Source organism: Dyadobacter sp. HNCC25DJ183, from assembly GCF_056895175.1.
In genome coordinates this window covers 576,714-692,056 of the sequence record NZ_JBXHAP010000002.1, presented here as the reverse complement: position 1 = coordinate 692,056, position 115,343 = coordinate 576,714, and the positions used below count along the sequence as shown (strand labels likewise).

Below are 115,343 nucleotides of genomic sequence, written 5' to 3'. Positions count from 1 at the left end.
TGTGTTTGCTTCGTAGAGCATGTAACGCAAAATTTCAGCCAGTCCCATTACCACCGCCGGGGATTGCGGCGACTGGGTCAATGTCAGTGCGTAAAGGTTGTTGAGGGTATTAAACAGAAAATGAGGGTGTAACTGCCCTTTCAAAAAGTTAAGCTCTGCCTCAATGGCCGCTTGCCTTCTTTCAAACCACATTTTGAAAAATTTAATGGACAAGGCTATCCAGACGAAAATATTCGTTTGCTCAAATGCATTGATCAGGTATACCGGCCGCGAAAGCTGCTCGCGGAAACTGCCCTGCAATTTCACCCAGACAAATGTCGGGTCCGTCTTTCGCACCGCCGCGTAAACGATCGGATCGGCAACCAGTATTTCGAGAAACCTGAATACAAGCGTGGAAAGAATAATGCATAAAATCAGATAGATCACAAACTCCACATATCGCTTTCTATTGAAAAACCTCGGGATCAAAAAGTAGGCAATGCAATAGAAATAGAGCATGTGGATTGGCATAAACATAGCCACCACGCCCAGAGCAAGCCCGTAGCCGGGCATACCCGCGCCATAGATAACCGTTAATATGATCAGGATGGTTATCCAGAATAATACATGAAGCAGGGTTCTTCTTCTGGCCGGATCGGAAAGTATCGGGACATTTGCACGCATGGACAAATATAGCTATTTCAAAAGCCAAAGATTTGTGCAGCAAAGCTGGTAGACAGATGTACGGAATTTGTCGACGAACAGCATTATCGAACTATTCCATGTCTACGGTTATGATCATTGTCTTCAAATTCAAATAAGTATGGATTACTTCTCGAATACCTCAGATAGATTGTATCGCCGCTGCTTAGCTCGTGATTGAAGTTGATCCTTCCCACGAAAGACTTCCCATTGGCTACAGTAGGTAAAATTTCGAGAATAATGCCAATTCCCTCTGTAGTATCTGCTAGAAATTCCAGTAGCTATTCCATACGTTCTAACACTTCCTTGTTGTATAACCCCTGATTTAAGAAAGTTAAATATCAGATAGTTGGCATATATCACAACTCCTACAAATAAGAGCCTTCCAACAAAAAATCCTATTATACCAATTGCCATTTGAGATACTAGCCGATCAAAGCTCTGATACAAAACCAGGCTAGTGATCACTATCATCAAGAATGAAAAAAACGTTAGAGAACTATTTTCTCCTAAACTTCCGTAAACGGCAAAAAACGAAAATACAATAACAATGCCCCCTAGAATAGCTCTGTAGATAACCATTTCTTCAATAATTGAGCTTTTAACATACAAAGGAGGTGCTCAATTACTTAGAATTTTCTATCAATGGTTATACAGTCGGAGTAAAGATCTTAATCCTATTTAAAAGTCACGCCCTCTTGTTCTGTGTTTTCTTATTGAACATAAAAATGGGTTATAAAAATACAAGGAGCCACTTATCAGGAGGAACGACAGCTTAACTCAGATACAGGCTAACAAGACAACTTTTTTGAGTTCAAGACAAAATATCTGCCATTCACAGAGATACAGGGCCGTGTGAGTGCCAAAGTGCGCCTAAGTAGCGACTGAAAAGATAAAATATCTGATTTACGATCACAAATCACAATTTGTATCTACATTTCTTCCCCTCCGTGGTTTTTCTACTTAGTTTTGTATTATAATCAAGATATAACTAAACTGTAAAATAATGGCAACGTCAACCGACACGTACATTCCTTACAAGGTAAAAGACATTTCCCTGGCTGAGTGGGGACGCAAAGAAATTACATTGGCAGAAGCTGAAATGCCAGGTTTGATGGCGATCCGCGCAGAATACGGTCCGTCACAACCATTGGCAGGTGCCCGCGTGGCAGGCTGTCTGCACATGACGATTCAGACTGCGGTTTTGATCGAAACACTTACAGCTTTGGGTGCAGAAGTTACCTGGTCTTCATGTAACATCTTCTCTACGCAGGATCACGCAGCAGCAGCAATCGCAGCAGCAGGTATCCCGGTTTACGCGTGGAAAGGAATGAACGAAGAAGAATTCAACTGGTGCATCGAGCAAACGTTGTTCTTCGGCGAAGATCGCAAGCCTTTGAATATGATCCTGGATGACGGCGGTGACCTTACCAATATGGTTTTCGACGAATATCCTGAGCTGATCGCTGGTATCAAAGGACTTTCAGAAGAAACTACAACTGGTGTACTTCGTTTGTACGACCGCCTGAAAAACGGAACGCTTCATTTGCCTGCAATCAATGTAAATGACTCAGTTACGAAATCTAAATTCGATAACAAATACGGTTGCCGCGAATCATTGGTGGATTCAATCCGTCGTGCAACTGACTTAATGCTTGCTGGTAAAGTAGCTGTTGTAGCTGGTTACGGTGATGTAGGTAAAGGTTCTGCTGAGTCACTTCGTGGCGCAGGCTGCCGTGTATTGGTTACTGAAATCGACCCGATTTGTGCGCTTCAAGCTGCAATGGACGGTTTTGAAGTAGTAACAATGGACGAAGCTGCAACGCGTGCGAACATTTTCGTTACTGCAACCGGAAACTACAAGATCATCACAGATCGTCACTTCCTTGCAATGCGTGACAAAGCCGTAGTTTGTAACATCGGTCACTTCGACAATGAAATCGATATGGCTTGGTTGAACAGCTCTTACGGTAATACAAAATCTCAGATCAAACCACAGGTTGATATCTATTCTGTTGAAGGAAGAGACATTATCATCCTTGCGGAAGGTCGTTTGGTTAACCTGGGCTGCGCAATGGGACACCCTTCATTTGTAATGTCCTGCTCATTCTCTAACCAGACTTTGGCTCAGATCGAACTTTGGACCAACACAGCTGCTTACGAGAAGAAAGTATACGTACTTCCAAAAGCACTGGACGAAAAAGTGGCTGCACTTCACCTGAAACACGTTGGAGCTAATTTGGATATCCTTACTGAGGAACAAGCTGCATACATCGGCGTTTCAACAGAAGGTCCATTCAAGGCGGAGACTTACAGATATTAATATTAGTTAAGGTTCATATTATGAAACGCCCTCGCTGCATTGTAGCGGGGGCGTTTTTGTGTTTGGTGGAGTAATTATATCTCCCCGTCTTTGAAATTACAATCGGCAACGTATCCCTCTTAACAGGTCCAGGAAAATCTCTCCCCTATCCAGCACATCCCGCGTCACTCTCGGGCCCGGGTTCCAATCTTTTGTCGGGTAAATGTAGCGCAGCATCATATCTGTAAAGAGATGCTCCATCTCAGCCAGATCGTATTCGGCGGCGATAAAATTTTCAATGAGTTCTTCGGAGGTAAAGCGGGGTTTGATGGTTTTTTCGATGTCTGACATGGTGTATGTATACCGGTTTGCATGGAGCGGGCCAGTTAACGGTGCCGCGCTTTCCGTTGCTCAACCCGGTCTAAGGGCAATGGTGCTATATGTCCATTACGGTAGCCACGACACCGTTAATAGGTATACGTAGTTCCATATAGCAACTTCTAGCCTTCGAAGTGAAGGCAGATGCAGCTTAGACCGAGAAATTGAGCGAGGCAAACGTAAGATGATTGTTTGAGGAAATCAAAAGGAATTTTCGAATGGTAAAGGAAAAAGTGGGTAGAGGTAGGGCTGCGATAGGCCTAAGCTCGATAGCAAGTAGAATCGCAAATAAATATAAGTCGTTAAATTCCTGAAAGTTGATGTAACGTCTTAACAAAGTTACGTCCGCAGAATTGTATCGAGCAGAAAGGCTACTATCAAAAACTTAACCCTACCCAAGTATTTTATGTTCAACAACCTAAATTGCCCAACAATGTCCAAACAGCAATACAAATTCTGCATTACAAGTAAATACACCGTAATTATCGCATGGTCTTTACCTGGCGGTACAATTTGATCAAATGCTGAACAGACATGTCAATAAGTGGTTCAAACATAAATGCATTAATATGAATATTTTCCGGAGTCATCAAATTCACCTTGTCTAATATTGCCAAGTTAACACAACCAGGAAAGCGATTGTGGTACTCCTGACAAAGAACATGGGTCTGATTCTTTTTGATGAGCAACAAATCGAACCCAGGTAATTTGTCAATCAAAAACTTCTCAGTTTGTAGACGTATAGCTATTGCTAATGTAATTTTATTTTCCAGTGCTATTTCATCGACGATAGGTTCAATACAAATTGAATCCGCAGTATTAAAAATTAGCTGTATAAACCCATCTGTACCAAATGAGATTGTTTTACCTCGAAGTTTTGGAAGTCTTTGCTTATATATCTCAAATATTTCACTTGCCTTCAAGTCTTCGCTACCATCTTGTATGTGAAGACATTTTGTTAGAGTTATATAATCATCACAATCCTTCGTATCGCTATATTCAATTAGATTTCGGACGAATGCTACAAGACTTATAAACATCTTTACTCTTGCATAACTTTTTATTAGATGCATGAACAAATCATTTATATACTGCCCACTATGTAATGTAACTTCTTTCGAATCTGATTTCGACGCCATAAATACAGCTTCTCTTACAAGACATAGCCTTGACGCAATAGTTCGATAAAAATCGAAATTGTGGCTTAGAACAATCATTCTAAACTTATTTGATTTTTGAAGATCTCTAATGTACTCAATTATTGCGAACTTGTTTTTGTAATCGAATGAATCAGCTACATCGTCGAATATAAGTAGGCTCTTGCCTAAATTACTTTTGCGTGCTTCAATCTCAAACAAGAATTGTAAAATAAAATACGCACGCTGTTCGCCTTTACTAAGAATCGTAAGTAAGGTTTCTCGTTTGTGTTTTACTGGGTCATTGCCTAGCTCGGAATATTCAAATTCTAATATTGCTGTTTCTTTTTTCAGAATTATATCGTTCTGATTTGCCAGTATAATCTTAAATGGAACATGGAACCTATCATTGAACCTATTAACTATATTTAACCAAAGATCGATATCTTTCTTTGACTCATCGATTATCTTTGCTAGAACGCCTTTTTGGCTCTTGTAATAATCTACCAAGAGTAAAACGTCATGATTAATTCTAGATAGATAATTTAGCCACACTTCTTTCTTAAATTCCTCATAATTATTCAGTTTAAGCAATAGCAGGTTGTCCGATTCAACCACCTTTTGGAATGCTCTAAGCTCTGAATTGGCACCAATTGCTTTGTCAACCTGGTCGAATGCCTTCCTTAAACTTTCGTCATTTAAGATATTTTCTATCTCATTTTGCACAAGCTTCTTTAATTGATCTGAGTCATTAATCCTTGTTCCGTCTTCTAAAACGAAAACGTGGCCTGCATTAAAATAGGAATTATCTTCAATAGACTTTATTATTTCATTAGCTTGATAAGTACCAAACGTATTATTAACAGACTCGCGAAAGAACTTTGACTTCGAAACAATATCCTTGTAACTATTGATATAGCGACTAAGAACTTTATCATTCTTTTTTAAAAATTTCTCTACATTTCCTTTTTTATCAAACACGTCATTGTATCGAAACTGAAAATTGTTATCTGACTGACTAAGTTTATCCAAAACACTAAGTAATATCTCAAAAATCGAAGAATTGTTTAGATTGGAAAATGTACTTAGTAGCTCCGCCTCACAATCACTACTTTGCGAAACCGCTTTTAACTTCCGCATTAGATCAGATTTCCTGTCATTTAATTCCACATAAATGCTATCATACTGATCTTTCAGTTCTTTGACAGCAATGAAGTTGCTTATCTTACTAGATGCATCGAAACTATTATCTTCGGCATTAACAACTAAAATATCTTCTGGCTTTATTATGTCGTTGTCAATCGACGCTTCAAACTTGGAAACCCTTGAAGTATATATCCTATCACAAGGTAGATTTTTGGTATCTCCTTTTGCAAGTAACTCAAATGTTCTGGCAAAGGAAGTTTTCATTGTTCCATTTGGTGCATACACTAGAAAAGTGTCACTTTTCGTGAAGTCAAACGTTTGATTCAATTTCCCTATACCAAAACAATTTTCGAAATTGACATTTAAAGTATTCATACGTGATCTATAAGTCAGGAAGGTTAACTTTTATATATACTTCAATGAGATCGAAACACTGACTCACTCAACCCCATTTACAATCTCATCAATCAACATCTTCTCGAAGTTACCAGTAGATTGTCCCTTAACCGGCAGCACCGCTTTCTCAATTCTGATTGAATGAAGATTGACGCTCACGATTGTAGTATTGTCGCCAACTGCCTTCACTCGCATGTTCCAGATAGCGGATGCTTGGTGCCGAGCAATGGAGCTTGGAAATTCAGTGCTCATTCGTTCAACGGCAATGTAGGCAGCTGGGTTGGTGAGGTTACCTTTCGTGTCTTCATAGGACAATAAACCGGAGAAGGATGCGACATCCGCAATAACCAGTCCGCTGCTGCGGTCGATCATTTTTACGGCGACACCTGTTTCTGCAATCATATCAATGACGCTTTCCCAAACCTGCTCGAAAGGCTTTTCAATTCTGGATTTGACGGATCCTTGCTGGTACTTTCCACGCAGCGAAACAACACTCGGCGCGCAACTTTGAAGAACAAGAAGAATAGAAAGAGAGAGTAAGTACTTATGCATGATAGAGGTTGTAGTAATTAAGTAATACTACAACTTCCAATGCCCGTTGGCAAAATGAACTTATTAAACGGTGTTACCCGGAATTCGACACCTGTGAACCCTGCCCCTCCCCGCCCCTCACAACCGGCACTGGCGTCGGGAACCCAATCCCATTCTCATCAAAAACCCTTTTAACTGCCTTCATTGCAACACTCTTCGCCGGGCCGGGACCTATTTTACTCTGGTCAATCCAGAAGAGGATCTCGAAGTCAATGCTCTTTTCCGTGAACTTCGTGAAGTTGAGCTCGACGGGTTTTAGCTTGTTCAGGAATGGAAGCTGGTTGATTACTGAGAGTGCGAGGTTTTCAACAATCCCCAAGTCATCTTTATAGCCGATGCTGCATTCAACCTGCACTCTCCTTTCGCCTGAAAACGTGAAGTTGACTATCGGTTTTTGAAAAATATCCTTGCTGGGTAGCTCTACGTGCTGGCCGGCGAAGTTGTCGAGCTTCACAGAGCGCAGGCCGATCGACAACACTTTCCCGGTAAATCCATTGGTTTCAATCACATCTCCTACCTTAATCGGGCGCTGGATGGCGATGAATGCGCCGGAGATGAAATTCGTTGTCAGATCCTGGAATGCAAAACCCAGCGCGAGTGCGAGTACACCGGCACCAGCCAGCAGCGAGGTAACCGTTTTATCCAAACCCAAAACGCCCAGTGCGAAGAAGAGCCCGGCCATGACAATCGCAATGCGCGTGATCGCAGACATCAGACTGACCAATGCAATATTTTGCGAAGCCCGGCCCAACACATTTTCCATAAACCTGCTGCCGTACCTCGCCAGGAACCGGAAAACGACCAGGATCAATATCGCCATGATCAGGTTGGGGACAAAACGAATTCCCTCTACAAACCACCTGTCGAGCTTTACAGCAATGGGATCTACAAACTTTGAGATTTGTGCAAAAATCATCCGAGCGTCAAATGCATTAAAAAACAACATCAAAAGTGCTGATTTTTCCAAAATAAAAAAGGCAGCGACTCCGGAAAATTCCAGGTCGCTGCCTTCCATTTATAAAGAACAGGATTTACAACCGCGCGAGCAGCTCCTGCTTCTTCGATTTAAATTCCTCCTCGGTAATCTGCCCTTTTTCAAAAAGCATATTCACCTTTTCTATCGTCGCAATGATGATTTCCTGCGAAGCAGATGTACTTTGCCCCGTTCTCAGGTCGGCTGTGCTCGTTACATCGTACGCGATGCCGGGAGTTGGCTGCTGCTGTCCTGCCGGCTCAGAAATGACGGATAAACTATTCAGGTCAACTGGTCCGTCCTGACTTGAAAACCGGTAAGAACGCTCAGTACCCTGCTGCTGCGACACGCCGGTAATATGATGGTGCTTGGTATCGTAAATCGTACGTTTTCCATTCTCCTCGATCACAAGCCGGCGCACTGGCGCGAAATAAGCATACCGAAAGCCATTTTGGGCACCGCTGGACGTGGGCGTTCCGAATACTGCCGGCCAGGAACTCGTACCTGTTCCCTGGAATATGCTATTGGAATCATTTTGCGTGTTCTCAGACGGATCCGAGGCTCCTTCGTAAAGTACCCTCGTACTTACAAGATCAGACAGTTCATTGCAGACCTTATCCACAGTACCCCGGAGTGAATTATTGAACATATCCCCTACCATCGTCATTCCGCCACGCATCCACTGACCTTGTCCGCCCAGCTCCTGAATGTTGAACTGCGCCATGTTACCGCTACCATCGATCACTGCTTTCAAAAGAGCCTCGACTGACTCTTTCTTCAGGTTATATTTTGCGGCAATTTCTGCTACATATTGCTCGCCTTCTTTTGTTAACGCTTTCATAATTAATTGGTTCTTTTCAAAAGAAGTCACAAAAACAGTGCCATTACTGACGCGGGGCACTCGCCTGGCGAAGTTCAAGCCAGCGTTTTTGCAGTTCAGACTGGTCCCGAAAGGAGGTTTGCTCGCGTGCCAGCTCGCTTGCATATTGCATGCGATCGGCGGTGAGCGGGTGTGTACTCAGCAATTCAATGGAGGTGGAACCTTCGGCGCCGGTATCAAGGATTTTGAACAAATCCACAAACCCTTTCAAACTGATCCCCTGCGCCTGGAACACACCCATGGCTTTTCGATCGGCATCCATTTCCAGCTCTCTTGAATAAGTCAGATTGACGAGCATATTGGAATTTTCGGCCAGTACCGCGATGATCCCATTGATATCGTTCAGTATAACCGAAACGAACAGATATCCTGACAAACTCCGCAAAACACTTCTCAGGGAATGCTGGTAATGCACGTGCGAAACTTCGTGCGCCAGCAGAGCGGCAAGTTCCTCCTTGGTTTTCATTTTATTCAAAATACCGTCAAAGACTACGATATGTCCGCCAGGCAGCGCAAATGCATTGACCTCCTTTTCTTTTACTACCGTAATCCGGACGGGGTAATTTGTTTTGAAATCGATGGCTTTGGCAAAATGATTGACTTTCGCTGAAAGACTACTATCGACTTTATAGCCCGCAATCAGGTTGCCGTACATCGCGTCTCCGAGCCTGACTTCAATGTCCTGAGGAATTTGGCGCGCTACTTTTTCGGCTGCGAAAGGCAGAACAAACAGGTAAGTAGCAACCAGCAAACCGAGTAAAAGAACGATAAACCCAACCAGCGCCAACGGACTTTTGAAGACATTGTCCGATATCCTTTTTCTGAAAAATACCCTGTCAGGATACTTTTGTTTTAAAATTGCGGGCAACGCATCATCCCTGCATTCAATGGTTTGCTGCGGATATTCGCCGTACCTGAATATAGAGAGATTGGTAAAGCCCTGCTCGGTTATAATACCCGGCAAATCCCAGCGGACCGTTTGAAAATCTGCATTCCCTGCAACAGGATGGATGAGCCAGTAGCCCGGCATGAGTTCAAGAACCGCATCGTGAGCGGCAGAGGTTCTCCCATCGTGGTACCTGACATTAATTAGCTGCATTTCATTCACAATTTGACCTTACACCAGGCCAATATCTATCATATCTGCCAGATCTTCGCCGGTTGCATCGGTATAATTTTCTTCGGTTTGCTGAATCGCATCCACGTCCAGCGGACCTTCGATGACAATGTTGGAGAATACGAAATTGAGTGCGCGCACGATCGCCCAGGGTGTTCCGAGCCCGAGTGTGAGCACGATAATCAGCAAGTTACCTGCGATCAGGATAAAGTAGCCGCCGGCAGTTGCAGTGGACCGAAACACCAGTCGGTTCTCACCCTGGTACATGCGGATATTGTTGATATAATAGTTGAAAAGGTTTTTGACATACCAGAAAGAATAGATACCGAGCGTAAACAACGACAGCAGGTAACCTTTCACATTCAGCCACGCAAACGTGTCGCCTTTCCCCATGTATGCGAAGGTCAGATTACCAAACCGGAGGTGTTTGAAAATGTATTTACGGATATCAATGATAAACCAGAAAGAGTAAATCCCGAAGGTACAAAGGGTGAGAATGCTGCCGATCACGAACATTTGCACAAACTCTTTCAACTCGCCGCGGTAGCCAAAATGAATGCCCCGCCAGGAAGAGCGCGACATCCGGTACCGCATTGAACCATGAATTGCAACCGGAATGAGCAGGAGAAACCCGCCTTAGAAGAAGATCAAAGCAATCACCAGTAAAGTGGTGTCTTTGTACCACGCGGCGGTGAGCAGCACACCGTAAAGCACAATGAAAATCCCGATCGCTTTGATGAATCCAAGGAACATTTCACGCCCGGTGCCGTGGAAAGTGAAGCGGCTTTGTTCAAATTCCGTCTCCGCATACAGGTATTTAAGAATGGCGGCTTTGGCCCAGGGATAGTAGAGTCCCAGTGTGACGATTGTGAGCAGGATGTTGATGATGTAAATTCCAAACAAGCCAGCGCCTTTTCCGTGAAAAGTTACCTGTCTTTGCTGATCGTAATGCTGTTCCATAATTTGACGAAGTTGAAATGGGGAGTTTACATCAAATATAAAGTTTCTTTGAAAAAATTTAAACTTTGTAACCGGCTATAAACAGATATACCGCAGGATAATTATCCCGCGGTATACCAAACAACCTTAATCCCAGTAAGATATTAGAAATTACCCACCTAATCGCCTGTAATCCTGTCCAGCTCGATCTTGGCCGACAGATAATCGAAAACAGATTCGAGGTAATTGGCTTTTGCAGTCGTCAATGCAAATTCAGAATCCATTAATTCCAGCCTCGTCGCTACACCTTTTTCGTAGCGGTACTTGGTAATGGAATAGCTTAATTCTGCTGTTTGTGACACATTCTGTTGTGTTTTGATCCGCTCTGAGGTTTCAAACAAACTCGCCAGAACCTGCTTGATCTGCGTTTTCAGCTGTTCCTGCGCATTGGTATATACGATATCAGCCTGCTGTCTTTCGATCTTCCCCAATGCAACCCGGTTTACATTTTGGTTTCCATTGAAAATCGGTATCGCAAATTGTATCCCTGCAAAGAAAACCGGCGGGTAACCCGCATTGCCGAAGCGGAACTGGTTTGTCTGCGTTTGTAACTGGTACTGACTGATAAAACTCACCACCGGCAACCGCGCCGATTTAGACAACATAATCTCTTTATCAGCAATCTCCTTATTGAGGTTGAGCAGTTGCAAATCGGGGCGCTGCTCTACGGAAAGTCGGTATGCACCGGTTTCAGAAGGAATAGAATCTGCGGGACTGAGCCGCAGTGAATCGGAAAGCACGTACTCGGTTTGCTGCGTATCTCCGAGCAGGTAGCGGAGTTCCTGCTGGCTTACCTGCAATGCGTAAGTAAGTCTCAGCACGTCCGGTTCGAGGTTTTTCACCAAAGTATACGCCCGCAAAGTATCCACCCGCAGCGCTTTTCCCTGCGCCAGCAGATACCGGGAGTCGGCAAGTGCTTTTTTGTTCCGGAGAATGCTTTCCTGCTGCAATTTAAGGCGCTCGTTCAAAACCAGCTGCCGGACGTAGCTCTGCTTTACGCTTGCAATCACATTCACTTCTCTGTCCCGGTAGCTGAGCTGGCTTTGTTTTTCAAAAAGCTTGCGCCGCGCGATCTCGTGCCGCGTTCCCGAATTATAGATCGGCTGCACCAGCGAAACCTGCGCGCCAGCTACATCTTCTCCTCCGAAACGGGCATAGTCAATGCGCTCCGAAGAAGCAGAATTTCCATTCAGACCAAAAAATACAGGCCGCTGAAAGTAATGCTGGTACTGACCGCTCAGACTGATGTTCGGTAACAATAACCCTCTCGTGATCGCAGTCTGCTGTCTCGATCTATTAATGCCCAGCGAGTCAACCCGCAGTTCGCGGTTGTGCGCTTTGGCTTGCTCAATGGCTTCTTGCAGCGATATCGTCTGCTTTTGAGCGGCCAGGAAGAGCGGCACACCGGCTAATGCGAAGGTCAGCAGTGCGCCTTTCCATTGATTTAAAAATTTACTTTTCATGATGTTGTTGGGGTATGCTGTTGGGATCAATGCGGTTGTAAAGCTGATTCTCTCGCCAGCGTTTGCTGTCCTTCTTCGTGGCGCTTTTTATGCGGCCGGGACAGGTATGAATAAATGGAAGGAATAACGTACAATGTGAGCACACCGGCGAAGATCAAACCACCGACTACCACAATTCCAAGCGACTGCCGGCTTCCCGAAGCTGTACCCAGCGAAAGCGCGATCGGCAGCGTACCGAAAATCATTGCCAGTGTGGTCATCAGGATCGGACGGAAACGGGATACGGCGGCTATCTTGGCAGCTTCGAATGTTGAAACACCCTCTTCCTTGCTCTGATTGGCGAATTCCACGATCAGGATACCGTTTTTGGTGATCAAACCAATGAGCATAATAATCCCGATCTGACTGAAAATATTGACAGTTTGTGCAGTGAACCAGAGGCTCAGCAATGCGCCTGTCAGCGCCATTGGTACTGTCAGCAAAATGATGAATGGATCAACCAGACTCTCAAATTGCGCCGCGAGCACGAGGTAAATGAGGATAATGGCGAAGATAAATGCGAAAATCAGACTTGAACTACTTTCAGAATAGTCGCGGCTTTGTCCGGCCAATGCAGTTGTGAAACCTTTCGGTAATTCTTTCGCAGAGATTTTATCAAGCTCCTTGATCGCTTCTCCCAAACTTACCCCATTCGCAGGCGTAGCCGAGATCGTGGCGCTGTAAGATTGGTTATATCTGTAAATCGCCGGTGGACTGATCCCTTCGTTTTGTCTCGTCAAATTATCGAGCGATACCATTTCGCCACTGCCGGATTTGAGGTATAGCGATTTCAGATCGTAAGGCGCAGAGCGATCTTCGCGGTCTAACTGGCCGATTACTTCGTACTGACGGTCATTGTAAATGAAATAACCATATCTCCTGCTGCTCAATGCGAGTTGTAAAGTTTGTCCGATATCCTGCGTCGAAATTCCGAGCTGGGCCGCGCGCTGGCGGTCGATACTGATACTGATCTCCGGACGATTGATCTTGAAATCGGCATCGGCGAAAGTCAGTTTTTTGTTGCTGCCTACTTCGGTCATCAACTTTGGCATTACATCGATCAATGCTTTCAGGCTCGGAGCTTGTACCACATACTGCACCGGCTGCGTATTTCCGTACCCGCCGATAGTGGGCGTTTGCACGGGTATAATCAATACATTCCTGAACTGCTGCGAAGCGACAACCAGTTTCTGGAAGATCTGGCCTTGTGTCAATCCACTTTTCCGGTCTTTGGGTTCATTGAGGAAAATCCATTGAAAACCGCCATTCACGGGCTGGGCCAAAGTACCTCCCGCCGCAGCCACGGCTGTGTAAGTGCGTTGTGCATTCAAATCGGGAATGGAGTCACTGATGTAATTCCCGATCGCCTTCATGCTTTGCTCCATACTTTCGTATGAAGTTCCTTCCGGTGCAATCACAGCGAGTCCGATCATCGATCTGTCTTCCAGTGGTGCCAGTTCAGAAGGCAACTTCGGCGCGAGCCAAAATGCAATTCCAAATGAAACCAGCAGGAGCGCAATCCCCAGCCAGCGCACTTTCATGAATGCGGACAGGGATCTTCCGTAAGCATTGTTCAGCGCCACAAACCAGCGTTCTGTTTTGCGGTAAAACCAACTTTGACCCGAATTGGATTTAAGTAAATACGCGCTCATCATCGGGGTTAAAGTCAATGCGACGAATGCCGAGATGGTAACGGAGCCTGCCACTACGATCGCAAATTCTTTGAAGAGCCGGCCGGTCAATCCGCCCAAAAAGAGGATCGGAAGAAATACGGAGACCAGGGTAATGGTAGTAGAGATTACTGCAAAATAGATTTCATTAGATCCAAGACGAGCGGCTTCAATGGGCGAAATGCCTTTTTCAACCTTACTATAAATGTTTTCCAAAACAATAATCGCATCATCCACCACGAGCCCGATCGCGAGTACCAGCCCGAGCAGTGTCAATACATTGATCGAAAACCCGGCTACGTACATAATGAAGAAGGCCGAAATAATCGAAACGGGAATAGCCAGCAGCGGAATAATCGTACTGCGCCAGTCGCGGAGGAAGATGAAAATGATCAGCGAAACCAATGCGAATGCGAGCAGCAAAGTCTCCTCCACTTCGGAAAGTGAATTCCTTACAGGCACCGTAAAGTCTTTACCCAATGCGATCTCATACTCTTTCGGCGCTGTCTTTTTGATTTCCTCAAACCGTTTTTTAAACTCATCCACAATTGCGAGTGAGTTGGCGCCGCGTTGCGGACTTACGCCCGTACCTACTCCGTAATCGGCCGTTTTTCCATTATAAATTATCATCGCGGTACGCTCGTTCTGCGACGACATCACAGCCTGACCCACGTCTTTGAACCGAACGATCGCACCGTCGCTTTCGCGAATAATCATATTGTTAAAATCATCCTCGGTCACAAGCCGCCCCTGCGTTTTGAGGGTTACCTCTGTGTTCTGGCCTTCGATGCGACCACTTGGCAAGTCCACATTCTCACGCTGCAATGCATTTTGAATGTCCACAGGAGTCAATCCGTATGCAGCCAGTTTTACAGGATCCATTCGCAAACGCATTGCGCGTTTGCGGCCCGCATAAGAATCAACCAGCCTTACGCCGGGAATGGATTGGAGCCTTTCCTTGATGTTAATGTTAACAAAATCGGTAACATCTTCCAGTGTCTTAGTCTTGCTCTGCACTGTCAGGAAAACCAGGAAATCGGCCGGACCGGCTTTTTCAACAATCGTCGGTTCAATGTCGGTAGGCAGCTGCTGGCGTGACTTGGAAACTTTGTCCCGCACGTCATTTGCGGCTGCTTCAAGATCTGCATTGAGCTCAAACTCGACGGTTATAATGCTCACTTGTTCGCGGGACGTGGACGAAACCGACCTGATCCCATTTGCTTCCGCAATTGCTTCTTCCAGTGGTTTGGTAACCTGAGAGGCAATAATATCTGCACTCGCACCCGGATACACCGTAGTGACCATCACGATCGGAGAATCGGTAACGGGATATTCCCGGGTTCCGAGGAAGGTATACCCTACAATCCCGAAAAGTATAAGCAGTACGGACATTACCCCGGCCAGAACCGGCCGGGAAATACTTACTTGAGAAATCGCACTCATTTTTGAATAATTTATTAGTGAACTGAAACCAGCTGTACCTCAGCACCTGGCATTAATCGAAGCATATTGCTGGTAATCACCGTGTCGCCGGGAGCTAGTCCCTTGGTCACGTGTACGGAATACGCATTGCGTTGGCCGACTTCGATTGGTTTGAAGGTTGCTTTATTTTGATTGACCACATACACACTGTATCCTTTTGAAGAAGGGATAAGAGCCTGGTTTGGTACCATCAATGCATTACCGGTGTTGTTTAAACGTAAGGTAAGTCTGGCACTTTGGCCCGGCAGTAAGTCGCGGCTGCTATTGTTGGTGACGGCGCGCATCAGCAGAGTACGGGTTTTCTGGTCGAGGCCAGCTTCGTGGGCGATAATGTGCGCTTTGAAAGTACGATCGTCAGATTCTACGTGGTACTGCACTTCGTCGCCGGTTTTCAGCGTATTCGCGTGCTTTTCAGGAATGGCAAAATCGATTTTGAGCTTGCTATTATCTGTAAGCAGCGCGAGCGGATTACCCGGAGTTACATAAGCGCCGGTATGTACATTCACGATCCCCAGGTTACCGCTGAATGGCGCGCGAATGCTCGTTTTCGCGATCATTACTTTCAACTGCTCGATTTTGGATTGCAATACTTTCAGATTTGTAAATGCTTCGTCATAATCCTGTTGCTTGGCGGCTTCGTTGTCAATCAGGTCTTTAAGTCTTCTTTCATTGAGTAACACAAGTTTTTCCTGTTGTTTCAACTGCTCCATTTCAGCAAGCAGGTCAGCATCGTCGAGCTTAAAAAGCAATGTACCTGCATTCACGTATTTACCTTCTTTTGCGTGCACTGCAACCACTTTGCGGTTGAGCTCGCTGGTAATATTCACTTCCTGGTAGGCGAGCAGCGTACCTGAAACCGTCATTTCATCATTCAGTGATTCTGAATGGAGTACCTGGCCGTCAACCGGCACACCTGAACCTGCGCTAGCGGCAGGCTTTTCAGTAGTAGTTGCTGCTTTCCTGGGAACCCCGTCTTCGGAAGTATACCCTTTAAGAAACACCGAGAGCAAGATCACACCGGTGATGATCAGACCGGAGACGATTTTGGCAGAGAGAATTGTCTTTTCCATGTATTGATTGATTTATATATTTGAATATTTCGATGAATGAAAAACGAGTAACGGGCAATTTGGGAGAGTAATCATGTAACCGGCATTGGGGATTAAGTTAACACCGGTTACTTATTGATATATTGAAATGTTTCGATGTATTTGAACAAAAAATTTTAAACTTTCAGCGTATTCAGGAAATCTACATACTCATTCAGTATGGCTTGATTGAGTTTGTATTTCACGTTCCTTCCTTCTTTTTCTACTACGATCAGATCGGCATCTGCGAGCTGTTTGACGTGGTGAGAAATGGAAGGCTGGGCCAGGTCTATAAAATCAGCTATTTCATGACAGTACAAACAATCTTCTTTTTGACGCAACTGCTTTAATATGAGAATGCGGCTTGGGTCACTCAACGCTTTCGATATCCGCTCTACTTTTCGAACCTCCATGCCTAGATATATTGATAGATTTGAATATATTGATTTACTGTACAGTGGCTACATTACAACCGTGCTCAAAAAATAATTCCTGACGCAACGATTTTTTTCAAGGCGAGAGAATTTTTAGGCCTTTCTAACTATGATAGGCATTATATGCAAGACAGTATCTTCATATTGTTCAGCAAGCATTGATAGTTGTTGAAGTTCAGCTAATTCATCCTCATTGAACATCTGAAAGCCGCCTTCCGAAGTTGCTAATTGAAGGTAGTCTTCAATCCTTTCCATAATAAGTTTGAATTGCTTCTGATTCTGTATTGAATTACTCATGGTGTATATAGTTATGCAGCTCTTCAAAGTTTCATATAAGTTTTTTGCAAAGCAATAGGCGAGCGGAGCATAATGTCAGGCACAGTTATTGTAATTACCTGATCGTCACTTTACAGCTTCAACAACAACTAAGACATGGACATTTATCTTGCAAATACTTACTGGGAGCCGACCGCTGATGGCGGTGGCGACCCTACCGGGCCAAGCGAAACACCTCCATTTGATCCAAGACCCGAGGTACCTTCGCCCGATATTCCGGAAGAAACGCCGCCTTACGAGAAAGAACCCGAGACGCCGCCCATTAACCCTGAACCTGGGATTCCACCCGTAGAACCTGTGGTCCCCGAAGTGGAACCGATCCGGGAGCCCGGCGGAGAACCAGGAATTCCAGCATTCAACTAACCTTCGTTCCAAGGTTAGTTTTTTTTGTCTGAATCAAACGGCAGCTACATACCCTCTTCTCATATCGTGTAGTATAACTTCCATTCGCATTACAAACCAAACTACCGGCCGTTCAGGCACATTTACAACTGCATTGAACAATATGTAGATTTTGTAGCTACTTTGCTACAAAAAATTTAATGAATAAATTTGATCCTTAAATAAAATAATACGAACAAATACTATCTTGGATCGAATTTAAACCTCTCCTCTATGAAAAGTCTTTTACTCTCCTTCTTATTGATAGTTGGCTTTAATGCATTTTCGCAAACGTTTCGTCCACTTACGGGCAAAATAGAAGCCGAAAGCTACGATGCGATTTCCGGGGTAGGAACAGAGCCCACAGAAGATGCCGGCGGCGGCATGGATGTAGGTTGGATGAACGACAACAACTGGGTTGAATACAATGTCAATGCAGCTACTGCGGGGTTCTTCACTTTTAAAGTCCGCATTGCCAACGGTTTCAGTGACAATGCTTCGCTGCAGATCAAATCAGCAGACGGAACCGTACTCTCACAAAAAACACTTCCAAGAACCGGCGGAATGCAGGGTTGGGCAACAGTGACCATGTTTGCTTCCCTGCCAGCAGGTAACCAGACAATCCGCTTGTTTGCCGAACATGGCGTGTTTGCTATCAACTGGTTTGAAGCAGCCGCAGGCACAATCAATATTCCCGGCAAAGTAGAAGCCGAGCAATTTGACGCAGCCGCTAATGTGACCACAGAAAATACACCGGACACCGGCAGCGGCCTGAATGTTGCCAATATTGATGATAACGATTGGATGGATTATAATGTAAATGTGGCAAGCAGCGGCACTTACACGTTTTTCTTCCGGGTATCCAATGCGTGGGGAGACGGGTTGATCGATATCAGGAATGGAAATGGTCCTTCACTTGGCCAGGTGAGCATTCCTCGCACAGGCGGGTGGCAGAACTATGTTACCGTGAGCACGACTGCTACATTGTCGGCAGGCAGTCACCTGCTGCGCATTCAGGCGACGAGAGGCGCATTCAATTTTAACTGGTTTGAAGTTGCAGGTACCACCCCGCTTTTGACCAAAAACATTCCCGGAAAAATAGAGGCAGAGGATTTTGACGGGGTTAATGGCTTGCAAACCGAGAATACAGGCGACGCAAACGGAGGTGGGCTGAATGTAAGCGGAACAGACAATGGTGACTGGATGGATTACCACGTGAATGTCCAGCATGCCGGTCCGCACGCATTTCGCTTCCGGGTAGCAGGAGCGACCGGTAACAGCCAGCTTGAAATCAAAAATGCCGCTGGTAATACCCTCGGCAGCGTGGATATACCCTGGACAGGCGGCTGGCAAACTTATGCCGTTTTCGCGGACACGGTAACGTTACCAGCAGGACAGCAGGTTTTGCGCCTTCAGGTGAACCGGGGCGGCTTTAATTTCAACTGGTTTGAAGTAGAAGAGGCTACAATTCCACAGCCAAAGGGCATTATTACCTTCGCTGCGCTTCCTGCCAAAACAGTTGCAAATGCGCCTTTTACACTGAATGCAACCAGTACCAACAACGAAGCACCTGTTACATTTACCTCTTCAAACACGGCGGTAATTACCGTATCCAACACTGGCTCTGCCTGGCAGGCAATTATTCAGGGAGAGGGCAGCGCTGTAATTACAGCTTCTCAGGCGGCGAGTACTTCTTTTGCTGCGGCAGATCAGGTTTCCCAAACACAGGTAATTTATCCCGTACAACCTTCGGCACCGACGAATAAGGTTACCATAGACGGAAAGCGCTGGTACCAGCTTACCAACGCAACCAGCTCACTCGAACCACTTTTTGATGGTAACACACAAGCATCGGTGAACACCGGCTGGGGCAAGGTAATCAACGAATACGAGGCATATTACCCGCTGCTCGAAGGCGAGCAAATGACTTTGGAAAGCATCAAGTTCTTCGACCTCGAAGGCAGTGCGGCTAACAACCCAATGACGCTTTCAATCATTAATAACAACTGGGAGCGCATTGAGATCGCTTCTTTCAAAGGCTACGAATATAACAGCTGGGTAGGTCCCTACCCCGACGCACAGGTTTCGGAAGAGAACAGGTTCAAGCTGAATGCGACTGTGGGAAACATCAGGTACCTGGTTTTGAAAATACAGGGTGTACTGCCTACCGAAATAGAATTTTACGGCACTTATACAGCACCGTCACAAGGCCCTACTCCCGTTCCGCACAAATCGGTGCGGCTGGGGGATACCTTTGGCGTAAACGGATACGAATGGAATTTTGAAGTGGGTAATAACCCGCAGGTGATCAATGAGCCGCTGATGAACCTGGCAAAAGGTTTCCCCGGCTTCCGTCACTATATCGACTGGGAAAAGCTGGAACCGCAGGAAGGGGTTTTTACTTACAACCCTACCCTCTCGGGTGGCTGGAATTATGATGCGATTTATGAGCGTTGCAAAGCTGAAAACATGGAAGTACTGGCTTGCCTGAAAACACTTCCGGGCTGGATGCTGGACACTTATCCTGCCGGTGAGCGCGATAATGAGAATACGCCGGTACGTTATGGAAAAGATTTCGCAGATCCGCTTTCATACATTGAGCAGGCGAAAGTTGGTTTTCAGTATGCAGCCAGATACGGAAGCAACACCAACGTTGATCCCAACCTTTTAAGCACACATAACACACCAAGATGGAACGGAGATGTTCCTAATTCAGTGAAGATCGGACTGAACCTGGTGAAGTATATTGAATGCGATAACGAGCGCGATAAATGGTGGAAAGGCCGCAAAGCTTATCAGACCGCGCGGGAATATGCAGCTAACTTGTCTGCTTTCTACGACGGACACAAAAACACAATGGGCGCAGGTGTAGGTATCAAAAATGCCGACCCGAATATGAAAGTAGTGATCGCCGGACTAGTAACCGGTCCGGATTACATCAAAGGAATGGTAGACTGGTGCCGCGAATTCCGCGGTTACCGCGCAGACGGTTCTGTGAATCTTTGCTGGGATATCGTCAACTTCCACTTGTACATTGACAATGCGACATTAAACCAAAGCGGAACATCTACCCGCGGTACTGCCCCTGAAAACCCAAATGCGAAGCAAATCATTGACGATTATGTTAAAACTACGCACGAAGTTTCGCAGGATATGCCGGTTTGGATTACTGAAACGGGATATGATGTGAACCAGGGAAGTCCGTTGAAAGCAATTCCTGTTGGCAGCAAATCGGAGCTGGTAACTCAGGCTGACTGGATTTTGAGAACTTCACTGGTTGCAGCACGTTCGGGTATTGAGAAAATATTCTTTTATCAGATGTATGATGATAACAACGGTTCCGGGATGTTTGGAACATCGGGCCTGCTGAACTGGGACCAGACGCGCCGGCCAGCCGCAGATTACATTTACCAGGTTAACCAGCGTTTTGGCAACTACCGGTACAAGGAAACGTTGAACTCCGATCCGATTGTCGACCGCTATGAACTCGATGGAAAATCACTTTTCATCCTGACCGTACCAGACGAGATTGGCCGCACAGAGCAGTACACCGTAAACCTGAACGAAGCAGGTATCGCAAGAATTTACACGCCGCAAGCGGGAAGCAACAGCATGAGCGTGCAGGAACTTCCCATTGTGGATGGAAAAGTGACGGTTACCGCAGGTGAAACGCCCATTTTTGTTATCGCAGAGCAATCCAGTGCAAGAAAGGCAATGGTAGAAGCGCCCGCGCCTCCCGTTGAAGAACAGCTTTTGCACACCGATGTAAGCATTTACCCCAACCCGTCTTCCGACTTTGTGAGCATTGATCTGGCGAATGAAAGAAATACGGAGGTTGAAATCAAGATATTTGAAGCGGGCACGGGCCGTTTACACCACAAAGCCAAAGTGCAGAAAACGGGTAACAAATTCACCCATAAAATCAACATTACCAATTTGCCGGCAAGTATGTATGTAGTCGAGATCAGTCAGGATCAGGACCGGGCATTCAGGAAGCTGGCCAAGTTAAACTAAAAAGAAGCGGAGCATTAAACAGGCTCCGCTTCTTTTTTAAGCCACGCCGCTCATCCTGCGGTCGAGCCGGGCCCCGCTTTCCAGTCGGGCAATGTTAAATTTATCCCTGTACTCTTTGGGGGTAACCCCGGTACTTTTCTTAAAGAGCTGACGAAACGATTTGAGATCGTTGTAACCTGAATTGAGCATTACTTCCAGTACGCTCTGGTCGGTTTGCGCGAGTAATTTCTTGGCAGCTTCTATCCTGGTGCGCTGCAGATATTCAATGGGCGTTACACCAATTGCCTGCTTGAACCTGCGTACTACATTGCGGCGGCTCGCAGGAATATCCTGGATCAGGGTTTCTATCGTACTTCCTTCCTGGTACTCTTTCTCTATTTTCTGCTGCGCCATGTTTACGAGCCCGTCGCCGTGGTTTTGGGGCGGGGTAAATGTGCCGAAGTAGGTTTGCTGTTCCCGGTCCATATCAATCGCAAACATTTTGGCTGTGCGCAATGTGATTTCCTTGCCACAGAAACGCTGGATCAGGTATAGCATCAAATGGAAGCTGCTCGTTGCGCCGCCGCTGGTATAGATCCCTTTATCTTCCGTGACTACTGCGTCACTTTTCAAAATCACATCCGGGAAATTGGATGCGAGTGCCTGCGCTGAATCAATGTGGGTAGTTGCCTGCCGCCCGTTCAGCAAACCCGCCGCTGCAAGCAGAAATGCGCCTGTACAGAAACTGGCCAGCTCAGTACCCTGCTTATACTGCTCGTGGAGCCAGGGAATGCACATTTGGTTAATCGCAAGAGACGATTTCAGATCGCCAGCACCAAATGCAGGCACCAGGATCAGGTCCTGTTTGGGCGCACCTGCGATCGGTTCCATGTTGTAGGCTCCGTAGAATTGCCCGGATTGATTTTCGGGTGAAAAGAGCGTGATGTTGAAAAACGGAGGCACTCCTTCGCTTTCGCAAAAGTTGTTAACTGATTCAAAAACATCCAGGATAGCAGCAACACTCAATAAACGATGTTTGTGTGTAATCAAGAGGCCTAACTGTATCATGTTTTTAGCGGCTAATAGGTTGAAAGTTGCACGTAATATAGAATTTTTTGTCCTAAATACCCCTCTTACACAAAATATCAGAGGTAACAGGCATGGATTTGTTAGTAGCCGGTTAAAACGAAGTCCTCAGTTATGAAACATTTGCAACAACTGTCACTGATCGCATTGCTTTTAGCGCTGCTCGCTTCCTGCAAGCCTGTGCCCGTTTCGCATTGGTTTCCGGTGACACCCAAAGAGTTTTACGAACGGGATCTGCTGAAAGCAAAGCTGGAAAAAACACCGGCTGGACAAACCTGGTTTCGTGTCGGAGAGGCGGTTTTGAAAGATTCCGTATTCTCCACTGCTCCCTATCAGGAACGTTTTTTCCTAGGCGACTCTGTGCCCGCCCAGGCAATCAGACTAAAAATACCGGAAGGCAGGAGATTGGTAATCACCCCGATCCGCGAGAATGCAGACACTGTTGCGCACCTGTTTCTGGAATTATATAAAATCAAAGGAAACGGAAAAACGCAACGGCTTGACTACCTGAACAAAGACGGACAATCACTCACCTATACCAACTACGAGCAGGATACCCTTCTGCTTCGCCTGCAAACCGGCCTCAATGAAAAGCTGGCGGTTACACTCTCACTTACTACACTGCCGTCGCTGAGCTTTCCGGTTGCGGGCCATAATATGTCCGATCTGATCAGTTTCTGGGGCGCCGACCGCGATGGTGGCATCAGGTCGCACGAGGGCATAGATATCCGGGCAAGACGCGGTACACCCGTGGTGGCAGCGCAGGATGGTTTTGTGACGCAAACAGGAACCAATAACCTCGGCGGCAAAGTAGTATTTCTTTCATCTTTGTCAAGTCCCTATTCACTTTATTACGCGCATTTGGATAGTCAGCTGGTATCCAGCGGGCAGCGTGTTACTCTGGGCGATACACTCGGGCTGGTAGGCAACACAGGCAATGCGATCACGACTGCGCCGCATCTGCATTTTGGGATTTACATGCGCGGACAAGGCGCTGTGAACCCGCTTCCATTTATTAATGACCGCAAAGAAAAGCTGCCGGGACTGCCCGAAACGTCGAAATGGTTTGGAGACACTGTTACATTGAAAAAGAAAGCGACCCTCTTTTTTTCTCCCCAATTTGAAAAATCAACCCAAATTACTGCGCTACCTGCCAGCACTGTCGTGCAGATTATCGGGGAAATGTCGAAAGGTTACCGGGTAGTTTTGGAAGATGGTACCAAAGGCTACATTCCCACGGTTCCGTTCCAGAAGTACAAGCCGGTGGAACTGACCGAAAAGAGCCCGGCCCAGTCCAGTGCAGGTTTATAAAGCTGCAAAGCGGACTGAGCCGGGCGGTTCATTTTGTCTTTGTACCGGAAGATTGCTCCTTCGCACAAAGATCTTTTCATGGCTAATGCGACGGCGCGCTGAATGCGTTTGTTCCGTCGTTTGGTAATACAAAGATACCCCCTTCAATTCCCCCGGATCAATCCTTTAAAAACACGATTTTTGAAAAATCATGCTTTTAGAGGATATTTCTAAATCGTTTTATTTCAGAATTTTGCTCCCTGTAAAATCCTGTCGATCCATCCTCCGGCAATATGAAGTTTTTTGTTCAGGCGCTGTTGTTATTGCTGATATGCTTCCGTGTTTTTGCGCAGGATCCGGATGTTCAATCCATCCGGCGACGCTTGCAGGCTGGCAAGCAGGATACCAGCATGGTGCTCGCCTACATTGATTACGGTCAATACCTCGAAAACCATAATCTGGATAGTGCCGCGAAGTACTATTTAAAAGCCGGGACATTGAGTGACAAGCTGGGTTATCCCGCCGGCAAGTTCAAGTTCAGGACTTATTATACCTACATTCTAAACCTGCAGGGGAAGTTTGACCAGGCATTGAAGCTGAATAAAGAGAGCCTGACCATTGCGAGGGAAATGAAAAGCCCGCTGAATGTGGGAAAAGCGCTGGCCAATGTAGCAGCTAGCCACACCTACATGGGGAATTTTACAGAAGCGATCAAATATTACCAGCAGTCGGCAGACCAGTTTGACAAGCTGGGCCGGAAAGACTATCTGCCGAGACTTTACGTCAACATCGGGGCTGCATTTGAACATGCCAACCTTTTTGAAAAATCACTGGGCTACAAAAAGAAGGCACTGGAACTCGCCAGGCCGATGAAGGACAGCCTGCAACTGGCAGATATACTGACCACGCTGGGCACATGCTATCTCAACCTAAAAAAATTCAAAGAGGCCACGATCCATTTCAATGAGGGACTGGTTATTGCGCAGAAGAAAGGCTCTGATATTTTTGTGATACAGGCTTATGCAGGTTTGTGCCGGGCTAACAGAGGTTTTAAAAATCTTAAAAAAGCGCGGGAATATGGTGAAAAAGGACTGACACTGGCAAGGGAAACGGGCAATGTATTCCTTGAAATGGAATGCCTGCGCGCGCTGATGTTTGTGGCGGAAGATTATGAGGATACCGCATTATCAGCCAGGTACACCGAAGAAGCATTGAAAATTGCCGAAGCAAATGAAATGACCGACCACCTGATCGAGCTTTATGAAGATTATGCGACAGACCTGAGCCGGCAGAACAAACACAAAGCCGCTTACGATTACCTGATGAAATACGTGGTCCTCAACGATTCCATTCAGGGAACAGACATTCAGAAGCAATTGCAGGAACTTGACGCGAAGTACCTCACAGCACAAAAGGAAAAGCAGATACTTACATTGGAAAAAGAAAAACAGACGCGCAACACGCTGATTTACGGACTGGCGGCGGGGCTCGTTGTGCTGGTGAGCATTTCAGTATTGGTGTACCGTAACATTACAATTAGAAAACGCATTGCCGAGCAGGAGGTGCTGCAGTTACAACAGGAAAAGCAGCTGGTAGCCACCAATTCTATCCTGAAAGGCCAGGAGGAAGAACGCACACGCGTGGCGCGGGATTTACACGACGGGCTCGGCGGCCTATTATCAGGTATTAAATTAACACTCAACTCCGTGAAAGGAAATGTAATCCTGCCCGAAGAGAGCGCTCTGACGTTCACCCGGGCTCTGAACCAACTGGACGGGGCGATCAGCGAAATGCGCCGCGTTGCCCATAGTATGATGCCCGAAACACTGGTGCATTTCGGGCTTATTGATGCATTGAGCGACTTTTGCGACGGGATCAGCGCGTCGGGCCAGCTGCTGGTGAGCATGCAGCATTTTGGTTTTGACAAACGGCTCGACTCTTCTGTCGAAATCGTTTTGTACAGGATCGTGCAGGAGCTCCTCAACAATGTGCTTAAATATGCAGAAGCAACCGAAGTTCAGGTACAGCTCACCAAGGTTGATAACCGGGTTAGTCTGACGGTAGAAGACAATGGAAAAGGGTTTGATATCAGCAAGCTCGACCAGAATAAGGGTGCCGGAATGCGGAATGTACAAGCGCGGGTGGATTATCTGAATGGAAAACTGGACATCCAGTCTGCGCCTGACGAGGGTACTTCTATTTTGGTTGAAATTGAGGTCTGAAAGGTTACTAAACAGCTATTTATGAGTGTTAAGATACTGATCGTCGACGACCACCCGCTGGTACTGGAAGGTTTGAAATCGCTGTTGGCGGATTGCGAAGGCATTCTGGTGGCAGGTACCGCCTCGAATGCAATTGAAGCGATTGCATTTTTGAAAACCAATGAGGTTGATATAGCATTTCTGGATATCAGTCTGCCCGATATCAGCGGAATAGAGCTTTGCAAGAAAATCAAAGAGCAGTTCCCGACAGTGAAGACACTCGCATTGAGCACATTCAATGAAAGGTCGTATGTATCGCGCATGATCCAGAATGGCGCATCGGGTTATCTGATCAAGAGTTCGGGTAAAGACGAAATACTGGAAGCGATCAGGCAAGTGCAAGCCGGCGGCTATTTCATGAATGTCAATTTCGACCAGGCATCCTCACCCGCTCCCTCGAAAACAGTGCCATTTTTAACCAGAAGAGAAAAGGAAGTATTGCTGCTGATAGCCGAGGGACTCACCAACCCCCAAATCGCCGGGCAACTCTTCGTAAGTGTCACCACCGTAAACACCCACCGGCAAAATTTATTAATGAAGTTTGAGGTGTCAAATACCGCTTCGCTGATTAAGCTGGCGGCGGGGTTGGGGTTGATCTAACTGCTAATACCTTCTCAGATATCGGATATAATCTTTAACCCGGTGCGTATCTCAGAATGACTTTCGACATTGCCCAGCGCAATCCGAAATCCATTGTTTTTTGGATCGTTTTCAACCTGATAGGCCAGGCTCGTCACCACCTCAACGCCGGCGTTTTTCAACTCACCCTCGAATACGGCGATATCCGTTTCGGGAGAAAGCGGGACCCAAAGATGGAAGCTGTTTTCCTGAGAAATGTATGGCAATCCGGTCAGTATTTCGCTTACGATCTTTTGCCTGAAAGCGCCTTCAACACGTTTTTCCTGGATAATTCGATTGGCAACGCCAGTATTAATCAACCGTCCAACCAATGTTGTCGTCAATGCAGGCGCGCCGCTGCCGGATAAACGTATGCCCTCTACAATATTGCTTTGCCATTTAGGCGGTGAGATAATGTAGGAGCATTTGAGCCCGGCTGCCAGTGGTTTGGCGAAACTGTAAATGTAAAAACTTCTTTCAGGTGCCAGTTGCTCAAAATTAGGGGGCGATTGCACCTCAAGGAACCCGTAGGCATCATCGTCAATCAGCATCAAATCATACTTTCTTGCCACTTCCACAATTTCCCTTCGCCTATTCTCCGGCATGGTAATGCACAAAGGATTATGAACAGTCGGCATCAGGTAAACCGCCTTCGCACCAACCTGAATACAGATGTTTTCCAATGCATCTGGCAACATACCTTCACTGTCGAAGGCACAAGGAATTAGCCGCACATTGAGCATTCTGGCCAGCGCACTAAATCCGTTATACGTAATGGAGTCAGTCACCACAACTTCTCCTGAAAATTTTAAGCCCAGTAAAATAGAGGTCAATGCATTGTGCCCGCCACCTGCAATCAGAATGTTCTCAGCGTCAATAATATGGTCGGGACGCGATAGCCAGCGGGCACCAATTTCACGGTCTTCCCTCACCCCTCCTACCGGCACCATCCGCAGGCTTATTTCCTCCGAAATACCAGCCAGCACGCCCTTCATAAGTTCATGATGCGAACTGGTAAGGGGATAGTTAAAACGGAAATCGATCATTGAATTTATACTAAATGTGGCAGTTAACTTCCATCAAATCACATGTTTTGCTCCCTGCGCAGACGTTTTTCCGTATTTACCTCAGCAAGCCCGCAAACAAATGCCCCGATCAGTCCGCCAGTCACCGCGCCTGGAAAACCAAACAAGGAACCTCCCAGCATTGCTCCTCCTCCAATTCCCGACAATGCCGCAGTAATTACCGATGCCCAATTGGTGTGTGTCATTTCCTTCATAGTGTTTGTCGAATGCAAATTAATTAACCCTCGATTTTACAAAAAGAAATTATAATAACCTTTTACAATGCACAAACGGTAACTATTTTTCCGAATTCGTCGCCAGACTCCCGAATGGAAATACCACCGACGTCACGTGTGCGCGGTTCATGAGCTGGCCGAGCTCCTTGGCTTTTTCGGGGAATTGTGGTGTGAGGTTGGTTGTTTCAGCAGGATCTTTGGAGAGGTCGTAAAGTTCAACCAATGCATCGGGGTTTCCGGCTGCTTTCAGGCGGACTGCCTTCCAGTTGCCCTGCCGCACAGCCTGCCGCCCGCCTTGTTCGTGGAATTCCCAATACAGATAATCATGCTTTTTCTGGGTGGGCTTGCCTTTTAATGCATCCGTAAATGAGATCCCGTCAATATGGGCAGGCGCGGGCGTGTTGGCCAGCGCTGCGAACGTGGGTAATATGTCCCAGAATGCACCTATGTAGTCGCTTCTGGAGCCGGGTTTGATGGTACCCGGCCAGCGTGCCGCAAAAGGTTCGCGAATTCCGCCTTCGTACAAATCGCGCTTCACACCCCTGAACCCGCCGCTGCTGCCAAAGAACTTAGGATCCGCGCCGCCTTCCACGTGCGGACCGTTATCACTGGTGAAAATTACGAGCGTATTCTTGTCCAATCCTTTCTCTTTCAACTTGCTCATCACCTGCCCCACGTACATATCCAGCCGGGCTACCATTGCGGCAAAAGTGGCTCGCGGATACTCCTGAGACGCATATCCGCCCGGAGTTGCATTTGAACCATAGTCCGCGCCTCTGTAAAATTTCTCCTCAAACTTTCCTTTGTACTGTTGAAAAAGACTGTCATCGGGCACGAGCAGCTCGGCGTGGGGAAGTATGTAAGGCAGGAAAAGGAAAAATGGCTTTCCTGTCTGCTGTTTGTCCATAAACTGCAAAGCCTGCCGCTGGATCAGATCCGGCGCATAGTCCTTGTCATACATCAGGTTCTTATTCGCCTCCAGTACGATTTTCTCGCTGTTATCCCACAAATGGTCTGGATAGTAGCGGTGCGCGAGACTCTGACAGTTATAGCCGTAAAATTTATCAAATCCCTGCTTACCCGGCTCCCCCTCCGACCCTACCGGCCCCAGTCCCCACTTCCCGAATGCAGCTGTGATGTAACCCGCCTTTTTCAACACCTCGGCAATGGTTGTTACCGAATCGGCGATCGGGTACTGGCCTTCGGGTGCTACACTTTTATTGCCGCGAATGTAAGTATGACCGGTATGCTGACCCGTGAGCAGGGAAGAACGCGACGGTGCGCACACAGAAGTACCTGCATAAAACTGGCTGAAAATCATTCCCTCCCTGGCGAGCTTGTCAATGTTGGGTGTTTTGATCAGCTTTTGCCCGTTAAAACCTACATCGCCATATCCCAGATCGTCGGCCAGTATAAAAACAATATTCGGCCGGGCTGGTTTCGGAGACTGGGCTTTCAGTGTAGCTGGTGTCCATATAATGGAGAAGATGAGTGCTGATAAAATACTGAATTTCATCATATTCCTGTGAAAAGAAGTCAAAGCGAAAGTGATATGGCGGTGAGTAATCCCGGAATTTATCAAATTATCCTGTTCTCTACTGAGTTAGTGGACTTTTGTTTACTTAATTTTTGACGTCTGCGCAGTGTATTGAACAACATTATTCTACCAAAATGATTTTTAACAAAATATAATGACACACTTTGGATTTATGATTTACACTTTCTATCTTTCGGGTACGTACCCGATATATTTCCCTGAAAAGCTTACATTAAGTTCTGACAAGAGCCGCTGCATTTCTCATTTCAGGCGGTTTCCAGGATGAATTCAATTAAGTCGATGCGTGTACGTACCCGAAACTATTTCTAAACTCTAAACCCATTTCCTACATGAAAGAAGTAAAGCTCTACTATTTGAAGGTTTTTGCTTGCTGGGCGTTTACGGTGTGTATGTTACCCGCCTTTTGCCACGCGCAAACCGAAGTGCCGGTGAAAGGAAAAGTCACCGATAAGCAGGCGCAGATCGGCCTGCCGGGAGTGAATGTGGTAATTAAAGGCACAGAAAAAGGCGTTACGACTGATGCAGAAGGCAATTTCGAGATTGCAGCTGCCCGGGAAGCAGTACTCGTTTTTTCATTTATAGGTTACGAAAAACAGGAGGTTACCATCGGAAGCCAGTCGACTATTGACGTGATCCTGCAACCTTCGCTGACCAATCTGGAAGAGCTGGTGGTCGTAGGGTACGGTACTATGAAGAAAAGCGACCTGACGGGAGCTGTGATGCGGGTTAATAAGGAAGCCTACCAAAATCAGTCTATGACGCAGCTGACGGATATGCTAACAGGTACCGTCGCAGGTTTTTATGCAAATCAATCTACCACCGCAGCTGGCGGCGGCTCGCTGGAAATACGCGGGCCAAAATCGCTGAATGCATCCACTGAACCAATGATCGTGCTCGACGGAGTGATTTTCAATGGAAGTATCCGGGACATTAATCCATCTGACATTGAGACCATTGATGTCCTCAAAGATGCGAGCTCAACAGCCGTTTTCGGTGCACGGGCGGCTGCGGGGGTTTTGATGATCACGACCAAAAAAGGCAGCAAAGGAAAAACGACCATCAATTTTTCCAGTGAACTGGGAATTACCGAAGTGGCCAACGATTTCAAGCCATTTGACACAAACGGTTATCTGGATTTCAGAAGGGATATCCTGCGCGTAACCAACTCAGGAAATCCTGATTTCTACTACTTTAACCCGCAACAACTGCCGGCAGGTGTTTCCACCGAACAATGGAGAAAAGCCAGCAACAACCCGCAGCCCGACAATACCGACGAGTGGCTGGGCAGGCTGCGGCTTTTTCCTACCGAGCTCGAAAATTATAAAGCAGGCAGAACAACCGACTGGTACAACAAAGTAATGCAGCCAGGTTTGCGCCAAAACTACGATCTGAGCGTAGCAGGCGGTTCCGACAAATTCAATTACTACTATTCGCTGGGTTACACCAACAATGAAGGCGTGATAATCGGCGACAAGTTTTCCGCCCTGAGAACGCGTTTGAACGTGGATTTCACGATCACCGACTGGCTGAATGTAGGTGTTAACTCACAGTTTTCTGACCGGGACGAAAGTGCGGTACCAGCCAATCTCTCGGGAATGTTCAATTCCAGTCCGTACGGTTCGGAGTTCAATGCAGCTGGTGATATCAACTGGTACCCGCACGATTACCCGGGCGGGATCAATCCATTGATCAACTATTATGGGCAGGATAAATACAGGAAGATTAACAGTTTGTTTGCCAGCATGTTTGCCAAAGTGAAACTGCCTTTTGGTATTGATTACAAGATCTCTTACCAGCCGCGTTTTCAGTTCCTGAAAGACTATAACTTCTGGTCTTCACAAACCATAGTGGGCGGAAACGACCATTCAAACGGCTACGGAACCCGTCTTGAATCTTCCAATTACGAGTTTATCCTTGATAACCTTCTGCATTGGAACAAACAGTTTGGCAAACACAGCTTTGACGTAACAATGCTTTACAGTACCGAGAAAAACCGGAAATGGCATACGCAGATCAGCAATGAGATTTTTGTACCGAATCAAAACCTGGGCTTTAACGGACTGCAATACGGTACCAACCCGGCGTTAATGAACTCCGATACGATCATCACTGGCGACGCTATTATGGCGAGGCTGAATTACACATTTAACGACAAGTACCTTTTCACAGGCTCGGTCCGCCGCGATGGTTACTCGGCGTTTGGTATTAAAAATCCCCGCGCAGTATTCCCTGCCGCCGCATTGGCGTGGCGGATTTCGGAAGAAGAATTTTTCCAACTCGATTGGGTGAGCCAGATGAAGCTACGCGTTTCGTGGGGTGTGAATGGAAACCGCGAGATCGGAGCATACTCAGCATTGGCGCAAATGAACCAGAACCTGTATTACGATGGTACCAATGTGCAAGTTGGCGTATATAACCGTACGTTAGCGAACCACGATCTGGTGTGGGAGCGTACGCAGTCCATTAACATCGGTACGGATATCAGTTTGTTCAAAAACAGGGTCGATGTAAGTGCGGAATATTATGATATGACTACGACTGATCTGCTGATGAACCGCCTCCTTCCTCAGCTAACTGGTTTTCAAAGTGTTACTTCCAACTTAGGAAAGCTGGGTAACCGAGGTTTTGAAATGACTATTAATACAGTCAACGTGAGCAAACCTAAACTTAACTGGGGGTCGAGCTTTGTTTTTTCATTAAACCGGAACAAGATCAAAGAACTGTTTGGCGATTATGAGACGGTTGAAATTGACGGAAAACAGGTAACCCGTGAGCTGCCGGATTATTCGAACGAATGGTTTCCGGGGCAGGCAATCGACCGCGTTTGGAACTACAACATCACAGGCGTTTGGCAGACAGCCGAGAAAGATGCAGCCGCGGTTTACAGAATGGAGCCTGGCGATTTCAAAGCGGAAGATGTAAATAACAATGGGATGTACGAGGCTTTGTCCGACAAGAAATTCATCGGCTGGGAACGTCCAAGATTCCGTTTGGGACTTCGTAACGATGTCAACTTCCTGAAATACTTTACTGCTTCCATATTCGTACGGGCTGATCTGGGCCACATTGGTTCTTTTGCCGAAGCATTGCACCGCGGCTCGGAAACGTATGATCGCCGGAATACCTGGGCTATCCCCTATTGGACACCCGACAATCCGATCAATGATTATGCGCGACTGAATGTAAATGAGAATGCATTTGGCGGCGGCGTGATGATTTACAAACCACGCTCATTTGTGAGGATTCAGGATTTATCACTTGGCTATAACCTTCCTTCAAGTATTTCAGAGAAGATCCGGCTGAACAATGCGCGCTTGTTTGCTTCTGTCCGCAACCTGTACACATTTGACAAATGGCCCGGCTGGGACCCTGAATCAGGTTATTCACCAATGCCGCGGACTTACACATTCGGCGTTTCGGTTTCTCTTTAATGCATTGCAATCCCAATATCTGAAATCATGAAAAGGATCTTAAACATATTATTTACGTTGTTGCTGCTGTTTGTAGTAACTATTTCCTGTACCGAAAAATGGCTTGAACCACAGCCGCTTTCATTTTTTACCCCTGAAAATGTGTACACCGACAAAGCAGGTTTTGAGTCGCTGCTGATCACGATGCGCAAGGATCTGAAAAATGAAAACACCGGCGCGATCAACTTCCTGATCAACGAGTTTGCAGCTTCCGACCTGGGTGCAGCGAGTGTGCAGCTGGATTTTTACAAACTCACCCCCAATACCGACCGGTACTACAAGTTCCTGGCGATGTTCAACTCGGCTTATGCGTCGATCAAGAATGCGAACGTGCTGATTTCCAGGATTGACAAAATCAAGTGGACCAATGAAGCCGACCGCAATATGCTGCTCTCCGAAGCTTACTGGCACCGGGCTTACTGGTACTACCGGCTTGTAAATACGTACGGAGATGTTCCGTTTATCGGTGAAGAGCTGATCGGCGCGAAGCTGGATTTCAAAACGCACAGCCGCTGGGCGATCCTGAACAAGATCCAGTCGGATATGGAGTTTGCAGTGCAGCATTTACCCGCAACAGCAGCCCCCGGCGCAATTACCAAAGGCGCTGGCGATCATTTATTAGCCAAGATTTACCTGTCGAACATGCAGTTTGACAAAGCGATCGAAGCGACTACCCGCGTGATCAACGGACCTTATGCTTTGATGAAGAACAGGTTCGGCGTAGCTGCCGGTGATGCGAAGCGGAATGTGATCTGGGATTTGCACCGGCCTAAAAACTTCAACAGCGCCCAAAACACCGAAACGATTCTGGCAATCGTCGACCGGTTTGAAGCGCCTCCGGGGGCAAAATCTGCGGGTCTTTTGACCATGCGGCATTATAACAGCGCGTGGTGGAATGCGGTGGTGCGGGATAGTCAGGGAAAAGCGGGTACACTCGCCTCTGGACCTATGTACGATTCATTGGGCCGCGGTAATGGAAATGTGCGGCTGACGCCATTTTACCAATATGATCTGTGGAAATTCGGCAATGCAAACTGGAAGAATACCACTGATCTGCGGCGCGCCAATATCAACTGGGTAGACCTCGACGAGCTGCTTTACAACAATCCGGCCTCTGTCGATTTCGGAAAACCGATCAGACCACAAAATATGGCGGTATTGGCGGACACATTCTATTCGCTTTACGCAATGCCGCATTACATTACTTATGTACCCCAGGACGATCCAAAAGCAGCACCTTTCGGCGGAAATGGCGACTGGTACATTTTCAGATTGGCGGAAACTTACCTGCTACGCGCCGAAGCCCATTTTTGGAAAAATAATCTTGCCGCTGCCGCTGCTGATTTGAATATGGTCCGCGCGCGCGCCAATGCACTGCCAGTTGCAGCTGGCCAGGTTACCCTCGACTTTATTTTCGACGAACGTGCCCGCGAGCTTTTTGCAGAAGAGCCGCGCCACTCGGAGCTGGTGCGCGTTTCCTATATCATGGCAAAACTGAACAAAGGCGGCTACGATCTGGCCAATTTCAGTGCGAAGAACTATTTCTATGACCGGGTTTACTCGCGCAATAACTTTTACGAGAAAAAGGTATCGTACATCGGAAATGTGGCTTCCATTGCGCCATTCCACGTACTCTGGCCCATTCCGTCCATTGTTATTACAGCCAACACCCTCGCCGTGATCAATCAGAATGTAGGTTACGAAGGCGCAGAAAGGAATGTGGCCCCGCTTGAAACGATTGAGTAGCAAACATTGAAGGCTGCGCCGAAAGTATAACCCGCTCAGGTGCAGCCTTTCTTCATACCAGGGCTACTTCTTTGTTGTTTTTGAAAAAACGCGCTTTATATTGGGCAAAAATGCCTGTTAATACCCGATGAAAAAAGATACTACTTATTACGGAGTGAAGGAGATTGCACGGCGGGCCAATGTGTCTATTGCGACCGTCGACAGGGTCATTCACAACCGGACAGGCGTTTCTGAAAAGACCAAGCGGAAGATCAATGAGATCATCAAGGAACTTGACTATCAACCCAATATTCTGGCGAGCCGGCTTGCTTCCCGCAAAATCATCACACTGGCTGTAATCATACCCCGCGTTTCAGACGAAACCGATTTCTGGGAAGCGCCTTTGCGCGGTATCAGGCGGGCCGAGGCGGAAATCAAAAAGTACGGGATTGAGATACTGCATTTCTTTTTTGACCTGAATGACAAGAATTCTTTCGAAGAGCAGGCAGGCAAGCTTTTGAAGGAAGATATACAAGGGGTGTTACTCTCGCCTTCGTTTATCGAAGAATCGAAGGAGTTCGTTCAGGCTTGTCACGACAAAAAGATCCCGTTCGCATTCATCGACTCCGATCTGCCGGGCCAGGATAACCTTTGCTACATTGGTCCGCATTTGTACCAGAGCGGCTACGTAGGCGCCAAATTGCTGACCTACCGTTTGAAGGAAAACCACAAAGTGCTGGTGGTGAACATTTCTAAGGAAATCGACTACAATTACCTGCAGATCGAAAAAGGGTTCCGCTCCTATTTTACGGACCACGATCAGCCTTGCGAAATTGTGCGGATCGATATCCCGGATACGGATAACTTGTCAGTTACCAATGCATTGACCCGCATCCTGCATGAACACGAAGATCTGGAAGCCATTTTCGTTACCAATTCCAGGGTTTTTGCAGTTGCCTCCTTTTTAAAGAAGAGCAAGCGTACCGATATTTCGCTGATCGGATACGACTTTTTGAAAGAAAATATCAATTACCTGAACGAAGGACTGATCGATTTCCTGATCTGCCACAAACCCGAAGAGCAGGGTTACCGCGGATTAATGGCGCTTTATCAAAAACTGGTACTTGGCGCACCCGTAGAAAAGGTGCATTTTATGCCTATTGACATCATTACTAAAGAGAACCACGCATTTTATCAAAACTGATCATTTTGCAAATTCAAATATGTTAGTATATTTACGGGTACGTACCCGATCACACTACATCATTAATCCTATTCCTAAACTCTTTTCCTAAAATCTCTATGCATTCGCTTAGCAGAAGAACATTCATTTTACAATCGGCAGCAGCAGGCGCAGGTCTGGGCATGCTGGGCCACATGCCACTTTCAGCAAAGCCGGCGGAACGCAAACGGGTAGGTATCATCGGTTTGGATACCTCACACAGCATTGCGTTTGCCAAGGCGCTCAATGCAGCTACCCCCGACCCGGTTTTTGAAGGCTACAAAGTGGCGGCTGCCTATCCTTACGGCAGCAAAGAAATCGAGTCCAGCGCGAAACGCATTCCCGGTTACATTGAAGAGGTGAAAAAGCTGGGAGTTGAGATCGTCGATTCCATTCAGGATTTGTTAAGCAAAACTGACGTGATCCTTCTGGAAACCAACGACGGAAGGCTGCATTTACAGCAGGCGCTGGAAGTTTTCAAGTCGGGAAAAAGAATGTTCATCGACAAGCCGGTAGCAGCTTCCCTTTCTGACACGCTCGCTATTTTTGAAGCCTCGAAAAAATACAAAGTACCTATATTCTCTGCCTCATCCCTGCGGTATATCAAAGGCATTGAAGCGATCGACAAGTCGAAAGTACTTGGGGCGGATACGTATAGTCCGGCCGTTCTCGAAAAAACGCACCCTGATTTCTACTGGTATGGTATCCACGGCGTGGAGACGCTATACACCGTAATGGGCACCGGCTGCAAGAGCGTAACCCGCGTCAATACACCTAATACGGACATTGTAGTAGGTATCTGGGGCGATGGCCGCACGGGAACATTCCGCGGTACCCGCACGGGAAAACACGATTACGGCGCAACCGTATTCACACAGGATGGAAACAAAGTTCTCGGGCCCTACGGTGGTTATGAACCTCTTTTGAAAGACATTATAAAGTATTTTCAGACCGGGGAAGTGCCGGTAACACCCGAAGAAACGATTGAAATATTCGCCTTCATGGAAGCTGCCGACGAGAGTAAAAGGCAAGGCGGAAAAAGTGTATTGCTGGAAACAGTGCTGGCCAAAGCACGCAAGAAGTAAGCATCGAGTCCGTCACCCTAAACCCGGAAATCCCATGAAACAGTTTTTGAACAAACTTTCAAGGCGAAGCTTCATTAAACAAAATTCCCTTGCCGGAGCCGGCCTTGTGCTTGCTTCCACAGGCGCTGCCGATGCATTTTCTATAAAGGCGAATGCAGCTCAAAAGCCGGCTATCCTCGGCGGACCGGCAGCATGGAGTGCCGAAAAGTGGCCCACCTGGCCGCAGTGGAACCCTGAAACAGACGAAAAGCAGGTACTTGAAGTTCTGCGGAGCGGAGTATGGTCGCGGGCGCAGGTGGTTACCCAATTTGAAAAAGAATGGGCAGCCGCGCTGGGCGTGAAACGCTGCCTGGCTGTGGTGAATGGGACCAATGCGCTGGTAACTGCTTTGAACCAAATGGATATCAAAGGAGGCGACGAAGTACTTGTGCCTCCCTACACTTTCATTGCGACGGTTTCAGCAGTTTTGTCAAATGGTGCGATGCCCGTTTTTGTGGATATCGACCCGGAAACTTTTCAGATCGACCCGGCGAAAATTGAAGCGAAAATAACGCCGCGCACCAAAGCGATCATCGCCGTCCATATCCTCGGCTTGCCGGCTGATATGGACCGGATTATGGCGATTGCCAAAAAGCACAAGCTGATGGTGATTGAAGATGCCTGCCAGGCACATTTGGCTATATATAAGGATCAAAAAGTAGGTTCAATCGCGGATGCGGGCTGTTTTAGCTTTCAGAACTCGAAGAACCTGCCGATCGGTGAAGGCGGTGCGGTGGTGAGCAATAATGACCAGTTTATGGACCGCTGCTTTTCGTACACCAACTTCGGGAATGCGTACGGAACTGCCGTGGGCTCGGTGAGTGCGGGAAGTCTTATGCAAGGCACCAAACTCCGCTTTACCGAATACCAGGCGGCGATCGGCCTCGCGCAATTGAAAAGGCTCGACGCGCAAACCACGCTCCGCCACGAAAATGCCGAATACCTCAAATCGCTCATCAAAGACATTCCCGGGATCGTGCCTTATAAGTTGTACCACAATGTAAACCGCGGCGCATTCCACCTTTTTCCATTCCGTTTTCAAAAAGAAGGTTTTAAAAACCTGTCGCGCGATTTGTTCCTTACCGCGCTCCGCTCGGAAGGGGTACCCTGCGCAAGCGGCTACGCGACTTTGAACACCCAGCCTTACCTGAAAGACACCTTTGATTCGAAAAATTACCGGAAAATGTATCCGAAGGAAATGCTTGATATCAATGCATACAACGAGCGGAACAAATGCCCGGTGAACGACAAAATCTGTAACGAGGAGGCAGTCTGGTTTACTCAAAACATGCTGCTTGGTACAAAAGAGGATATGAAATCAATCTCGTCGGCGATAGAAAAAGTATACGCCCACGCCGATAAGATTAAAACTGCTGCGAAGAAATGAGAGCATTGCTGCTGGTTTTCCTGGTACTCGCGCAAACCTTCGCTTTTGCCCAAAACAAAGGATGGAAAGCAGGTGTGGCCAAAGTTGTGATCACGCCCGAAGGTCCGCTTTGGATGGCGGGTTTTGCTGTCCGCACGCACGCTTCGGACGGTAAGCTGCACGATTTGTGGGCAAAAGCGCTGGCGCTGGAAGATGCAGACGGAAAGCAGGCAGTACTGATCACTTCCGACTTGCTGGGTTTCCCGAAAGCAATGTCAGACGAGATACGCGCGCAGCTTTTTGCAAAATACAAACTCTCCAAAGCGCAGATCATCCTCAACAGCTCGCATACGCATTCAGGTCCGGTTTTGGGAAATGCATTATCTGACATTTATCCATTGCAGGCCGATGATCAGAATAAAATTGATGCTTACACCGCAGCCTTGGTCAGCCAGATCGTGACTTTGGCGGGGAATGCATTGAAAGCTTTGCAGCCTGCTACATTGCAGTCACAGAATGGCGTGGCGCGTTTTCAGGTGAACCGGAGAAATAACAATGCAGCTACGCTGGAAAGGCTGACTGAGATCACAGGGCCAGGTGACGCGGCTGTACCTGTACTGAAAGTAACTGATGCAAAAGGCAAAATGCTGGCAGTTGCATTTGGTTACGCCTGCCACCCTACCGTTCTGGATTTGTATAAATGGTCGGGAGACTATCCTGGCTATGCGCAGATCGAGCTCGAAAAGCTATATCCCGGAACTACCGCGCTGTTTTTCCAGGGCGCCGGCGCAGACCAGAACCCATTGCCGCGACGTACCGTGCCGCTCGCAATCCAATATGGAAAAACGCTTGCAGCCGCGGTGGAGCGCGTGCTGAGCGAGGATATGAAAACGCTCGAATCAAAACTCTCAACTGCTTATTCGGAAGTGGAGCTGTCGCTTACCACTGCGCCTACGAAAGAACAATTTACTGCATTGGCCAAAAATACGACAGGTTATCAGCAGAAATGGGCGAACCGGATGCTTGAAAAAATGGAGAAGAAAGAGCCTTTTACAACCTCCTACCCTTTTCCCCTGCAGGTATGGAAGCTGGGCGACCAGGCGATCATGACACTGGGCGGCGAGCTGGTGGTTGATTATGCCATTAATCTGAAGAAGATATTCGGCCAGGACACTTTCGTCATGGGCTATTCCAATGATGTGATGACCTACATACCGAGCGCCACCATCCTGCGTGAGGGCGGTTACGAAGGGGAAGCGGCGGCAATTGTATACGGATTGCCTGCTACCTGGGCTTCCGATGTGGAAATCAAGATTTTAAACGGAATGGTTGACCTCGCCAAAGAAGCAGGTGTGACCAAACCTGAATCCCGTGTGATCAAAAATTAGACTAAACAGTGACCCATACCCACCACCACCTCCGATTTGAAGCGCTTGATCATAAAGGATCACTTACAGCCCGGCACTATTATTCGGGTTTTGATCGCGCTCACGATACGTACAATGCGATTTCGGCTGCAAGCGACGGCAGGATTTACTACGTCCTTTCGTCGGATCAGTACGAAATCGGCGGACAAATGTTTGTGTTTGATCCGGAAACTGACGAGACACAGTTTATCGCCGATCTGACTGAAGTGTGCGGAGAAAAAGAGCTGAAAGTGATTCCGCAGGGAAAAAGCCACGTGCGGTTTTATGAAAGAAATGGCAAACTGTATTTCTCGACACACGTCGGTTTTTACCAGCTGATCGACGGAATGGATCGCTTGCCTGAAACACCGCCGGCGGGTTATCAGCTTTATCCAGGCGGCCACTTTCTTTCGTACGATCTCAAAACCGGCGCATTCGAAGATCTGGCAATCGTGCCGAATGGAGAAGGAATGGTATCGATGACAATGGACCGGGAGCGCGGGCATTTATACGGGATTACGTGGCCGCACGGGAATTTTGTTCATTATGATATAGATCAGAATAAGCTTAAAAACCTCGGACCGATTTCGGCAGATGGCGAGGCAGGTACACCGGGTGACGATTTCCGTTCCTTGTGCCGCTCGCTTTTCGTGGATGCCGAGCTGGCAGATGTATATTTTTCAGTGGCAGAAGGTGATATTTTTACATACAACCCGGAAGTAGGCGCTGTTCGGAAGTTGCAGAATGTGGATTTACGCCTTGATTATTTTGGCAAATACGATCCTACACGTCCGGGCAGCATGTCGTACAACTGGCGTAAGATCTTCTGGCACCCGATTGAAAAAGTAGCTTACGGCGTGCATGGAAACTCGGGTTACCTCTTCCGGTTTGACCCGCGCAAAGAGCAGATCGAAATCGTGGAACGCATTACTTCCGGACCTTCCAAAAGGAGCGGGATGTTTGATCAGTTCAGTTACGGTTACCTCGGCTTTCAGCTCGGTCCGGACCAGGAAACGATCTACTACCTGACAGGCGGCCCCATTTATGTCGATGGAAAACGGCTGAAAGGCGAAGAGCAAATTGCAAAAGGGGCTGCCAAGGGCCTGGAAAACCTGCATCTGATCACTTACCATATTCCTTCACAGACTTACATTGACCACGGTCCCGTGTTTTACGAAGATGGCGAAAGACCTACTTACGTGAACTCGATTGCAGTGGGCGCGAATGGCGATGTTTATACGCTTGCCCGGTTTGAACACAATGGAAAAACAATCCAGGATCTGGTAAGGATCCCTAATCCATTTGCCTGACCGACGATCAAAGTATATTGATTACCAGTATGATTTCAATTCCAATGCTTTTTTTCAACTGACAACGCAATTAAAATCTTAAACCTATATCCAATGACAACCAATCTGAACGATAACAACAACGCTGCTTCGGGAAACCAGGAAAGCGGCAACAACAGGAGAGATTTCATCAAGAAATCGCTTACAGGAGGCGCAGCGCTTGCATTCGGCGGCGTACTACCGGGCTTTTCTCCTAAGAGCTATGCCAAAATTATCGGCGCAAACGAGAAAGTGCGCGTAGGAATGATGGGCGTAAACAGCCGCGGACTCGCATTGTCTTCGAACTACGCTTTGCAGCCTAATTGCGAGATCGTGTCCATTTCGGATGTAGACTCCCGCGCTGCTGAAAAGGCGATCAGTACCGTTAATGAAATTGCCAAATACAAACCCGCGAACGTACCCGATTTCAGGAAAGCACTGGAGAACAAGGATATGGACGCGCTGGTAGTGGCAGCCCCCGATCACTGGCACGCACCAGCGGCGATACTCGCCTCAAAAGCAGGCAAGCACGTGTACCTCGAAAAACCTTGCAGCCACAATCCACATGAAGGCGAGTTGCTGATCCAGGCTGCAAAAAAGTATAAGAATGTAATTCAAATGGGTAACCAGCGTCGCTCATGGCCTAATGTAGCTGCTGCGATCAAGTCTTTGCATGACGGAGTAATTGGCCGGGTGTATTATGGAACAGGCTGGTATACCAATAACCGCGCATCAATCGGCATTGGAAAAGAAACAGCTGTGCCATCCTGGCTAAACTATGATTTATGGCAGGGACCAGCACCTCGCAAAGCTTACAAAGACAATGTGGTGCATTACAACTGGCACTGGTTCTGGAACTGGGGAACAGGCGAAGCCCTGAACAATGGAACCCACATGCTCGATCTTCTGCGCTGGGGCTTGCAAGTAGAATACCCGACGCGGGTAACCTCATCAGGCGGCCGATTCCGCTACAAAGATGATTGGGAAACACCGGATACGCAGGTGATCAATCTTGAATTTGCAAACAATACCATGATGTCGTGGGAAGGCCGCAGCTGCAATGGCCGCACCAATGAAGGGACTAGTGTAGGGGTTGTCTTTTACGGTGAAAATGGCTCGCTGCAGATCGGCGAGGGCAATACTTACCAGATTTTCGACCTTAAAAACAAACTGGTGAAAGAAGCGAAGAACGACTTCGTGATCGACCCGCTTAACAAGATGAACCCGTCACAGGGACTCGACGCATTGCATATCCAGAACTTCTTTGACGGTATCAAAAAAGGCACTGCATTGAATGCCGAGATTGTAGGCGGACACCAGAGCACATTGCTCGCGCAGCTCGGAAACATTGCGGTACGCTCCGGCGGTGTGCTGAATGTGGACCCTACGAATGGGCATATCAAGGGCAATAAGGAGGCGGAGAAGTTGTGGAAGAGAGAATATCAGAAGGGCTGGGAACCGACGGTTTAAATATGAAAACAGCAACAGCCGCAATAAAAGTTGAGAACCTTACCCGTCAGGAAACGACCATTTCCATTTTCCTGATCGGGGTAATGTTTTTCATTTTCGGATTCATTTCCTGGGTCAATTCGATATTGATCCCTTATTTCAAAATCGCCTGCGAGCTCACCAGTTTTCAGGCTTACCTCGTCGCATTCGCATTCTACATTGCCTATTTCGTGATGTCGGTACCTTCTTCATTTTTATTGAAGAAGGTTGGTTTTAAAAAGGGTATGATGTTCGGGTTCTGGTCGATGGCTTTGGGCGCATTCATTTTTGTGCCCGCCGCCATGACCCGTACTTACGAGATATTCCTGCTTGGTCTTTTTACCATCGGTATCGGTCTGGCTATCCTGCAAACTGCCGCAAACCCTTACATTACCATTTTGGGTGCCAAGGAAAGAGCCGCCCAGCGAATCAGTATCATGGGGATCTGCAATAAAGCAGCGGGTATTTTGTCGCCCATTGTGTTTGCAGCCGTTATCCTGAAACCGACCGACACGGACCTATTCGCGCAGCTCAGTTCAATGACAGACATTGAAAGAAGCGCCGCGCTGGACGAGCTGATCCGTCGCGTGATCAATCCGTATATCGCATTGGGTACGTTCTTGTTTGTGCTGGGTATCCTGGTATTCAAATCGCCACTGCCGGAGATCGATACCGAACACGAGAGTGAGGAGATAGCAACTGCCAATGCGGGGAAAACGAGCATTTTCCAGTTCCCTCACCTGATCCTGGGTGCATTGGCGATTTTCCTGCACGTAGGCACGCAGGTAATCGCGATCGACACCATTATCGGTTATGCCAATTCAATGGGCATTGACTTACTGGAAGCGAAGGTTTTTCCTTCCTACACTTTGTTCTGCACGATCTGCGGGTACCTGATCGGTATTACGGTTATTCCGAAATTCATCAGTCAAGTCAATGCATTACGCATTTGCACGATCCTGGGTACCGTGTTTTCCCTGCTTATTATTTTCACAAAAGGGCAGGTTAACTTCCTCGGACACGAGACCGACATTTCGATCTGGTTTGTGGTATTGCTTGGCTTAGCCAACTCACTGGTTTGGGCAGGCATCTGGCCGCTTGCATTGGATGATCTGGGCCGCTTTACTAAGCTAGGTGCCTCAATCATGATCATGGGACTCTGCGGAAACGCAATCATGCCGCTCTTCTACGGCTACTTCGCCGATCAGTTTGACGTAAGGCAGGCGTATTGGGTATTGATTCCTTGTTATTTGTACCTGGTGTTTTATGCCGTGAAGGGGCATAAGTTGAGGAGGTGGGGCTTCTAAATGCTGTCGGCTTTCGGCAGTCGGCTGTCGGCTTTTGTCACCCTGAGCGCAGTCGAAGGGTAAAGGCGACCGCTCTGGTATTAAGGACATCCTGCATTCTGCTTCGACTGCGCTCAGCATGACAAAGTGGTTGGGCAAGCCCGATGGTAAAATCTAATATTTTGAAATGAAAACAAAAATCACAAACGGCACACTAATCACCCCTTACCGCTATATCAAAAACGGTACGCTGGTAATAGAGGAAGGAAAAATCATTGGCATTCATCAGGGAGATATTCATGTACCTGACGCGCAGGTAATCGACGCAAACGGACATTACATCGCACCTGGCTTCATCGACATTCACATTCACGGTGGTGGCGGACATGATTTTATGGATGGAAGTGTGGAAGCCTTTTTAGGAATTGCTGAAACGCATGCCAAATATGGCACGACAGCAATGGTGCCCACTACTTTAACAAGTGAAAAGGCTGATTTGCTGGAAACGCTGGATTTGTATGAAAAAGCAAATGCAGTGAATACAAACGGCGCGCAGTTTCTCGGGATGCATTTGGAAGGTCCCTATTTCGCATTGAGCCAGCGGGGCGCCCAGGATCCGCGTTATATCCGCAATCCTGATCCTGCCGAATATGAAGAAGTGCTGGCTTATTCTTCTTCCATTACCCGGTGGAGTGCTGCGCCGGAGTTGCCGGGGGCTATTGATTTTGGTAAAAGATTAAGACAAAAAGGCATTCTGGCCGCAGTAGCGCATACCGACGCTATTTATGAGGAGGTTTTGGATGCATTTGAAAATGGCTATACGCTTGCCACGCATCTATATTCAGCAATGTCGGGTGTAACGCGGCGGAATGCATTGAGGTACGCGGGTACCATTGAAAGCGCTTTTTTGCTGGATATGGACGTGGAAATTATCGCCGACGGGGTGCATTTACCTGCGCCGCTTTTGAAGCTGATCTATAAAATCAAAGGAGCCGATCGCATTGCATTGATTACCGACGCCATGCGCGCCGCAGGAATGCCCGAAGGGGAAAGTACGCTGGGCTCGCTTAAAAACGGGTTGAAAGTAATTGTGGAAGACGGTGTGGCCAAGCTGCCCGACCGTACTTCGTTTGCAGGAAGCGTGTCAACAGCCGACAGGCTGATCAGGACGATGGTTCAAATGGCGGATGTTTCGCTGCTGGATGCAGTGAGAATGGCGAGTTTGACACCTGCAAGAATCATGGGAGTGGACCAGCGAAAAGGCTCCCTAGTGGCTGGGAAAGATGCTGATATTGTAATTTTTGACCAAAACATATCAGTACAAAAAACCATCGTGAAAGGAAAAGTAATCTACAATAACGCTATATAAGTATTAACAACACGAGAGATGAAAGTTGACAATCTGGAAATAAAGATTTTTGATACAAGAAAAGAAATGGGCACTGATGCGGCTCGCTTAGTAGCAGACAAGATCAGGGAATTGCAGGTCTCAAAAGATACATTGAACATCATTTTCGCCTCGGCGCCTTCTCAAAATGAATTCCTGGATGCATTGAAGGAAGAGGAAGGAATTGCCTGGGAAAAGATCAATGCATTTCACATGGACGAATATGTAGGTATCCCTGCCGATGCGCCGCAAAACTTTGGCTACTTTTTAAAAGTACGTCTGTTCGATTTCAAACCGCTTAAATCGGTTAACTACCTCGACGGAAATGCAGCTGACCTCGATGCGGAATGCAAGCGATATGCGCAGCTGCTGCTCGATAACCCTACCGATATTGTTTGTCTGGGTATTGGTGAAAACGGGCATTTGGCATTCAACGATCCGCATGTGGCGTTTTTTGATGATCCGCAGGTTGTAAAACAGGTGGAGCTTGACGATGCTTGCCGCCAACAGCAGGTAAATGACGCGTGTTTTGATACGTTCAATGAGGTACCTGCCACTGCATTGACGCTTACGATCCCTACTTTGATGAAGGCCAAATATGCTTTTTGCATTGTTCCGGGAGAGAAAAAGGCGCAGGCGATTGCCCATACCGTTGAGGAAGATATTCAGGAATTGTACCCGTCGACGATCCTGCGCAACCACCCGAATGCAATTCTTTTTATCGATAAAGCGAGTTCAGGGATGCTCAAAGAAATTTCGTCTTACAGTCAGGCATAGTTCGTTTTGAAACTATCTTGCACCTGTTACATCAACCCATTCAAATGAGAAAACAACTCTTGACAACCGCTTTATTAAGCGCAATGGCATTCAACCAGGCATGTAATACGAAAAAGGAAGAAGGTAAAAGTGAGGAGTCGAAAAAACCGCTCAGCCTGATCGTGGTGGAGCCCGGTCACTTCCACGCGGCGCTTGTTCAGAAATCCATGTATGACGATGTAGACTCTGTCGTGCACGTGTATGCCTCCGAAGGTCCCGATGTGAAGGCATATCTCGACAAAGTGGAGAAGTACAATTCCGCGCCCGAGAACCCGACGCATTGGAAAGAAGAAGTATATACCGGCACCGATTTCATGGACAAAATGCTGTCTGAGAAAAAAGGGAATGTGGTGGTGTTGGCCGGAAATAATCAGAAGAAAACGGACTATATCAAACGTTCTGTTGACGCGGGCTTGAATGTGCTTGCCGACAAACCAATGGCGATCGACGCGGCTGGTTTTGATAAATTGAAAGACGCATTTGAAAGTGCAAAAAAGAACAATGTGCTGCTATATGATATCATGACCGAGCGTTATGAGATCACCAACACACTGCAACGCGAGCTGGCTGCGCTTCCTGAGATTTTTGGTGAGTTGCAAAAAGGTACACCTGAAAATCCTTCCGTGATGAAGGAAAGTGTACACCACTATTTCAAATACATTTCCGGCGAGCCGCTGGTACGCCCCACGTGGTTTTTTGATGTAAAACAACAAGGCGAAGGCATGGTGGACGTGACTACGCACCTGGTTGATTTGGTTCAATGGAGCGCATTTCCGGATGTGACTTTGGATTACCAAAAAGACATGGAGCTGCTCAGCTCAAAACGCACCGCTACGCAGTTGACACCATCGCAATTCAAGCTGGTAACCAAAAGCGAAACTTTCCCTGACTTCCTGAAAAAAGATGTGAAGGATACCATTTTGAATGTGTATTCAAATGGTGAAATGACCTACAAGCTGAAAGGAGTACATGCAAAAGTCTCTGTTCTATGGAATTTTCAGGCTCCCGAAGGTACCGGCGACACGCATTACTCGATCATGAAAGGTTCAAAATCCAACCTGATCGTACGTCAGGGTAAAGAGCAGAAATACAAACCTGTGCTTTACATTGAAACCAAAGACAAGAGCAAAGGATATGAAGACGCAGTTGCAGCTGCATTCAAACCGGTTCAGGACAAATACCCTGGTATTGAATTGAAAAAAATCGCTGCCGGCTGGGAGATTACGATTCCTGCGAAATACGACACAGGCCACGAATCGCACTTCGCACAGGTTGCGAATGCCTATATGGGATTCCTCAAAGCAGGCAAGCTGCCGGAATGGGAAGTACCGAATATGATTGCGAAATATTGGCTGACGACGGAGGCGCTGAAGAAGGCGAAATGATTGCATGACCCCTTTTTCCGTCGGTTGAAACCGACGGAAATGGATTTGGCGAGTAGCGCGGAGCGCTGCTCGCTTTTTTTGTTAGAACAAATTCAACTGATTATCAGACGCAAACCCTTTTCCTAGCATGGGCAATTCATCGATTACGTCGAACTGTCGTCTGTTACTATTGAATTTTCTGATTGTAATTCTGTCGCAGCGAAATTCAGCTTTAAACTCTGTGAAAAGTGAATAAGCAATTTCAATCCATTCTGGTTGAAGTTTTCGGCCAATTGACATGTGGGGTACTTTAAACAGCTCCATCCAACCTTCCGTTAACTCCTTCAAAAACTCTGAGTTAAGTTCTCCCTTAAACTTTTTAGACGCTGCTACGATCTCTTTCGATGAATCAATGGTAGGCTGAATGTAAAATGCGCCGTTGGTCGGAAAATGTTTAAATCCATGCAACTTAATATCAAATGGATCTAGGCCTTCAATTATTTTTTTGAATTCTTTGAGCAGTATTGGATAGTCACTTTCATAAGCATGAAATTCGAACAAAGTAATGTGCGCCTCTGAATTTACGCTGTTAAAAAAGCCGCCAATTGCTTGTTTCAAAGCATTTTTCATTCCTTTTACTTTTTCAATAATGTCAGCTGGCGGCCTGATCACGATAGAGTATCTAACTGGCTGTTCCCTTTTGAAGATTTCTTTGTATTGCTCTTCGACAAGTTGAATTTGTTCGTGTTCTAATTCATCAAACTCTTTATCTACTGCTCTTCGGGACAATCGTCCTTCGTTTTGCTCTAAAAACTTGATAACCAATTCAACTTTTTTATCTGACATTAGAACATCATCATTTAATCGTGTTTTGAAGGTGTCACGGTTTTCCAGTTGCTTAATACCGTTCGGAATAATATTCGCTATTGTGTAGGCAATGCAATCAAATAGAAATTCAGCTTGTTTTGTAGCGTCAAAAAAACGGTAATAATCAGTCGTTTCATTTTTGACTTCTACGTTATTGTCTGCTGCAATGGCCCATTCAATAAAGGGTAAGATCGGACGTGAATAATGCTCTAAGACAGCCTGATACTCACCTATTCTTTCAAGAATGGCAGCTGAAACAGGAAATATCATCCCCTCGGGACTAAACTTGTTTCGGGCAAGCAAATGGTGTATGATATACCGATGAATACGGCCATTACCATCAATGAAAGGGTGAATAAATACAAAGCCGAATGCAATCGATGCTGCGATTAGAACAGGATGATATTCTTTCTCAGTCATCAGTTTGGCAGCTTCCAAGAGGCCGCTAAGCAGGGAGTCTAGATCTTCCCATCTAGCTGAAATGTGATCGGGCTTGGGTGCGCCTGTTACTTTATCATGCTCACCAACAAAACCATTTTGTTTCCGAAATCCCAACTTGAGCTTTTTTGTATCGCCAAGCACGATCTGCTGCAAGCGTAGAAATTCCTCAGATGAAAGCTCTTTACTTCCAGCCTGGGCAGTTGCTATCCCCCAATCAGAGGCCCGTGTTTGAGACGGAGACTCTCCCTCAATCCAAAAGGAAGACTTTGAATCTTTTAAGATCAAAAACGCAGAAGTCCTGAGCAAGATGTCTTCGCGAACGCTTGTTAGCATTTCATAAGTTTCCTGCTCCAATTTCTTATCAATGTATTCTTCAAGCTTGACTGACTTAAATATCAATGGGCAAAAGTCAATAGTTCCTGGCAAATTATTACGAATGCGCTGCCGGGGAACATTCACAGACTTTTTAAGAGTGTACTGTAAATTTTCATTCAGCAATTCCACATAGTTTCCATTCTTCAAATCAGGTATATCGAGCGGCTGCGGCATAAGCCATTCGTACAAAAACCAAACGCGCCTACTGTATTGCCCATTTGGTTGCGATCTAATTAAAGTTTCAACTCCTTCTCTACCGATGACATCAAATAGCTTTTTGAAGAAAAGAAGATTAACTCCTTCATATTTTAGCGCAAATACCAGGTGCCCGTAGAGACTGTCCGATGGTTTATGTCTGGGTGTGTAGACTTTCCAACCTTTGGTTGAATACAGTTTATGACGACTTCCTATAAGTGACAAGGTATCCGGTAAAGGGAGCGGCAGGGCGAGTGTATCAATGACCGCTCCATACCCAACTAACTCTGCTTCTTCCGGTGCTTCTCGTCCATGAAAAGTGGTTATCGCTCGTGAAAAATGCATATTTTAATGTCTTGTTCTCGATGCACTAGCCATGCTATACATCAGAGTCCTTCTAACAAGTTACAAAGTTGTGAATATCACCTATTTATCGTGAAAAACGCTTAAATCATGTTTTTTTTATGAAAAACGCATACAACTTCAATTTTGTCTTTCGCCACATCCCAATCCATAGCATTCATAACAAATGAAAATATTAGACCTTGACCAGCTTGATCTTAACAAAACATACTCCTACGCCGACTACCTCAAATGGCAGTTCGATGAGCGTATTGAGTTGATCAAAGGCAAGATTTTCAAAATGTCGCCCGCGCCTGCTACCAGGCACCAGCAATATGTAGGCGAGATCTTTCGGCAGATTAGTAATCACTTGCATCGCAACACTTGCAAGGTTTTCGTCGCGCCTTTTGATGTGAGACTAACACCATCTCAAAAGACGGACTCTACGAAAATCCATACAGTAGTACAGCCAGACATCTGCGTGGTTTGTGATCCCTCTAAAATCGATGCAAAAGGCTGCATTGGTGCTCCAGACTTGATTATTGAGGTTCTATCCCCCGGAAATACGCAGAAGGAGATGAATGAAAAATTTGAGATCTATCGGGAAAATGGCGTGAAGGAATATTGGCTGGTGGAGCCGAATGACCGTATTGTGCTGGTGTATGTGCTTGATGAAAGTGGCAAGTATATTGGGCTGAAACCCTTTACGGAATCCGAAACTTTGACTTCCCAGTCGCTCGATTCATTTAAGCTTTTAGTGAAAGAGATTTTTGAGGTTTAGCAGGTCCGCCATTGATATACTACCTACTCTTCCCCTCAAACAATGTCACCCCAACTTTCCCAAATAATCCCTTGCCCGAAATCCCGCTTCTCTTGTCACTCCGTTTTGAAACCATCAAATCGTCTCTATACTCCGCCGAAACGGTTAGTCGCGACCATTTGAAACCGACAGAAGCTGATGACACCGGGGCGACGCGCTGAAAGCCGAAAACGTCTTTAATAACTCTGTCTCCGTCGCGGGCTTCGCGTTGGACGATTGAGATAAAGGCATTTCCTCCTATTTTGCCGTCGACAAAAAACTTAAATTGTGATTCCGGATTCAGGTACAGCCTCAATCCCGCATCCGCCGCAACCCTGTGATGCAGTTCGCGGGTATAATAATGCGCCGTAGTTTGGCTGGGATAATGAAAAAGTTGCGGATGCACCTTCTTCTGCGCATAACCTACTTGCCCCATCACAGACCATCGCGGATTGAGGGATTTTTCAAAATAGATCCCCCCGCCCCACGAGCGATCCGAAGAAAAATACAGGTCCTCTTCCCCGTAATTTACATCGGCTGCGTAGCTTTTGTGGTACCAATCACGTCCATACTCAGCCTGAATGCCGATTTCCCATCCTGCCACTTTCTGGGCTTTTGCGGAAAATGAAAGGCTAACAAGCGCCATTGCCAAAATCGTAAACAACTTTCTCATACACGTTCTCGAAAAAAAGGTAAAACACATTGATTTCGAACGCTATATAATCATTTTCATCTAAAATTTTTCATCTTTAATCAGGAGAAGATTCTCCCAACCTGATCCGCTCCACGTTCTCGAAAAAATCAAGGAGCTGTTTGAAGGAAAAGTACGTATTACTCAGGTTGGGAGCGTAGCCCAAGTCTTTTAGAGCGAGAATATACCCGCCAAACATCGTCCAGAGTTCCTCCTTCCACCGCTCGACCGCGCTGCTACTGAGCAACTCGCTTACCTCCTCGCCGTAAGCCAGCAACATTGCGCCAGAAGGTGGGGTTGTGTGTGTGTTTGTGTTCATTTTTTGTGAGATTTAACGGTGTGAAACAATGCTTGATAGTAGCGTCCTGCATGTGTGCTTCGACCGCAGCGGCGGCCGCTCCGCTCAGCATGACAAAGGTGAGGTAACTAAGCTTTGTCACCCGAAGCGACCACCCCTTGTCACCCTGAGCGGAGTCGAAGGGCCTAGCGACAAAGCCTCTTGCACGTGATGCTTCGACTGCGCTCAGCATGACAAAGGCGAGCTCTCCAACCCTTGTCACCCTGAGCGCAGTCGAAGGGCCGACGCGGCAGCCACAAACTTCCTATCACCTCATCAAATAACCAACCTAACAAAACTGTGAATAACTCAACTCTCTCCGTAAATTACCCGAAAACTTCCCGCCATATTTATATAAATTGCCTTTTCAACAAAATCGCGCTTTGTATGACACATACTACCTCCAACCCCAAGATCCACGAAGGCCGCAACCTGAAACGCTTCCGCGAAATGCTCGGAATCAAACAAGATGTGCTCGCTTTCGAGCTCGGCGAAGACTGGAACCAGCAAAAAGTTTCGCTCCTCGAACAAAAAGAAAAAATTGACGCCGACATTCTCGAACAAGTTTCCGCAATCCTTAAAATCCCCGCCGAGGCAATTCGGAATTTTGATGAGGAGCAGGCTATTAATGTAATTTCAAATACATTTCACGACGGCGCATTTATTGGAAGTTCTGAAATAACTTACCATAATAATCCGCTCGCCGAAATACGGAAATTGAACGAAGAGAAAATGGAACTTTATGAACGGATGTTGAAGGAGAAGGATGAAATGATGGGGAGGTTGGAGCGGTTGATTTTGAGTAAATAATAGCTCAAACCGCTATGACAGACGAAGAAAAATCTCTGGATTTGGAAAAGAAGATACTTCTCGGAATGCAAAAGACATTTGAAAGCGTTCTTGAATTTAAAAGGCAGAAGAATTCCGCTTTGGTAGTGATGAGAGACGGCGAAATTGTAAAGATTTGGCCCAAGGATTTTCATACATTGAAAAGGAAAGACAACGAAATGAACAAGCTGGAAAACTATAAAGAAGCGATCGTGAAACTTTGTAGAGCACACAAAGTGAAAAGCTTATATGCATTCGGGTCTGTTCTAACGGATCGATTCGACGGAGATAGTGACATTGATCTAATCGTCGACTTCACTCCAATGCAAGTCGAAGATTATGTAGATAACTACTTTGATTTTAAATTCTCGTTACAAGATATTTTCAAGCGTCCAGTTGACCTACTAGAAGAAAAAGCGATTAAAAACCCATATTTCCTGCAAAATATAAATCAGCAAAAGCAGCTTGTGTATGGACAATGAGATCAAAACCTAGCTATATGACATTCTAAATGCAATCGCAGAAATCGATAGCTTCTTCGCCGACCGACCCATGCTATTTGCCAACTACCAAGCTGATTTACGCACAAAACGCGCCGTCGAAAGAAACATTGAAATCATTGGCGAGGCAATGAATCGTATTATCAAGAAGGATAGCACCATTCAAATCACTAATTCACGAAAGCTCGTCGATGTTCGAAATCGGATCATTCATGGTTATGATTCGGTTTCGGATGATATTATTTGGGGGATTGTGGTGAGGCACTTGCCGATACTAAGAGCAGAGGTCATGTTACATTTAAAAGAATAGGGCAAATTATAAGAAGGCACTCAATAATAAATACTAAGTTCACGTAAACACTAATTGGCTTCTAAATGCCCCCCCAGCCCGTTGCAGAGACTTTTATAAAGAAATAGAAACTCATATTACAAAATAGCTGTCTTACCTGCATCACCATTATAGTTGACTGCGGTACTTCACTCATTTAACCTACTTGTAAAGTAATTTACCACCTTTTCCAAATTATCGACAGTTGCGGTTGATAAACTTAACTGAACATTCTCAACATATAACTCTTGAATACTTCTATTAAATATTTTTTTCGAAAAACTATCCTCAGAGGGATAATTTTGTTTTTGAATTTTCAACTTATCATCAACTAAAAAAAGGTCTTCGGTCTCAAAATTGGTCCAAGCACTGTCAATATCTTGATAAGTAATGATTAACTCCTGTATACTTTCGCCAAAAAGCTCCAAATATCTATTCTTCTGTTTTAAGCCCTCCTTATCCGAATCTAGTAATACAAAGAATTTTGTCCCCCAGCCTAGATACAGGCTTATCAAGCTTTCAAGATTACTTGCGCTTGTACCTGGAATTATTCTTAAAATTTCTTTTTTCCCCAAATAAATCTCTTGAAAATAGCTATACGTATAAAAATCATTTTTCCCTTCGGTAATAACGATTTTTGGAACTAATTCTAAGTTTGTCGGTCGATAATCTAATACCTCTAAAATCGGCTGAAAATAGTTGCTTTGGTTTGGGTACTTTACTGCAAATTCGCGATACTTATGAATCTTAATATTAGTATTTTTTGAATTATAGTTTAATTCATCTTCATAGTCAATCGCCTCATTTTTTATAACAAAGGTATTTTCAATCCATTTTGGATTTATCAAATAGTGACTGTGAGTAGTATAGATCACTTTCGGAAGTTTTTCAAAACTTTTTAATAGTTCTGTCTGAGCAGAGGGGTGCAAATTTGATGCAGGCTCATCGAAGAGAAATAATGCATTACTATGCTTTTTCCTAAATGTTCTAAATTGAGTAAGCAAAATGTACACAAAAAACCAGCGAAATCCTAAGGATCTTTCCACAATTCTATATGTATCTACGTCATCCTTAATATTGAACTCTAAATATGCGCCTACCGCGTCACTACCCGCAAATAAAACAATTTCTGTTTTTGATATCTCCTTGTTGAATATTTGATTCCATTTCTTAAATATAATCTCGGTAAGTTGCTTTTGCATTTTACCCAATAGACTAGTTAAATTTCGTCGATCCTTTTCGTCAGAGGATAGTATTCGTTCAATCAAATGACTTTCTATATTAGTCCCATTGTCTAATGAATCTAATACGTCCTGAATGATTATCTGATAAAATTTATGTTTGGAGTCAGGATGTGATGAATTTAAATATATCTTTTCAGGAAACTCGAAAAGAAAATTTGGGAAGTAGAGAATGCTCGGCATTCGTTTTTTTATTACCCCATTCGCTATTAGAGCACGCTCGTTATCCAGCTTAACAACTTTTCTTGCTTTCCCAATGGTGGCTTCAAAAGATGAATTCCATAGTGATCTATCTTTATCCACCAAATGAACAGAATTTTCAAAGTGATACTCCTGAGTATACGAGATGTTACGAGATATATCTTTTAGGTGTATGTCTTGTTTTTTGAATGCTTTTGTAATCTCTTCAATGTCGGTCTCGTCCAGTTCAATTCCAGCCTCAACAGAAATTTTTCCGTTGAAATTGTCCCTTTTGTTTATTGGTATAAGATTGTAAATATCCTTTTCTCGTTCAGAACCAAGATTAAGCGCATCAAGAGTTTCAGGTTTGTGTGCGAAGTAATTAATTGCTTCAAGAACCGTAGTCTTTCCACTTTCATTAAGTCCTACAAGAGCAAATACTTTTGACACGGGACTTTTGCTGATATCAAGCTTTTGAGATTCTATCCCCTTAAAGTTTTCAAATTTAAAATATGTAAATCTCATGGACAGAATTAGGATAAGTTTGCATGTAGCAATCTACCAACTTTTCAATATTTTTTCCACAATTATTGCAAGATTGATATGCACACAGTCGAACATCTATTAGACTCACATCAGCTAGGTAATTCGTGGAGGTATAATATTGACGTTTATTCAATCAATCTATTATCCCCTTCCACTCCAACTCCACCCCCTCCCCCACTAAAAACCCCTGAAACCCCTCCAATAACCCTTTCTCCTCCCGCACCTTTTTCGGAATCACCTTCTTCTCCAAAGCAAACTTCACCAACAACCCCACAGCCTCCCCAATGCTCCATTCAACCGGATGCAGGCGGTAACAGCCATTTGTAATGTGCGTGGTGCCGATGTTCTTGTTGGCGGGAAGCAGATTTTCCATGCGTATGGGCAGCAGGGCGCCGAGGGGGATTTGGAATGGCAGGGAGGCGAAATCGATGTAATTGTCGCCGGCGCTGCTGGGGTGGAGGTCGATGTGGTAGTAGCCGATGCCGACGCTGTCAGGGAAGAAGGCGGCTTTGGTTTTGTCGCCGGGCGCACCGTTTGTGACGGCCATTTCGCGGTTTACGGCGCCGACGTGCTCTTCCTTGATGGTGAAAAGTGCCTTGATGCGCCGCGATTCGCGGACGTAGGGGTATTTGGCGAGGCCGTCGTCGGTGCCCATGATGTCTTTCCGGAGGCGGATGCCGGGCCAGCCTTTGCCGCCGTCGGGGCGCGGAGCCTCGGTTTGCAGCCAGTAAAGCAGCGAGAGGCTGAGCTGTTTGGCGCGGTCGATGTGCTTTCGGAAATCCTTTTCGCTGGCGCCGATGAGGTTGCCGAGCATATAATCGTTTTGCGGCCAGTTGACGATCGTAATGTCGCCCGCGTAGGTGCCGGGCGTGAAGTTCTGACGGCTGATGATGCGGCGGTAAAGCCAGAGGTTGAGCGCATCGCCTGTTTTGATTCCTTCCGGATGGAAGCCGAGCGTTTTCGGTTCGAGGGTTTTGGGATTGGAGTACGCCAGGTCCAGCAGCCTGCCCGACCAGGGTTTGCTCATTTTGGGGACGTGGTTTCGCCAGAAATCGTATTCGGCGGGCTTTTCGATGACGTGGTTTTCGCCCGGCCGGTAGTCGATCGCATAACACATCGTGAATGCCTGCACATTGTCGGGGTTACCTTTTTCGGGGGCGTGGAGCTCGCCGGTTTCGGCTTTGGACTCGGTGCCGGTGACGAACTCGGCGCCGGTTATCGGCAGCAGGTCGCCCAGCTCGGTGGCATCGGCAAAATACGGCGCCGACAAGGTAACCCGCCGGCCCGTGCGCGTGCTCACGACATCGAGCGACTTCACGCAGTTGCCCTGCACTTCGGCCGAAACGGCTTTGTGCTCGGTGAGGAGCGTAAGCCTGCCGGAACTTATGTAAGGCGCCAGCATTTCGTTCAGCACCGCCACCGCCACACGCGGCTCACAGCAAATCCGCGACACCGCCCCATCGCCCGGATTGAGGTATTTACGGCTTTTGGCTTCGTCGGTGAGGGGATAATGTTTGATATAATATTCCCGTATCGCATTGCGGAAATCGCGGTAAGCTTTCGGCGCGCCGTGCGTTTCGATCCACTGATGCTCGTCCGGCGGGACGCCTTGCTGGGAAATCTGCCCGCCGATCCAGTCGGTCTCTTCGGTGAGGATTACGGTTAATCCGTTTCTCAAAGCGGCGAGCGAGGCGGCGCAGCCGCCGAGTCCACCGCCGGCGACTATCAAATCCGCAGTTAGGGTTTCCTGCGACTTGCTGTTATGCAAAAAAGGTTCGGACTGTTTAGCCGAACCTTCTGAAATTGTATTTACGAATGCACCTGTCAGTGCGATGTTACCTAGGAAATTACGACGCTTCATTGTTTACACTTACTAGTTAAAAATGCCTTATCATGCTGAGCGCACCGGGCCGCCGGGCGGTCGAAGCAACGTGCACGATGCGAAAATCAGCTCACTTTACCCATTACGTACATTTCCTCCATTGTTGGCGAAGGTACGCCGCCTTCTTTTTCCAAGGTAATGGCAAATGCAACTGCGCCAGGTTTGGTGCTTTTCATCTTAAGTACTTTCCCGGCGAAATCCTTGTCAAGCATTCCTATATCCACCGGCTTGTCATCTACAATCGTCCACAGTTGATATTGCTTCCCGGCAGGTGCAACAGGCAGGTTCTGCACATCTAGCATTACTTCGTTCGTCTGCTGGTTCCAGAATGCCGCCACACTGCTTTCCGGAGACTTCGGCATACCGGCCATTTTGACCACCTTATATTGTGGGTTCCGGTACATTCCCGCAAGCGACTCTGTATAGGCAAGATTGTTTTTCATTCCTTCCATTTCGCCACGCATACTGCCGACTTCAGCAGCCAGCTGCTCGTTACTGCTCTTATACCCGCTGATCTGCGTGGCCGACCAGCCTGCAAAAAGCGCTAGCAGAATAGCAGCCGCAGCTGCAACTTTCGCCCAAAGCGGAGTTACTTCTCTCGTCTCAACCACTACCCTTTCAAACGCGTCTCCTATTACCCTGCCACCATCAGCCTCCACAACCCTGGGCGCCTCGATGCTGTCGTTTGCTATTACTTCTTCCTGAGTGCCGGTAGTATTACCGTTTTGCGTGTCATTATTTATTTCACCAGCCGAATCGAAGTTCATCATAGCGAAAATCGATTCTTTCAATGAAGCCGGAGGTGGTGTTTGATGTTTCAATGCATATTCTTCCAAAGCATTCTCAGTTCTCATCAACTCTTCCTTGATCTCCGGATAAATATGAGACATACACTCGACCTCCTGTTTTTCCTGAGGAGAAACAGTGCCCAATACATATTCTTCCAATATGCCGGACTCTATGTATGCTTGGATATTCATGCTGCAAAGTATTGTTTTAACTCTTGTAACGCGGTTCGGATCCTCGATTTAACCGTGCCCAGCGGAATGCTCAGCTCCTCGGAAATCTCTTCATGAGTGTACCCCTGGAAATAAGCCATGTCAATGAGAATTTTTCGCTCGGGACGAAGCATATCTATGATTGCCTTCATATCCGAACTCGTTGTCTGTAAATCTTCGTACGCGTCTTTTTCATTCCTCACCGCTATGTCTTCAATATCATCCATTGCCGGCTTTCTACCTTCCACCCGCACCGCGTCAATCGCGCCGTTACGCGCTATGTTCATAATCCATGTAAACAGCCGTCCTTTCTCCGGATTGTATGAAGCTATATTCTTCCAGATTTTAACGAAGGATTCCTGTAACACATCTGCGGCTTTCTCCTCGTCCCTTAATGTTTTTGAAATGATATTAAACAAAGCGCCCGAGTAATGGTCGTACAGGAAATCAAATGCCACCTTCTCATTCCTTTTGAGAGCCAGCACGAGTTCCTCTTCCGAGTATTTTACCTTGCTTGTCGCCAAGAGTCGCTTAATAGTTAATTGTGCATTACTTACTGGCAATCTAGCGAAATTTCCCAAGAACCAGTCTGCGCGATTGTAAATTATTGTCACGCCCGGCCGCCTCCTTAAACGGCCGGATTGCACATGTTCAGAAGGAGAGTCGGGTGTTAAATAAAAGGCGATCATGTTAGTGTGTTTTCAATCATATACGATCAAATACACGCGGTTAGATCAAACGATGCATGTTGATTTTCAAAGCTTTTACTTTCTCAGCTTTTCGACGCGCCAGAGGGTCAGAACAAGGAAGAAAGCAATGAGGCTCAGCAGATAAATGACATTGCGGGAGTCAACCAGTCCCTTGCCGAGCGCGAGGTATTGCTCATCCAGCGCTACCCATAAAAACAGCTTTGAAAGTATGCCCGTACCGAGCATCTGAGACACCGCGCTGAAACCAACGTACCAGATAAACGCGATGAATACACCCAGGATGAATGCTACGATTTGATTGTCGTTGAGCGAAGATGCCCACAAGCCCATTGCAACTACCGCCCCACTGAACAACAGCAATCCAATGTAAGATCCCGCAACTGCGGCTGAGTCAATATTCCCTGCCGGACTACCCAGCTGGTAAATGCTGTAATAATAGATCAGTGTTGGTAGTAATGTAAGTAAAACAAGACTCCAGTTGGCCAGGAACTTCCCGATTACCAGGTCTGCATTGGTGACAGGCTTTGTAAGCAAGAGTTCAAGTGTACCGTTGCGGGCTTCCTCAGCAATGGATCGCATGGTAATCGCCGGGATCAGGAACAGGAGCACGTAAGGTGCGAGGCGAAAAAACGAGCCCATATCTGCATAACCGTAGTCGAGGATATTGGAATCCGGGAAAACCCAGACGATCAGCCCGATCGCAGTGAGGAACACGACCATCACCATATAGGCGATCAGCGAATTAAAAAAGCTGCCAATTTCTTTCCGGAAAATTGCAAACACTGTCTTTATTTTAAGATATCAACTTTTAAAAGTTATTCAAAAACGGGTTTATCCCGGCGGATTATTGCAGCTACGATCAGGGAAATTATAAATCCGGTCACCACATAACCCAGTACCCCCATTACAAACACAATTCCGGGAGACATGAATTTCTGCGAAAGCTCCATCGCCTGATCAATCTGCGCATCGTCCATTCCTTTCCGCTCCATATCTTCCCTCACCTGATCCATGCTCTGCGTGAGCATTGTCTTGTCAATGAATTGAATGTAAAACATCGTAAAGGCGGAGCTCAGAAGCCCCATTACCGCCGACAGAAGTGATCCTACTCCCAGGCCTTCACCATAGCTCATAAAACCCTTGTTCTGCTCCCTGAAATTCTTCATTGCCAACACAATGGCGACGATCATGAATACAAATGAAAGCGACGAAAGCAGCTTGTTCTGCCCCAAACCGGCCACATTGATGATGGTGGTGTAGATCATGATGACGACCGAAGCCAGCACGCCGTACTTCAAAGCCACCCGCGCAGTAGATGTTTTTTCTTCCATGGTTCCTAGGTTGATTCAGGTAAGTCGATAGGTTTATGATTTATTATGAAAAACGCCGTAATCCTGCTTTCTCAATATCAATGATATGACGAGAATAGGGATAATCCCCATTACTGTCTTCTTGCTTACTTCATCCATGATAATCTCCGATCGCTCCATGCTACCCACTCCATTGTACATTTTCATAAACTCGGCTTCCCCAATGTTCTTCACGAGCTCCGCTTTTCCTTCAAGCATCAGCGCCTTCATTTCGGCCAGGTAACTGGTAAAAACGGCGGGATCAATGTAAGTAACAAAAAAGTAGATCAGCCAGCCCGCAATCAGGGCGCCTATGGTATTGACCACGTAACCGATCGTGAGCGCTTCCCAGAGGTGCAAAAATCCATTCCCCACCTTTTTGCGATAGTACCAGCAGGCTCCCGCGATCAATATCACGTGGATCCCAAAATCCATGATCTTGTTATTTCCCAGGGGAACGATGCCCATCAGATACAACCCGATAAAAAATACGAAAACCAGTATCCCCAATGCCAGTCCGAAGAGCAGCGAAAGTTTGAGAATAGGTTTGTTAAAATAGGCAATTATTGACTTCATGAATACCACTCCTGTTTACCGTTGTTGATCACCCCACTTACTTTGCCTTTCAGCGTCTTCCCCAAAAACGGTGTATTTTTAGATTTAGAGTAGCTCTTATCAAATGTCCATTCAGCTTCCGGCTCAAAGAATGTGAGATTCGCCAGGTCTCCTACTACAATTCCCGCCGCAGGAAGCCGCAGGATTGATCTTGGCTTACTTGTAAATTTCTCAATGATCTGTTCCAGGCCCAACCCGCTGTGCATTATTGCCAGCGAGAAAGCTGTTTCAAGACCAGTCATACCGAAGTCCGCGTGATCAAATTCCAGGTTCTTACTCTCCTCGTCGTGCGGATTGTGGTCAGAAACGATCGCATCGATCGTTCCGTCTGCCAGCCCCTGTCTCAATGCAGCCCGGTCATCCGCAGAACGGAATGGCGGGTTAACTTTCAGGTTGGTATCAAAGCCCAGCAGGTCCGAGTCCTCGAATGCAAGCTGATGCGCAGCTACGTCACAGGATATCGGCAGGCCCCGCTTTTTAGCGTCGCGGATCAGGTCCACGGCCACCGAAGTAGAGATCAGTGAAATGTGCAGTACCGGATCTGAGTTGCTGTACATGCTCTTTTCTAATGCATATTCAAGCAGTTTGAGATCCCGCGTGAGCATCATTTCCTCAGCCAGCGCAGGTATTCCTTTCATGCCCGTCAGAGTACTTGTAATGCCTTCGTGTATTTGCCCGTACAATGAAAGCTGCGCCTCCTCGGGCCGGTTCATCAGCAATGCATTGAGCGGACGAAGGTACAGGATCGTTTTCAGCAGCAGATCCGCACTTTGAACCGCATGCTCGCCGTCGGTAAATGCGATTGCCCCCGCAGTATGCAGGTCGATCATTTCCGTGAAATCCACACCTTCTGCTTTCCTGGTTACAGAAGCAGTCGGACGTAACGTAACCAGAGTGCCACTACCCGCCTGGCGGATATAGTTCAGTGTATCTTTACTATGTACTACCGGATTGGTATTCGGCAGGAGGACAATTTCTGTAAAACCACCATGAGCGGCCGCGGCGCGAACGGTTGTCAAATCTTCCTTGTGTTCAAACCCCGGGTCACGTGCAGCCACGCGCATATCTATCCACCCGGCAGATACGCAAAGCCCTTTCGTGTCCCTGATAGCCGCGTCCCCGGCGGAGAGGTTATGACCTATTTCTTTTATTTTCCCGTCTTCAATAAGAATGTCTTTAACCTGGCCGCTGAACGGCGATTTACTGTCAATGATTCGGACGGATCGGATTAGCAATTTCATATTCTAAATCTGGTAGCCGGATGCATTTGTTGATCCGGTTTCAAAAAAAAAGCTCCGATTGGAGCTTTAACCTTTTATCAGGCACCTATAAATTTTTGGTAGTCTTCTGCGGATAACAGCCCATCGCCGTCGGCAGGACCGGCAAGGCTGATCTTAACCATCCAGCCACGTCCGTAAGGATCTGTGTTCACAAGTTCAGGTTCACCGTCAAGTTCTTCATTTACTTCTAGCACTGTTCCTGCAACTGGTATAAATAAATCGGAAACTGTTTTTACGGCTTCAACAGAACCGAAAACTTCCCCTTTTTCGAGTGCATCCCCAACAGTATTAATATCCACGTACACAATATCGCCTAATTCGTGCTGCGCATGATCCGTGATTCCGATTGTTGCTGTATCGCCTTCTATTAGAATCCACTCGTGGTCTTCTGTGTACTTTAGATTTGAAGGGAAATTCATGATTTATTAGGTAAGTTTTGGATGAATCTGATCCGCAAATTACAAGATGTGGCGTGTATTTTCCAAATCAAAAATTTATTCAGCCAAATTGAACTTCAACTGTACACCCCCCGAGGTACTGGCCCGGTAAAAGGAGTTGGAAACGAGCGGGTCATTGAATGTGCGGTCAAAGTAAAACTGCACACTCAGCCTATTGTTAACCATGTAATTAACAGTGGGCCGCAGCTGGAAGTTGATGTTACCGGCAATCGGAATATTCTCCCCGTCAAATTTCCGCTGAATGGACCTGGTATCCCGGAAAGTCATTCCAAGCTGCATGGTCATATCATTCTTCAAAGTCTTCTTAACCCCGTTCAGTTTGAAAGGCAGTTTCACATTGTTTTTGGTAAAACCAATATTCACCGTCACATCCTGATTAAACAGCTCGGCAACCTGTGAATTGGATAGGTTCAATGCAATCGTCCGGTCTCTGTTGTATTCCATTCTCGCTGTGATCCTGCTCTGCGTACGTACCTCCACGCCCACCAGCGGCTGGAATTTCTCCGACAGTGTGATAGTACTCATCGCAAATACCGGAATATACTGCCCCAGATCGTTAAGTCGCGAAGATAACGGGTAACCTGTCACAGCCAGGTTCACATACAAAGCCTCATAATCCAGCGAAGAAGTGAAGTTACCTACACTGTAATTGGACATATACTTATGCTTCAATGTAAACGAGCTGAAAAGCCGCTTGAATGCAGGCAATTGAGATAGTCCGTTATAGCTGAAATCCCAGTTTGGCATCGGGAATTTCAGGAATGGATTTGTCCGGGACGTATTGGGGTCTTTTCCGGTATAAGCTGCGAAAAATGACGAAATCAGTACATCCTGGGAAGTTTCGTTGTACTCACCTCCGCTCCTGTTTTCCTGGTTCAGCCTGTCGCGGATAATCGCCCGGTATGCTCTGAATTTATCGAAAACCGGTGACGAATTATCCCGCCGCATCTTCGCAAATGCAGTCCGGAATGACATAAACGACATACTGAACTGCCCGTTCCGCAACGGACTTTGTGAAGCAAATGCACCGCTGGAATCAGGCCGGTAAAACTCCTGATATGCGTCCTGCCGGGTGAGGCGCGCTTCAATAATCAGCCTGAAATCTTTAAATGGTTCCAGGGTTGTATTGGCAGAAAAGTTCTTCGCAATAGTCTGCTGGAAAGGCATATTCTGCTGGTCACTTCTGGTAATCCAACCCTTCTCAGCGGCCTTTTTCTGGAAATTTCTGTCCTGCTGGCCAAGCACGAAAGGCAGGCCGGGCGCATTGGTATTGTCAATTCCAAAGTATTGAGGCGCACGCAGGTAGCCTGGCAGTGCAGTCGTTTCCAGCACCGAGTAGCTCACATTGATGCCTCGAACAGTCATCAGCGCGCGGGTCAGACTTTTCAGCACATCGGTTGTACGCATATCGATGTCCTCGATATCACCAGGGCTTCGCGCAAAATTCTTGCGGCCAGCCGAAGGTGTATTAGCAAATTTCAGATAGCGCAGCTTGTTGTAGAGCAACACAAAATCAACCTTACCGGTAACCCCGCGCTCTCTGCTGTTTCTTATAATATCCCCAAAAGGCAATCCGGTTGTATCCCGCAGCCCGAGCGCATTCGCCTGGTACTGGTAAGCAACAGAATGCTTGTAATCAGCCGTCATCCAGTCTGTAAGCGGTATTTTGTCTAGCGGCAACCGGTATGTCAGGTCAATTTTTTGGTCAAAATTCTTGATCCTTCCGAGCTTCTTGAAATTAGTCCACAAAGAATCTTTCTTCTCGGCAGTATTGATGTCGCCCATTGGCTCATCGATAATGGAGTTGGCCGACGAGCTGTATGTCAGCGTCATATTCCTGGTCAGGTTCCACCCGAAATCATAATAGCGGTTAAACCAGAAGTATTTTTCATAAAGCGGCTGAATACCGTCGGTAGTAAGATCCGCATTACGCAGCTGTGTTTTCAGAAAGCGCCGGTCTACATCCGTTCTCAGCGCAACCATATTCGGCAGCAAAGTCAGATTGAAATCCTTGATCAGTTCGCCCCACCTGTTCTTGGGTGTCCACTTCTTAAATGGCTCAAATGCTTTTGGCTGGCTACTGTACACGTAGGAAATTCCACCTTTATACATTCGCTGGTTATATTCCTGCGTCAATACATTGCGTCGCTTGTCGTCACTGAAAGCGTAAGTGAACGAGAAGTTTTCAAAATCATAAAAATGGTTTCTCGCACCCGGTTTCGTTTTGATCTTCCGCACATTCGAGAAGTTAATCCCGCGCCTTACCGCATTCTCTTCTACCATGCGCCGGTAGCCGTCTCGTGCTTCGTCGGTAAGCAGATTGTCCAGTGATGTATTCAGCGGGGTGTCCGGGTCAAGCGGGTTGAAGTGCGGCTTTACATTTCTGCGATCGTAACTCACGAAAAGCGGGATACTGAAACCCCAGCTCGCGGGAAGCAACTTATCTAATGCGATATTTGACGAAAATCCATATTCCTGAGTAAGGTTCCGCGAGCGTTCCCCGATACGTTGCTGCACACTTCCGAAGCCGAAAGTTTCCAGACGGCCCGATGCAGTGAGCGTGGCAAAGTCGGCGAGCTTCGCGTCCAGCTGCGCAATTGCCGCCATACCGCCGGTGTCATCAAAACCTTCCACATGCATTTCGTCAACCCACAAACAGAAACTCTTTGGCCGCTGATCTGAGGATTTCGGATTACGCATACCGATCATCATTACCCGCACAGAGCTCAGATCGGGATTACCTACCACAGTGAGCTTGTAACGGCCGTCCGCAGTTTGAATCGTGTAGGGTACACTCAGGTTCTTATCAATTTGCCGGTTCCGCTGCGCCTTCGCTTCGATCAGGTCCGCCAATGCGATATTGATCTCGTTACCTTCCGGCCAGATCTCCTCTCTCGACTTGGGACCAGGCGATGTAGCGGTCAGTGACGAAAGGTCGATCTCATAATAGTTTTGGGTCAAATCAGTTCCGATACGCATGAACGTTCCGACCATTCCATTCTCATTCTGCTCATTCTGCATGTGCACGTACATACGCAACCTTTTGCGGAACAACAGATCCAGATTTACATTCTTGAAAACAGCACGGGAATCACCATCACGCAGGTCAGTTACGCAGAGGCTCATGGACTGTTCGTTCAGCTGTAGTGGAGGACGCTGGGTATTGTCTAGATCGCGCTGCCAGCCCGGAGGAATGTCATATTGGTACTTATCCGAGCCAGTTCCGGTCGCCGTGTTTTTATTTTCTTCAATACTTACCGTACCCACGGTGAACTTTGCATCATAAGGTTCAGGTACCTCCTGCAAGCCAGGCGCATCAAGATTGGCAGTGTATTTCCGGTATTGCTGACCTACCATTTGCAGCTGTGCAAATCTGAGTACAACAGGTTGCTGGAAGTCGGTCAGGTACATCCGCATAAAACGAATGGATTTGAAACCGTTCATATTTCCGACCACACCCGAAAACTCTTTGATAGGTACGCGGAACAAATACCAGTTTTGGCCGTTTGTTTCTGTTTTATCAACAATGTATCCGTTACCTACTCCAAGCTGATTTGGTTTCAGGTCAATTTCATATTCGTAGTAAGATTCGTTGTCGTTAATTGTGTTATCGACATTCATATCTTCTCCATCAGGCACGTTCGTCGAAGCCGGCGTAACGTCAGCAGATCTTCCAAGGCTTTCGGGAGAGTTGTTTTCCATTCCCAGGTAATTCTTGTAACGTTCCAGCACTTTCGCGTCCGCGCTATCCAGGTCCGAACCGAGGAAGAATTTAAAATCATCGCCCGAAGGGTCAGCCAGGATACGCTCGCGGGCAGCCGGCGTTAGGTTGGCGGGCAGCCTGTCTATAAACTGGCGGAAGAATGCACGTTCTTCTTCATTCGACAATCCGTCAAGACCAATATCCTGCCGCTCTCTTGCTCCGTCTTCATTGCTGAATGCATTGATCAGGTACTGGGATTTTGTAGCATATCCCCAGGCTGTTGAATCTACATTAACACCTACCTGCTTTGGAACAATGGGAAGTCCGTTTTCGAAATTGTAACGCTCGTCCGGAATTACATCCTCTGAAATATCCCCAAGGTTGAATACCAGCTTTCCTCCGGTGGTGTTGTTTTGCTCTTCAAATCCGTCTCTTACTTTCCCCTCGGGTGTATTGATAAATGGATCCAGCATCCAGAATTCAATGCTTTCAATGTTTGCATTATCAAAATCATTATCGGAAGTAATTGCCCTACTGATCGCTCCGAAGTTTTGACGCGGTGTTTTCAACCGGCCATCGGGGTTAAGATCTGTGTTGTAATTGTACATTCCACGCTCACTGGGGTAGTAAGCAATGTCAAGTACCTGCTGCGGATAGGTTACCAATCCGGCAATAGGGCGGTTTGGGAAAATCTCGTTAGGCAGGAACAGCCGCTCGTAGAAATTCTTACGGTCGGCATCTTCGATATTGGCTGGTGGCTGGTAACCTCCGCCGAGCCCCTGCGCTCCTCCGAAAATATTATCAACTGTATAGGCAGAGATCTTTGCCCTTTTGTATGCATAATTCAAAGTCCGGCCGTCAAGCCCGTCCCTGAATTTGGAAGGAACAGAAGCGAGGCGCCATTTCTGAGGCTGGCGGGATAAATCATAAATCGTACGCGCCGCTTCAAAATCGTCTACAAGAGAACGGTTATTTACATCTTTTGAAACACCGGGAAGCAACTTCGCAAATTCACCCTTGAACTGAATGCTCGACATTTCCTTGGTCTGGATCAGCGGCAATGCATCCAGGAGCTTTGTTAAAAACGGAACGTCTTTTCTGAATTTGATATCAAAGCCGAGCATGGTATTGTTCACAGGCTCATTCCCGATCGCTACCCTCGACAAGAACCCTGCCGGACGCTCACGGTACTTGATCGCCGTCAAACCGACGCTCATATCCCGGTTCACCACATAGTCGAGGCGGGTACCAAGTAATGAACGCACCTGATTCTGGAACATATCAGGCCTTTCGTATTCAATAACAATCTCGCGTCCCGAGTTAAGCACACTTCCATTGAGCAAGCGGACACGACCGATCTGAGCTTCCACAATGTAATCCGAGCCCGGCGAAAGCGGCACGCCGCCCGAGGTTACTGTCACAGAAGTTTCAAGTACCCCAAATGGAAGCTGCACTTCGGCGCCGCCGCTAGTTTGGTAGGATCCCCGGAGGAAGAACTTATTACGCTCGGTTACCTGCTGCGCGTCTATCATTGTAGTTCGGTACAGCTCACTGAACACGTATTTATTCCTGAATGCATCCTCGCCCGCGCCGAACTTGCGGGATAAATTGGTACCAAACGGTTCAAGCACCGGGAAAATGATCCTCCCCGACTTGCTATCAATCGTAATGCCTTCCACGTAATCAAAATTACCGTCGGGTTGAAGATCGTTCACAGGATTGAGCCTGTCCAAACCAGCGAGGCGGATCAGGGGAACATTGGCAATGCTGCTTTCCTGCAAATTCGGGTTGTCAATACCTGTCTGATCATCCTTATAGATAACACGCAACTGAAATCCCTGCTTGTCAATCTGGCTTGTACCAAGCGAGTAGATGTTCTTCATCATCAGGTCCCACATCGGTAGCTTGGTGTTATTCCTGATCGTCGATGATTTCAGTAATTTCAGTGCAATCACTTCATTGTCCTGGCGGGCCTGGTAATCTTCGGTAAGCTCTCCTACCTTGAATGCGCGTCCATTCAAAGTATATTCATAAGAAACTGCAAGTACTTCATCGTTTCTCAGCGCATTGGTCAGGGATATATAACCGAGCTGCGGGTGGAATGTATAGTCACGATCAGCCACCAGTCTTTTGGCACCACGGAGCAATTCGTAATCGATCGTTTTTTCTAAACCCAGCGAAGTAATGGAACTGTTGGTGTTATCAACCTGCCGGAATGCTCCATTATCAGTTAGCGTCTTGTACAAACCATTTGCCGCATTGTCGGCCGGCGAGCTGGAACGAATAGGTTGAAGGCTTGGATTAGCAGATTTGTAAGGTGCAGGTTCTCCCAGATCCGCGAAACCGACCACATTTCTGAGGGATTCGGTTGTTGTAGTCCGGTTTGTTACGTACACTTCAATCCTGGTAACGGTAACTCCGGACGTGATCGTAGGTGTGTTCCGCAGGGAGCTTTCGTAAATATTTCTGAAATACTGCGAGAGGAAAAAGTTGCGGTTTTCATCGTAAGTATCGGCCCGGAGTTCGAAGTCACGATTTTGAGCGCCGCCACGTAATACAATCCGCTCCTTGCTTGACTTTTGCTGAGAAGCTACAAACGTAGCGCTCAAACGGCCAAACTGGAAATCTGTCTTCAAACCGAACAGGTTCTGTACACCCGGGATCAGCTGACTGTTAATTGCCCAGTTGATATTACCAGCTTCAATTTTCCGTATAAAGCTTTCCTCTGGATTTTTGTAGTTCAGCTTGATCGCATTCTCGAAGTTGAAGTTAGCCTTGGTATCAAAGTTGGTTTGAAAGCCTAACTGATCACCCAGCCTCGCATCAAAGTTGATACTGATCTGCTCATTGAAGATAAACTGGGTATTGCGCCGCTGGCGGATCGGAATGGCGGGATTATCCAGAAACTGGTGCATTAAGCCCAGGTCCAGCGAGACAAATCCAGTAGGCTTGAAGTTGATAAAATCGTCCCCCAGCAACTTTGAAAGTCCCGGTGGTATATCCAGCTTTGGCAACAAACCTCTTGCTCCCATTGCACTCTTTCCATCCTGCCGGCCTGCATATTCGCGCAGCAAGCTCTTGAATGCCCGGTCTTCCTGGATCTTGTCGTAAGTAGCAAGATCCATGCGTTCAGGTGCACGGAAATTCAGGTCACCGGATTGCGTCTTGACTTTCTCTGTGACGGCAATTTTACCGGCACTATCCAGCATGATGTTGGTAGAAATATTGGCCGGGTCACGGAGGTAAAAAGGAGAGCGGGGACGCGGCTCGGCGATCCGGTTGGAATAGTAATCCTTCCAGCGTGTGATCAGCTGGTTTCCTGACCTGTCGACTGTTCTTCTGTTCGTATCGGGAATGGTATCTTCCACAACCCACTCCTGTGGATATTGTGAATATGGCTCACCCGCATCAACCGAGATATTGGCCAGCAAAGCCGCTCCGGCTGATATACTTAAGACTTTAAATAGAAAAGAGTAAATCGTTGATGACAAAGTAATAGACTTATTTAGAGAAGGTTGTAATTACAATCAAATCCATCAAGACGATTTTATCTGCGTAAAGGTTTTTACAAACATGCATTGCGGTTCAGGTTAACGAAGCGCTAGTTTTATCAAGTTTTCCACTGTGATTTCAGACCCTTCCCTTTTGATAATGGCGTCCAGGCTTTTCTCCGCTGTTGCCTTCGGTATCCCGAGGGTAATCAGCGCCGCCAGGGCTTCATTTCGCAAAGTTCCGGAAGATGTGTCTGATGATTTCTGACCTGTTGATACCAGCTCTTCCTTGCGTATTTTATCTCTTAATTCCAGAATAACGCGTTGAGCAGTTTTTGATCCTATCCCTTTGATAGACTGGATCAGTCGAAGATCTTCATCGATTATTCCCTGTCTTATTTCAGATGAAGACAGAGAGGAAAGCATGACAAGAGCCGTCGACGGACCAATTCCTGAAATTGTAATCAGATCCAGGAAGAGTTTTTTCTCATCGCTTCCCCAGAAACCATATAACACATGTGCATCTTCCCTGATACTCAAAAACGTTACAAGTTTGCAACGTTCGCCCGGTTCGGGAAGTGAGGTATATGTTTGTAAGGAAATGCGAACTTCGTAGCCCAATCCGTTCACATCGATAATCGCATATGCCGGGTCTTTGTACGCTACTGTTCCGTTAACGTAGGCAATCATATAAATAGTATGTGCATTGTGGACTGTTGAACATTAGGCAGAAATGATCAGTTTTTGTCCAGGCTTGATAGAGTTACCGCGTATTTTATTGCGCTTTTTCAGCTGTCCGATTTCAAGTCCGTAGCGTTGTGAAATGATCCACAGCGTATCGCCTTTCTGAACAGTATGGTAGCGTTTCCTGGTATGCCTTGCCTGGTTATATGTTTTCTGCTCGTCTGCTTTTGGAGCTGCTGCCGCTACTCTCACCGGAGCTGGCGCAGTTTCTTTTACGGTTTTGTAAATCACCAGCCGCTGTCCTCTGGCGATAGAAGATCTGCGAATACGGTTCCACTTTCTCAGCTCGGCAACACTCACGTGGTATCTCCTCGAAATAGTGGATAAAGTTTCGCCGCGGCGTACTGTGTGGCTGGTTTTTTTGGTGCGATTTCTTTCGACCAATACCTGCTCTTCTCCTGTATCCTCATCTTCGTCAGTCTCGGAAGTCTGACTGGCCAATGCGTAAGGGAATGCTTTATTGACACCCAGCGAGTCGGTTCGGGTGCTATCTGCTTTGGCAACAAGCACGCCATTCAACACCTTGCCCGTACAGTAGTTCATGATCGAATCACGGTTGCTGACGAAGTAAGTGTACTGTGGGCTTGGTACTTTGAGCACGAAATCGCGCGTTTGTGCAGGAAGTGAAGTTTTGGTAATCTGCGGGTTCAGCTTTTTCAGATCTTCCATATTGATACTGCTCTGCTCGCAAAAAGCAGCCAGATCAATGTAACCATTGATGTGCACGGTATCATGCGGAATCTGGAACTCGGTAGTCTGAGGGAAAATACCGTGGTCGTAACCATAGTTCATCATATAGTTCATCGCCACGTACTGCGGCACATAGGAACGTGTTTCTCTCGGAAGCACATTGTAGATCGTCCAGAAAGTAGTACCTCTCGACCGGCGCATTGCACGTTTTACATTGCCGGGCCCTGTGTTATACGAAGCCAGTGCAAGTTCCCAGTCGCCAAAGATTTTGTAAAGCTGTTTAAGATAAAGGCAAGCTGCCTCAGTAGCTTTTACCGGCTCAAATCGCTCATCAATGTATTTGTCCTGATACAAACCGAACTCGCGGCCGGTTGCAGGCATAAACTGCCACAGTCCGCCTGCGCGCGCATGTGAAATGATCGTCGGATTCAGGCCCGACTCTATCATGGAAAGGTATTTCAATTCGGTAGGCAGACCGTGCTTTTGTAATGCTTTTTCAAACATTGGAAAAAACAAGGGCATGCGCGCCATCATCGTCCGGGTGAAATCCGCCTTCTTATAAATGAAATATTCTACGAACTCGTGAGAGGACTTGTGGTAAGTAAGTGGGATGGACTTTTCTAGTTTTGCAAACCGCTCTTTCAGGAGATCCTGGGGAACGGCGGGATTAGGTCCTATCTCTTCAACTTCGGGCAGGTAGGGAAGCAGGCTTGCTTCCTCCTGAGCTTCGGTTTTAAGCGTATCTTGCTCGAATGTTAACTTCTCCTGTGGAATTGCCGCATTTGCAGACGCATTCCAGAACCCTGCACACATGGCTCCGAGCCACAATACTTTTTTAGAAAGCCTCATTAATAAAATGTTTTTTGAAGGTTAATCAATTCACGGTTTTCGATGGCTGATACCTGTTTTTAAACTACTTACAGATAGAAAATCCTGTTTTCAAAACTCCCTGTTCCGGGAAATCGTCCTGATGAATCGCAATAATCTCTAATACATTTACTTTTTTATACACAAAAAACCTGCGTCAGAATAACTTTTGGGTAACCGCCTGCGATTCTGGCACGATAATTTACTTTGAACTTTGGGTAAAATACAGATGCCGCTTATAAAGCAAGGTCAAAAATTTTAGACCTCCTGATCTGTATGATGTGTTTCGGCAACCTTCTGATTGAACCTGGTCAGGTAGTCGGCAAATGCCAACATTTTTTCCTCACCAAAATAAGGAGCCATTATCTGAATTCCAATCGGCATTCCCTCGCTGTCTGTTCCATTCGGAATTGCGATAGCCGGATTTCCAACCACATTTGCCTGCACAGTAAAAATATCCGCCAGATACATTTGTAAAGGATCTTCGGTTTTTTCACCAATTGTAAAGGCAGTGGTAGGTGTGACAGGTGAAATCAGAAAGTCAAACTGGTCGAAGAACCGGTTCGTTTCCTCCCGCACCAATCTTCTAACGCGTTGCGCTTTGGTATAGTATGCGTCGTAGTAATTTGCGCTCAAAACAAAAGTACCCAGCAAAATCCGCCTGCGAACCTCTGCTCCAAATGCTTCTGTCCTGCTCTTTTTGTACATGGATTCCAGATCCACCGAGGCGGCACTTCTGTAACCATAGCGTACACCGTCAAAACGCGACAAATTAGAACTTGCCTCAGCGGTTGTCAGGATATAATAAGTAGGCAGCAGCGAATCAAGCAACTTCATCTCCACAGGCACTACCTCGTGACCTTCCGCCCTGAGCCGGTTGAGCAAATCCATTGTGTGCTGGCGAATATCCAAAGAAATAGCCTCATTTTCAACAGAATCACGAAGATAACCGATCCTTGCTTTTTCCGTAAATGTCAGCTGAGAGGAATATTGAGGTACTGACTGGGTTGAAACCGTACTGTCGAAATCGTCCGTACCAGCCATAATTTCCAGCAGCAATGCAGCATCGGAGACGCTTTTGGTAATGGGGCCAATGCAATCGAAAGAAGATGCATAGGCAATCAGTCCATACCTGGAAATCCGTCCGTAAGAAGGTTTGACTCCCACAACGCCGCAGAATGCAGCGGGCTGCCGAACTGATCCGCCGGTATCGCTACCCAGCGAAGCGTGACACAAACCTGCCTGTACCGCCACTGCCGAGCCACCGGAAGAACCTCCTGGGACTTTGGTTGTATCTGCAGCATTCAGCACCGGTCCGAAAGATGAATTTTCGTTGGAAGATCCCATCGCAAATTCATCGCAGTTCTGCCGGCCGATGATGATCGCGTCTTCATCGAGCAACCGCTGAACAGCAGTGGCTGTGAATGGCGCGATATAAGAATCAAGAATCTGGCTGGCTGCCTGTAATGCGTGGCCTTTGTAGGAAAGTACGTCTTTCAGTCCGATCACCATTCCTGCAAGCCTGCCTGCAGTACCGTCCGCAAACTTGCGATCAACGGCGGCGGCTTGTTCCCGTGCTTCGTCGGCATATACTTCAACGAAAGCATTGAGGTGGGAGCTGGACGCTATATTGTGTAAGTAATGCTCAACTAACTTGACGCAGGTCAGACCTCCTGTACGCAAATCTTCCTGAATTTCGGCTAGCGTCAGATACTCTTTCAATGTAAATTATTTGTGGGGTTGTAAATAAATAATCAGAGCCATTAAGGGATTAGCTTAAAGGCTCTGGTTATACCTTCTTCGATAAGATGGAAGCGTTATTTGGGGTCTTCCATGCTTTTTTCAATATTTTCCTTAACGTCTTTAGTAGCGTTTTTGAATTCATTGATACCTTGCCCCAAACCGCGCATCAACTCAGGAATTTTCTTCGCACCGAAGAAGAGTAAAACGAACAAGGCAACAAAAAATATCTCCTGTCCACCCAATCCCATAAATGCCAAAACGGTTGCTGATTCCATATCTGTTTCTTTTATATTGTTTACAAAAATAAAAATTCTTTTCTACAGAAACTACTAAAAGGTTCTGTTTTATCCTATGTTAATTGATTTTCCCCGCTTCTCCCACTCGCCGAATTTCCGCACATCATCACCCAAAGTTTTCACCAGCCAGACCACCAAAGCCACGTCATCGGTTACACCTACAAAGGGCAAAAAATCAGGTATCAGATCGATGGGCGACACGAAGTAAATCAGTACGGCAACGATCGAAAGCAGACTTTTCCAGGGCAGACTTCTGTATTCACCCGAAGCATAAGCACGCACCATCCGGATCAGCGTCTGAACACTGAGCGTAAACTCAGCCATATTCTCGCGCACTCCCACGCGCTGCAGCTTGCTCATTACATCCTTTGCCAGTTCAAAAAGCTTACCCGAATTCCTGGCATACCGGCCTGCTTTGCCCTTCGCATTCCTGAAAAAAATCGACTGTAATATTTGTGTGATCATGGACTTGTTATTCATGGTATAATGGCAGGAAAAAGTGGTTCTGAATGCCAATATAACTATCTAAATACGTAAAAAATTGCATTTTAGATCACTCTGGTTACTTTTCATCCAAAAAATTACATTCCCCTTGGTATTAACAAATTATGTATCCTACTTTTAGGAAAAATTCAAAAAGCATTAGTTTCTATTCAATAAACCATATTTCCCTATGAAGATCACTGTTGTAGGCGCGGGCGCCGTTGGTGCAACTACTGCCGATAATATTATTCGTCGTGAGCTGGCAGAGGAGGTCGTTCTACTCGACATCAAAGAGGGCGTGAGTGAGGGTAAATCGCTTGATATTTATCAAACTGCCGCATTGCTCGGCTTCAATACAAAACCAATCGGCTCCACGAATGATTATGAAAAAACAAAAGGATCTGATGTAGTGGTGATCACTTCCGGCCTGCCCCGCAAACCCGGCATGACCAGGGAAGAACTGATCGGAATTAATGCCGGCATTGTAAAAGGAGTTACTGAAAATATTCTCAAATATTCACCCAAAGCAATCATCATCGTTGTATCCAATCCGATGGACACGATGACTTACCTGGCTCTGAAAGAATCGGGCATTCCCAAGAAGCGCCTGATCGGAATGGGCGGTGCGCTGGACAGTGCGCGTTTCAAAACATACCTGGCGATGGCAATGGACGTATCGCCGCTTGATATACACGGAATGGTAATCGGCGGTCACGGGGATACTACCATGATCCCTTTGACGCGACTGGCTACCTACAATGGAATTCCTGTGAGCCGGTTCCTCTCTTCCGAGCAGCTTGAAAAAGTTGCGGCTGACACGATGGTGGGAGGCGCTACGCTTACCAAACTGATTGGTACCTCGGCCTGGTATGCGCCCGGTGCGGCCACTATGCTTCTGGTTGAAAGTATCGTGCGTAATCAGAAACGCATTGTACCATGCAGCGTGTACCTGAACGGAGAGTACGGACAGAAAGATATCTGTATGGGCGTGCCTGTTGTTTTGGGCAGAAATGGCTGGGAAAAAATCATCAACCTTCGCCTGAGTGACGCTGAAAAAGCTGCGTTTGAAAAGTCAGCAGAAGCCGTTCGTTCTATGAATGGAGCGCTAAGTCTCTAAAATTCCTAAATTGTAATAAGCAAGCCGGCTGGATCTCCAAGCCGGCTTTTTCGTTTTTAACAATTAATCTATTTATTCTTTTAACACACTTTTATGAAAACAATACTATTAGCTATGTTCATGTTTATGAATGCATTATGCGCATTCTCACAAACCATCACCGGAAAGGTTACCGATGAAAAAAGTGGCTCCACGCTTCCCGGCGTGTCGGTTCTGCTGCAGGGTACCAACCAGGGAACCATCACAGATGCAGAAGGCAAGTTCACGCTTGCCGCCGGGCCCGGAACCTACAATCTAATCGTTTCCTTTGTCGGGTACACGACTAAAACAATACCCGCTACTTTGCAGGGCAATGCGCCTTTTTTAATCAATATCACACTTGCAGAATCATCGGAAGTATTAAGCGAGATAGTAGTCACGGGATCCCGGAGCGGCGGCCGCTCGCGCATTGACTCGCCTGTTCCGGTCGATATTATCCCGGTATCCCAGATCACCAACAATGTGGGACAGGTTGATATCAACCAGATCCTGACTTACGTTGCTCCATCGTTTCAGTCTTCCCGGCAGACAATCTCTGACGGTTCCGATCACATTGATCCCGCCCAGCTGCGCGGCCTCGGACCTGATCAGGTGCTCGTTTTGGTAAATGGAAAGCGCAGGCACCAATCTTCGCTGGTCAATGTAAATGGTACTGTCAACCGCGGAACAGTCGGCACCGACCTCAATGCCATTCCTGCGACTGCTGTGGACAAAATTGAAATTCTCCGTGACGGAGCAGCTGCCCAGTATGGTTCCGATGCAATTGCAGGAGTTATCAACATTATATTAAAATCAAAAACAGGATTGAGCGGGAATGTTTCCTATGGTCAGAATATGACCAAGTATGATAAAAACTATGTATTGAATAATGGAAAAAACGGATCCGTGAATGTATCAGACGGAGGTACTGCGCAGATTGGGCTAAACTATGGATTGAAGATCGGCGAAAAAGGATTTCTGAATATTACAGGAGAATATGTCAATCGCGGGGCAACCAACCGGGCGGGCACTTATACCGGCCAGATCTTCCCGTCGGTAGACGGCGCTGTTATGGACGAGCAGCTACTTAAACAAAAAGGCCTGACGAGAGACAATTTCGATATGCGGATCGGGAATTCAAAAGTGCAGGGCGGCGGAGTGGTTGTGAATGCGAGCATGCTGATTTCGTCGAACGTTGATTTTTATGCATTTGGAGGCTACAATAACAAGAAAGGCAATGCCGCAGGTTTTTACCGGTATCCCAATTCAATTCCAGCTGCGGTGAGAACAGGAGTATTTGCATTGTATCCGAATGGATTTTTGCCTGAGATAAACAGCAATGTAACCGATATTTCTGCTGCGGCTGGTCTTCGCGGAAAGTTGGGTCAATGGCGGTTTGACCTGAGTAATACATTTGGCAAAAACAACTTCGATTATACCATTTCCAATTCTGTCAACTACACGCAGATCAACACTGCAACGATGATCCAGCAGGAGTTCAATGCGGGAGGAAATGGATTTTCCCAGAATACGATCAACCTGGACCTGAACAGAAAATTCGAGGTTCTCTCCGGCCTCAATGTGGCAGTCGGCGCCGAGCAGCGGACTGATAAATACACCATAACTGCGGGAGAAGAAGCTTCTTATAAAAACTATGACGTGGCAGCAGGCGTAGCAGCCGGCGCACAGGTGTTTTCCGGGTTCTTCCCTCAAAATGCAGGATCTCACTCCCGGAACAGTGTGGCCGGATATATGGACCTTGAACAGGATTTGACAAAAAAATGGGTGCTGAGTGCTGCATTGCGCTTCGAGCACTATTCGGATTTCGGTAATACACTGAACTACAAATTCGCCACCCGCTACAAAATCACCGATGGAATTGCATTGCGCGCATCGGCGAGCACAGGATTCCGGGCGCCCTCTTTGCAACAGCGTTTTTATGCCAAAACCAACACGCTTTTCGTCACTCAGAATGGACAGCAGGTAGCGCAGGAAAGCGGGACATTTACAAACGACAGCCGGCCCGCAGCTATCCTTGGCATTCCAAAGCTGAAACAGGAAACCTCGCAAAGCTTTACCGTAGGAACAACCATTCAGCTAGCGAATGCATTGGAACTCACTATGGACGCTTACCAGATTGACATTAACAATCGCATTGTGCTTACCAATAATTTCAACGACGGCGGCAATGCAGATTTGAAGGCTCAGCTTGCAGAGGCAAATGCAACTACTGCCAATTTCTTTTCCAATGCGGTAAATACACGGTCGAGGGGAATCGAGGGGGTACTCTCCTATTCTTCCAAATTTTCGGGCAATCAATCTTTCAGAGCGGTACTGGCAGGTACTTTCATTCAAAATGAAGTAAAAAAAGGCGCAGACGGAAAACCCATTATTCACGCATCGGATATCCTGGTCCAGACAAAACAGGTAAATACCTACTTCAACCGGGAAGATCAGAGCAGGTTTGAGATCGCAAGCCCTAAGAACAAGCAGAGCCTGACGATCAACTATAATGTCGGCAAGCTCGGGCTTATGTTACGCGGCGTGCGCTTCGGAGAAGTGACTTATCTTGATCCGACAATAGATCCCGCAAAACCCGACTCCTGGCCCGTCAACGTATTGACAGGCCAGAAAGAAACGCTGGATCAAACCTTTGGCGCAAAACTCGTCACGGATCTGGCAGTGAATTTCAACATTGTAAAAGGGATCAACCTTTCCGTAGGCGCTAACAATGTGTTTGATGTGTATCAGGATAAACACACGCATTCAGGTAATGTGAGCCTCGGCCGCTTTGTATACTCGCGCCGCGTTCAGCAAATGGGTTTTAACGGGCGGTACATCTTTGCAAGGGTGAATTTCAATTTTTGATTAAATGGAAATCTGGTATTGCAAAGTCACAGCGCCGCGGCGGCCGTTTGCTTCCAGCTCATTGACTACATTGCTGTTGCGGTAAACAGGCCTGTTTTCGTAGTTAAGCGACATTTTACCAGTGTGTCCTTTGATCAGCCAGTTTAAACCCACATTGAAAACATTCATTCCGTTAAGAAGACGGTCATAATCGGCATATTGCAGCGAGGCATAAGGCATTAATGTTCCCTGACTGCCGAGTAGTCCATCTTTGAATTTGTAACCTGCCTGCGCATAGATCACACTTCCCGTACCGAACATCGGGTAAGCATTCCCCTGAGTACCACCTACGCCCGCAATGGGCTGGGTGGTGCCGGTAGCAGGGTTCATAATCCCATTGTAACGCAGGTACCCTCTGCCATAATCTGTATTGAAGTACCCTAAATAGGCGGATACCGCGGTACCCTTTGCATTATCAAGCGGCATATCCAGGTAAGCTGCCACAGACCACAAAGTCATATTGTTGTACAAGGTATCGGCCCCCTCCCGCCTCCACGTGGCATTTTTTCGGGAGTTGATACCGGCTTCAATGTTCAGCACCCGGCGTTTTCCGAGATAAGTACCAGCCAGGTAACCCGGGGTCGTGTTATCGTCCGTGTCAAAGATGTTGTAGATCAACAATCCTTCAAACTGCTTATGATGGTGACGCTGGGAAAAGACTGCATTCTGACTAATCGCGGCCTGCGCCGAACCATTTGTTTCAACCGGAAAAGGATCTGCAACACTTACCCGATAATTCACTTTCCCGATCTGACCCCGGCTGTAAACAGCGAGCTTTCTGGCAAACTGGTCGGTCTGGTCCACGGTAGCCTGCGCAAAAACAGGCACATCCGTGGTCATAATAGAACCAATACCCGGCTGAGAGAAACGGGAAAAGCCGTTAACAATGGTCAATCCGCCGCCAAACCGAATGAAGGCCGTTCCTTTCCGCTGGACTTCATACTCGCCCAATGCGTCATGAAAAAATGCGGCGACTTTCCTGTTGCTGGGACTTCCGGCGGTATTATAGGCAGGGAAAGCACTTACCTTATTGAAATTGTTCATTCCAAACTGGGTATAAAAGAAGATCCGGTCTGTGATCTGCCCAAACAATTGCAGGCGCGTCCTGCGGAGGCCGATGTCGAATGTGCTGGACTTGGGGTCTCCGAGTACCGTAGTCCCGGGGTTACTTTCATTGAAACGGAACCATGCCTGATTCGTGAAAGTTACTTTTACATAATGTGATCCTGATTCGTTAAGATTGTACCGAATGTCAGTCCTGGTATTGTCGTCTGTGGGTTTTACCTGCGCCATTGAAACTGAGCCGGTAAGCAAGAAAATAGAAAGTATTTTTTTCATTTATTGACATGAATGTTTTTGCAAGCCTGAATCATAAGGCACGTTCGGGTAGTGCTATACTTGTTTTTTTCTGCATCTTCTCCCAGGTTTTTGCCCAGGAAACACCGCCTTTGGTCAACTATTATTCGTCAGAATACAAGGCCCACAATCAAAATTGGGCGATCAGCCAAAGCTCTGATGGGATCATATATTCCGCTAACTCAGACGGTTTGATGGAGTACGACGGGGCTTCGTGGAAGCTGTATCCGCTACCCGACGGACAGATCGTACGCACCGTACTTTGCGACCAGGTTACCATTGTACCGCCACTTGCGGGCAAGACTAAGCGGCCCCCCGTGCAGGAGCAACGCATTTACGTCGGCGGCTTCTCTGAATTTGGCTACTGGCTGCGCTCGGCTGACGGACAATTGAAATATCATTCGCTTAGTAAAAAAGCCAATTTCAAAAGTCTTAAAACCGAAGAGATCTGGCATATTCTCAAAACTCCCGAGTACATCTACTTCCAGTCATTTGCGAAAATCTACCGGTACGACGGGCAAAACCTGACCGAAATGCAGGCGGATGGGAATTTCATGTTCCTTCGCTATGTACATAATCGCGTACTGGTACCGGTTATCGACAAGGGAATTTATGAGCTGAAAGGCGCGGTCTTCTCGCGGCTGCCGGGTACCGAGTCACTTGCGACCTCTATAATCTCCTCCATGCTTCCGCTTCCGGGCAAGCGCATCCTGATCACAACTACCAAAAACGGGCTTTTTATCTGGCAAAATGGTGTACTAACTCCCTGGCAGATCCCGGTTTCGGAGGAGTTGAAGCAGAATATCATTAACAAAGCGATCATACTCTCACGGGACAGCAGCCTTGTACTCGGTACAATTCAGAACGGTGTTTATGTGTTGTCGAAAAACGGAGAGGTAAAGTATCGTTTTAACAAGACAACGGGCTTGCAAAACAATACCGTTATCGCGCTCTCTGAGGATCGCCACAAGAAGCTTTGGATTGGAATGGACCAGGGAATCAGCCTTGTAGCAATGTCGTCGCCCGTTATTTCCTATCAAACAAACGACAATCCGCTCGGCTCCACTTACGCGGCGGCTATCTGGCGGGGCAAACTTTACGTTGGTTCAAACAAAGGTGTTTTTGTAAAAAAATGGCTTTCGTCCGAGCCTTTCCGGGCAGTTCCCGGATTGGAAGGACAGACGTGGATGCTGAAAGTGTTCGACGATCAGCTGCTCTGCGGACATAATGATGCTACGTATAGCATTGAAGAGAATGGGATCAGGAAGGTGTCCAATATTACCGGTGGCTGGATTATGTTACCGATCAAAAGCGGAAATGACACATTGCTGCTACAAGGCGCGTACAATGGACTGCACACTTACAAGAAAAACGCACAGAACCAATGGACGTACGCATATCCCGTGAAAGGGGTACCTCCTACGCCCATCCGGCAGATTGCTGAGGATAAAAACGGTTTTTTCTGGCTAGCACATGCTTATAAAGGTCTTTTCCTGAGCCAGCTCACACCCCGCCTGGACTCTGCATTAAAATGGCAGGAGTTCCGTTCACCGGCCGACATATCCAGCGAGTTTTCAGTCGAGCTGTTCAATTGGCGGAAGAAAATACATATCCGGTCTGCCAATACATTCCTGGAACCCGAGGGGCAGCAAAGTTTGAAAACGAGTACCGACTTCATGCCCGAAGAAGAAGCATTTAAAGTACGTACCGGTATTGGCGACGACTGGTTTAAAGTTTTTATGAATAGGGTCACGTTCTATTCGCCCGGCAACAGACCCCGCGATTTGTCTTTGAAACTGGTGCGGAATAGCGAAACGATTATCCCGGTGACAAAAAACCATTACTTTTTATGCCTGGATAATGGCTATGCGCTATACGACAGATCTTCCGATACTGACGCCGGTAATACTGATTCCGCGCCCATGATCCGCAAAGTTGCCAACCTGCGCAACCTGTCTGAAACTTATGCAGTGACCAATAATCCGACTCTGCCCAGGGATGTGCGCGCGATTCGAATCTCGTATTCCGTACCCGAATATGGCCGTAACATTCAGTACAGGTATCGTTTGAAAGGGTTGACGGATCAATGGTCGGAATGGACAGATCAAAACTTTGTCGAATTCACCAATCTCGAATCGGAAGATTATGTTTTCGAAGTTCGGAGCAACCTCAACGATCTGGTTACTTCCTACCATTTCAGTGTTCAGCCGCTCTGGCGCGAAACGCTGTTCGCAAGGAGCCTTTTTACCATTTTGATCGTAACAGCCCTGTTTGGATTGATCTTTTACCAGGAAAAGCGCCTGGCCCGTCACCGTAAAAGGCTGATTGAGGAACAGGAAGAGAAACTCCGGCAGCAGCGACTTTCCAGTGAAAGGCAAATCATGCAGATCCAGAATGAGAAGCTGCAAAGTGAAATTCAGAGTAAAAGTCAGCAACTCAGCAATGTCGCTATCAACGTGGTGCGGAAGAATGAGATCCTGGAGGAGATCAGTAATGAACTCAAACAGGTGAAAGCCGAACTCGGCCACCAACTGCCTAACATCCATTATCAAAAGTTACTGCACAGCATCGAGCGCAATGTAGCCGGCAAAGATGACTGGGAGCTTTTCGAGCAAAACTTTGATGAGGTACACGAACAGTTCTTCAAGCGGCTTCGTCAGCTCTCCCCCACCATCTCTCCATCCGAGCTCAGACTTGCCGCCTGTTTGCGCATGAATTTATCCACCAAAGAAATGGCGCCCGTACTTGGGATTTCCATCCGGGGTGTGGAAATAAAGCGCTATCGCCTCCGCAAAAAGCTGGGTTTGGGCAACGATGACAATCTCGTCCAGTTTATGATGGATGTTTGATACAATAGGACTTATCTACTACAAAGCCTGTTTAATCTTAACAAACCTTGCATTATTCCCAGTGATGTAGTGGTGATGTAGTTCATTTCTTGATTTCCCTCTCACTTCGGATTTAAATTTGAAGTCAATTAATTCCTTTAATAGTTCAATCAACTTTATTGATACCAAATGAAAACTACTGTACGGTTACTGTACATGCTTGTTTTCCTGGCGACCGGGACTTCATCCTTCGCCCAGGAAATAGATGTGACAGGAAAAGTAACATCCGCAGCAGACGCTTCGCCACTTCCGGGAGCAAGCGTGCTTATAAAGGGTACTACAACGGGCGTACCAACTGATGCCGAAGGTAATTTTGCAATCAGGGTCCCTTCTGGCCAGGCAGTGCTGGTATTCTCGATGATCGGGATGACAGCACAGGAAGTTACGGTGGGTACGCAAACTGTCATCAACGTCGGACTTCAGGAAGATGCGAGAGCGTTGAATGAAGTTGTTGTTGTGGGTTATGGTAGCCAGCGCAAGCTAGATGTGACGGGCTCTGTCGTTCAGATCAAAGGTGAAGACATATCCCGGCAACCTTCGATGAATGCGGTGAGTGGCTTACAGGGAAAGGTGGCTGGTGTGCAGATCAACAACTCAGGAAAGCCTGGGGAAGCTCCTCAGATCAGAATCAGGGGTGTGGGTACCGCTTACGGAAGTGCTAACCCGCTTTACGTAGTTGATGGTGTCTGGTTTGACGATATCAGCTTCCTGAACTCCGGGGATATCGAAAGCATGAACATCCTGAAAGATGCGTCAAGTCAATCCATTTACGGTGTTCGCGCTGCCAATGGAGTTGTTCTGATTACGACGAAAAAAGGTAAGTCCGGGAAAGCAGTTGTGGACTACAACGGCTTCGTAGGCTTCCAAAAAGTAACTAACCAGATCAAAATGGCGAATGGGAAAGAGTACGCTACGATGGTCAATGAGCTGAGCAATATCAATGGGAAGGAGAACATTCTTGACCCAAACCAGTTTGGCGAAGGTACTGATTGGTACGATCAGATTTTGAGAACGGCGAAGGTCACCAATCACCAGCTTTCAATCAGCGGCGGAGGAGAAAAATCGAGCTATAACTTCTCACTTGGGTACCTGGATCAGGATGGTGTTGTTCAGAAAAACAACTTCAAACGCTATACAGCCCGTCTCCAAAATGATTTTCAAGTGTTGAAGAGCTTGAAAGTAGGTTATACTGCCACAGGCTCTTTCAGCAAATCGAAAGACGAAGCAGGTGGAATTTTCAGACAACTGTACACTGCGGCTCCCATTGTGCCTGTGTATAAACAAGATGGTTCTTATGGCGATCCAAATGACTTCAATCTCGGAGATGCCAACAACTTCAACCCACAGGTTACCATTGACTACTACAACCAGAACACGAAAAGGACTTTGTTGACCGGTAATGCCTACGCAGAGTTCACTCCTATGAAAGGCCTGACGTTCAAAACAATCTTGGGTGGTCGGTACTCGCAGGATGAAACACGCTTTTACAACCCCGAGTATGCTGCAACTTTCAAGCAGCGCAACACGACCAGCTTGCTAAGCTTTACCCGTCCGCAGGCACGCTACTGGATCTTTGAAAACACATTGACTTATACCAAAGAGTTTGGACAGCATAGCTTCACTGCCCTTTTAGGCCAGTCAGCCCAGCGTGATCAGTCTTACAAGCTGACTGCAACTGCATTGAATGTTCCATATAGCAGCGAAGGTGATTTGTACCTGTCGCTTGGTAATACCGAAGGCCGCAACGTACTGGATGAAGGTGATCTGGGAACATATGCGTCTTATTTTGCTAGGGTAAATTACTCCTTTGGCGATCGCTACCTGATCAATGCTTCCCTTCGTGCTGACGGTTCTTCCAAGTTCTATCAGGGTGGAAATGCCTGGGGTTATTTCCCTTCTGTCGGAGCGGGCTGGGTGATCAGCAATGAGGCTTTTATGAAAAACCAAAACTTCTTTGACAACCTGAAAGTGAGAGGAAGCTGGGGTAAAATAGGAAATGCGTCAGTGCCTTCGAACTTGTCTACACTGACGGTAGCGACTGGCGGGAATCTGGCGGCGATTTTCGGAAACAATCTTATCAATACCGGCGCGAGCATTAACACCATCATCCCTCCTACTACTTACTGGGAACGCGGTGTGGGTACTGACGTTGGTCTGGAAGCAGCTTTCCTGAAATCGCGGCTGACAGTTGAACTTGATTATTATATCAAGAAAACTGAAAGAGCCATTTTCGACATCCCAGTACTGGCTTCCATTGGTACACAATCAGGTCGTATTGTTGGTAACCAAGCTGATTTCCAGAACAAAGGCTTTGAATTTGCTTTGAACTGGAGAGATGAAATCGGTAAAGACCTTTCTTACAGCATCGGTGTTAATGGCGGCTTCAATGAGAATAAGGTACTTGCAGTAACCAGTGGTGCCAACCCGATCTATGACGGTGGTGTTGGACTTACCAGCGGCGCTCTTGCAACCCGTACCCGCGTTGGTGACCCAATCGGTTCTTTCTACGGCTACGTCGTGGATGGAATTTTTCAGAATCAGGATGAAATCGCCAAGTCGGCACAGCCAACTGCCAAGCCAGGTGACTTCCGGTACCGTGATATAAGTGGTACTTCGGGTACGCCTGACGGTGCTATTACAGGTCTTGACAGACAAGTAATCGGCAACCCGAATCCAAAGTTTACTTATGGGATCAATACCAACTGGAATTACAAGAACATAGATCTGATGCTCGATTTCCAGGGCGTTTCCGGAGTTGATGTTTACAATGCAAACCTGGGCTGGCGCTATGGTAACGAGAACTTCACAAAGGATTTCTTTGACAACCGCTGGCATGGCGAAGGTACCTCAAACACCTATCCTTCGGCTAACATTGGCGGTGGTGTTAACTACTCTCCAAGTACATTCTACGTACAGAGCGGCAGCTATTTCAGAGTAAGGAATGCGCAGCTTGGTTACACACTGCCACAGTCGTTTAACGAAAAGCTGAAAATCCGCAAGCTGAGAATCTATGCAAATGCGCAGAATGCTTTGAACTTCTTCAAGTACAAGGGATTGTCGCCGGAAGTGAGAGCAAATGAGAACAAGCCGACGCAAGCTGGAATTGACGCGAATGTGTACCCGTTATCGGCTACTTACAACTTCGGTATCAATGTTACTTTCTAATATCAGAATCAACATGAATTATATCAATTTTAAAAACCATATCAGAAAAGCCGGCATGTATTTCGGGCTGGCTGGTATGCTGATCATCCCAGCGGCTTGCGACGAAAGCTTCCTGGACACAGACCCGCAGGGAAAACAGGCAGGCGCCGTTTTCTGGCAAAATGAAGGAGATGCAACAAAGGCAGTCAATGCGATGTATGCCAATCTCCGTAGCTGGAACAACACGGCATTTGCGGCGATCTCCATTGAAAGTGTAGGTTCCGACGATGCAGAGAAAGGTTCGACTGCTTCCGATGCTCCATTCTTTAACCAGTACGATCAATTTACGGTAGGATCAACTGACGGACAGCTGCTTGGATTCTGGGAGGGACAGTACCAGAACATCAACTACGCAAATCAGGTAATTACCAACATTCCGGCGATCAGCATGGACGAGGCATTGAAAACCCGCTATATAGCGGAAGCCAAGTTTGTACGTGCTTATTCTTACTTCCGTCTGGTCAGGGCTTTCGGTGACGTACCGCTTCGTTTGACATTGCCGAAGGATGCTACCGAATATAACATTCCCCGTACTCCGAAAGCGGAAGTTTACGCTGCTATTGAGCAGGACTTGGCTGATGCAACAGCAGCATTGCCGGTTAGCTATGGTGCAGCGGACATCGGTCGCGCAACAAAAGGAGCCGCACAGTCCCTTCATGCAAAAGTAGCGATGTACCAGGCAAAGTGGCAGCAGGTATTTGACCTGACTAACCAGGTGATTGCTTCGGGACAATATTCTCTTTTCCCTTCTTACGAAGCACTTTTCCGTGTTCCGAATGAGAATTCTGTTGAGTCAATTTTTGAGATACAGAATGCATTGGTTGAGTCGAATAAAGACGTGTCTAACTCGCAATACTCGCAGGTTCAGGGGGTACGTGGTGTGGTAGGTGGAGGCTGGGGCTTCAATGTACCTACACAAGCTTTGGCTGATTCATTCGAAACAGGTGATCCGAGACGTGACGCAACAATCATTTTCCGCGGCGAAACAACTCCCGCCGGTGATGTGATACCTGCGGTCGGTGACAACCCGATGTACAACCAGAAATCCTACGTTCCATTCAGCATGTTCATCACAGGCTTTAATGAAGGTGCTCAGCAGAACATTCGCGTTATACGTTACGCCGAAGTATTGTTGATGAATGCAGAGGCTGCTAATGAACTCGGAAATGCTACTCAGGCCCTGGCGTCGCTCGAAATGGTTCGTGCCCGCGCAAGAGGTACTTTGAAAAATGTATTGCCAAAGGTTACAACCACGGAAAAAGCGGCTTTGCGGAATGCGATCTGGCGTGAGCGGCATGTTGAGCTGGCCATGGAGTTTGACAGATATTTTGACGTAATCCGCCAGGGACGAGCTGCACAGATCTTTGGACCAAAAGGCTGGAAAGCGAACAAGAATGAAGTTTGGCCAATCCCGCAAAACGAAATTGACCTGAGCGGCGGACTTCTGGTGCAGAACCCTGGTTATTAATTGAAGTGAACAGTGAGTGGATGGGTTTAAAAGAAATAATGCCTTTTAGAAAATTAGTTCTTCTCGGAGCTTTGATCTGGTTTGGGATTTCCTGTAATACAAAGGATGATCCTGAGCCGGCAGCTCCGGCGAAACCCTCCACTTTCACACTAAGCAGCCTGGATGTAAATGGTGCATTCTCAGGCTATGAATACACGGATGTGAGCCTGAAACCCAATCTCAGGTTCACATTTTCTTCTGCCCTCAGCGATGCGTCTCTTGCCAGCGGACTTACTTTCGTAGCAAACTCAGGTGAGAAGGTGCCATTCTCTGCTACGCTTGAAGATGGAGATAGTACCATTGTAATTGTACCAACCGGCAATCTCCAATTCCTCAATGCATACACGGTTTCGGCCACGTCGGCGCTGAAATCAAAATCCAATGCGACGCTTGCCAATGCAGTTACGTTAAGCCTGCATACTCAGCTTGATAGTACCGACAAATTTCCGGTGATCACAGATGACGCATTGCTCACTTTGGTGCAGCAGCAAACCTTTAAATACTTCTGGGACTTTGCACATCCGGTGAGCGGACTCGCCAGAGAACGGAATAGCTCAGGCGATGTTGTCACAAGTGGTGGAAGCGGATTCGGGATTATGACAATTCCGGTGGCGATTGAACGCAAGTTTATTACACGTACGGCCGGGCTTGAAAGAATGCAGAAGATTACTGCCTTCCTGAAAGACAAAACGCAGAAATTTCACGGCGCATTTCCTCACTGGCTCAATGGAGGAACTGGTTCCGTGGTTCCTTTTAGTGAGAAGGATAATGGGGCCGATCTGGTTGAAACTTCCTTTTTAATCCAGGGGCTGCTTACAGCCAGGCAATACTTTAATGCAAACAATGCAGCCGAGGCCAAACTGCGGGCGGACATTACTGCAATCTGGGAGGGTGTGGAATGGGATTGGTTTACAAAAAACGATGAAAAGGTACTCTACTGGCATTGGGGCCCGACTTTTGGCTGGGACATGAACCACCAGATCCGCGGCTGGAACGAATCGCTGATCACTTACGTGCTCGCTGCTTCCTCTCCTACACACAGTATTTCAAAGGAAGTATACGATAAGGGCTGGGCCAATTCCGGAGGGTTGAAGAATGGAAACAGCTACTTCAACATTCCGCTGCCTTTGGGAGAACCTTATGGAGGTCCGCTGTTCTTTTCTCATTATTCATTTCTTGGGTTAAACCCGACCGGTCTCCAAGATCAGTATGCTGCCTATTTTACCCAAAACAGAAATCATACATTAATCAATTACAACTATTGCATTGCTAATCCGCGCGCATTCTTTGGATATAGTGATCAATGCTGGGGATTGACTGCCAGCGACATTCCTGCTGGCTACAACGCCAACTCCCCTGCCAGCGACAAGGGCGTTATCACACCGACCGCGGCACTTTCTTCATTTCCTTACACGCCGGCAGAGTCGATGAAGGCCTTGAAGTTCTTCTATTACAAACTTGGCGATAAGATGTGGGGCGAATACGGTTTCCATGATGCATTCTCGTTGAAGGATCTCTGGTTTGCAGATTCTTACCTGGCCATAGACCAGGGACCAATCATTATAATGATTGAAAATCACAGAAGCGGGCTACCCTGGAAGCTGTTTATGACCAATCCGGAAGTTAAATCCGGCCTCAAAAAGCTGGGATTCACAAGCCCGAACATTAATTAAGACATTTAACTACTCAATCATGAAGTTATCCTGTTATTACCTTCTTGGAATATTTTTGCTGTTCACCAACATGGATAGCAACGCGCAAAAGAAGAAGAATACTGCTGCAAAAACAGTGGCATTCAGTGCCGCTGACCGGCCGAAAAATCTGTCAGATACCACATTACTTGAACTTGTCCAGAAGCAGACTTTCCGCTACTTCTGGGAATTCGGCCACCCCGTAAGCGGCATGTCACGCGAGCGAAGCAATATCGCTTTTGAGTACGGCGACGAAGTAGTAACCACCGGCGGAACTGGTTTTGGTGTTATGGCGATGATCGTCGCGGCGGAAAGAAAGTGGCAGCCACGCGACTCAGTGGCCGCGCGCTTGTTGAAAATGGTGAAGTTTCTTTCCAAAGCTGATAGTTACCATGGGATTTTCCCGCACTGGCTCAATGGAGCAACCGGAAAAACAATTCCATTCGGTAGAAAAGATGATGGCGGCGACCTGGTTGAATCATCCTTTTTGTTCCAGGGATTGCTCGCTGCAAGGCAATATTTCGACGGTGAAAACTACGTGGAACGTGATCTCCGAAACCGCATTCAATGGTTATGGAGCGAAGCTGAATGGGATTGGTATACGCAGGGAAATGCAAATCAGCTGTACTGGCATTGGAGCCCTAATCATGGCTGGGCGATGAATTTTGAGCTTCGGGGATATAATGAAGCTTTGATCACGCACATACTGGCTGCGGCTTCCCCGCGTTACCCGGTTTCCGCACAGGTTTACCACAAATGCTGGGCACAAAGTGACCACTTCAAAAATGGGAAAGAATACCACGGCGTGAAGCTGCCACTTGGCTTCGATTACGGCGGCCCGTTGTTTTTCGCGCACTACTCATTTCTGGGATTGGACCCGCGACAGCTGAAAGACCAATATGCTGATTATTGGGAGCAGAATGTAAATCATACTTTGATCAACTATAAACATTGTGTAGCCAATCCCGGTAAGTTTAAAGGATACGGTGAAAATAGCTGGGGACTCACTGCCAGTGATACCTATAACGGGTACAATGCGCACTCACCGACAAACGACTTTGGTACCATTACGCCGACTGCCGCACTTTCCTCATTTCCATATACTCCAAAAGAATCAATGAAGGCGCTCCGGCATTTTTATGATGATCTGGGCGACAAGATATGGAGCGAATACGGTTTCGTGGATGCATTCAACGAGTCGCAGAACTGGTATGCAAAATCACATCTTGCCATAGATCAGGGACCGATCATTGTGATGATCGAGAACTACCGTACGGGCTTGCTCTGGAAGCTGTTTATGAAAGATAGCGACATTCAATCTGGGTTGAAAAAGCTTGGATTTGAGAGTCCCGCATTGCAGGTAAGTAGTAAAAATTGACAAGTTTTTGACCTAAATTAACCGAAAGACCAGCCAGTGGCTGGTCTTTCGGTTTTAAGGAATATAATTGTATCTTGATGGTGCTTTTTTGAGAATGAACCGCATGAAATTATGCATTCTTAATCCTCACAAACACTTTTGGCTATGAAATCCTGCTATCATAAGGTATGTTATATTTTCCTGTTCAACCTCATTTTTGCTTCTGCAAATGCACAGATATGGCAGGTTTCGGAGCCGGAGAATCTTCCCGTAAAGCGGCATGAAAATGCAATGGCCACTGCGAATGGAAAGCTATACCTTCTGGGTGGACGGGGCATCAAGCCCGTTGATGAATATGATTTCAAAAAAGATGCATGGACAAGCCTGGCGCCGAGTCCGCTTGAAATGAGCCACTTTCAGGCTGTCACTTATAAGAACGAGATCTACGTACTGGGCGCATTTACAGGCGGATATCCCCACGAGATCCCTATACCGGACATTTACATTTTCAATCCTGCCAAAAACGAATGGCGGAAAGGCGCACCTATTCCGGAGAACAGGCGTAGAGGCGCGGCCGGGGCATTTGTCATGAACGACAAGATTTATCTCGTATGTGGTATTCAGGACGGACACTGGGATGGACAGGTTACCTGGTTCGATGAATTTGATCCCGCCACAGGTACCTGGAAAACGCTGCCCGATGCTCCCCGCCCCAGAGACCATGTTCAGGTGGCAGTACTAAACGATAAAATGTATGTTGCAGGCGGAAGGTTATCAACCGCGAGAATCAATCAGGTATTGAATACCGTAATCGCGGAAGTGGATGTTTTTGATTTTAAAACAAGTAAATGGACTACCCTCCAGGCCGAAAACAACCTCCCTACGTTGCGGGCAGGAAATATGACGGTGGTTTATGATAACAAGATTGTTGTGATCGGCGGTGAGAGTGTTGCACACACAGAGGCACACAATGAAGTGGAAGCATTTAACCCGAAGACAAACAAATGGGAAAAGTTACCTGCGCTGCACCAGGGTCGCCACGGTACAGGCGCAGTAATTCTGAATAAAAAGATATACGTCGCAGCAGGATCTGCCAACCGGGGAGGCGGACCAGAGCTGAATGATATGGAAGTACTGAGTAAATAATTAATCCAAAACTACCGAATGAAACTACGCCATTCCATGTTGCTGCTCCTGCTTTCTGCGGCAACTTCCGGCTTTTCACAAAATCAGAAATTTACACATGCCGACACATTGCGGGGCGCCATCACACCGCAGCGCGCGTGGTGGGATTTGACTTACTACCATCTCAAAGTCACTCCCAATGCCAAAGACAGTACTCTGACGGGCAGCACTTCCATTACTTATAAAGTAATTCAACCGAATCAAAGCATTCAGGTTGATCTGCAGCAGCCGCTTCAAATCAGCAAAGTTACTCAGGATGGTGAATCGCTGGAATTCAGACGTGACGGCAATGCATTCTTCGTTGACCTGAGGAAAAAGCAGGAAACCGGCAAAACCGAAACAATTGAAGTTTTCTATTCAGGAAAACCGCGGCTTGCAAAAAATCCGCCTTGGGACGGTGGCGTGCAATGGATACCTGATGGAAAAGGAAATACAATTATATCTACTTCATGTCAGGGACTGGGATCCAGCGTTTGGTGGCCCTGCAAGGATCACATGTACGACGAGCCCGACAGCATGAAGATCAGCATTACCGTTCCGAAGAATATGACGGATGTTTCAAATGGGAATCTGCTATCTGTTGTGGAAAATGATGATAACACGCGCACTTTCAACTGGGCGGTAAAGAATCCGATCAATAACTACGGGGTGAATATGAATGTCGCAGAATATGTGAGCTGGAAAGAAACATACAAGGGCGAAAAGGGCGATTTGCAGCTTAGCTATTATGTTCTTCCCAAGAATCTCGAAAAAGCGAAAGAGCAATTTAAACAGGCGCCCATGATGCTGAAAGCGTTCGAGCATTGGTTTGGCCCATACCCATTTTATGAGGATGGCTATAAGCTAGTTGAAGTTCCATACCTCGGAATGGAGCACCAGAGTTCGGTAACCTACGGAAACGGTTACCAGATGGGCTATCGTGGTAAAGATCTTTCCGGCACGGGCTGGGGTTTGAAATGGGATTTCATTATCATTCACGAAAGCGGTCATGAATGGTTTGCCAACAACATTACCTACAAAGATGTTGCAGACATGTGGGTCCACGAAAGTTTCACCAACTACTCGGAAAACCTTTATACTGAATACTATTTTGGCAAAAAGGCAGGTGCTGAGTACGTGATCGGCACCAGAAAGCTTATTGCAAATGAGTCGCCGATTGTCGGAATCTATGGTGTGAACCAGGAAGGCTCAAAGGATATGTACTACAAAGGCGGCAATATGCTGCATACGATACGGCAGGTTGTGAATGATGATGAAAAGTGGAGACAGGTTTTACGGGGATTGAACAAAACTTTCTACCACCAAACCGTTGACGGTGCTCAGATCGAGGCTTATGTAAGTGATAAGTCCGGCAAAAAGCTGGGCAAAGTATTTGACCAGTACCTGCGCGATACCCGCATCCCTGCATTGGAATATGCATTTGGATCAAAAGGAATGCAATACCGGTGGAGCAACGTAGTTGAGGGCTTTGATATGCCGGTAAAAGTGCAGATAGGAGCAGGAAAAGAAGACTTTATCTATCCAACTACCGAATGGAAGACGCTTAAAACAAAGTCAGAAAAGACGCTGACAGTTGACCCGAATTTTTACGTGGAGGCGAAGGAAGTAAAGGCTTCTTTATAGATCCCAACATTCCATTATCAGCATATCACCCTTTTGAGCTGAAATTCTTACCAAACCATCGGACTCGGCTTCATTACTGTTGCCGGCCCGGTGGCCAAGGGTCAATGTTTCGTTTTTCAGGTTGTATTTCAAACCGGCAGTTTCAATACCTTCCACAATTCCTACCGGTATCAATGAAATGGGGGTACCTGCTACATACCACTTTTCGAAAGTACCTGTAAGCGGGAATATCTTTGAATAATCGTCGAACATGACGAGTCTGATCCTATCCTTATAGCGCACCAGATTGGTAATGTTGGTTACAGCATGATCTGCCCGACGCCCGGTTGCCCACACGATATTAGCTGCCGGAAAGCCCCTTTCGATCAGAAAATCGATGCCTTTTTCAAGATCCGTTTTCTCAGTATCCGGTGTATTGACGATTTCAATCGGATGCTGTCGCTCCCGGATCGCTTCAAAATCATGGGGATCATCAAAGTCTCCGAGCCAGACATCAATCTTGATCCCGAGCTCCAATACGCGATAAATCGCATTATCCAGCACAACGATAAACGGGCTCCATTCAAGCAGCTGCCCAAGCAGTTCTTCACTGCATGCTTCTCCGTTGGCGATAATCAGCGCCGGCTCCTGCTTTTCTTTTACTATATGGTGTGAGGACATTTCAATTTTTCAAACTTCTGACCAGCATAATCAATTCATCGAACCGCTGATCCATCTTGGTTTCGAACCTATCAAATCGGGCTTCCAAATTATCAAAGCGAGATTCAAGATTATCAAGGCGAGCCTCAATTTTATGCAAATAAGCGTCTATTTTATCCAGGCGCTCCTCTACTTTGTAAAGCCGCGCATCAATTTTATCCAGACGCTCCTCGATTTTATCCAGACGCTCCTCGACTTTGGCAAGCCTGGCCTCCACTTTGTCCAGCCGGACCTCCAACCTGTCAATTCTAATTTCGAGTCGATCAACCTTGTCTTCTAGCTTGTTAAACCTGATTTCAAGATTGTCAATCCGTTTATGTACCTGGACAAACTCCTCCCTCATTTCGGCAAAGCCGGTATAAACAAGGGTTGTAAGGGTTGCCAGGCCGGTTGCTATCATTTCAATCTGTTTTCCATGTTCAACAAGGCTGATTTCTGCCAGATCAATCCGTTCTTCGATATACATATTCGTGTGCGTTAGTAAGTATAGTGTTGGTAAGACGCCGACAATATCCTTACAAAAACAACAACGAACAATCTATTGATAAGGGAATTTTCCAACGGTTCAAACCCCTAATTCCTTCGCCCTATTCCAGTACTCGTCCATTTCTTCGAGCGACATATCTGACAGCGATTTACCGTCTGCTTTGGAAGCTTCTTCCAAAAACTGAAAGCGCCGTATAAACTTCTTGTTAGTCCGTTCCAATGCAGTTTCCGGATTAATATCTACAAAACGCGAATAATTGACAAGTGAAAAAAGCAGGTCTCCAAACTCTCCTTCTGCCTCTTTCTGATCAATTGTGTCCCCGGATTCAATATCGAAATGCGCTTTGAATTCCTGTAATTCCTCCTGTACCTTTTCCCAAACCTGCTGCTTCTCGTCCCAATCGAATCCGGCCCCTCTTGCTTTTTCCTGAATGCGCATTGCTTTTACCAAAGCCGGCAAAGAGGTTGGTACACCTGAAAGAACGGATTTGTTACCTTCCTTCAACTTCAATTTCTCCCAGTTCTGCTTCACAGCCTCTTCCGAATCGGCGATCGTGTCGCCATAAATGTGGGGATGACGCGAAATCAGCTTGTCGCAAATTGCATTCAAAACATCCCTGATATCAAAAGTAAAGGCTTTTTCAGGATCATTTTCAGAAGCTATTTTGGCATAAAAAACCAAATGCAGCATCACGTCGCCAAGTTCCTTTTTTATCTCGGGCAAATCGTTATCCAGGATCGCATCCGACAGCTCATAAGTCTCTTCAATCGTCAGGTGCCGCAAACTTTCCAGCGTTTGTTTCCGGTCCCAGGGGCATTGCTCCCTGAGCTCATCCATAATAGTTAGCAGCCTGTCAAAAGCCATAAGCTGTTGCTGGCGGGCTTCTGTCAGCTCACTGAATTGTTTTTCCATACAACAAATATAAAGCTGAACCAGGTCAGTTGGCGACCAATGAAGGAATTTGAAAGCTGGTCTGAATGAGGTTGCTGGCGCACTTGGCAATTATCTTGCCCTCGGGAGTTGTAAGCCTGCCCTCTACATGAATAATGTTTTTACCAACCCTCACGATATTGGAATGTGCAATGAGCACATCACCTGGAAAGGCGGGATTGAGGAAGTCGCAGTTGAGGTTAACGGAAGTAAATGCATACTCCCTGCCGAGCGCAAAAACCATAGTACCCACAATCTCATCCAGGATGGTAGCCGCCATTCCGCCGTGCAGCGTACCCATCGGATTACACATATCCGGCCTCACGAGGTACTCGATCTGCATCATTCCCTCTTCGATGTTCAACAGCTTCCCATTGAGCCACTGCGCTACCGGGGAGAAATTCTGCTGCATATTCTTGCCTATATACTGGCGCAAAAAACTGATACGTTCGTTTTCCATTATCATGAAGATCCGGGATCCTGATTGCAAAAAGAAATAGTTGCCCGGCCCGGAAAAGTGAGATTTTAAAAATAGTAATTATCATAGAAATATCTATGGTTCAAAGTCATTATTGTGGATTTAATTGCTATGTTTTGAAGGTTATTACTACCTTTACCGGAGTTTTTGCCAGAGATAAAAGCATACCCATATATGAATTTTACGTTATCGCAGGTTCCTGACCGTTCCCAAAAACCCCGTGAAAAGGGATTGACAATGGTAATGGATAAAGGGCTCAGTATCAGGGAAACAGAGGATATGTTATCAACTTCATCTCCTTACATTGATATCGTAAAGCTGGGCTGGGCAACTTCTTATGTCAGCCCCAATCTCAATGAAAAGCTGGCAGTCTACAAGAGTGCCAACATTCCGGTCTACTTTGGTGGTACTTTGTTTGAAGCGTTTGTTGTAAGAAACCAATTTGACGATTACCGGAAACTGCTTGATAAATACGATTTAAAATACGCAGAAGTTTCTGACGGTTCCATTGAAATGCCGCAGGATGTTAAATGCGAATACATCAACAAATTGTCCAAGCAGGTTACAGTTCTTTCGGAAGTAGGTTCAAAGGACGAGAACAAAATCATCCCTCCTTATAAATGGATACAGCTGATCAAATCCGAACTACAGGCTGGTGCATGGAAGGTAATTGGCGAAGCCCGCGAATCGGGTAATGTAGGTTTGTTCCGTGCAAGCGGTGAAGTGCGCCAGGGCCTGGTGGAAGAGATCCTTACCGAAATTGCATTCGAAGATATGCTTTGGGAAGCACCGCAGAAGTCACAGCAAGTCTGGTTTGTCAAACTGCTGGGCGCAAACGTGAATCTCGGAAACATTGCACCAAGTGAGCTGATCCCGCTTGAAACAATCCGCCTTGGATTGCGTGGGGATACGTTCAACCACTTCCTGAATGCGAAGACTAAACAAAAATGGAAAATTGATTCCAAATAAGTAAGACGCTTTTTCACTCACTCAATTTAGCTATGGAATTTCTGAGGCAGTTTATTGACATTTTCCTCCACCTGGACAAGCACCTTTTCGACATTGTCCAGCAGTACGGAACGCTTACCTATCTGATCCTTTTTCTGATCGTATTTACAGAAACCGGACTCGTTATCATGCCGCTTCTACCTGGCGATTCGCTGTTATTCGCCGCCGGCGCCATTGCTGCCAATGAAAGTACCGGTCTGAATGTCTGGCTTATCATTATCATTCTTATTATAGCCGCACTGCTGGGAGATAACCTTAACTATTTTGTAGGGAAAAAACTGGGCGGGGAAATCAAAAAGCGGGAACGAATTCTTTTCCTGAAAAGGGAATACCTGGAAAAAACAGAAGCATTTTACGAAAAACACGGCGGAAGCACCGTGATCATGGCGCGGTTCATTCCTATCGTGCGTACCGTGGCGCCATTTGTGGCCGGAGCCGGAAGCATGAACTACTCCAAATACATTGTTTATTGCATCGTCGGAGCAATCCTCTGGGTACCCTCACTGACACTCCTGGGCTTCTTTTTCGGGAATATGGAGATTGTTAAAAAGAACTTCGAACTTGTCATTTTCGGCATCATCGGGTTCTCATTACTACCAATGATTTTCGGCTACTTCAAAAGCAAATTCGCGAAGCCGAGGGTAGCTTAGAGAACTTCGGCTTTCGGCTGTCGGCTGTCGGCTTTTTTACTTGCTGGCTATTGGCCGTTAGCTCTTTTAAAATTTAAACAAAAATGCCTGGTTTGACAGCCAGGCATTTTCTTTGTACTTTGATATCTATTTAAGCTAACAGCTAACAGCTAACAAGCCGAAGTCTGACAGCCGACAGCCGATGTCCTCCTTAGCTTCTCGAATAATTCGGCGCCTCCTTCTGAATCATGATATCGTGCGGGTGGCTTTCTTTTACGCCGGCAGAAGTGATTTTCACGAACTGGGCTTTTTGCAAAGTTGCAATATCTCCCGCTCCGCAGTAACCCATTCCCGCCTTCAAGCCACCTACCATTTGATATACAATCTCTGAAACCTTTCCTTTGAATGGAACTCGGCCGACAATTCCTTCTGGTACCAGCTTTTTCACATCGTCTTCCGCATCCTGGAAATAACGGTCTTTCGAACCATCTTCCATTGCTTCCACCGACCCCATTCCACGATAGGCTTTAAACTTCCTGCCTTCGTAAATTACAATTTCCCCTGGTGCCTCGTCGCTTCCTGCGAGCATCGAGCCGATCATGATCGTACTTGCTCCGCCAGCCAGCGCTTTTGTCATATCTCCTGAAAAACGGATACCTCCGTCAGCAATTACTGGAACATCTGTTCCTTTCAATGCCTCTGCCGCCCACATCACTGCAGTCAGCTGAGGAACACCGATACCTGCGATAATCCGCGTGGTACAGATACTTCCTGGCCCCACTCCTACCTTCACCGCATCAGCACCTGCGTCGGCCAGCGCCTTGGCGCCTTCGCCGGTAGCAACATTACCTGCGATTACGTCCAGTTTCGGAAATTGTGCTTTAACAGACTTCAAAGCCGCTATTACACCTGCTGAATGTCCGTGTGCAGTATCAAGGCTGATCACGTCCACACCAGCTTTAACCAATGCTTCAACCCGTTTCAGAAGATCGGCAGTAACACCTACTGCTGCTCCTACACGGAGGCGGCCGTATTCGTCTTTACATGCATTTGGGTGGGATTTGCGTTTCAGGATATCCTTGTAGGTAATCAAACCAGTCAAACGATACTCTGAATCAACGATCGGGAGCTTTTCAATTTTGTACTCTTGCAAGACCTTCTCAGCGTCGTCGAGTGATAAGCCGTCGGAAGCCGTGATCAGGTTTTCTTTCGTCATAATCTCCGTAACCGGCTTGGTCATTTCCTTTTGAAAACGCAAGTCACGGTTCGTGAGGATACCAACCAGCTTGTGATCCTTGTCAATCACCGGGATACCGCCGATTTTGAATTCACGCATAATCTGGTGTGCATCGCCAAGTGTTGCAGTATCGTTGAGCGTGATCGGATCGAGGATCATTCCGCTCTCAGACCTTTTCACTTTCCGCACCTGCTCAGCCTGCGCTTCCAGGCTCATGTTCTTATGGATTATTCCAATACCGCCTTCCTGAGCCATTGCGATAGCAAGGTCAAATTCGGTTACAGTGTCCATCGCTGCTGATACCAATGGAATGTTCAGCTCGATGTTACGCGTAAGCTTGGTTTTAGTTGTTGTATTGCGAGGAAGAATTTCTGAATAGCCAGGTATTAGAAGAACGTCGTCGTAAGTGAGGGCCTCGAAGAGGACTTTGGATGGGTCTGTGCTCATAGCAAATAAACGATTGTTATTTGCAGGGCAAAATTAGCTATAAGTTTGGAGTCGACCAAAAAAAGTACAAAACAACTGTTCTTAAAAATTATTAAAAAAAAGGTAAAACGGTTTAGGGGTTATAGCCGGTTAATTGACTATACCTTTGTATTCCCATACTTGCGGGCACTTGATGAAGCCAATATTGACCGACGAACAGCTGGTGACTCAGCTCTCTCAAAGCAGCAAACCTGCTTTTGAAGAGATCTATAACCGGTACTGGTACAAGCTGTTCTGCATTTCATATCACCAGACAGGTTCGAAAGAAGAAGCGGAAGAGTTGGTGCACGATTTGTTCGAAAGCCTTTGGAACAGAAGGCTGGAAAGCAACATCAAACATTTGAGCTCCTACCTCGTCATTTCGCTCAAATACCTGATCACAAACCTTGTGAAATCGCGCATTACCTGGCGGAAATATCAGGAATACGTACTTCTTAATAAAATGCAGGAGATTTCTTCCACCGAAGACAATGTCCAATTCAATGATCTTTCGGCGGCGATTGACCGGGCTATGAAAAAACTGCCTGCAAAAACCAGCCGCGTTTTTCAGCTGAGCAGATTTGAAAATCAATCGGTCAAAAGCATTGCCAAAGAACTTCACATTTCAGAGAAGGCGGTGGAATACCACATTACCAGGTCGCTCAAATTACTGAAAGACGATCTGTGGATTTACCAAACCGATAATTGAGCATTCTCAACAACTAATGAACCAATACGATTTTCAAAAAACTTTAAACCGGTATTTGTCAGGGCAGCATTCTCCCGAGGAAGAGGACTTTATTATGGAGTACCTGAAAGCAAACCCTCTGGATGAAACGCCCGTTTTTGAAAATGAAAAAGAGATTATTGGTAGAAAATTGAAGGGCCGGGTGCTCCGGTCTGCATTCGGGAAAACGCTTTTTCAAAGATCGTTACCCTGGTTGGCGGCGGCGGCTTCTGTTCTGTTGGTTGCAGGTACCTGGTTTTTCATAGCGAAAGAAAGTCAATCTGAAACATTCGCAGCGGCGGAGACTGATAACCGCAATGAACTGGTTGAGATCAGGAATACATCCGGCAAGGCGCACCCGTTTACATTGGAAGACGGCAGCGTGGTTACATTGAAGAAAAATAGCAGTTTGAGTTACCCGTCGCATTTTGGCAACAAAAACCGGACTGTTTACCTCCATGGCGAAGCTTTTTTCCAGATTAAAAGAAACACTGCCAAACCTTTCATCGTGTCCACCGGAAATTTGGTAACCAAGGTGCTGGGCACCAGTTTCAACGTAAAATCGTATGACAAGTCCGGCTCGGTAGAAGTGCAGGTAAAATCGGGAAGAGTATCCGTTTATGAAGGCTCGGACAACGGTACTGCTAACAGGAACGGGGTAATATTAACACCGAACCAGCGCATTGTTTTTGATAAAAAATCGAGGAAAATGGAATTGTCGATTGTTGAAAACCCGCTGCTGGTAATCCCGGCGGCCGAAACGGAACACGGGCTTTCTTTCGCGGACATTCCTGTTAAAAATGTTTTCTCAGCCCTTGAAAAATCGTACGGAATCGATATCGTGCTCGAAAACGATACGGCAGATTCCTGCCTTTTCACCGGGGATTTAAATGGACTAACCTTGTTCCAGCAGCTTGACCTGATCTGCAAGTCGGCCAACATTTCCTATGAGCGACGCGGAACTGCCCTGTTTGTCCAGGGTGCAGGTTGTATGGATTAATAACCTTAAATGGCGGTGATGCTCGAACATCACCGCCGCAATAAACAGTTGTCTTTGCCTCTTAAAACAAAAACCTTTAAAACTATGCATAAAAAAATACCCACCAAACGGGTTGTTTACAAAGTCATGAGCACTACAGTTAAACAACTGCTTATCGCGATTATATGCTGCGGTATTTCCTTTGCGCACACCACCCGCGCACAGGAACTGCTCAACAAGGAAGTCGCCTTGAAGCTTGAATCCCAGGAGATCAAAAAGGTTTTACAACAGATCGAGAAACAGGCCGATGTCAAATTCGTATATAGTACATCGAGCATTCAGCGGGTGCAGAATGTGACTGTCAAAGAACTGAGAGGACCATTGAGCCGCGTTCTGGATCAGCTGCTTACTCCATTGAATGTATCTTACGAGGTCGTGGGCGGCTCGCGGATCCTTTTGAGAAAGAAAACACCTGCGGCAGTCGGCAGCAATGCAGCCACTTCGTCGCTGTCGGAGATTGACAGGACTGTCTCCGGTAAAGTGGTAGATGAAAAAGGAGATGGATTGCCGGGAGTTAATATCCTGCTTGTAGGCACTCAGGTGGGAACTTCCACCAACGAAAACGGCGAGTACCGCATTACAGTGCCGGACCAGAATGCAACGCTGAAATTTTCCTTCATCGGTTATGTGAGTCAGGAAGTTGTAGTGGACAAGGAACTGATGAACATCGCTTTGGCCCCTGATGTAAGTGCACTGCGGGAAGTTGTGGTAGTCGGTTATGGTACACAGGAAAAAAAGGACATTACCGGCGCAGTATCTTCTGTAAAGGGCGCTGATTTTCAGAATCTTCCTTCCGGTGGTGCCCAGCAGGCGCTGCAAGGTCGCGCGGCGGGTGTGAATATAGTTCGAAATGGCGGTGCGCCGGGCGACGCAGGTTCCATCCAGATCCGCGGCTTTGGTACTGTCAATAACTCCTCTCCGCTGGTTGTGATCGACGGGGTGCCTTCGGGGACAATGAATGACGTGAACCCGAATGATATAGAGTCGATCGAAATCCTGAAAGATGCGTCCGCTTCCGCCATTTACGGAACCCGGGCGGCCAATGGGGTTATTATTGTTACGACCAAAAGAGGCCAGTTCGACAAGCCGATCAGTGTTACATTGAACAGCTATGCAGGTGTAACCAACCGCATTAAAACACTCGACGTACTTACCGCAGATTCACTCGCGGCTATTAAACGTGAAGCATATAAAAATGATAACCTGCCGGTTCCGGCGATCTGGAATGATAAACAATACCAGACGCAGCTTACCAACTGGCAGGATGAACTGCTGACCCAGGGAACAACCCAGAACTACGATATCTCTCTTCGGGGCGGCGGCAAGTATTCGTCTTTTGCGATTTCAGGGGGCTATTATAAAGAAACCGGTATTATCGAGAAGTCAAAGTACGAACGTTTGAACTTCCGCATTAATTCTGACCATAAAGTAGGTAACCGCATTAAAATCGGCCAGAATTTCCAGTTCAGTAACACACACAATGTTGGGCCAGATACGCAATCGTCCCAAACGGGCTTGCTCTGGAGTGCAATTCGTTTTCACCCTGGTTTGCCCGTCAAAAATGCAGATGGCTCCTATGGTTCTACCCAGGGGATAGGCGCGTTTGGTGATATCAACAACCCGATTTTTACGGTAGATACCCAGGATAAAGACAATGCACGCAACCGTTTTCTCGGCAATGTCACCGGCGAGCTTGAAATCCTGTCGGGCCTAACGCTCCGCGCAAATGTGGCCGTTGATGCTACTTTCGGTGATAGCCACAATTTTGACATTAAGATCAACGATCAGTTCCGCACCAACTCCTATAACCAGCTCACCCTGGGCCACGAAAAAACGTGGTCGTTTTTGCAGGAATACTTCCTGAATTATGACAAAAAATTCGGCTCTCATTCTTTGAACCTGACGGGCGGCTTTACTTCCCAGACTTTCAATAGTGTCTACTCCAATCAATGGGGACGCGACTTTGCGAGTGAAGATCCTTCCCTGCGTTACATGCAATATGCGGGAACAATCGTGTCGGTGCCTTTGAACAATGGCGGAAACGGCGGACGGAGCTACGATGCACTCGCTTCCTTTTTTGGTCGGGTCAACTACTCTTTTAAAGATCGCTACCTGCTGACAGGAACACTCAGAAGCGATGGTTCTTCTAAATTCGCGCCCGGTAATCAATGGGGTTACTACCCTGCTTTTTCAGCTGGCTGGCGGATTTCGGAAGAAGATTTCTTCAAGAATGCATTACCCATGTTCGGCAACTTCAAGCTGACAGGAGGCTGGGGAAGGCTGGGGAACCAGAATGTAGCTTCGCTGCAATACCTCGCATTGATCAACTCCACGTATCGGTATGCATTCGGAAATGGCGGTGTACAGAGCCAGGTTTCCGGTGCCGCACAAAGCAGGCTTGCTAACCTGAACATTGGCTGGGAAACAGCCGAAATGACAAACTTCGGCTTGGAAACAGAGCTTTTCAAAAACAGTCTTTTCTTCTCTGCCAATTATTTTGTTAAAAACACAAAGAATATGCTCCTGGCACCGCCTTCAATCGGGACAATTGGTACTGCCACTATTCCTGATCAGAATATCGGAGAGCTGCGTAACAAAGGACTGGAACTCGAAGCTTCTTACCGCCACACAGTCGGCAGCGTGACGTTTAATGTAAGTGGTAATGCCACATTTATCCAAAACAGGATCACCAGACTGGCTACACCGGGCGGCTTTCTTGCCACACAATTGTATGGCCGCGGCCAGCAGGAGATCGTTCGTACTTACGAAGGACAGCCTTACGGCACTTTTTACGGCTACAAAACAGACGGTATTTATCAAACCCAGGGTGAAATCGATTCTGATAATAACATAGCAAATGACTCCCGCCGTAACGACGGACTGATCAAGCCGGGCGACGTACGTTTTATGGACCTTAATGGTGATGGTGTGGTAAATGACCAGGACCGCACGATTATCGGTAGCCCACAGCCTAAGATTAACTACGGTTTCTCTGCCGGCGCAAACTGGAAAGGTTTTGACCTCAACCTGTTCTTTGTAGGAGTGGGCGGCTCAAAAATCTATAATGCGGATAGAATGCAGGGGCTTGACGCAAGCTATTCTTTCAATTTGTATGCGGAAGAAAGTGAGCGTTGGCGCGGACCGGGGACCAGCAACACGATTCCCCGCGTGAGCATTGATAATGCAAACCGCAACTTCCGTCCGTCGGACTTATTTGTTGAAAAAGGCGATTACCTGCGTTTGAAGAACCTGACACTTGGTTATTCCCTTCCAAAAGACGCGATCAGCAAATTGAAAATGACGCAGGCGAGGGTATATGTAACAGGGCAGAATATCCTGACATTTACCAAATACTCGGGCCTGAACCCGGAGCTGGGATATGTGGGAGCCGCCAATTCCTATAATCAGCTGAACGTAGACTACGCACAATATCCATTGGCACGCACCTGGACAGTCGGGGCAACTATTTCTTTCTAAACCCCCGTTCAGTTTTATACCGAAGAAATCAAGAACTTATGAAAAAGATCACAATACTATCCGGATATATTCTGCTCGCCATGCTGACGGGCTGCGATGATCTGCTCGAAACAACACCTTACGGGCAGGTTACATCTCAACAATACTGGCGGAATGGCGACGATGTGGTGGCTGCTGTGAATGCAGTTTACGCGCCCCTGCTCGATGAAGATGGTTTTGCACACACTGAATATACCTTCGACAACTGCTCGGACGACATGAACCGCGCCGGCGACCATTCCGACGAAACATCGCTGGAAATGTTCACTTTCGATGCATCCAATTCACATATCCTGGCCACCTGGAAGACGAAATACGAGGTGATTTCAAGAGCCAATGCGGTGCTGATCAATGCGCCAAAAGTGACAATGGATGAAAGTTTAAAAAACAGGAGCCTGGGTGAAGCTTACTTCCTGAGGGGCTTTGTATACTGGCGGCTCTTGCTGATTTACGGAGAGGTACCTATTTTGCTGGAAGACGATGCATTGAACCTGAATTTCAATAAACCGAAATCCACACTCGCCGAAGTACGCGCGCAAGCAGAGTCAGACTTTCTTAAAGCGGCCTCCCTGCTACCTGTTTCGTACAGTGACGCAGAGGCGGGCAGGGTTACGCAGGGTTCTGCATACGGTTTTCTGACCAAATTGTATGTTTACCAGGAACAATGGGCAAAAGCAATCGAGGCAAGTGCGAAGGTAATTTCGAACCCGGCTTACAAGCTTGCAGCAGGATTTAACCAAAACTTTGAATTGGCTACCGAGAACAATCCGGAGATCCTGTTTTCACTGCAATACGAAACCGGCTGGACAACCGACAACTCGCCCACATTCTACCACACACCGCAGGCATTTGGCGGCTGGGGTTTTCACGAGCCGATCGAGGATCTGGTAAAGGAGTTTGAAAAAGGGGATACGCGGAAAACGTCGTCTATTTTCAGTCCGGGCGACAAGGTTGACCGTAATGCAATGGGAGATGAAACTTTTACCGCAGATATGACGCGGGTAACCGGTTATGCTTTTAGAAAATACACGCAGTTTGCCGCAAATGGCGATATGAGCCAAAGCCTGAATGCGCCCTTTTTAAGAACTGCCGACGTGTATCTGTTAGCAGCCGAGGCTAAGATCCGGTCGGGAGCAAATGGCGACGCGGAGTTGAATGCAGTAAGAAAACGGGCAGGTCTGTTACCGGTAACAAATGCAACCATGAAGAATATCATGCATGAAAGGCGGGTTGAGCTGGCCGGAGAGAACGAAAGGCACCAGGATTTAATGCGCTGGGACAAAGCCGGACTGATTGATATCGTCGCACATTATAAAATTGACCGCGGGCCGCACAAGCCGAGCCGCAACTTTGTGAAACCCAAACACTATTACTTCCCGCTTCCGCAACGTGAGGTGGATTTAAGCAATGGTACTTTGATCCAGAACAGCAATTACTAGTTTTCAGAAATTAATCCAGGCAAGCCGAACATTGAAAAAGCTGCTGATTTTACTTGCTTTTCCCTTATTGCTAACGAGCTGCGCATCCCGTGAAAAAGATATAGTGGGCTTATGGAGAACTGATTCCATTTCGAATTTTGTAAATGGATTCAGTTTTACCAATAATACCAAAGACGCGCATTGGTCTTATTTCGAGTACAGAAAGGATGGATCGCTTTTAGAGCGGCGTAAGGGAGAATACCGCAAATCGGCTTACAAGCTTATTTCTTCCGATTCACTGGTATACCTGGATTCGACAGGAAAGGTGATTAATGGTTATCAGATCCTGCATTTAGACGAAAAGAGCCTGGTGCTAAAAAAAGCCCAGGCTCCTTATCTTTCGGGTAAAAATCAGGAATTATACGAGATCAGGTATTTCTCCAAGGCTGCGCCTGGCAACAAGCGCGACTAGCTAACCTACCAGTACCCGCACTTTTTTGATCCGCTTTTTATCCGCTGACTGCACTTTAAAAGTCACTTTGCGATGTGTCACAACTTCTCCGGTACGTGGGAGCTGAGAGAACAATTCCAGCAAAAGCCCGGCCAGTGATTCGCTGTTTCCTCTTACTTCGTCGAAATAATCAGTTTCAAGGTGCAGCAGGCGGCAGAGATCGTTAATCAGTACCTTGGCTTCGAAAACATAGGTATTCTCATCGACCTGCGTATAGTTCACTTCTTCGTCTTCGTCATATTCGTCGTTAATATCCCCGAATATTTCTTCAATAATATCTTCCAGCGTGATCAGTCCGCTTGTTCCGCCATACTCGTCAACCACAATTGCCATGTGCACGCGCTTGTTCTGAAAATCCTTCATCAGATCGTCAAGCCGCTTGCTTTCAGGGATGAAGTAAACAGGGCGGATCAGCTTCTGCCAGTTAAAATGCTCGTCGAGATGGATATGTGGCAGCAGGTCTTTTACATTCAGAATGCCTTCAACGTGATCAAGATCGTCGCGAAAAATGGGTACCCGCGAGTAGCCCGATTTATTGATCTTGTCCATCAGCTCGTGAAAGTTCAGTTCAATGTCAAAAGCGGTAACGTGGAGGCGCGCCTGCATTGCTTTTTTTGCATTGGTCTGCCGGAAGTTGGCCAGGCCGCGCAGCAAGTCCGTTTCCTCTTCACTCTCCGCTTTGGCTTCCAGCATTTCTGTGGTAATCTCTGCGCCTTCGGGCGTGAATATCCCGAAAAAGTAGCCTAGTTTGAGTACTGGCTGGGTAAGCGGCTGTGCGATTTTGATAAAAACCCTTGTCAGGCCGGCAAGTCGCGGGACTAATTCATTGGCCCGCCTCGCTGCATTGAAACGGACGATCGCATCGAGCCAGATCCAGAAAGCAAGCAGACCTAACGCAGTCCAGCGCACATTTTCATTTTGCGACTGTTCAAGCCAGATCCAGACGAGCCTTACTGCGAGGATCAATGCAAACAACGTAAGCGCACGTTGGACGAGCGATAATGCAAGCTGCTGAATGCGGGTAGGTAAGTGATTTTCCTCGTCAGGCTTGCGGTCCCACGGATTTTCCATGGCGCCCGCTGCGGCGTAGGCAGCGCGTATTCCTGAGAGAGAAAGTGAAAAGAGAAAGAGAAGTATTACGAGGATTAAATCGTAGGGAGCTAAGAAATCAACGGGTATAATAACCCCTGCCAGAATGGAGTGCGTACATTTTTGGGGAATTGAAATCCCCGTACGCGTTCGGGCAAGCGGGTCGTCACTGTCTTCGGCTTCTTTCACGTATTTTCAGAATAGGTGGATACAAATGTTCAATAAGATAAATGTAGTTATTATGCATTTAAAAAGGTACTTCCCTTTTAATAATTACATTCATTCCCATGAATCCCCCCGATTCAATCCTCGGAACATTAAAACGGTAAATCGTCGTCGTCATCATTGCCCGCAGCCAGCGACGGTGGGATCGGGTCTGATGAACGGGGTGCCTGATTGCTTCTTGGCTGCGAAGATTGCTGCTGATACCCGCCGCCACTCTCGCCACCTCCGCCTGATCCCGAAGGTCCGCCAAGCAATGTCATACTACTCGCGCGGATCGTCACGCCAGTGCGCTGCTGCCCTTCCTTATCTGTCCAGCTGTCTGTCCTGATGCGGCCTTCAATGTAAACCTGATTGCCTTTTTTAAGGTACTTCTCGGCTACTTTCGCTAGGCCTTCCCACAGTTCAATGCGGTGCCACTCGGTATTGTCTACCCTTTCGCCGTTTTTGTTGGTATAGCTCTCAGTAGTCGCGATGTTGAATTTCGCTACCGCGGAGCCGCTTTCCAGGTATCTTACCTCAGGATCACTGCCGAGGTTACCTATTAAAATCACTTTATTAACACTTCCTGCCATGATTTTCAGATGTGGATTGAATGAAAATTTAAAGATATAAGATATTCGATTAATGCGCGGCTAAATGTCCTGCTCGGTTATCTTACCGCTTACCTTATGTTTCAAAATGAGCTTATTTCTTCCGTCGTGGGTCATTTCCTGCTTGATGAGGTAATAATCTTCATTGTAGGAAACGTAGTTGGAAGGTTTGGTTACACCCTCTCTGCCACGCCACACAGGCAATTCCACTTTCTCCCAAAGCTTGGTTTTGGCAGATTTGTACGCAGCATCAATTACTGCATTGACAATATATCCGTCATAAAAAGTCTCCGCCGGCTCCTGCCCTTTTTCGGCTGAGTTGAACATATCTGTAAACATGTGGTTGTACCCCAGATCATTCACTTCGTCACCAACAGGGAACAGCCAGCCGGTATTGCTTTCCGCTTTTTCGGCTACGTAGTCCTCCCCTGGCCCCTCCGGATTCTGACCGGTTGTGAACATTTCAAATCCGGTACGAAGGAAGTTATTGATCCAGATTGTGCCTTCTGTTCCCATTACTTCGTCACGCAGGTCCATTCCCCCACGGAAAGTCCAGCTTACCTCAAACTGCCCGATAGCGCCATTTTCATATTTCACCAATGCAATCGCGTGATCTTCCGCATCAATGGGTTTTACCTGCGTATCTGCCCAGCACATTACTTCCACCGGACGGATATCTTTACCGATAAAATTCCGTGATATCTCAATGCAATGGCAGCCGAGATCGAGAATGCAGCCGCCGCCCGCCTGTTCTATATCCCAGAACCATTCACTATGCGGACCGGGGTGCGCCTCTCTTGACTTCGCCCAGATAATCCGGCCCAGTGAACCGTTTTTCACACTTTCAAGCGACTTAAGAAACTTAGGGGTATAACAAAGATCTTCCAGGTATCCTGCAAAAATTCCTGCTTCCTCCACTGCTTTCATCATTCTCAACGCCTCTTCCCCATTTCTGCCCAAGGGCTTTGTAGAAACGACTGCCTTTTTGTGCTTGGCGCATAGCATCACTGCCTCTTCGTGGATGTTATTAGGTAAAGCAATGCAAACCATGTTCACATCGGGATGAGCAATTACCTCTTCCATATCGGACGACCAGAAATCGCAACCATAATCCGTCGCAAACTTCTTTGCGCTTTCCTCCCGGCGCGCATAAATGGCGACCACCCTGTCGCGGCTGCGCTGTCCGTGAATAGATTCCGCATAAAACCGCCCGATAAAGCCGGAGCCAAGCATTGCTATTTTTTGCATACAGATTTTGTTTAGAAATAGATATTTGATGGTGTCAATGCCCTACCCGACCGTCTTCACCTCCGCTTCCCAGCCCGTCGTTTTCAATGCAGGATCATCTTCCTTCTTCAAGAAGTCGGCATCGCCAAATGACTTCGCTTCCCATTCAAGTAAGGCGTGGTCAGGCACAGTTGAGACGGGCACTTTCCAGGAGTTTGACAGTTCTGCGTAAGCAAGGTTCGATTGGGAATTGTAACAGGAAATCAATGACCATCTCGGCTGGTCCGAGAGGTTTGCTTCGGAACGATGCAACAGGTTACTATGAAAAAACAGCGCGTCGCCTGGTTGCAGGTCGCAATAAACCAGGTCCATTGTTTTGAGAGCGTGGTTAACCATCTCCGAATCTGCGCCTACCTGCTCACCGGCAAAACCATGATTGACCCGCCCCATTTTGTGCGAGCCTTTGATTACCTGCAAGCAGCCGTTTTCTTTATTGGCAGGCGTGAGCGCCACCATTACGCTCATTAACTGATCAGGGAAAATAAATTGATTTTTATACCAATAACCATAATCCTGATGCCACTCCCAGGCACCGCCTACCTTAGGCTCTTTTTGCATCAGCTTGGTGTGAAAATGACAAACCTGGCTCTCCTGGCCAAGCAGCTGCCACACCGAGTTGACCATTCTTTCGCTTCGGATCAGGTACCCGAACACATCGTCGCCCGGGGTAAACCATAGTGACAGCCTGGTCTTTTTACCGGACTGATCATTCAGGTCCATCGCATTCTTCTGCATCACCGAATTTTCGACCGCAGTCCGGTAAAGCTTGTCGATCTCTTCTTGCGAAAAAAGACCTTTAACCACGATATAACCATCACGGTTATACTCTTCAACCTGACTGGAATTCAAACTAAAACTTGCCATAGCTATCAGTTTTAAGCATTTACAGGTACTTTTCCTCTTTTAAGAAAGTATCAATCAGAATCGGTTTTGGAAGCGTTTCTATCTGATCCTTTGTATAAAAAGTCAAGCCTGCCGGCAATTCTATTGCTTTGTCTGCGGAAATTTGCAGCCACCAGAAGCGCACCTGCAAACGTTGGTGTGTAAGAATGTGCGTATATGCTTTGGGGACGAGTTTCAGCTGACCTTCCCGAAGTAAATTGAGGGAAAAAACTCCTCCCAGCAACTCTTCGAGATCAGTTACAGGTTCTTTGGTTTCGGCGAGATGAAAATCGTACAAGCCTTGCCAGATATCCTTACTTCCGCGCTCCTTCATTGCCAGCGCTTCGCCCGATTGGATTACCAGATAGTTGAGGTACCTATGTTTTACCTTTAACTTTTTAACCTTAACCGGAAGCTGGTTCTGCATGTTGCTGGCAAATGCAAAGCATATATCCGTGAATGGACAAATATGACATGCTGGTGAGACCGGAACACACTGCAATGCACCAAATTCGATCATAGCCTGGTTGTAAGTAGCAGGATCATCGGCAGGAACCAGCTTTTCTGCTAGTGACGCAAATGCTTTTTTACCCTCATTACTTAACATATCAGACTGAATTCCAAAAATCCGTGACATTACCCGGTAAACGTTGCCATCGATAGCCGCCACCTGCTCATCGAACGAAAAAGAAGCAATCGCAGCTGCAGTATAAGCGCCCAGTCCTTTGAGCTTTGAAAGCTGTGCAGCAGTCGCGGGAAATTGGCCGCCATATTCCTCCACAACCTGCCTGGCAGTGAAATGCATATTGCGGGCGCGGGAGTAGTAGCCCAGCCCCTGCCACAAACGCAGTACATCGCGCTCATCGGCAGCGGCTAAGTCGAAAACAGTTGGAAAATGGAGCAGGAATTTCTCGTAGTAAGGCATTCCCTGGGCTACCCTGGTCTGTTGCAGGATGATTTCTGATAACCAAATTTTATATGGGTCTTTGGTTTCCCGCCAGGGCAGCTGTCTATGATTTTTTATATACCACGATTTTAATTTTTTGTTAAAGCTCGTTATCAGGTCAGGATCAGGGTTCAATATATTTTTGTCATTAGAGACTGTCATTTAATCAATTAGAAAAAAAATGAAAATGCCGTTCTTTTAAATTCTGGTAAAATTACCGTACCTTTGTGTTCCCAAAATTCAGAGGAGTAAGTAAATAAATGAAATAATATCCACTTAAAGTAAACAATCAAAGTGACTAAGGCAGACGTAATCGCACAGATTTCTGAAAAAACAGGTGTTGACAAAGGCGACGTTCAGCAAACGCTGGAATCGTTCTTCACCGTGGTAAAGGATTCCCTTTCTGAGGGCGAGAACCTTTATGTTAGAGGGTTTGGTAGTTTTATTAATAAAAAACGTGCGCGTAAGGTTGCCCGTAATATTTCGAAGGGAACTTCAATGATTATTGACGAGCATTTCGTACCTAGCTTCAAACCTGCCAAGGTTTTCGTTGAACAGGTTAAGGAAAGTGACAAACTAAAAGCAGTCGCTGAAAAGTAATTTACCTGCCTCCCAGGTTATAATGTTATGAAAAAATCCATTTTCCTTTCTTGTGTGCTTGCAGTTGCTCTTGTCGGAACGCTTTTCAGCCTTCCTAAGGTGGTTGTGAATACAAAAGGCAAAGAAGTGGACAAGGAGAGAACCCAGACTGCTTCGGCATCCACCGAGAAAGCGCCTGAAACTTCTCCAAAGCATGATGGAGCCGCTTTGACTCCCGATCAGCAAAAAGCGATTGATCGGCTCCGAAGCGGCTTCACTCAGGCAAATGCAAAAGAAAAAATCTCCTCTGGGCTGCAATTGTCTGATAAGTTTGCCGAACTACAAAAATTTGACAGTGCTGCATTCTATGCAGAACAAGTTGCTGTTTTAGCTCCTACTGCCGAAAATTTCCTTCGCACCGGAGATCGTTACTATGAAGCTTACGGCTTTGCAGTTGATGATCAGAAAGCGAAGAATTTGGGCGCTAAGACCCGGGAATTTTATCAAAAAGCTTTGGATCAGAATCATGGCTTGCTGGCTGCAAAATCCAACATGGCCATGACTTACGTGAACACAGATAACCCGATGCAGGGTATTCTGATGTTGCGTGAAGTATTAGATACTGATCCAACAAATGAACTTGCGCTCTTCAATCTGGGTATACTATCCATGAGGTCGAACCAATACGCCAAAGCTGCTGACAGGTTCAGACAAATTCTGACCAACAATCCGGCCAATACCAAGGCGAAGTTTTACCTTGGCTTGACGCTGGTTGAGCTCGGCGATAAGGAGCAGGCGCGAAAAGTACTTGCAGAAGTTAAGAAAGAAGAAAAAGATCCGGTGATTCAGCAAGCTGTCGGCGAGCTGGAAGGCCGTCTTAATAATTGATCCACAACGAATAAGAGAATTAATTTTTTATTATAAACGACATAAATTATGCCTTGCGGAAAGAAAAGAAAAAGACATAAGATCTCAACTCACAAGAGAAAGAAAAGACTTAGAAAGAACAGACATAAGAAGAAATAATTAATATGACCGGATTTTTCATAAAGATCCGGTCATCCTTCTTCACTACATTTGCAATACCCCTTTTCATTCCGGAAAAGCGGGCGGTTAAGTATCAACATTATATAGCCATTCAGTTGGTTGAACATTGAGTAACGAATTACTAATCAATTCTACTCAAAAGGGAGAACGTATAGCCCTTTTGCAGGATAAACGTCTTTTAGAATATCACGTCGAAACGCCGGATCAAAGCTTTACCGTAGGGGATATCTACCTCGGTACTGTTAGAAAGCTGGTAGCAGGGCTTAATGCCGCTTTTGTTGATGTGGGCTTTGAAAAAGATGCATTCCTGCATTACCTCGATCTGGGTCCTAATATCAACTCCCTTAACAAACTCACCAAAGACGTTATTTCCAAGAAGGCCAATTCCGGTAAGCTCAATAATTTCAAAATGGAGCCCGAAATTGAGAAACTTGGTAAAATTGATAAGGTACTTTCCAAAAATCAGCCCATTCTCGTTCAGATTGTCAAAGAGCCTATTTCTACAAAAGGCCCGCGACTTTCGTGCGACATTTCCATTGCAGGACGCTACATTGTATTAGTACCTTTCTCCAACTCGGTTAACCTATCCAAAAAGATTACCGACAAGCAGGAAAGAAACCGGTTACAAAGGCTGATGTCTTCCATTAAGCCTCAGAATTTCGGTGTTATTATCCGTACTGTGGCGACTGGCAAAGATGTAGATGAACTGAACAGGGACTTGCAGGATTGTCTTGATAAATGGGAAAACGGGATCAAGAACCTGCGCGACGCCAAACCACGCGACCGCATTATAGGTGAAATGAACCGTGCATCTTCCATTATCCGGGATATGCTCAACGAATCTTTCGACAGTATCACAGTTGACTCGAAAGATGTTTATGAGGATATTAAAGCGTATATCCACAATATCGCGCCCGATAAGGAGAATATCCTGAGGCTGCATAATGGCAAAAACAAGCTGTTTGAACAGTTCGGCCTCGAAAAACAGATTAAGTCACTCTTTGGGCGATCAGTAAGCCTGCCAAATGGGGGTTACCTGATTATCGAGCATACCGAAGCTTTGCACGTTATTGATGTAAACAGCGGTAATAAGTCCAACTCCGAGGAAGATCAGGAAGCTACTGCACTGAGCGTAAACCTCGAAGCTGCCAAAGAAATTGCCCGTCAGCTGCGCCTGCGCGATATGGGCGGAATTATCGTAGTCGATTTCATTGACATGAAGAAAGCGGAAAATAAACGCGTTCTTTTTGATACAATGCGCGACGAGATGAAAGGCGACCGGTCAAAATACACGGTTCTCCCTCTTTCCAAATTCGGCCTGCTCCAAATTACACGTCAGCGTGTGAGGCCGGAGATGAACATTGTTACCCGTGAAACCTGTCCTACTTGCGGCGGTACAGGTACAATTCAGGCAAGTATCCTCGTTTCAGATGTGATTGCCAATAACCTGGATTACATTCTTACAAAACAGAATGAGCGGGGCATAACGATCTCACTGCATCCATTCCTGCATTCTTATTTCACAAAAGGTTTGATGTCAGAGCAGATGAAATGGTTCTTCCATTATAAAACCTGGGTTAAACTGACCAAGGACAGCTCGTTGGGAGTGGTAGATTTCAAGTTCCACAACCGTTATGGAGAAGAAATTGAGATTGTGCCGGTAAACTAGGCTTTCGGCTTTCGGCTTTCGGCTTTCGGCAGTCAACTATTTCCCTTTCCAAATTGGTTCCCTTTTTTCTTTGAAGGCTAATACGCCCTCTTTTGCATCTTCACTTTGCAGCAGAATATCCAATTGTGCTTTGAGGAATGTATGCCGTTCATTTTCGGGTATATACTTCATCTGCTGAACTGCTGATATTCCTGCCCTGATTGCCAGTGGCGCATTCGCTGAGATCAGGTCAGCCAGCGCATTCACTGCAAAATCAATATCTGTTGCTTCCTTAATGTCAGTTATCAAGCCAAAGTCGCGCATTTCTACTGCTGTGTAGTTCCGGGCAGTTATCGCGAGTTCCAATGCTTTTCGTTCCGGGATAACCTTTGTTAAAGATGCCATAACCTGCATGGGCCAGATGCCCCGCTTTACTTCCGGTAAACTGAAATTTGCATTTGGCGTACTGATTACGAAAGCACAGCCACAGACAA

General features: G+C 46.7%; 88 protein-coding genes and 1 pseudogene (2 of these 89 cut by a window edge). 41 read left to right on the top strand and 48 right to left on the bottom strand.

Annotation, left to right across the window (positions count from 1 at the left end; all coding sequences use genetic code 11):
• Window positions 1-663: the 5' portion of a sensor histidine kinase gene (locus AC1XTG_RS06925; protein ID WP_056280456.1), read on the bottom strand. Its footprint begins 435 nt before the window's first position; 663 of the gene's 1,098 nt are visible here — the first part of the coding sequence; it begins with the start codon at window positions 661-663; its stop codon lies off the left edge, out of view.
• A gap of 1,024 nt (window positions 664-1,687) precedes the next feature.
• On the opposite strand from AC1XTG_RS06925, the gene ahcY reads away from it, so the two are divergent.
• A complete protein-coding gene (gene ahcY / locus AC1XTG_RS06920; RefSeq protein WP_484841446.1) occupies window positions 1,688-3,004 on the top strand; it encodes an adenosylhomocysteinase in 1,317 nt (438 codons plus the stop codon).
• Between the two features lie 96 nt (window positions 3,005-3,100).
• On the opposite strand, the gene AC1XTG_RS06915 is transcribed toward ahcY, so the two are convergent.
• The 13 genes and pseudogenes from AC1XTG_RS06915 to AC1XTG_RS06855 form a co-directional block, all read right to left on the bottom strand.
• The gene (locus tag AC1XTG_RS06915) at window positions 3,101-3,334 is read right to left on the bottom strand and encodes a hypothetical protein (protein WP_484841445.1); all 234 of its coding nucleotides are present in this window, start codon (window positions 3,332-3,334) and stop codon (window positions 3,101-3,103) included.
• Window positions 3,335-3,843: 509 nt separating this feature from the next.
• Window positions 3,844-5,907: a hypothetical protein gene (locus AC1XTG_RS06910; RefSeq protein WP_484841444.1), complete on the bottom strand. Its 2,064-nt coding sequence runs from the start codon at window positions 5,905-5,907 to the stop codon at window positions 3,844-3,846.
• A 174-nt stretch (window positions 5,908-6,081) separates the two neighbouring features.
• Window positions 6,082-6,591 carry a hypothetical protein gene (locus AC1XTG_RS06905; RefSeq protein WP_484841443.1) on the bottom strand — a complete coding sequence of 170 codons (510 nt, stop codon included), beginning with the start codon at window positions 6,589-6,591 and terminating at the stop codon, window positions 6,082-6,084.
• A 73-nt stretch (window positions 6,592-6,664) separates the two neighbouring features.
• Entirely contained in the window at window positions 6,665-7,645 is a 981-nt protein-coding gene (locus AC1XTG_RS06900; RefSeq protein ID WP_484841442.1) for a mechanosensitive ion channel family protein, read from the bottom strand.
• Between the two features lie 16 nt (window positions 7,646-7,661).
• Window positions 7,662-8,444, bottom strand: coding sequence for an SHOCT domain-containing protein (locus AC1XTG_RS06895; protein ID WP_484841441.1), 783 nt, complete (start codon window positions 8,442-8,444; stop codon window positions 7,662-7,664).
• 43 nt (window positions 8,445-8,487) lie between these two features.
• The gene (locus AC1XTG_RS06890) at window positions 8,488-9,582 is read right to left on the bottom strand and encodes a M48 family metallopeptidase (protein WP_056280428.1); all 1,095 of its coding nucleotides are present in this window, start codon (window positions 9,580-9,582) and stop codon (window positions 8,488-8,490) included.
• Between the two features lie 18 nt (window positions 9,583-9,600).
• Complete coding sequence (locus tag AC1XTG_RS06885; protein ID WP_484841522.1) at window positions 9,601-9,993, bottom strand: DUF898 family protein; 393 nt, start codon at window positions 9,991-9,993, stop codon at window positions 9,601-9,603.
• A gap of 15 nt (window positions 9,994-10,008) precedes the next feature.
• Window positions 10,009-10,560 (bottom strand): annotated as a pseudogene (locus AC1XTG_RS06880) (DUF898 family protein); the annotation flags it as partial.
• 158 nt (window positions 10,561-10,718) lie between these two features.
• A complete protein-coding gene (locus AC1XTG_RS06875) occupies window positions 10,719-12,062 on the bottom strand; it encodes a TolC family protein (protein ID WP_484841440.1) in 1,344 nt (447 codons plus the stop codon).
• 26 nt (window positions 12,063-12,088) lie between these two features.
• Window positions 12,089-15,214: an efflux RND transporter permease subunit gene (locus AC1XTG_RS06870; RefSeq protein ID WP_484841439.1), complete on the bottom strand. Its 3,126-nt coding sequence runs from the start codon at window positions 15,212-15,214 to the stop codon at window positions 12,089-12,091.
• Between the two features lie 14 nt (window positions 15,215-15,228).
• Window positions 15,229-16,323: an efflux RND transporter periplasmic adaptor subunit gene (locus tag AC1XTG_RS06865; protein ID WP_484841438.1), complete on the bottom strand. Its 1,095-nt coding sequence runs from the start codon at window positions 16,321-16,323 to the stop codon at window positions 15,229-15,231.
• A 155-nt stretch (window positions 16,324-16,478) separates the two neighbouring features.
• Window positions 16,479-16,754, bottom strand: a complete 276-nt coding sequence (locus AC1XTG_RS06860; protein WP_082489077.1) for an ArsR/SmtB family transcription factor — start codon at window positions 16,752-16,754, stop codon at window positions 16,479-16,481.
• A 114-nt stretch (window positions 16,755-16,868) separates the two neighbouring features.
• Window positions 16,869-17,030: a hypothetical protein gene (locus AC1XTG_RS06855; RefSeq protein WP_157474554.1), complete on the bottom strand. Its 162-nt coding sequence runs from the start codon at window positions 17,028-17,030 to the stop codon at window positions 16,869-16,871.
• A gap of 177 nt (window positions 17,031-17,207) precedes the next feature.
• On the opposite strand from AC1XTG_RS06855, the gene AC1XTG_RS06850 reads away from it, so the two are divergent.
• Window positions 17,208-17,474: a hypothetical protein gene (locus AC1XTG_RS06850; RefSeq protein WP_056280410.1), complete on the top strand. Its 267-nt coding sequence runs from the start codon at window positions 17,208-17,210 to the stop codon at window positions 17,472-17,474.
• A 252-nt stretch (window positions 17,475-17,726) separates the two neighbouring features.
• The gene (locus AC1XTG_RS06845) at window positions 17,727-21,506 is read left to right on the top strand and encodes a carbohydrate-binding protein (RefSeq protein WP_484841437.1); all 3,780 of its coding nucleotides are present in this window, start codon (window positions 17,727-17,729) and stop codon (window positions 21,504-21,506) included.
• Between the two features lie 36 nt (window positions 21,507-21,542).
• Here the strand turns inward: AC1XTG_RS06845 and AC1XTG_RS06840 are convergent, their stop codons facing one another.
• The gene (locus AC1XTG_RS06840; RefSeq protein WP_484841436.1) at window positions 21,543-22,511 is read right to left on the bottom strand and encodes a GlxA family transcriptional regulator; all 969 of its coding nucleotides are present in this window, start codon (window positions 22,509-22,511) and stop codon (window positions 21,543-21,545) included.
• A gap of 174 nt (window positions 22,512-22,685) precedes the next feature.
• Here AC1XTG_RS06840 and AC1XTG_RS06835 point away from each other — a divergent pair, with 174 nt between their 5' ends.
• The 3 genes from AC1XTG_RS06835 to AC1XTG_RS06825 all read left to right on the top strand — a co-directional run bounded on the left by AC1XTG_RS06835 (window position 22,686) and on the right by AC1XTG_RS06825 (window position 26,722).
• Complete coding sequence (locus tag AC1XTG_RS06835) at window positions 22,686-23,882, top strand: peptidoglycan DD-metalloendopeptidase family protein (protein WP_484841435.1); 1,197 nt, start codon at window positions 22,686-22,688, stop codon at window positions 23,880-23,882.
• Window positions 23,883-24,154: 272 nt separating this feature from the next.
• Window positions 24,155-26,083, top strand: a complete 1,929-nt coding sequence (locus tag AC1XTG_RS06830; RefSeq protein WP_484841434.1) for a tetratricopeptide repeat-containing sensor histidine kinase — start codon at window positions 24,155-24,157, stop codon at window positions 26,081-26,083.
• A 21-nt stretch (window positions 26,084-26,104) separates the two neighbouring features.
• Window positions 26,105-26,722 (top strand): response regulator, encoded by a 618-nt coding sequence (locus tag AC1XTG_RS06825; RefSeq protein WP_484841433.1) that lies wholly within the window; start codon window positions 26,105-26,107, stop codon window positions 26,720-26,722.
• A gap of 14 nt (window positions 26,723-26,736) precedes the next feature.
• Here AC1XTG_RS06825 and AC1XTG_RS06820 read toward each other — a convergent pair whose 3' ends face one another.
• From AC1XTG_RS06820 to AC1XTG_RS06810, 3 genes are all read right to left on the bottom strand, one after another.
• The gene (locus AC1XTG_RS06820) at window positions 26,737-27,786 is read right to left on the bottom strand and encodes an aminotransferase-like domain-containing protein (RefSeq protein WP_484841432.1); all 1,050 of its coding nucleotides are present in this window, start codon (window positions 27,784-27,786) and stop codon (window positions 26,737-26,739) included.
• Between the two features lie 38 nt (window positions 27,787-27,824).
• Window positions 27,825-28,010 (bottom strand): hypothetical protein, encoded by a 186-nt coding sequence (locus AC1XTG_RS06815; protein WP_157474551.1) that lies wholly within the window; start codon window positions 28,008-28,010, stop codon window positions 27,825-27,827.
• A 91-nt stretch (window positions 28,011-28,101) separates the two neighbouring features.
• On the bottom strand, window positions 28,102-29,556 hold the full coding sequence (locus AC1XTG_RS06810) for an arylsulfatase (RefSeq protein ID WP_484841521.1): 1,455 nt from the start codon (window positions 29,554-29,556) through the stop codon (window positions 28,102-28,104).
• Between the two features lie 371 nt (window positions 29,557-29,927).
• On the opposite strand from AC1XTG_RS06810, the gene AC1XTG_RS06805 reads away from it, so the two are divergent.
• The 12 genes from AC1XTG_RS06805 to AC1XTG_RS06750 all read left to right on the top strand — a co-directional run bounded on the left by AC1XTG_RS06805 (window position 29,928) and on the right by AC1XTG_RS06750 (window position 47,601).
• A complete protein-coding gene (locus tag AC1XTG_RS06805) occupies window positions 29,928-33,029 on the top strand; it encodes a SusC/RagA family TonB-linked outer membrane protein (RefSeq protein ID WP_484841431.1) in 3,102 nt (1,033 codons plus the stop codon).
• A 27-nt stretch (window positions 33,030-33,056) separates the two neighbouring features.
• Window positions 33,057-34,814 carry a RagB/SusD family nutrient uptake outer membrane protein gene (locus AC1XTG_RS06800; RefSeq protein WP_484841430.1) on the top strand — a complete coding sequence of 586 codons (1,758 nt, stop codon included), beginning with the start codon at window positions 33,057-33,059 and terminating at the stop codon, window positions 34,812-34,814.
• Between the two features lie 127 nt (window positions 34,815-34,941).
• Complete coding sequence (locus AC1XTG_RS06795; RefSeq protein ID WP_484841429.1) at window positions 34,942-35,997, top strand: LacI family DNA-binding transcriptional regulator; 1,056 nt, start codon at window positions 34,942-34,944, stop codon at window positions 35,995-35,997.
• A 98-nt stretch (window positions 35,998-36,095) separates the two neighbouring features.
• Entirely contained in the window at window positions 36,096-37,100 is a 1,005-nt protein-coding gene (locus AC1XTG_RS06790; protein ID WP_484841428.1) for a Gfo/Idh/MocA family protein, read from the top strand.
• A 34-nt stretch (window positions 37,101-37,134) separates the two neighbouring features.
• Complete coding sequence (locus tag AC1XTG_RS06785) at window positions 37,135-38,526, top strand: DegT/DnrJ/EryC1/StrS family aminotransferase (RefSeq protein ID WP_484841427.1); 1,392 nt, start codon at window positions 37,135-37,137, stop codon at window positions 38,524-38,526.
• Window positions 38,523-39,893 (top strand): neutral/alkaline non-lysosomal ceramidase N-terminal domain-containing protein, encoded by a 1,371-nt coding sequence (locus AC1XTG_RS06780; protein ID WP_484841426.1) that lies wholly within the window; start codon window positions 38,523-38,525, stop codon window positions 39,891-39,893. The genes AC1XTG_RS06785 and AC1XTG_RS06780 overlap by 4 nt, the downstream gene beginning before the upstream one ends.
• Before the next feature lie 8 nt (window positions 39,894-39,901).
• Window positions 39,902-41,221, top strand: a complete 1,320-nt coding sequence (locus AC1XTG_RS06775) for a hypothetical protein (protein ID WP_056280372.1) — start codon at window positions 39,902-39,904, stop codon at window positions 41,219-41,221.
• Window positions 41,222-41,314: 93 nt separating this feature from the next.
• Window positions 41,315-42,709 carry a Gfo/Idh/MocA family oxidoreductase gene (locus tag AC1XTG_RS06770; RefSeq protein WP_484841425.1) on the top strand — a complete coding sequence of 465 codons (1,395 nt, stop codon included), beginning with the start codon at window positions 41,315-41,317 and terminating at the stop codon, window positions 42,707-42,709.
• A gap of 2 nt (window positions 42,710-42,711) precedes the next feature.
• Entirely contained in the window at window positions 42,712-44,034 is a 1,323-nt protein-coding gene (locus AC1XTG_RS06765; RefSeq protein WP_056280367.1) for a sugar MFS transporter, read from the top strand.
• Window positions 44,035-44,200: 166 nt separating this feature from the next.
• Window positions 44,201-45,382 carry an N-acetylglucosamine-6-phosphate deacetylase gene (gene nagA / locus AC1XTG_RS06760; RefSeq protein ID WP_484841424.1) on the top strand — a complete coding sequence of 394 codons (1,182 nt, stop codon included), beginning with the start codon at window positions 44,201-44,203 and terminating at the stop codon, window positions 45,380-45,382.
• An 18-nt stretch (window positions 45,383-45,400) separates the two neighbouring features.
• Window positions 45,401-46,177: a glucosamine-6-phosphate deaminase gene (locus AC1XTG_RS06755; RefSeq protein WP_056280362.1), complete on the top strand. Its 777-nt coding sequence runs from the start codon at window positions 45,401-45,403 to the stop codon at window positions 46,175-46,177.
• Between the two features lie 44 nt (window positions 46,178-46,221).
• Window positions 46,222-47,601, top strand: coding sequence for a putative oxidoreductase C-terminal domain-containing protein (locus AC1XTG_RS06750; RefSeq protein ID WP_484841423.1), 1,380 nt, complete (start codon window positions 46,222-46,224; stop codon window positions 47,599-47,601).
• Window positions 47,602-47,682: 81 nt separating this feature from the next.
• Here AC1XTG_RS06750 and AC1XTG_RS06745 read toward each other — a convergent pair whose 3' ends face one another.
• The gene (locus AC1XTG_RS06745; protein ID WP_484841422.1) at window positions 47,683-49,803 is read right to left on the bottom strand and encodes a 2'-5' RNA ligase family protein; all 2,121 of its coding nucleotides are present in this window, start codon (window positions 49,801-49,803) and stop codon (window positions 47,683-47,685) included.
• 184 nt (window positions 49,804-49,987) lie between these two features.
• Here AC1XTG_RS06745 and AC1XTG_RS06740 point away from each other — a divergent pair, with 184 nt between their 5' ends.
• Complete coding sequence (locus tag AC1XTG_RS06740; protein ID WP_056280356.1) at window positions 49,988-50,581, top strand: Uma2 family endonuclease; 594 nt, start codon at window positions 49,988-49,990, stop codon at window positions 50,579-50,581.
• A gap of 19 nt (window positions 50,582-50,600) precedes the next feature.
• Here the strand turns inward: AC1XTG_RS06740 and AC1XTG_RS06735 are convergent, their stop codons facing one another.
• Together AC1XTG_RS06735 and AC1XTG_RS06730 are read right to left on the bottom strand one after the other, a co-directional pair.
• Window positions 50,601-51,272, bottom strand: coding sequence for a hypothetical protein (locus AC1XTG_RS06735; protein WP_484841421.1), 672 nt, complete (start codon window positions 51,270-51,272; stop codon window positions 50,601-50,603).
• 76 nt (window positions 51,273-51,348) lie between these two features.
• The gene (locus AC1XTG_RS06730) at window positions 51,349-51,609 is read right to left on the bottom strand and encodes a hypothetical protein (protein ID WP_484841420.1); all 261 of its coding nucleotides are present in this window, start codon (window positions 51,607-51,609) and stop codon (window positions 51,349-51,351) included.
• A gap of 405 nt (window positions 51,610-52,014) precedes the next feature.
• Here AC1XTG_RS06730 and AC1XTG_RS06725 point away from each other — a divergent pair, with 405 nt between their 5' ends.
• The 3 genes from AC1XTG_RS06725 to AC1XTG_RS06715 are packed head-to-tail and all read left to right on the top strand — an operon-like array spanning window position 52,015 to window position 53,265.
• The gene (locus AC1XTG_RS06725; RefSeq protein WP_484841419.1) at window positions 52,015-52,437 is read left to right on the top strand and encodes a helix-turn-helix domain-containing protein; all 423 of its coding nucleotides are present in this window, start codon (window positions 52,015-52,017) and stop codon (window positions 52,435-52,437) included.
• Between the two features lie 14 nt (window positions 52,438-52,451).
• Window positions 52,452-52,937, top strand: coding sequence for a nucleotidyltransferase family protein (locus tag AC1XTG_RS06720; protein ID WP_484841418.1), 486 nt, complete (start codon window positions 52,452-52,454; stop codon window positions 52,935-52,937).
• Window positions 52,938-52,959: 22 nt separating this feature from the next.
• Window positions 52,960-53,265 carry a HepT-like ribonuclease domain-containing protein gene (locus AC1XTG_RS06715; RefSeq protein WP_484841520.1) on the top strand — a complete coding sequence of 102 codons (306 nt, stop codon included), beginning with the start codon at window positions 52,960-52,962 and terminating at the stop codon, window positions 53,263-53,265.
• Between the two features lie 167 nt (window positions 53,266-53,432).
• Here the strand turns inward: AC1XTG_RS06715 and AC1XTG_RS06710 are convergent, their stop codons facing one another.
• From AC1XTG_RS06710 to AC1XTG_RS06640, 15 genes are all read right to left on the bottom strand, one after another.
• Window positions 53,433-55,229: an AAA family ATPase gene (locus AC1XTG_RS06710; RefSeq protein WP_484841417.1), complete on the bottom strand. Its 1,797-nt coding sequence runs from the start codon at window positions 55,227-55,229 to the stop codon at window positions 53,433-53,435.
• Between the two features lie 154 nt (window positions 55,230-55,383).
• Entirely contained in the window at window positions 55,384-57,111 is a 1,728-nt protein-coding gene (locus tag AC1XTG_RS06705; protein WP_484841416.1) for an FAD-dependent oxidoreductase, read from the bottom strand.
• Window positions 57,112-57,197: 86 nt separating this feature from the next.
• Window positions 57,198-58,112 (bottom strand): anti-sigma factor, encoded by a 915-nt coding sequence (locus AC1XTG_RS06700; protein WP_484841415.1) that lies wholly within the window; start codon window positions 58,110-58,112, stop codon window positions 57,198-57,200.
• Window positions 58,109-58,654, bottom strand: coding sequence for an RNA polymerase sigma factor (locus AC1XTG_RS06695; protein ID WP_229238548.1), 546 nt, complete (start codon window positions 58,652-58,654; stop codon window positions 58,109-58,111). The genes AC1XTG_RS06700 and AC1XTG_RS06695 overlap by 4 nt, the downstream gene beginning before the upstream one ends.
• 240 nt (window positions 58,655-58,894) lie before the next feature.
• A complete protein-coding gene (gene gldF, locus AC1XTG_RS06690) occupies window positions 58,895-59,623 on the bottom strand; it encodes a gliding motility-associated ABC transporter permease subunit GldF (RefSeq protein WP_056280331.1) in 729 nt (242 codons plus the stop codon).
• 32 nt (window positions 59,624-59,655) lie between these two features.
• Window positions 59,656-60,171, bottom strand: a complete 516-nt coding sequence (locus tag AC1XTG_RS06685) for a DUF4199 domain-containing protein (RefSeq protein ID WP_056280329.1) — start codon at window positions 60,169-60,171, stop codon at window positions 59,656-59,658.
• A gap of 33 nt (window positions 60,172-60,204) precedes the next feature.
• Window positions 60,205-60,765, bottom strand: a complete 561-nt coding sequence (locus AC1XTG_RS06680; protein WP_056280326.1) for a DUF4199 domain-containing protein — start codon at window positions 60,763-60,765, stop codon at window positions 60,205-60,207.
• Entirely contained in the window at window positions 60,762-62,045 is a 1,284-nt protein-coding gene (locus tag AC1XTG_RS06675; RefSeq protein WP_056280323.1) for a dihydroorotase, read from the bottom strand. The genes AC1XTG_RS06680 and AC1XTG_RS06675 overlap by 4 nt, the downstream gene beginning before the upstream one ends.
• 77 nt (window positions 62,046-62,122) lie before the next feature.
• A complete protein-coding gene (gene gcvH / locus AC1XTG_RS06670) occupies window positions 62,123-62,503 on the bottom strand; it encodes a glycine cleavage system protein GcvH (protein ID WP_056280320.1) in 381 nt (126 codons plus the stop codon).
• Window positions 62,504-62,578: 75 nt separating this feature from the next.
• Window positions 62,579-69,736: a T9SS outer membrane translocon Sov/SprA gene (sov, locus tag AC1XTG_RS06665; protein ID WP_484841414.1), complete on the bottom strand. Its 7,158-nt coding sequence runs from the start codon at window positions 69,734-69,736 to the stop codon at window positions 62,579-62,581.
• Between the two features lie 99 nt (window positions 69,737-69,835).
• Entirely contained in the window at window positions 69,836-70,426 is a 591-nt protein-coding gene (gene ruvA / locus AC1XTG_RS06660) for a Holliday junction branch migration protein RuvA (RefSeq protein ID WP_056280315.1), read from the bottom strand.
• Between the two features lie 33 nt (window positions 70,427-70,459).
• Complete coding sequence (locus tag AC1XTG_RS06655) at window positions 70,460-72,019, bottom strand: lytic transglycosylase domain-containing protein (RefSeq protein WP_229238547.1); 1,560 nt, start codon at window positions 72,017-72,019, stop codon at window positions 70,460-70,462.
• 276 nt (window positions 72,020-72,295) lie between these two features.
• Window positions 72,296-73,759, bottom strand: coding sequence for an Asp-tRNA(Asn)/Glu-tRNA(Gln) amidotransferase subunit GatA (gene gatA, locus AC1XTG_RS06650; RefSeq protein WP_484841413.1), 1,464 nt, complete (start codon window positions 73,757-73,759; stop codon window positions 72,296-72,298).
• Between the two features lie 95 nt (window positions 73,760-73,854).
• Entirely contained in the window at window positions 73,855-74,055 is a 201-nt protein-coding gene (locus tag AC1XTG_RS06645) for a Sec-independent protein translocase subunit TatA/TatB (RefSeq protein ID WP_031528639.1), read from the bottom strand.
• Window positions 74,056-74,124: 69 nt separating this feature from the next.
• Window positions 74,125-74,541, bottom strand: a complete 417-nt coding sequence (locus AC1XTG_RS06640) for a YkvA family protein (RefSeq protein WP_056283210.1) — start codon at window positions 74,539-74,541, stop codon at window positions 74,125-74,127.
• Between the two features lie 208 nt (window positions 74,542-74,749).
• Between AC1XTG_RS06640 and mdh the strand changes: the two genes are divergently transcribed.
• Together mdh and AC1XTG_RS06630 are read left to right on the top strand one after the other, a co-directional pair.
• Complete coding sequence (mdh, locus tag AC1XTG_RS06635) at window positions 74,750-75,676, top strand: malate dehydrogenase (RefSeq protein ID WP_056280308.1); 927 nt, start codon at window positions 74,750-74,752, stop codon at window positions 75,674-75,676.
• A gap of 93 nt (window positions 75,677-75,769) precedes the next feature.
• Entirely contained in the window at window positions 75,770-78,562 is a 2,793-nt protein-coding gene (locus AC1XTG_RS06630; RefSeq protein ID WP_484841412.1) for a TonB-dependent receptor, read from the top strand.
• On the opposite strand, the gene AC1XTG_RS06625 is transcribed toward AC1XTG_RS06630, so the two are convergent.
• Window positions 78,563-79,939: a hypothetical protein gene (locus AC1XTG_RS06625; protein ID WP_484841411.1), complete on the bottom strand. Its 1,377-nt coding sequence runs from the start codon at window positions 79,937-79,939 to the stop codon at window positions 78,563-78,565.
• Window positions 79,940-79,947: 8 nt separating this feature from the next.
• Between AC1XTG_RS06625 and AC1XTG_RS06620 the strand changes: the two genes are divergently transcribed.
• The 7 genes from AC1XTG_RS06620 (at window position 79,948) to AC1XTG_RS06590 (ending at window position 93,412) form a co-directional block, all read left to right on the top strand.
• Entirely contained in the window at window positions 79,948-82,806 is a 2,859-nt protein-coding gene (locus AC1XTG_RS06620) for a triple tyrosine motif-containing protein (protein WP_484841410.1), read from the top strand.
• Between the two features lie 168 nt (window positions 82,807-82,974).
• A complete protein-coding gene (locus tag AC1XTG_RS06615; RefSeq protein ID WP_484841409.1) occupies window positions 82,975-86,010 on the top strand; it encodes a SusC/RagA family TonB-linked outer membrane protein in 3,036 nt (1,011 codons plus the stop codon).
• A gap of 13 nt (window positions 86,011-86,023) precedes the next feature.
• On the top strand, window positions 86,024-87,517 hold the full coding sequence (locus AC1XTG_RS06610) for a RagB/SusD family nutrient uptake outer membrane protein (RefSeq protein WP_484841408.1): 1,494 nt from the start codon (window positions 86,024-86,026) through the stop codon (window positions 87,515-87,517).
• A gap of 38 nt (window positions 87,518-87,555) precedes the next feature.
• Window positions 87,556-89,229 carry a glucoamylase family protein gene (locus tag AC1XTG_RS06605; RefSeq protein ID WP_484841407.1) on the top strand — a complete coding sequence of 558 codons (1,674 nt, stop codon included), beginning with the start codon at window positions 87,556-87,558 and terminating at the stop codon, window positions 89,227-89,229.
• Between the two features lie 19 nt (window positions 89,230-89,248).
• The gene (locus AC1XTG_RS06600; protein ID WP_484841406.1) at window positions 89,249-90,625 is read left to right on the top strand and encodes a glucoamylase family protein; all 1,377 of its coding nucleotides are present in this window, start codon (window positions 89,249-89,251) and stop codon (window positions 90,623-90,625) included.
• A gap of 144 nt (window positions 90,626-90,769) precedes the next feature.
• Complete coding sequence (locus AC1XTG_RS06595; RefSeq protein ID WP_082489074.1) at window positions 90,770-91,750, top strand: Kelch repeat-containing protein; 981 nt, start codon at window positions 90,770-90,772, stop codon at window positions 91,748-91,750.
• An 18-nt stretch (window positions 91,751-91,768) separates the two neighbouring features.
• On the top strand, window positions 91,769-93,412 hold the full coding sequence (locus tag AC1XTG_RS06590; protein WP_484841405.1) for a M1 family metallopeptidase: 1,644 nt from the start codon (window positions 91,769-91,771) through the stop codon (window positions 93,410-93,412).
• Here the strand turns inward: AC1XTG_RS06590 and AC1XTG_RS06585 are convergent.
• The 4 genes from AC1XTG_RS06585 to AC1XTG_RS06570 all read right to left on the bottom strand — a co-directional run bounded on the left by AC1XTG_RS06585 (window position 93,407) and on the right by AC1XTG_RS06570 (window position 95,988).
• On the bottom strand, window positions 93,407-94,072 hold the full coding sequence (locus AC1XTG_RS06585) for a thiamine diphosphokinase (protein WP_484841404.1): 666 nt from the start codon (window positions 94,070-94,072) through the stop codon (window positions 93,407-93,409). The genes AC1XTG_RS06590 and AC1XTG_RS06585 overlap by 6 nt on opposite strands.
• 1 nt (window position 94,073) lies before the next feature.
• The gene (locus AC1XTG_RS06580; RefSeq protein WP_484841403.1) at window positions 94,074-94,577 is read right to left on the bottom strand and encodes a DUF7201 family protein; all 504 of its coding nucleotides are present in this window, start codon (window positions 94,575-94,577) and stop codon (window positions 94,074-94,076) included.
• Between the two features lie 99 nt (window positions 94,578-94,676).
• Entirely contained in the window at window positions 94,677-95,510 is an 834-nt protein-coding gene (mazG, locus tag AC1XTG_RS06575; protein ID WP_056280282.1) for a nucleoside triphosphate pyrophosphohydrolase, read from the bottom strand.
• Window positions 95,511-95,535: 25 nt separating this feature from the next.
• Entirely contained in the window at window positions 95,536-95,988 is a 453-nt protein-coding gene (locus AC1XTG_RS06570) for a PaaI family thioesterase (RefSeq protein WP_310589168.1), read from the bottom strand.
• Between the two features lie 192 nt (window positions 95,989-96,180).
• On the opposite strand from AC1XTG_RS06570, the gene AC1XTG_RS06565 reads away from it, so the two are divergent.
• Window positions 96,181-96,975 carry a phosphosulfolactate synthase gene (locus tag AC1XTG_RS06565; protein WP_056280276.1) on the top strand — a complete coding sequence of 265 codons (795 nt, stop codon included), beginning with the start codon at window positions 96,181-96,183 and terminating at the stop codon, window positions 96,973-96,975.
• 32 nt (window positions 96,976-97,007) lie between these two features.
• Window positions 97,008-97,664: a DedA family protein gene (locus AC1XTG_RS06560; RefSeq protein ID WP_056280274.1), complete on the top strand. Its 657-nt coding sequence runs from the start codon at window positions 97,008-97,010 to the stop codon at window positions 97,662-97,664.
• 190 nt (window positions 97,665-97,854) lie between these two features.
• Here the strand turns inward: AC1XTG_RS06560 and guaB are convergent, their stop codons facing one another.
• Window positions 97,855-99,327, bottom strand: coding sequence for an IMP dehydrogenase (gene guaB, locus AC1XTG_RS06555; RefSeq protein ID WP_484841402.1), 1,473 nt, complete (start codon window positions 99,325-99,327; stop codon window positions 97,855-97,857).
• A gap of 172 nt (window positions 99,328-99,499) precedes the next feature.
• On the opposite strand from guaB, the gene AC1XTG_RS06550 reads away from it, so the two are divergent.
• From AC1XTG_RS06550 to AC1XTG_RS06530, 5 genes are all read left to right on the top strand, one after another.
• Window positions 99,500-100,054: an RNA polymerase sigma factor gene (locus AC1XTG_RS06550; protein WP_484841401.1), complete on the top strand. Its 555-nt coding sequence runs from the start codon at window positions 99,500-99,502 to the stop codon at window positions 100,052-100,054.
• 16 nt (window positions 100,055-100,070) lie between these two features.
• Window positions 100,071-101,072 (top strand): FecR family protein, encoded by a 1,002-nt coding sequence (locus tag AC1XTG_RS06545; RefSeq protein ID WP_484841400.1) that lies wholly within the window; start codon window positions 100,071-100,073, stop codon window positions 101,070-101,072.
• 126 nt (window positions 101,073-101,198) lie between these two features.
• Window positions 101,199-104,588, top strand: coding sequence for a SusC/RagA family TonB-linked outer membrane protein (locus tag AC1XTG_RS06540; RefSeq protein ID WP_484841399.1), 3,390 nt, complete (start codon window positions 101,199-101,201; stop codon window positions 104,586-104,588).
• Window positions 104,589-104,626: 38 nt separating this feature from the next.
• The gene (locus AC1XTG_RS06535) at window positions 104,627-106,066 is read left to right on the top strand and encodes a RagB/SusD family nutrient uptake outer membrane protein (RefSeq protein ID WP_484841398.1); all 1,440 of its coding nucleotides are present in this window, start codon (window positions 104,627-104,629) and stop codon (window positions 106,064-106,066) included.
• A 31-nt stretch (window positions 106,067-106,097) separates the two neighbouring features.
• Window positions 106,098-106,517 (top strand): hypothetical protein, encoded by a 420-nt coding sequence (locus tag AC1XTG_RS06530; protein WP_484841397.1) that lies wholly within the window; start codon window positions 106,098-106,100, stop codon window positions 106,515-106,517.
• On the opposite strand, the gene AC1XTG_RS06525 is transcribed toward AC1XTG_RS06530, so the two are convergent.
• The 5 genes from AC1XTG_RS06525 to mutY form a co-directional block, all read right to left on the bottom strand.
• Complete coding sequence (locus tag AC1XTG_RS06525) at window positions 106,518-107,834, bottom strand: transporter associated domain-containing protein (RefSeq protein ID WP_484841396.1); 1,317 nt, start codon at window positions 107,832-107,834, stop codon at window positions 106,518-106,520.
• Window positions 107,835-107,962: 128 nt separating this feature from the next.
• On the bottom strand, window positions 107,963-108,442 hold the full coding sequence (locus AC1XTG_RS06520; protein ID WP_484841395.1) for a single-stranded DNA-binding protein: 480 nt from the start codon (window positions 108,440-108,442) through the stop codon (window positions 107,963-107,965).
• 60 nt (window positions 108,443-108,502) lie between these two features.
• Entirely contained in the window at window positions 108,503-109,708 is a 1,206-nt protein-coding gene (locus AC1XTG_RS06515) for a Gfo/Idh/MocA family protein (protein ID WP_484841394.1), read from the bottom strand.
• A gap of 42 nt (window positions 109,709-109,750) precedes the next feature.
• Window positions 109,751-110,611 carry a phytanoyl-CoA dioxygenase family protein gene (locus tag AC1XTG_RS06510; RefSeq protein ID WP_484841393.1) on the bottom strand — a complete coding sequence of 287 codons (861 nt, stop codon included), beginning with the start codon at window positions 110,609-110,611 and terminating at the stop codon, window positions 109,751-109,753.
• Window positions 110,612-110,630: 19 nt separating this feature from the next.
• Window positions 110,631-111,737, bottom strand: a complete 1,107-nt coding sequence (gene mutY / locus AC1XTG_RS06505) for an A/G-specific adenine glycosylase (protein ID WP_484841392.1) — start codon at window positions 111,735-111,737, stop codon at window positions 110,631-110,633.
• Between the two features lie 132 nt (window positions 111,738-111,869).
• Here mutY and AC1XTG_RS06500 point away from each other — a divergent pair, with 132 nt between their 5' ends.
• The 3 genes from AC1XTG_RS06500 to AC1XTG_RS06490 all read left to right on the top strand — a co-directional run bounded on the left by AC1XTG_RS06500 (window position 111,870) and on the right by AC1XTG_RS06490 (window position 114,870).
• A complete protein-coding gene (locus AC1XTG_RS06500) occupies window positions 111,870-112,175 on the top strand; it encodes an HU family DNA-binding protein (RefSeq protein WP_026631310.1) in 306 nt (101 codons plus the stop codon).
• A 27-nt stretch (window positions 112,176-112,202) separates the two neighbouring features.
• On the top strand, window positions 112,203-113,042 hold the full coding sequence (locus AC1XTG_RS06495; RefSeq protein ID WP_484841391.1) for a tetratricopeptide repeat protein: 840 nt from the start codon (window positions 112,203-112,205) through the stop codon (window positions 113,040-113,042).
• 265 nt (window positions 113,043-113,307) lie between these two features.
• Complete coding sequence (locus tag AC1XTG_RS06490) at window positions 113,308-114,870, top strand: Rne/Rng family ribonuclease (RefSeq protein WP_031528669.1); 1,563 nt, start codon at window positions 113,308-113,310, stop codon at window positions 114,868-114,870.
• A gap of 36 nt (window positions 114,871-114,906) precedes the next feature.
• Here AC1XTG_RS06490 and AC1XTG_RS06485 read toward each other — a convergent pair whose 3' ends face one another.
• On the bottom strand, window positions 114,907-115,343 hold the 3' portion of the coding sequence (locus tag AC1XTG_RS06485; protein WP_056280239.1) for an enoyl-CoA hydratase/isomerase family protein. It continues 391 nt past the right edge of the window; only the last 437 of its 828 coding nucleotides appear in the window; the start codon falls outside the window, past its right edge; it ends in the stop codon at window positions 114,907-114,909.

Coding starts and splice junctions, on each gene's coding strand:
- ahcY (WP_484841446.1), top strand. CDS start 1,688: ATGGCAACGTCAACCGACACGTACATTCCTTACAAGGTAAAAGACATT.
- AC1XTG_RS06915 (WP_484841445.1), bottom strand. CDS start 3,334: ATGTCAGACATCGAAAAAACCATCAAACCCCGCTTTACCTCCGAAGAA.
- AC1XTG_RS06910 (WP_484841444.1), bottom strand. CDS start 5,907: ATGAAAACTTCCTTTGCCAGAACATTTGAGTTACTTGCAAAAGGAGAT.
- AC1XTG_RS06905 (WP_484841443.1), bottom strand. CDS start 6,591: ATGCATAAGTACTTACTCTCTCTTTCTATTCTTCTTGTTCTTCAAAGT.
- AC1XTG_RS06900 (WP_484841442.1), bottom strand. CDS start 7,645: ATGGAAGGCAGCGACCTGGAATTTTCCGGAGTCGCTGCCTTTTTTATT.
- AC1XTG_RS06895 (WP_484841441.1), bottom strand. CDS start 8,444: ATGAAAGCGTTAACAAAAGAAGGCGAGCAATATGTAGCAGAAATTGCC.
- AC1XTG_RS06890 (WP_056280428.1), bottom strand. CDS start 9,582: ATGCAGCTAATTAATGTCAGGTACCACGATGGGAGAACCTCTGCCGCT.
- AC1XTG_RS06885 (WP_484841522.1), bottom strand. CDS start 9,993: ATGGGGAAAGGCGACACGTTTGCGTGGCTGAATGTGAAAGGTTACCTG.
- AC1XTG_RS06875 (WP_484841440.1), bottom strand. CDS start 12,062: ATGAAAAGTAAATTTTTAAATCAATGGAAAGGCGCACTGCTGACCTTC.
- AC1XTG_RS06870 (WP_484841439.1), bottom strand. CDS start 15,214: ATGAGTGCGATTTCTCAAGTAAGTATTTCCCGGCCGGTTCTGGCCGGG.
- AC1XTG_RS06865 (WP_484841438.1), bottom strand. CDS start 16,323: ATGGAAAAGACAATTCTCTCTGCCAAAATCGTCTCCGGTCTGATCATC.
- AC1XTG_RS06860 (WP_082489077.1), bottom strand. CDS start 16,754: ATGGAGGTTCGAAAAGTAGAGCGGATATCGAAAGCGTTGAGTGACCCA.
- AC1XTG_RS06855 (WP_157474554.1), bottom strand. CDS start 17,030: ATGGAAAGGATTGAAGACTACCTTCAATTAGCAACTTCGGAAGGCGGC.
- AC1XTG_RS06850 (WP_056280410.1), top strand. CDS start 17,208: ATGGACATTTATCTTGCAAATACTTACTGGGAGCCGACCGCTGATGGC.
- AC1XTG_RS06845 (WP_484841437.1), top strand. CDS start 17,727: ATGAAAAGTCTTTTACTCTCCTTCTTATTGATAGTTGGCTTTAATGCA.
- AC1XTG_RS06835 (WP_484841435.1), top strand. CDS start 22,686: ATGAAACATTTGCAACAACTGTCACTGATCGCATTGCTTTTAGCGCTG.
- AC1XTG_RS06830 (WP_484841434.1), top strand. CDS start 24,155: ATGAAGTTTTTTGTTCAGGCGCTGTTGTTATTGCTGATATGCTTCCGT.
- AC1XTG_RS06825 (WP_484841433.1), top strand. CDS start 26,105: ATGAGTGTTAAGATACTGATCGTCGACGACCACCCGCTGGTACTGGAA.
- AC1XTG_RS06820 (WP_484841432.1), bottom strand. CDS start 27,786: ATGATCGATTTCCGTTTTAACTATCCCCTTACCAGTTCGCATCATGAA.
- AC1XTG_RS06815 (WP_157474551.1), bottom strand. CDS start 28,010: ATGACACACACCAATTGGGCATCGGTAATTACTGCGGCATTGTCGGGA.
- AC1XTG_RS06810 (WP_484841521.1), bottom strand. CDS start 29,556: ATGAAATTCAGTATTTTATCAGCACTCATCTTCTCCATTATATGGACA.
- AC1XTG_RS06805 (WP_484841431.1), top strand. CDS start 29,928: ATGAAAGAAGTAAAGCTCTACTATTTGAAGGTTTTTGCTTGCTGGGCG.
- AC1XTG_RS06800 (WP_484841430.1), top strand. CDS start 33,057: ATGAAAAGGATCTTAAACATATTATTTACGTTGTTGCTGCTGTTTGTA.
- AC1XTG_RS06795 (WP_484841429.1), top strand. CDS start 34,942: ATGAAAAAAGATACTACTTATTACGGAGTGAAGGAGATTGCACGGCGG.
- AC1XTG_RS06790 (WP_484841428.1), top strand. CDS start 36,096: ATGCATTCGCTTAGCAGAAGAACATTCATTTTACAATCGGCAGCAGCA.
- AC1XTG_RS06785 (WP_484841427.1), top strand. CDS start 37,135: ATGAAACAGTTTTTGAACAAACTTTCAAGGCGAAGCTTCATTAAACAA.
- AC1XTG_RS06780 (WP_484841426.1), top strand. CDS start 38,523: ATGAGAGCATTGCTGCTGGTTTTCCTGGTACTCGCGCAAACCTTCGCT.
- AC1XTG_RS06770 (WP_484841425.1), top strand. CDS start 41,315: ATGACAACCAATCTGAACGATAACAACAACGCTGCTTCGGGAAACCAG.
- AC1XTG_RS06765 (WP_056280367.1), top strand. CDS start 42,712: ATGAAAACAGCAACAGCCGCAATAAAAGTTGAGAACCTTACCCGTCAG.
- nagA (WP_484841424.1), top strand. CDS start 44,201: ATGAAAACAAAAATCACAAACGGCACACTAATCACCCCTTACCGCTAT.
- AC1XTG_RS06755 (WP_056280362.1), top strand. CDS start 45,401: ATGAAAGTTGACAATCTGGAAATAAAGATTTTTGATACAAGAAAAGAA.
- AC1XTG_RS06750 (WP_484841423.1), top strand. CDS start 46,222: ATGAGAAAACAACTCTTGACAACCGCTTTATTAAGCGCAATGGCATTC.
- AC1XTG_RS06745 (WP_484841422.1), bottom strand. CDS start 49,803: ATGCATTTTTCACGAGCGATAACCACTTTTCATGGACGAGAAGCACCG.
- AC1XTG_RS06740 (WP_056280356.1), top strand. CDS start 49,988: ATGAAAATATTAGACCTTGACCAGCTTGATCTTAACAAAACATACTCC.
- AC1XTG_RS06735 (WP_484841421.1), bottom strand. CDS start 51,272: ATGAGAAAGTTGTTTACGATTTTGGCAATGGCGCTTGTTAGCCTTTCA.
- AC1XTG_RS06730 (WP_484841420.1), bottom strand. CDS start 51,609: ATGAACACAAACACACACACAACCCCACCTTCTGGCGCAATGTTGCTG.
- AC1XTG_RS06725 (WP_484841419.1), top strand. CDS start 52,015: ATGACACATACTACCTCCAACCCCAAGATCCACGAAGGCCGCAACCTG.
- AC1XTG_RS06720 (WP_484841418.1), top strand. CDS start 52,452: ATGACAGACGAAGAAAAATCTCTGGATTTGGAAAAGAAGATACTTCTC.
- AC1XTG_RS06710 (WP_484841417.1), bottom strand. CDS start 55,229: ATGAGATTTACATATTTTAAATTTGAAAACTTTAAGGGGATAGAATCT.
- AC1XTG_RS06705 (WP_484841416.1), bottom strand. CDS start 57,111: ATGAAGCGTCGTAATTTCCTAGGTAACATCGCACTGACAGGTGCATTC.
- AC1XTG_RS06700 (WP_484841415.1), bottom strand. CDS start 58,112: ATGAATATCCAAGCATACATAGAGTCCGGCATATTGGAAGAATATGTA.
- AC1XTG_RS06685 (WP_056280329.1), bottom strand. CDS start 60,171: ATGGAAGAAAAAACATCTACTGCGCGGGTGGCTTTGAAGTACGGCGTG.
- AC1XTG_RS06680 (WP_056280326.1), bottom strand. CDS start 60,765: ATGAAGTCAATAATTGCCTATTTTAACAAACCTATTCTCAAACTTTCG.
- AC1XTG_RS06675 (WP_056280323.1), bottom strand. CDS start 62,045: ATGAAATTGCTAATCCGATCCGTCCGAATCATTGACAGTAAATCGCCG.
- gcvH (WP_056280320.1), bottom strand. CDS start 62,503: ATGAATTTCCCTTCAAATCTAAAGTACACAGAAGACCACGAGTGGATT.
- ruvA (WP_056280315.1), bottom strand. CDS start 70,426: ATGATTGCCTACGTTAACGGAACAGTAGCGTACAAAGACCCGGCATAT.
- AC1XTG_RS06655 (WP_229238547.1), bottom strand. CDS start 72,019: ATGAGGCTTTCTAAAAAAGTATTGTGGCTCGGAGCCATGTGTGCAGGG.
- AC1XTG_RS06645 (WP_031528639.1), bottom strand. CDS start 74,055: ATGGAATCAGCAACCGTTTTGGCATTTATGGGATTGGGTGGACAGGAG.
- AC1XTG_RS06640 (WP_056283210.1), bottom strand. CDS start 74,541: ATGATCACACAAATATTACAGTCGATTTTTTTCAGGAATGCGAAGGGC.
- mdh (WP_056280308.1), top strand. CDS start 74,750: ATGAAGATCACTGTTGTAGGCGCGGGCGCCGTTGGTGCAACTACTGCC.
- AC1XTG_RS06630 (WP_484841412.1), top strand. CDS start 75,770: ATGAAAACAATACTATTAGCTATGTTCATGTTTATGAATGCATTATGC.
- AC1XTG_RS06625 (WP_484841411.1), bottom strand. CDS start 79,939: ATGAAAAAAATACTTTCTATTTTCTTGCTTACCGGCTCAGTTTCAATG.
- AC1XTG_RS06620 (WP_484841410.1), top strand. CDS start 79,948: ATGAATGTTTTTGCAAGCCTGAATCATAAGGCACGTTCGGGTAGTGCT.
- AC1XTG_RS06615 (WP_484841409.1), top strand. CDS start 82,975: ATGAAAACTACTGTACGGTTACTGTACATGCTTGTTTTCCTGGCGACC.
- AC1XTG_RS06610 (WP_484841408.1), top strand. CDS start 86,024: ATGAATTATATCAATTTTAAAAACCATATCAGAAAAGCCGGCATGTAT.
- AC1XTG_RS06605 (WP_484841407.1), top strand. CDS start 87,556: ATGCCTTTTAGAAAATTAGTTCTTCTCGGAGCTTTGATCTGGTTTGGG.
- AC1XTG_RS06600 (WP_484841406.1), top strand. CDS start 89,249: ATGAAGTTATCCTGTTATTACCTTCTTGGAATATTTTTGCTGTTCACC.
- AC1XTG_RS06595 (WP_082489074.1), top strand. CDS start 90,770: ATGAAATCCTGCTATCATAAGGTATGTTATATTTTCCTGTTCAACCTC.
- AC1XTG_RS06590 (WP_484841405.1), top strand. CDS start 91,769: ATGAAACTACGCCATTCCATGTTGCTGCTCCTGCTTTCTGCGGCAACT.
- AC1XTG_RS06585 (WP_484841404.1), bottom strand. CDS start 94,072: ATGTCCTCACACCATATAGTAAAAGAAAAGCAGGAGCCGGCGCTGATT.
- AC1XTG_RS06580 (WP_484841403.1), bottom strand. CDS start 94,577: ATGTATATCGAAGAACGGATTGATCTGGCAGAAATCAGCCTTGTTGAA.
- mazG (WP_056280282.1), bottom strand. CDS start 95,510: ATGGAAAAACAATTCAGTGAGCTGACAGAAGCCCGCCAGCAACAGCTT.
- AC1XTG_RS06570 (WP_310589168.1), bottom strand. CDS start 95,988: ATGGAAAACGAACGTATCAGTTTTTTGCGCCAGTATATAGGCAAGAAT.
- AC1XTG_RS06565 (WP_056280276.1), top strand. CDS start 96,181: ATGAATTTTACGTTATCGCAGGTTCCTGACCGTTCCCAAAAACCCCGT.
- AC1XTG_RS06560 (WP_056280274.1), top strand. CDS start 97,008: ATGGAATTTCTGAGGCAGTTTATTGACATTTTCCTCCACCTGGACAAG.
- guaB (WP_484841402.1), bottom strand. CDS start 99,327: ATGAGCACAGACCCATCCAAAGTCCTCTTCGAGGCCCTCACTTACGAC.
- AC1XTG_RS06550 (WP_484841401.1), top strand. CDS start 99,500: ATGAAGCCAATATTGACCGACGAACAGCTGGTGACTCAGCTCTCTCAA.
- AC1XTG_RS06545 (WP_484841400.1), top strand. CDS start 100,071: ATGAACCAATACGATTTTCAAAAAACTTTAAACCGGTATTTGTCAGGG.
- AC1XTG_RS06540 (WP_484841399.1), top strand. CDS start 101,199: ATGAGCACTACAGTTAAACAACTGCTTATCGCGATTATATGCTGCGGT.
- AC1XTG_RS06535 (WP_484841398.1), top strand. CDS start 104,627: ATGAAAAAGATCACAATACTATCCGGATATATTCTGCTCGCCATGCTG.
- AC1XTG_RS06520 (WP_484841395.1), bottom strand. CDS start 108,442: ATGGCAGGAAGTGTTAATAAAGTGATTTTAATAGGTAACCTCGGCAGT.
- AC1XTG_RS06515 (WP_484841394.1), bottom strand. CDS start 109,708: ATGCAAAAAATAGCAATGCTTGGCTCCGGCTTTATCGGGCGGTTTTAT.
- AC1XTG_RS06510 (WP_484841393.1), bottom strand. CDS start 110,611: ATGGCAAGTTTTAGTTTGAATTCCAGTCAGGTTGAAGAGTATAACCGT.
- mutY (WP_484841392.1), bottom strand. CDS start 111,737: ATGACAGTCTCTAATGACAAAAATATATTGAACCCTGATCCTGACCTG.
- AC1XTG_RS06495 (WP_484841391.1), top strand. CDS start 112,203: ATGAAAAAATCCATTTTCCTTTCTTGTGTGCTTGCAGTTGCTCTTGTC.